Below are 84,066 nucleotides of genomic sequence, written 5' to 3' on the forward strand. Positions count from 1 at the left end.
GGTCATGCTTCGACATGTTTCGGTCGGAACCAGCTGTTGCCGGACTCGATGGGCCTTTCACCCCTATACGTAGATTACGAGAGGGTATTGTAGGACACCAGCTCTAACAGGCCTCCACATGACTTTCGCCATGCTTCACCTTACCCACGCATAGATCGTCCGGTTTCGGGTCGTGTCCACGAGACTCCCCGCGCTTGAACACGGCGGTCCTGGGGCAAAGCCCTGCGACCATGTTGGTTTCCCTTCGTCTCCCCCGATAATCGGGTTAGACTCGCCTCGTAAACACACTCCCTGGTCCGTTTTTCAAAACGTACGACGGAACATCGGCTTCCTGTGAGTCCTACTGGAGGGTCGCCCCTCGGTCGTTTATCACAGGACCTTGTATGCCCCGTCGCTCCATCGCCACTTGATTTCAGGCCCTATTTCACCTCCCGTTGGAGGGTACTTTGCAGCGTTCGTTCGCACTACTTGTTCGCTATCGGTCTCGAGTCGTATTTAGCCTTAGCAGATCGATGCCTGCCAAATTCACAAGGGATTTCCAACCCTTGCTACTCCGGAGCTGACGCACGTCTTACTGGTCTTCAGTACGGGGCTTTCACCCTGTTTCGCGCCCCGTTCCAGGGGACTTCTCGAAGACGGTCAGACGCTGAAAGCCAGTCCAACACCACATTGCCCGTGAGGGCTTCAGTTTGGGCTGTATCGCGTTCACCCGCAGTTACTGACGACATCACGTTGTTTTCTCTTCCTGCCGGTACTGAGATGTTTCAGTTCCCGGCGTTCCCCATTGCGCAAAGCAATTGCTGTGGGGATTCCCATTCGGAAATCCTGAGTTCTATGCCTCCGTGCGGCTCCCTCAGGCTTTTCGCAGCTTGGCACGTCCTTCGTCGGCGCTCGAGCCGAGCCATTCACCAAGTGGCACAGTAGCCAGTTGGTCTCTGATAGAATCAGAGAAGTCGGATACACGTTCCACGATGAAACGGATCCAGTTGACGTCTGGATTGCACGTACACACGGTCGTCATCGAAACACGCAGGGGTAACTGCGCGCAACATCGTACCCTTCCCAACCGCGCTTTCGCGGGATGGTGCATCGGTTTGCCGTACCCGAATCAACAGTCTTGCCCCACTTAAGGGGCACGACTTCGATCCGAAGTATGAAGTGACCAGTTCGGAATCGAACCGAAGACCACCGTCGAAACGGTGCGCTCCCGTTGAGCTACTGGTCTTCCCTCGAACGAGGGAAGTGAACCTTGACAGTTGGCCGTCACCGAGGTGACGGATCACCGTGCCTGCCGAAGCAGGACTTGTGGGCTGGGCGCGACGGCCCAGTCCCGGTCTGTGGAGGTGATCCAGCCGCAGATTCCTCTACGGCTACCTTGTTACGACTTAAGCCCCCTTGCGAATCCCAGATTCGACCATCGCATGATGGCCTCATCCGGAACTCACTCGGGTGCTTTGACGGGCGGTGTGTGCAAGGAGCAGGGACGTATTCACCGCGCGCTAGTGACACGCGATTACTACCGAATCCAGCTTCATGTGGACGAGTTTCAGTCCACAATCCGAACTACGACTGCGTTTAGGGGATTAGCGCTCCCTCTCGGGATAGCTTCTCATTGTCACAGCCATTGTAGCCCGCGTGTTGCCCAGCACATTCGGGGCATGCTGACCTACCGTTGCCCGCTCCCTCCTCCACGTTAGCCGTGGCAGTCCTTCTAGTGTACCCAACCACCAATGGTGTTGCTGGCAACTAGAAGTGCGGATCTCGCTCGTTGCCTGACTTAACAGGATGCCTCACGGTACGAGCTGACGGCGGCCATGCACCTCCTCTCAATGGCTCCAGTAAGCTCATCAAACTGACCTTCACTGCACATTGTCGGTGCTGGTGAGATTTCCGGCGTTGAGTCCAATTAAACCGCAGGCTCCTCCGGTTGTAGTGCTCCCCCGCCAATTCCTTTAAGTTTCATTCTTGCGAACGTACTTCCCAGGCGGCCCGCTTAGCGCCTTCGCTACGGCATAGCACAGGCTCGTAGCCTGCGCCATACCTAGCGGGCATCGTTGACAGCTGGGACTACCCGGGTATCTAATCCGGTTCGAGACCCCAGCTTTCGTTCCTCACTGTCGGATCCGTGCTCTCGAGGTGCTTTCGCCATCGGTAGTCCGTCCAGGATTACGGGATTTCACTCCTACCCCGGACGTACTCCTCGAGTCTTCCGGTCCCAAGCCGACCAGTTTCCGCCGGACGCCTGTTCGTTAAGCGAACAGATTTCCCGACAGACTTGATCGGCCAGCTACGAACGCTTTAGGCCCAATAATATCGGCCATCACTCGAACTGCCGGTATTACCGCGGCGGCTGGCACCGGTCTTGCCCAGTTCTTATTCGTACACCACCTTACGGTGTACAAAAGCGAGGGCTCTATGCCCTCGCACTCGGAGTCCCCCTATCGCACTGTCGTGCAGTGTAAAGGTTTCGCGCCTGCTGCGCCCCGTAGGGCCCGATATCTTGTCTCAGATATCGTCTCCGGGCTCTCGCTCTCACGACCCGTACCGATTACTGGCACGGTGGGCCATTACCCCACCGTCTACCTAATCGGCCGCAGCCACATCCTACAGCACCGTAGTATTTCCAGCTTCCTGCAATTCCAGCGTGGAAGCCGTATTCGGTATTAGCCTCAGTTTCCCGAGGTTATCCCGATCTGTAGGGTAGTTTGGCCACGTGTTACTGAGCTATACGCCACGAGTCTAAACTCGTGCAACTAGCATGGCTAAGTCGGACTCCAATAGCAATGGCCTCCGGCAGGATCAACCGGAATGGTTGACTGATCTAAATCAGTGGGCTGGCGGAGACACACAAATGTCCGTCGTTTGGTGACAATCTAACGCGACTGTCTAACCAAACTGTCAAGGCTCACATCAGATCCCATCTTAGCGGCGGACCGCAGGGGTGGAATCCTCATATTTGTGATTTCCACTGCGACTCGTGGAAATCAGAGAAACCGTAGCGGCTTCTCTGTACCATATCATCATCGACGAGGAGACCTCGTCTAGAGTAGTGACGGCCGGCGGGTGCGTCCCGACCTCCGTCATCTGTCGCGTACATTGTAACCGATGGGAGGTGTATGTAAATATCCGTCGAAAGAGTGGCCCGTGTGAGACGCAAAACCACAGCACGGGACCGAGGCGTACAATAGGGGACCGTGCAACGAGCCACTACTTCGGCGAGAGTTCGGCAACAGTTTCAGGCCGCTGTCCCCGCAGTCCGTCGATATCCCTCGTATACGGCAGGCAATCCGAGCGGAAGAGCGAGGAGTCCAAACCCGAAGAGAGCATACGCATCGCCGTTCTGGCGTCGCGCTGCGAGCATCGTCGCGACGATACCGAGCAGGGCGACCACGTAGGCGGTGTTACTCCAGATCACGTCGTACGAGGAGCAGTACAGCCAGCAGACGAAGGTGTAGGACGGAGCATTCCAGGTGGCCGGGTGGAGTTTCGGCCAGAAGAGCCGACAGTACGTCGTCCAGCCGAGCATCGCCAGCATGGGAAGCCCTGCGAGCCATCCCGTCGAGCCAAACGGCGTCCGCGTTCCGAATCGTCTGTACCCAGCGAGGAACAGCGCCGGAAAGCCGGTGATCCACAGCCAGATGCCGACAGTGTAGGTCACTGGCCAGTGTTCGATTCGCGGCTGCTCGACAGGGAGTCGGAGTGACTCCGGCAACGTCGCCCACGGGAACGAGGGATCAGGCACCGGATTCGTGACGAATGCGACTAAACAGAGAGCCGTCCCGATGGAGAGTCCGTACAGTCCAAGCGTCGTATATCGGTCTAGCCAGACCGGGAGCGGCGATGTTGCCGTCGGGTGAGTCGGGTTCGCTGTCCGCGACATCGCTGTGACCGCTATTCTGTGTTGCGCTCCAGCGTCTCCCGTCGCTGTTCGTACTCTTCGTCAGTGAGTTCGCCACGGGCGTAGGCAATCCGGAGTTCTTCGAAGGCTGGATCCGAACTACGCTCACGCCCGGCAACGGCCCGGTAGATGAGATAGCCACCGCCGACGAGGGCGGCGAGCAACAGGAGTTGCATCGCGAGTCCGACGATGAACACCCATCCCGACATCGTTCCATCGCCCCACATATGACCATCCCACATTCCACTCATCATCGGTCCCGATCCCATCATCCCGAAGCTCATGAAGAACATCGGGAAGACGACGAAGGCACCGAGGATTATGAGTACAATCGTGGCCAGCCGTGTGTCGTCCGTATGTTCAGGCATATTGTAATCCCTCCGTGAATCTGCCGCTACGATAACGTACGTACTCACAGTTCAATGCTATTGCGGCTTCGAAACTATACTCAAATTGGGTGCTCGGTTTTGGAATCCACAGTTCAGTAGCGATTATAGCGCGGAATCGTAATGGCAATTGCAATAGACGATGCCGACGATGGTACAGCTATGCAGCCAACGATACTCGACGGGGTACTCGAAGCCCTCCGCATCGGTGTCGGATTCCTCTGGACGGCGGCGTGGGCGATCATTATGGGCCTCACAGTCACGAGTCTCGTCCAGGTCTACGTCTCCAAAGAGCGAATGGCGAAGGTGCTCGGCGACGGCGACATCGCCGGCGTCACCAAGGCGACGGTGTTCGGTGCGGCCAGCAGCGGTTGTAGCTTCGGTGCCGTCGCTATCGGGAAAGGATTGTTCAAGAAGGGGGCACACACGGTGAACTTCCTCGCGTTCATGTTCGCGTCGACGAACCTCATCGTCGAACTTGGGCTGATGATCCTGATTCTGCTGGGCTGGGAGTTCCTGCTCGCAGAACTGCTCGGCGGCCTCGTCCTCATCGCCGTCATGGCGGTCATCGTCCACCTCACACTTCCCGAGAATCTCTTCGACGAGGTTCGGGACACGCTCAACGAACGCGATCGCGAGTCGGGCGTTACTGAAGATCCCACCTGCGGAATGGAGGGCAAACAGGAGTACTCCCTCACGACCGATGGCGGGGAACGGTTGCAGTTCTGTTCGGAAGGGTGTATGGAGACGTACCTGCAAGAGACATCGAGCAGCGGTGGATGGCGCGATGAGTTGCTCTCGTGGGGTGGCTGGTACAGAGTCGGGAATCAGTACCGCAAGGAGTGGTCGATGATCTGGAAAGATGTCATCGCAGGCTTTCTCATCTCCGGGTTCGTCATCGTCTTCGTCCCACAGTGGGTCTGGAACGCGCTGTTCATCCAGGGTGACGGGCTGCTCGTGACCGCCGAGAACGCGGTCATGGGAGTTGCCATCGCCGTCCTCAGTTTCGTCGGCAGCATGGGCAACGTTCCCTTCGCCGTTGCCCTGTGGGGTGGCGGGATCAGCTTCGCCGGCGTCATCGCCTTCGTCTACGCCGACCTCATCACGATTCCCGTCTTGAACGTCTACCGGAAGTACTACGGCTGGCAGATCATGCTGTACATCCTCGGCGTCTTCTTCGTGACGATGGCTTTCACTGGCTTCCTGATGGAACTGTTGTTCAACGCCCTCGGTATCGTTCCAAATCTGGCCGGCGGGGAGACAGCGACTGACCAGACCTACTTCGAGCTCAACTACACGTTCTATCTCAACCTGATCGCGTTCGCTCTCTCCGGGTTCCTGCTGTACGTCTACCGCCGCGGCCTCGGTGCGCCCGGCCAGTACCGCGATCCAGTCTGTGGCATGCGGACCGACGACAGCGGGCCAGCAGCGACACACGACGACGAGACGTACTACTTCTGCTCACAGACCTGCGAGAAGACCTTCGAGGAAAAGCCAGGTGAATACGCCACCGGCCATCCGATGGAGATGGACGGTCACAACCACTAACGCTGTTTTCAGCAAACAACTCGCTTTTGGGCAAGCAGACACTCGCCGACCAGGACCATGGACCTCTCCTGTCGTCGGCCCCGTGGCTCACTCGACAGAGAGTTCCCGGCCACACTCGGGGCACTCCTCGGTGACGATGGTCACTTCGGCGTCACAGGTCGGGCAGTACTCCCGATAGCACGCACGGTCACCCATACCTCAACTAACCACCGGCAGTGAATTAAATCTACGGCCGGAGAATGTGACCGAATACGTTCGGATTCAGGGACTTGGTGTGCCGATCCGTACGAACCGATAATGAGTGATCGACGGGAGAGTCTGCAGCAGGTCGTGGCTGACCTGCGAGAGTACGACTGTATCGACGACGCGTTTCTGGCGAAGAGTTTCACTGACCAGTTGCTAATTCTCGATGTCGAGCAGGAGGCAGCGATCCCCGAGTCAGTACTGGAGACGCTTCGAGCGAACGACCTCCGCGGAATCGAGAGCGTCTACGGCGAGGACAGCGAGGCGCACTCCGTCGTCGGCGATGTCGGCGACGTGACCCGGCATCACTTCGTCGACGTGCAGACCCGCGGATCACACCAGTCCTACGTCGTCGATCAGTAGTCGTCGAGTCAGTCGTTGCCGACAGAGCGAGTGGTGGGAGGCTCGGCTGGCCGGTACTGCCGGAGTTGCCAGGAGATGACGACGCCAGCGAGTCCAGCCAGCAGATAGAGGAGAAAGCCACGGCTGTATCCGGGGACGCCGTAGATGTCGACGAACGCTCCCAGAATCGGCGGGAAAACGAAGCCACCGAGACCACCGACGCCACCGACGAGACCGGAGGCTCCCCCGACAGCCTGCGGGACGTACTCGGGGACGAGTTTGAAGACGGCAGCGTTGGCGACACCGATACCGAGAGCCATCACTGCGGCCGCGAGAACCGCGATCGGGAGGCGACGGGTGACCACCAGCAACGCCGAACCGGCGGCGACGAGGGCAAAGCTGACAGCCGCGACCGGTTCGCCGTCGAAACGATCCGTGAGCCACCCACCGGGAAGACGGCAGACCGTCGCAAATAGCGTAAAGGCGACGGCGGTAAGGAGCCCGGCAGTCCGCCCCCCGACGCCGTGGAGTCCGCCCCAGTAGGAGGGCAACCAGACCGTGAGCGCGAGAAAGCCGCCGAAGGAGACGAAATATAGACAGACAAGTGCCCACGTTCGGGCGGATCCGGCGGCGATCCGAAACGCCTCGACCGCATCGCCGGCAGGGAACAACTCTTGCCCGTCCGCTCGCGCTCGCGTGCTCGCGCGCTCGTGGGAGAGCCCGCCGGACCGGTACTGAAAGTACGGAGCGTCGACCGCGAGCGCTGCGTAGCCCGCCGTCCCGACCACGAGAAACCCGAACCAGAGCAGATAGGAGCCGACGACACCGAGTGCGCCGACAGCCAGCGGGAGGACGATGGTGAACAGCCCGGGCGAACTGTTCCCGAGTCCGCCGTAGATGGCGAGTGCCGTCCCCTGTTTATCCTCAGGATACCAGTAGGAAGTGCCCGCAGCACCGACCGAAAACGTCGCCACCCCACAGCCGGTGAGCGTCGCAAAAAAGAAAACCAGCGGGTAGTGTGCAATCGAGAGCCCATCGGGATACAGCCAGACGAGCACCGCCGCGAGTCCGCCCATACCGAGAATCGAAAGCGAGAGTAACACGAGCAGGGGCCGTTTCGCGCCGGATCGCTCGACCCACGCGGCGAACGGAATGCGAAACACCGAGCCGACGAAACTCGGCGCGCCGACCAGAAGCCCCAGGAGAAGGCCCGACAACCCCATCGCGCTCTGGAAAGCCTCACCGACGGGACCGATGACGGCCACCCCGGCAAATCCGACGAAGAAGCCGAGCGTCGCAGATGCGAGCCCACGCCGCGGGGAGCCATCGACGGAGAGGTCAGCAGCGGACATCAGTGTGCAGTCATATCACGCGGCCGTTCTAAGCAATCACCGAAATTCCCGGGCTCTGGGAACGGCGCTGGCCCCGGCGGAACCCATCCGCTACCGACGACCCTGGCATCGAATCCGACCTACGGGGGGAACTCCCAGCCTGCTGGGAATTGCCAGATCTGTTGTAAGCAACGAAACCGTAGTTCACACAGACGGAAGACTGCTGGTCGTGGCCAACCGAACGCAGGGCAGAGAGGAACCACCGCGACAGAATGGACATGCACACAGCACCCAGACTAGATCCCATTTCTCGACGTGCGGCCCAGACAACCCCAACATCTCATAGCCCGTTAAACCGCTGGCTGAACATATTCGCCACTGTTCACTTAAACTAGAATTCGAACCTGTTCGGCAATCGTGTCAACCGTTTTCACTGAGCTTGAAATCAGCTACACGCTTTCAATAGATCCTCTCTGAACTTTCACGTGTAGCATGACACCCAACTGTAGCGTCCTGATAACCGCATCGGAACCGGAATATCGGTGGTCACGATGAGTGACGAGCAGTCGGGATCCGACGGTGATGGGTTGCCGTTCAGCCGGCGTGAGATCCTCGGTGGCGCAGCGGGTGCTGCCACGGCAACAGGACTGGGGTATCTCGGCTATCGTCGGTTCTCTGATGAGGATGAGGGCCAGCCAAGCGACGACGACGATACCGACCAGCAACCAGACCAGCGCGAACCGCTTGCCAACCCCTTCGAGGAGTATCCCAACGAGGGGTGGGACCAGCACTACCGCGACGTGTGGGACGTAGATGACTCGTACTATCTGGCCTGTCGGCCGAACGATACACACAACTGCTATCTCGAAGCGAACGTCAAAAACGGGACCGTCACTCGACTCGGTCCGTCGATGAACTACGGCGACGCGGAGGATCTGTACGGCAACGGGGTATCGGATCGCTGGGACCCCCGCGTCTGTAACAAGGGCCTGGCGATGATCGAACGGTTCTACGGCGAGCGCCGGGTTACCTCACCGAAGATTCGCGAGGGATTCAAGCAGTGGGTCGACGACGGCTTCCCCCGCGACGACGACGGTTCGATGCCGAAAGAGTACGCTCAGCGCGGGGAAGACGGCTGGTACGAGGCCAGTTGGGACGAAGCCTACGAGTACGCCGCGGAGACGTTCATCGAAATCGCCGACCACTACTCCGGCGAGCAGGCCCAGCAGCAACTGCTCGATCAGGGCTACGACGAACGCGTCGTCGAGGAGATGCAGGGTGTCGGAACCCGGACGATGAAGTTCCGCGGCGGGATGCCGCTTCTGAGTGTTCTCGGACTATTCGGCGAGTACCGAGTGGCCAACTCGATGGCCCTGCTGGATCATCACGTCCGGGACGTGCCCGAAAGCGACGCCCTCGGCGCGGTCGGCGGGGACAACTACTCCTTCCACACGGACCTGCCGCCGGGCCATCCGATGGTCACCGGCCAGCAGACCGTCGACTTCGACCTGGCCAACGTCGAGTACGCCGACCACATCGTGATGTCGGGGATGAACTGGACGTGTACGAAGATGGCCGACTCACACTGGCTGACCGAAGCCCGACTCAAGGGTACGAAGGTCACCGGTGTCTACACCGACTACAACGCGACGGCCTCGAAGTGTGACGAACTGGTGATCATCCGCCCGGCGACAGACTCGGCACTTTTCCTCGGCATCGCCCAAGAGATCATCGCCAACGACGAGTACGACGCGGAGTTCGTCAAGTCGAACACCGACCTGCCGCTGCTCGTGCGGATGGATACGGGCGAGCACCTGCGAGCGAGCGACGTCTTCGAGGAGTACGACCCCGACGACCTCGAACGCACGCAGGTCGCGCCCGCATCCGAACACCCCGCACCGACGACGGTCAACGAAGCCGACCAGTGGATCACGCCGGACCAGCGCGAAGACTGGGACGACTTCGTGGTCTACGACCCCGAACAGGGCGGTGTCCGTGCGGTCAACCGCGAAGAAGTCGGCGACAACTTCGAGGGCGATGCAACCCTCGAAGGCAGTTGGGAACTCGAACTGGCTGACGGCGAGACCGTCGAAGTCCGTCCGGTGTTCGACCTCGTTGCAGAGTACCTGCGGGAGACGTGGGACGCCGAATCCACCGCCGAGGTGACCGGCACCGAACCCGAGGCCGTCCAGAACATGGCCGCCGAGTTCGCCGACAACAAAGAGCAGACCCTGCTGCTCACCGGGATGGGGCCGAACCAGTACTTCAACGGCGATCTGAAGGATCGGGCCGCGTTCCTCGTGGCCAGCCTGACTCGGAACATCGGCACCCACAGCGGCAACATCGGCAGCTACGCCGGCAACTACCGCGCGCCGATGTTCAACGGCATCCCGCACTACCACGTCGAGGATCCGTTCGACCCCGAACTCGACCCCGAGGCCGACTCCTCGGTCAACCCGCGGCTGACGATGGAGTCGATGCACTTCTACTCGAACATCGACAAGCCGCTGAAAATCGAAGGCGAGTACTTCCAGGGCGATTCCCACATGAACACGCCCTCGAAGTCGTTCTGGGTCGCGGGCTCAAACTCGATTCTCGGCAACGCAAAAGGCTCGTACAAGATCATCGAGGACATGTTGCGGGAAGGCAAGATCGAGGCCTTCTTCTGCAACGAGTGGTGGTGGACGATGACCTGCGAGTACTCGGACATCGTCTTCCCGGTCGACTCGTGGGCCGAGCAGAACGTCCACGACGTGACCGCCTCCGTGACGAACCCGTTCATGATGGTCTACCCCGAGACGGGCATCGACCGGATCTACGACACCAAACACGACACGCAGGTGTTCAAGGGCGTCTCCGAGAAACTCGCGGAGAAACTCGACGAGCCACGCTTCGCCCAGATGTGGGAGTTCATCGACGAAGACGAGTACCAGGGCAAGCCGTACCTCCAGCGCATCCTCGACAACTCCAACATGACAAAAGGGTACAATGTCGAGGACCTGATCGAGAAGGCCGAACGCGGCGAACCGGTGACGATGATGGGGACGACCTACCCCTCGAAAGTCGGCACGCGACAGATCGAGGACGACCAGCCGTGGTTCACCCAGACCGGCCGTCTGGAGTTCTTCCGCGAGGAGGAAATCTGGTCGACGATGGGCGAAAACCTCCCGGTCCACCGGGAGGCCGTCGACGGCACAATCTACCGACCGAACGTCATCGTCGACGACAGCGACAGTCCGATGATCGATCCCGAGACGCCGGAGGATCTTGGCTGGCCCGACGACAAGGTCGACGACCCGAGTGCTCGGCAGGTCCGCAACGAGGTGCTGGGAACGGACGAACTCCTGGACTCGAACCACCCGTTGCAGGACGTCGACCCCGGATACAAGTACTCCTACATGACGCCGAAGTACCGCCACGGAGCACACACCTACTGTAACGCCCTGCCGAACATCGCCGTCTGGTGGGGTCCGTTCGGCGACCGCGACCGCACCGACAACCGCAAGCCGTACTTCGGCGAGGGCTACGTCGAGATGAACCCCGAAGACGCCAAGGAAGAAGGGTTCGAGGACGGCGACTACGTCTGGGTCGACGCCGACCCGAGCGACCGACCGTACCCCAGCGCCAACGGCGACCCCGAGGAGTACACGCGGGCGCTCATGCGCGTGCGCTACCAGCCAGCGATGCCCAGCGGCGTCACCCGTAGCTGGTTCAACCTCAACCAGTCCAGCCACGGCACTGTCGAGGCGACACCCGACCGCGAAGGGCTGGCGAAAAACGAGGAGACCGACTACGTCTCGCTGTACCGCCGCGGCGGCCACCAGTCGATGACCCGGTCGTGGCTCCGGCCGACGATCCTCGGCGACAACATGAACCGCAAGGATCTGATGGGTCAGTCCATCGGCCAAGGGTTCGCGCCCGACGTCTACTGTGCGAACGGCGCGCCGCGTGAATCGTTCGTCAAATTCGAGAAGGAAGGCGACGCCGGTGAGGACGGCGAAGGGCTGTGGCGGCCCGCCGAACTCGGCCTGCGTCCCGGCTACGAGACCGACGAGATGGAGCAGTATCTCAACGGCGAATACATCGAAGGAGGTGACTGATCATGGCACAAGTCGAAAACTGGCAACTCGGCCGCGAGATGGAGTTTCCCTACGAGGGTCAACGCCCCGACGACCAGTGGGCGGCCGTGTTCGACCTGAACAAGTGTATCGCGTGCCAGACGTGTACCCTGGCCTGTAAGACGACCTGGACCCACGGCGAAGGCCAGGAGCACATGTTCTGGAACAACGTCGAGACCAAACCCTACGGCTCACACCCGGTGGGCTGGGACCAGCGCCTGCTCTCGGAGATGGGGCCGAACGAGTGGAGCGACGACGGCACCTACGAGGGCGAAACCATCTTCGAAGCGATGGGCACCGACTGGGAGGCCGAGGACAAGCACCCCCAGGAGTCGAACAGTGCAGCAGACGACATCGCGGGCTTCTTCCCGGGCAGCGAGGACTTCCGATACCCGAACCTCGGCGAAGACGAGATCGCCGGTGACTCCATGGAGTCGATCAACTACTTCGACGAGGAGACCCACCCCGTGTGGTTCTTCTACCTGCCGCGGATCTGTAACCACTGCACGTACGCGGCGTGTGCGGGGTCCTGTCCGGTGCCGGCCATCTACAAACGCGAGGAGGACGGCATCGTGCTGATCGACGAAGAATCCTGTAGCGCCTACCAGCAGTGTAACGAGGCCTGTCCGTACAAGAAATCGATCTTCAACCCCGCCGAGGGCATCTCCCAGAAGTGTGTCGGCTGCTACCCCAAAACCGAGGAGGGGAAGGCCCCGCAGTGTTTCGAGAACTGTCTCGGGAAGATCCGGATGCACGGCTACATCAACACGCCCGACGAGGCCAACGTCGGCGACCCCAGCGAGGAGCGGGTCAACCCCATCGACTACCTCGTCCACGAGAAGGGAATCGCCAAGCCGCTGTACCCGCAGTTCGGGCTGGAGCCGAACGTCTACTACATCCCGCCGATCACCGCGCCGACCGACTACCTCTCACAGATGTTCGGTCCCGGCGTCGAGGAGGCCGTCGAGATGTACCAGGACGTTCGCAACGGCAACGAGCCAGCAGTCCAGGGACTGCTGCACCTGATCGGCAGCACCGAGTGGTCGCTGACCGGCTTCGAGATCGACGGCGAAGAAGCAGTCGGCTACTACGAGGGCGACGAAGTCGGCCGTGTCCCAATCGAGGAACCGACCGCCGAACGTGATCGCTACGACGAAGACGAAGACGTCTACCGACTCGACATCACCTGATCATGAGCGAAAACACCATCTTCGGCAAGTCACGGACCGACTCGGAGGCCGACGAGCCGGATCCAGCGCCGACCGAGGCCGGCCGACAGGACGCCGAAGGCGTGACCGCGACGGTCGACCAGGGCGAGTCCGACCTGCCGGAGCATCCCGGCGACGTCGAGACCGCCTTCCAGCGTGCGCGACTGTACGCGCTGCTCGCCTTGGGCTTCGAGCGCCCCGGCGAGGAACTGGCGGACGCCTTCGCGGACAGCGCCTACTGCACCGATCTGGTCGCGGCCGCCGAGGTCCTCGGCGACGATGTCGCCGAAGCCGCTGTCGGGGTCGGCGCGCACGTCGACGACCCGGACGCGCTGTACGAGGACTGGGGGCCGATGTTCGGCGTCGAGGAGGGACACAGCGTCTCGCCGTACGAACTCAACTACTTGCCCGGGCCGCTGGTGACCAACGTCCGGCGACTCGCCGACATCAACGGCTTCTACGAGGCCTTCGACCTGTCGGTCGACTCCGACAAGAACGACCGCGGTGATCACATCTGCTTCCAGCTCGAATTCCTCAGTCACCTCTGCCTGCGGGAGGCTCGACTCCGCGAGAGCGGCGACGACCACGGCGTCCGCATCGTCGGCGACGCCCAGCAGCAGTTCGTCGAGGATCACATCGGCCGGTGGTTCTGGCGATTCACCGACGAGGTCGGCGTCAGTGGTGAGGGCTTTTACGCCGCGCTCGCGGATACGCTCGCGGCGCTGATCGAATCCGAGATCGATCGGTTCGACCTCGACCCTGAGTGGGTCCCCGACGACCCCGAAGTCGAGGAGTGGAGCGAAGGGATCTTCGGCGACTCGGGCCGCGGGTGCGGTGGCTGTGGCATCACCACCGAGAACGACGACACACCGACCGACCAGTACGATCCCAGCCAGGAACTGGCCGACAGCGAACGTCCCGACGGTGACGGTCCCAGGACTGACGAACCAGATCGCAGTCCCTGAGGACACCAAGTGAGCCCTGGTACTGACGGGACCGCCCCGATTCGGGCAACCGAGTTCTGCCGAAAGTCAATCAGGATTTCAGTTGGGCACGAGTCTCGCCTCGGGATTCAACGTCCGAGAAGACTCCCATCGGCGTACTTCTGTTCGTACTCCCGTTCGTCGGCGACCAGCATAAGAATCCCCTCGATCAGTCCCAGTATCGCCGGAACCCCGGTCCAGAAAAAGCAGAGATAGATCACGCCGAGTTTGACGTTCCCTTGATAGAACTTGTGTGCGCCGAGTCCGCCGAGCAAAATTGCAAGGATTCCGGCCGCAACCTGCTCGGAATCGTCACCACCGGGTGTCGGCTGGCGGACACCACACTCGGGACAGAGTTCGGCCTGCTTGGCGATCAGCGTCCCGCAGTCGACACAGTACTTCTCGTCAGCGGGGCGGTCCTTGTACGAGCCTTCGAGCGAGACGGTCTGGTTGACGCCACAGTGCGTACACACCTCGGCAGTGTCGTTGATCTCGGCACCACAGTTCACACAGTGTTTCATTTCGATTCGACTAGAAGCTCGCAGCTATGACCTAAATAGCTGGGTGGTGGCGACTCACAGCGACCGGGCGAGCAACGCCGCAGCAACGATAGCGTACCCGAATCCAATCGCCAGAACGGTGAACTCACCGTCGAACAGCAGCCCGAGTCCGAGTCCGTAGCCACTCCCCAGCAATAGCCCCGTTATGGTTCGGACAGGGTTGGATCCGACTCGGTCGGTAAAGGTCGTCAACGACCAATCAAGCAGGGCTGGCAGCGGCATCACGGCGACCAGCAGGAGCGGTGGCCGAGCGAGCAGGGTGACGAGAATACCGAAGACGATGCCGGGGTAGATGCCGAGACAGCGAGCGCAGACGTGGAGTTGCCGCCCGGCGACGACGGGCGAGTAACAGCGGTGGTACTCCGAAGGAACGTGGTGTGAGAGGAGATACTTGCGGGTCTCGACTAACCCCTCGCGCAGTTCGCCCGTGTCGAGTCCCATAGGTCAACCTCGACCTGCACCGGAATGAATCTGCGGGACGGCCACAGTTGGGTCCCGTCGTGGTACGATCTCAGTCCAATCCACTCGCTCGAAGGGTCCGAGTCCCTGGGAACCGGAGCTATTCTTTTGAGTGAGTGTCCCCTCAGTAGGCGGTATGACAGAACGCGATCCGGTTGGGGTGGCAGAGTCGTCCGTGTCGGCAGGGACCGTCCGGGCGGCCACGCGGGCGCGGGCAGACGAGGCCGTAATCGGATTGGCAGCCGACGGGACCATCAGTTCGTGGTCGGCAAGTGCGCGGGAGCTAACGGGCTACGCCGCGAGTACAGTCGACGGGAAACCAATTTCGACGACGTTTCCGAACCTGTGTCCGTCCGAGACAGAGATCGGGGATCTACTCGACCGGGCCGAGACTGCGGGCCGGGCCGGTTTCGAGGGGTGGTGTGAGACACAGTCCGGGGCGACGTTCTGGGCGTCGGTCGTGATCACTCCGGTGGAGGAGACCGAGGGGTTCGCGCTCGGACTTCGTGACGAAACCGAACAGAGACAGACCGGCAGCGAGCGGGAGTTACTCGCGAGCGTGACCGAGCGGGTCGCACAGGCCGACTCCTACGTCGAGGGGATTCGAACTGCGATCGCGGAAGTCTGTGACCACACCGAATGGGCCTACGGGGAGGCGTGGGCGCCGTCCGACGCTGGCAGCCAACTCGAATACGTCACCGGCCACACCGCAGATCACACACTCGGTCAGTTTCTGGACGAGAGCGAACCGGTCGTGTTCTCCGTCGGCGAGGGGTTGCCCGGACGGGTCTACGAGTCCGGCGAATCGGAGTGGATCCCCGACACGTCTGCCGAGCCACGAGACGTATTCCACCGAACCGAACTGGCGGAGGAAGTCGGTCTCCGGGCCGCTCTGGGTGTACCGATCACGACAGACGAAGGGGTCGTCGCTGTCCTGACCTTTTTCTTGCGGGATCACAGGGACAGAGACGACAGTCTGGCGTCGGTCGTCAGCGCCGTGGCCGCCGACCTCGGCGGACTGGTCGTCCGGAAGCGAACCGAAGAGGAACTCGAACGGGAGCAAGCACTGCTCGGACGGATCTTCACCACGAGTCCGGTCGGACTGATCGTGGCCGATACCGACGGGACGATTGTCCGCTCGAATCTGCAGGCGTCGGAGGTCCTCTGCGAGGGTGAGCACTCGCTCGTAGACAGAACACTGGAGTCGGTTCCCGGGGAGTTTCGACACCCGGACGGAACGGTCGTCGATCCGGACGAACTGCCAGTCACCCGCGCACTCGAAACCGGATCGACAGTCGATGGCACGGAGTTCGAGCTCCGAATGGAGAGCGGACAGACCCGGTGGCTCTGGATGAGCGCGACACCGATCCACGACAGCAACGGCGCAGTCGAGCGGATCACGGTCGTCGTCGAAGACATCACGGCCCGGCAGGAGCGCGAACAGTCGCTGCGGGCGTTCCGTGAGGCGATCGAACAGGCAGGGCACTCGATCTATTTCACCAACACCGACGGAGTCATCGAGTACGTCAATCCGACTTTCGAGGAAGTGACCGGCTACAGTACCGAGGAAGCCGTCGGAAAGACACCGCACATCGTCAACTCCGGCGTGCACGACTCGGACTTTTTCGCGGATCTCTGGGAGACGATCCAGGCCGGAGAGATCTGGACAGGGGAGGTGACCAACGAAGACAAATCCGGCGACAGATACACGGTCAACCAGACGATTTCGCCCATCACCGACGAGACCGGGACGATCGAGCGGTTCGTCGCCATCAACGACGATATCACCGAACAGAAGCGCCGCGAACAGACGGTGCGCCGCCAGCGCAACTCGCTGCAGCGAATCCGCCAGATCATCGAAAGTCTCCGGCCGATCAACCGCGAACTCACTCGGGCGGGGACACGACAGGAGATCGACCGCGTAATCTGTGAACAGCTCGCATCTTCCGACGCCTACCTGTTCGCGTGGGTCGGTGATTACAATCAGGCGACCGACGAGATCACCCCCCGCGAGTGGGCCGGGATCGAGGACGGCTTCGTCGAGGATCTCGATCTCAGTCTCGACGGTGACGAACTCGACCGGACGCCGTTCGAGCAGGCGGTCACCACGAACGAGATCCAGTCGATGCAGGAGGTTCCGACCGATCCGACTGGCCGGGAGCTTCGTGACCGCGCGATCGAGTACGGGTTTCAGTCTGTGGCTGCGATTCCGATCACCTACGGCGAGACTGTCCTCGGCATGATCGGCCTGTACTCGGCCCGCCCGGATGCCTTCGATAGATACGAACAGGGACTGCTTCGCGAACTCGGCGAGCGGATCGGCCACGCGATCAACGCCGCCGAGAACAAACAACTGCTGCACACCGACACCGTGGTCGAACTGGAGTTCGAGGTAGGCGGAGCCGACTCCGTATTCGCCGCGATCACGGATCGCCTCGATTGTCAACTCTCGCTGAACAACATCACCCCGACGACGGAGGCCGGCTATCTCTGTTATATCGACGTCGACAGCGTCGAACCCGAGCGAGTCGTCGAGGATGTCCGCTCTGCGCGGGGGGTCGAAAACGCACGTGTCGTGCGCGGCCGCGGACGGACTGGAATCGTCGAACTCCGCGTGACGACCGGCCCGCTGACCGCATTGTTCGAGCACGGCGCGACGATCCGATCGTTTGAGGCGACCGACGGTACCGGACGACTGATCGGCGAGACGGCCCCACAATCCGGAGCTCAGTCGATGATCAAGACGCTCGAAGGGACATACAGCGAGACGACGTTCATCGCCAAGCGAACCCGGACCGAAGAGAGCACCACGCTCACGATGACGAAACACGCCGTCGAAACGGAGTTGACTGATCGCCAGCGGGAGGTCCTCGGACTCGCCTACCACGCCGGCTACTTCGAATCGCCCCGAGATTCCACCGGCGACGAACTTGCCGACGCCCTCGGCATCACCTCGCCAACCTTCTACCAGCACGTCCGCAAAGCGATCAGAAAGATTCTCGCCCTCCTGCTCGAAACTGACCAGATCGACCACGAGCGAACTGCCGTCGGTCTCTGATCGAGGGATTCTGTATAGTTATAATATTTTATTCACTTCTCTACTAGGCACGTAGGAGAATTATAATTTCTAAAACACTAGTAGAAAAGTTCCACTTCATATTGCAGCTACTAACATATCCTCTGATAGCGTGATGCCCCCAACCAAAACCGAAACCTTCGTTCGAACGATCACCGACGACGAGTGTTGCCGAATTCTCTCGGCGATCGAATCGGAGCCAAAGGCGGTCAAGGAACTGTCCGACGAGTGTGAGATTCCGTTGTCGACGACCTATCGAAAGATCAATCGGTTACAGGAAGCCGGACTGGTCAAAGAGAAAATCAGGCTGAGCAGTTCCGGCAACCACACGAGTGTCTACGAACAGGAGTTCGACGGTGCGATGATCACCCTCTCGAACGACGGAGAGTTCGAGGTCGAACTCGTCGACGAGACGCGTCAGTCGAATCGGCACAAAATCACGGCTGATTGAAACCAGTTCAATGGGAAAATTCCGCCTGCGCTGTGAAACGTGCGCGTTCGAGCGTGAGATCGACTCCCTGGAGGATGCATTCGAGATCGAAGTCGATCACAAATCCCAGCACGGCAGCGCACACAAAGTAACGATCAAGCGCCTCGAGTGAACTAACAGCCACAGTTTGTGTGGCTCAGTACGGACGGGAATCTGCGAGAGTTGCTATATAAAGGCTTCATAATACAGGACAATCAGTACCAGATACCCTGTTCTATCTCCACATGTGAGGTGATACGATGGCAACCACAGAGACGAACGACCGCGTACAGACCCGCCTGCTCGGACGGGAGACGACGTTCGCCGTCGAGGGGACGTGGCTGGCGTACTGGCTGGTGATGCTCCGGCTGGTCGGTGGCTGGTGGATGTTGCACGCCGGGCTGGACAAACTGATGAACTGGCCGTTCGATGCTGGCTGGTTCGTCGGTGGCGCAGCCCAGGGAACGAGCCTCGGCCCGATCGTGACACTGTTCAGCGACGGTGCTGCGCTGACCTTCGTCAACTTCGCCATTCCGATCGGACAGACGATGATCGGGCTGGGGCTCATCCTCGGCGCTCTCACCAAGACGGCCGCCTTCTTCGGGGCCGTGTTGATGATATTCTTCTACTTCATCAACGGAGAGACCGGGGCCTGGTCCCACGGCGTCGTCACCGGCGAGTTGCTCGGATTGCTGATCTTCGGCATGATCGCAACCCTCGGTGCCGGGCGGGTACTCGGACTCGACGGCTACCTGGCGGACACGGAGTTCGTCGAAAACCATCCGCGACTGCAGTACCTCCTCGGCTGAGGTGATCCCATGACAGAACACACACTACCAACGAAAATCGCACAGTACGTCGGTGGCGGACTCGTCGTCTTCGGCGTCGTGGTTGTCGGCCTCATCGAGATGATTGCCGGGACGACCCATCCGGTCACCGGCGAGGGCCAGATCGTCCACGAGGCGCTGGTCCCGATTGAAATCCGGTCGTACATCATCATCGCCGGCCTGCTGATCTGGGGGGCATACGCCGTCTATCGGGTCGCTGCCGTCCCCCCGATGGAATCGTCGGAACAACCACACAGCGTCGACAGAGGCCAGCCTGAGTAAAACAGGCTGGTTTTTGAAGATGACACAGGCGAAACCCAAGAACTCGTTGACAGTCGTCCTCGATATTCCGGATCGCAATACGCTGATCGACCTGCTATCGACGATCGAGGACCCGGAGTGTCCGGTCCTCACCCGGGATATCAGGCAGACGACGGAATCGGCAGACGGACAGGTTCGGATCGATCTGAACGAACTGACCGCGAAACAACAGCAAGCGCTCGAACTGGCCGTCGAAGCCGGCTACTACGAGCGCCCCCGAGATGTCGATCTCGGTGAACTGGGCGAGCAACTCGGTATCTCGAAATCGGCCGTTTCACAGCGACTCCGGGCTGCAGAGCGGAAACTAATCGAAAATGCGGTCCACCAGGATGACTGAGGACGGCCGAGCTGTCAGGTCTTGTCGGGTCGGCCGAGAAAGGACCTGACGAGTTTTGTTTCGGCCGTGTTGAGTCGCTGGGAGACAGCCGACTTGGTGATTCCGAGCGCGTCGGCACAGTCGCCGAGATCCGCATCCCGCGGGCTATCGTAATACCCCAACTCCAGCGCCGTTTCGAGCGCTTCGCGCTGTTTCGACGTGATCGAACTCACGTCCATTTCGGTCGTTCTGTTGCGCTGTTCGTCCTCGACCAGCCACTCGACGGCGACGGTCGCTCCCACCTCGCGCAGGCCACCGACGAGTTCTCGAATCGTCTCCCGAGACGGCACTGACGCCACAACCGTCACGGTGCCCTCAGAAACGTCTCGAAATTCCGTGAGACAATCGTGATCCTCGAAGACCGGACAGATACAGTTCTCCTCGACATCGGCCGTCCGGTACGACTGCGGCTGGTCGTCGTAGTTCAACACGGTATGGCACTTCTGATCGTCCTCATCTGCAGGATCGAAGCTCAACGACTGCGTAATATCCTCGGCCTCGCCCCCGTACTCGACTGCGGCGCAGTTCGCCGACGGATGCGGACGGACCGCAAGCTGGGCGCGCACGAGCGGTTGCTGACAATCGATCCGCCCCCCATTCCCCGGGAGTCTTTCTGAATGAGCCATTACACAGTTACGAGTACTAGAGCCGGAGCTTTAGGTCCACAGCGAGTTCTCAATCGGTTGAAAATCATCAGCCCATCTCGGTGAGGAAGGCTTTCACGAGCCTCGTTTCGGCAGCGTTGAGTCGCTGGGACACGGCAGATTCGGAGAGGTTCAGATCCGCCGCGAGTTCGGAGAGTGTTATCCCGTCTCCGTCGGTGTAATAGCCCGCCTCGATGGCGGCTTCGAGGGTCTCTCGCTGGGTCGGCGTGATCGCTTCCGCATCGATTTCGACAGTTTCGCCGTCGCCGTCGACGCTGGTCAGCCAACTGATCGAGACGGAACTGCCAATCTCGCGGAGATCACCGATCAACTGGAAGAGGACCTCCCGTCGAGGAGCCGTCACGGTGACGACCAGCGACTCGGATTGGACTGCCTCCAACTCTGTCAGACAGTCGTGGCGTTTGAGCACCGGACAGATACACGCGGCGTCTGGCCGGGTGCGGATGTAGCCGCCCGAGGAACCGGCCAGTTCGACGTGGCACTCGCCGCAGGTGGCTGGATCACAGTCACCCGCTGTGTCCCCCTGACACGACGGAGGGACCTTCAGTTCGTGTGCGACGACATCGGCCTCGCTATCGAGAGCAGCACACTCGACGGTAGAATCGGGCTGGACGACGAGTTTCGCACGAAAGAGTCGTGTCTCTGGCCCGCCCCCCGCCACCCGTTCGTCATACTGTTTACACTGCCCCATAATCGTTGATTATCCGCCAAAAGGGTTAAGTAGCCGTCTCGTTCTTCCCCCGTAGGAACGGTTCTTACTGGACTGAGAATGAGCGGCCGTGTGGCTTCAGTCGTCGGCCGGTTCGGCGCGCGTCGTCACGTCGACATCCGGCGCGTCGACATCGAGTTCGTCGAGTGCGGCCTGTGCGGCACGTTTTCCGGAGACGAGCATGGCACCGAAGGTCGGACCCATCCGCGGAAGCCCGTAGGTCGTCGCCGTCGCCATTCCGGTGACGATTAGCCCATCGTGAGCGAGGCCAGTGTGCTCGACGACGGCGTCTTCGCTCTCACCGACCCACATCGAGTCGTGGCCGGGCGAGTCGTGGCCGGGCGCTCCGTACTGGTCGGAATCGGTGTTGTCCATGCCGGTGTTGTGTTCGTCAGCGTGGCCGATACCGGGCGCGTCGAGCACGCCGCGTTCGTGGAGTTTCGTGACCGCGACGGCGTCGTGGCCCGTCGCGTCGATGACCAGATCACCCTCGACGGCGATCGGGTCGACGCAGGTTATTTCGCGTGGGAGCGCGTGGACCGGCGTCCAGTTCATCACGATGCCGCCGACGCGGTGGTCCTCGCGGATCACGATGTCGGTGAACTCCGTCATGTTCTGAATCTTCGCGCCGGCGTCACACGCAGCCTTGATGAGACCGGAACAGGCCTCCGGCCCGTTGGCGACGTACAGTCCCTCGCTGTCCTGGGATTGTTTGTACGAAACGTCGAGTTCTTCGAGGACCTGTTCGGCCGGCTCTCGGACGGTGACCTTGTTCATCAGGAATCCACCGAGCCAGAAGCCACCACCGAGGTAGTTGTTCTTCTCGACGACCATCACCTTCACACCGCGCTCTGCGAGTTCCTTCGCGGCCATCAGGCCCGACGGCCCCCCGCCGACGATGATGACGTCCGAATCCGAGAAATCCATGAACTCCTCTGTCCACTCCTGTCCAATCGCACGTGTCACGTCTGCCTCGCCGACATCGCTAAACTGTTCGTAGCTGTCTTGACTCATACCACCGGGTGTTAGTACCCCGTGGTGTTATCACTTTCGCTATCATTGGGCTGTATAATCGGCTGGTACAGTCCGGGAATTTATGCCACTATCTGCCGAACCAGGGGGTATGTCGTTGCATCTCCCGAGCGAGATCATCGTGGAGCGCTTTTTGCCGACGGTCCGGGCCATGCTTGCGGCGGAACTGGACGAGCAGGGGTTGACACAGCAGGAAATCGCCGACGAACTGGGCGTCAGTCAGGCAGCAGTTAGCCAGTACGTTCGGGGAGATGTCACCGTCGAGCAACGCTTCGCCGACGACCAGCGCCTCCAGTCGACGGTCAAGACGATTGCCACGGGGCTTGCAACGGGGTCGATGGACAGTTACGAAGCGCTCGGGGAGTTGCTGGCAGTCATCAGGGAGTTCGAGGACCGCGGTCCGATCTGTGCCGTCCACGAGGAGGAGATGCCCGCGCTGGCCGGACTGGGCTGTGATCTCTGCGTGCGCGGGACCGACGATACAGTCGAACAAGAGCGGTCAGCGCTGGCGGCGGTCCGGCGGAGTGCTCGACGGCTCGCGAATACGCCGGGAATTGCGGCGGTCATCCCCAACGTCGGCACGAACGTTGGGACGGCAATCCCCGAGGCCAGCGACGAGACGGACGTGGCGGCGGTCCCGGGGCGACTACAGACGGTCGGCTCGCGTGTGCTCGTCCCGGCAGATCCCGAGTTCGGAGCCTCGAAGCAGGTCGCGTCGACGATTCTCGCGGCGATGTCCGTCGAGTCCGATCTCCGCGGAGCGATCAACGTCGCGACCAATGATCCGTTGCTCGATGCCGCACGAGAGGCGGGCTACGAGCCGATGGACTTCGACGCGTCCTACGAGAATCGACAGCAGCGACTCCGGGAGTCCTTCGCAGACCGCGGTTCGGTCCCGCGGGTCATCTATCACGAGGGTGCGTTCGGGATCGAACCGATCACGTACGTTTTCGGCGAGACGGCGACAGAAGCGACGGCGCGGCTGCTGGATCTCCGCGAGCGAATCGAGGGTTAGTCCATGAAGCTCTCGTCGGCCACGACATCTTCTTGCACGTTGGTATCGACATCGATCGCCTGCACGAGTTCGACGAGATCGCGGACCTGCGGAAAGGTGTAGACGGTAAGGTCGACGTCGGCTTCGGCAGTGGTGATCTGTGAGTCGAGCACGAAGACGATCTCCTCGTCGGGCCAGCCGCCCATTTGTTCGATGATCTTGTGGCTCGGCCCGTAGCTGAAGGTCGGCGTACCCATGTTGATCGTTGTATCGAGGACGTTCGCCCAGCCGTCGATGTAGCCGGAGGTCATGATGTTGCCGATCTCCTGGATCGCCGACCGCTCCATGTCGCTGAACCCGCTTTCCGCAGTCGAATCGCCGGGGATCATCGACTGGGCCAGTTGTTTGCTATCTGCGGGATCGAGCAAGAAGAGCACGTATCCGTACGGCGGTTCGGTCAGTTCCACGTAGATACCGACCGCTTTCTCCTCCCCCAGGTGGGTTTTGACATCGTCCATGTGGAGAACGTTGATTTTCGCGACCTCAATCTCGGCGTCCATCCCCGACATCTGGCTCAGACTGTCGGCGACCTGCCGGGACCCCTCCTTGGAGACCTTGTTGAAGATCTCCAGTTTCCGCACGTCGACCTTTAGACTCATACCACCTATATGTGGATCACCCAGTGTAAATTCTCCGCTTACCAGCCGGACAAAAAAATCTCGCCGGGCCGCTCACTCACTTGTCGAGATCGCCGTCTCTGATCGCCTGCTCGGCAGCAGCGAGTGCCTCCTCAGCATCGAATCCGTCAATAATCGCCTCCAGCTCTGCAGCGCTGTGATCTCGAAGATCACGAGCGTGCTCGGTCATGTTCGGCACCGCGCGGATGATGTTGTCGATGATCGGCACGGCCGCCGACTGCGCCGACCGCGAGAGCGGATTGAGGTCGATAACGATCTCGGTTTTCCCCATCTCGGCCAGCGCTTCGGCGCGGTCGCCGTCTTCCAGTGGGACGAGCACGACATCAGCGTCGCCGATCCCGTCGGCGTCGACTTTCGCCCGCTCGTGGTCCAACCCCGGAATCCGACCGTCGGCTTCGAGCCCCTTGACAGCAGTTGCGCCGTGATCGCGGAGGTGGTCGGCGATCCGGTCCATTCGCTCCGCCGTTCGGTTGAAGAGATTGACCTCGATGTCCGCGCCGGTCGCTTCGGCGAGGTCGACGATTTCGCCCGGCACCAGTGCCGCGACGTTGCCGTTGACCGAGAGCACGGCGTGCTCTGCCGCGAGCAACTGCGCCGCCGCGACGCGTTCCGCGTCGTCTGCGCTGGGAATCGTCTCCTCGCCGAGCAGATAATCGAACGCCTCGCCACGGCCCTGTGCGATCAGTCCCTGCTGGCTCGTGATCCCCTTCTCGACGCCCTCCTCGATCCGGTGTCGGGTCAAAAGCGACTCGTATCGCGGGTGGCTCTCCGGGATTTCGATCTCGCTCATACGCTCAGTTCCGGGCTCTGCCTCGAAAACGCATCGATTTCACAGTTCCGGCGCGGGTTCGAGCGTCGCGCCGCCGGGGTGAATCGCCGTCACGCCGGGGTCGTAGCCCGCATCGGAGAGACCGTGATCGAGCGCGAACACCGTCTGGCCGAGCATCGCCATCGCCGCGGTGCCGTCTGCGTCGATCACGTCATCGATCACGTCACGAACAGACTCGGTCAGAAGCTCCGACTCACGCGAGAACCGTCGCGAGGCCTCCATAAAGGTCTCCATCGTTGGCTCGCCGACGACCGTCGACAGCGCCTGTTTGCCAGCCTCGGTCAGCGCCTCCGTCTCACCACTCAACACATCCGCAGTTTCGAGTTCGCCAATCACGTGGTACTCGATCCGGCCGCGCGCGGAGATTTCGTCGAGTTTGTTGTCCTGGGGCCCGCCGGGTTCGAGTCTGATCGGAACGCCGCCGCGCGCCTGTGCGACCACGTCTCCGAGTCCCGTCCCGGCCTGTACCTCCGCGCCGTGGGCGACAGTGACGAGTTCGTTCACGGAAAGTCGGCGGTCGAAAGCCTCGTTGACCGCAAGTGTCGCGCCCAGCGCCATCCCGCCGGAAACGCCAAAGCCCGAGCCGAGCGGGAGGTCAGTGACCCCTCTGATCTCGGCGGGCGCTTCGAGCGCACGGAGCACGCGCTCGACTGCCTCCATCTCGATGGGGTCGCCGTTGAGAACCACCTGCGGATCCTCGGCCGGCCGGGCCGTGACCGTCACCCCCTCTGTAAGCGCGATTCCGCCGCCGCGAGAACCCGCTTTCGTCGGGTCCGGATCTGGATTGCTCGTGAAAAAGCCGGTAATATGCCCCGGCACGAAGGCCTGTGCCACGTTCGTCATGGGGAGTCTTCGGCAGGCCAGTGGCTTAACGGTGATTGTCTCAGGCGTCGGATTGAGAGAGCTGTCGAGTAGTTGTCTCCTACCCCGACAGTTTATGTGTGTTTGCGTTGCAGTGCAGTGTATACATGCCAACGGTAAGCGTTCGGATTCCAGAAGAGGAGAAGGCAGAACTCGACGAAGTCGCCGAACTGCTCGAACAGGACCGGAGTACGACGATGCGTCAGGCGATGCGTGAGGGCGTCGAAACCCTCCGGACTCGCCACGCCGTCGAACGGTACCAGAGCGGCGACGTGTCGATCAACGAGGCCGCTGGGCTGGCGGGTGTCTCGATCGCCGAGTGGCTCGAACTGGCGCAGAATCGAGGGTTGACAACCCAACTCGACGAGACCGATCTGAGTTTCGACGCCGAGCGAGCGGGTGAGCTGTGAGATGGCGATTTACGTCGACGCGACGCCGCTGTACGACCTCGGACAGATCGGCGAGCTAGAACTGCTGGCCGTGTTCGACGGCGAACTCGTGATTCCGCAGGCAGTGATCGACGAAATTACCGTCGAGCCGGCAGCGACGAATCTCGCGAGATTTCTGGACGAAACCGAGATCGAAACGGAGCCAGACGTTGGGGCGTATCTCGACGACGCCGAGCAGTTGCTAACGGAGTCGACGGAGACGAGCGACGTGCTGCTGGTTGCGTGTCTGCTCGCCGCGCGAGACCGCGACGAGTCCGCTGCGCTCGTCTCCGACGATAGACGACTGCGCGCCGTCGCCGACGGACTCGGCGCAACCGTTACGGGAACCTTCGGTGTAACCACCCGCGCCGCTGTCGACAGCAAGTACTTCCCCGCGACGCAGGCCAAGCGGGTCATTCGCCGGACGGACCACCACGGCGTCCAGATGACCGGCCAACTCCGCGAACGGGCCATCGGCGAAGTCGACAGCTAGACGGAACCGGTCAAAATCTCTCGGACTCGCTCCCGCTCGACCGTTCCCGACTGGGTCCGCGGCAGCGAGTCGACGACGGCCATCTGTCTGGGAATCTTGTAGCCTGCAAGCTGCTCGCGGCAGTGCGTCTCGACGCTGTCTTTCAGCGCCGCCGCATCCATATCTCCCGTTTCGGGGACAAGCACGGCCGCGATCCGTTCGCCCCACTCCTCGTCTTCGATTCCCACGACGGCAACATCCGCGATTTCGGGAAGTTCCCGGATCACGTCTGCGACAGTTGCGGGTGCGACCAGTTCACCGCCGGTGATGATCGTATCGTCCATCCGGCCGAGAATCCAGAGGCGGCCGTCCTCGTCGCGCCTGCCGAGATCGCCTGTGTGCAAGCCCAACTCGGAAAACGCTTTGTCGGTGCGGTCGGCGTCGAGATAGCCCGGCGTGACCGTCAGGCCGTCGACGACGACTTCGCCGCGTTCGTCCGGACCAACTTGGTTCCCGTCTTGATCGACGAGCGAGACGCGAGTGCCGTACAGTGGCTGGCCGACAGTACCCGGATGTTCGCGGTGCTCGGACGGACGGGCTGTCGCCACCTGTGAAGCCGTCTCCGTCAGTCCGTAGGTCGGACAGACCGGAATTTCCGCGTCGGCGGCACGCTCCAAGAGCGACTCGGGGGCGGGTGCACCGCCGAGCAGGACAGTCCGCAGCGCAGGAACAGAGAGACCGACATCGAGCAGCCGCGACAGTTGCGTCGGGACCAGCGAGACGCCAGTAATTCCCGCGGAGTCGATAATCTCGGCGGTCTCCTCGGGGTCGAACTCCGATTGAACGACCAGTTCCGTCCCGTACAGCGCCGAGCGGAAGACAGGGGCGAGCCCACCCATGTGGTACATCGGCAGACAGCAGAGCCACCGATCCGACGGCGTGACGCCGAGCCGAACCGCTGAGGCGATTGCGCTCGCAGTCAGGTTCCCGACCGTCAACTGGACGCCCTTGGGTTCGCCGGTCGTCCCCGATGTGAACAGAATCAGTGCCGTCTCGTCGGGACTGAGAGCATCCGGTTCGACTGCCGTCTCCGATGCAGGGAGCCGTCGGGTGAGTGCAGTCGACGGGTCGTCGACGGTGAAATACTCGGTAGTTCGACTGTCTTCCCGCAGATCGTCCGTTTCGGCGAGTAGCTGCTCAGTTTGGCTGGCGCAGAGAACGACCTCCGGATCCAGCCGGTCGAGTCGGGCAGCGAGTTCGGTCGGTGACAGCCGGGTGTTGAGCGGGACGAGTTGGGATCCCGAACGCAGCGCAGCATGGGCTGCACACACGAAGGAAAAACCCGTCGGGAGGGCAACTGCGATCCGCGGATTGCCCTCGTCACTCTGGACTGCGCCAAGTGAACCGGCCATCTCCTCGACAGCGCGGTCGAGTTCGCGGTAGCTCCACTCCTCGCCAGTTTCGGTGAGGGAGAGGGCAGGTCTGTCGGGAGTCGACGCCGCACGCGTCCGGAGGAGATCCCCGCCGAACATCTCAGATTGGGGGGTTTTCGATCCCGAGTCCCGGCTCCTGCGGGACGGTAATCCGGCCGTTTCTCACCGGAGCGGGATCACGGGCGAGGTCAGTCGCGAGTCGTTCACCTGTCGCCAATCCGCAGGCGCGAACGTCCGGAATCGATGCGGCGACGTGGACCGCTCCGGCCCGGGCGACGACGGCATCGATTGTCGTCGAGATGATCGGGTCGATATCCGCCTCACGGCAGTCCCGGGCGGCTTCGACGGCCCGATCAGGACCGCCCAGCACCATCGGTTTGAGCACGATCACGTCCGCCGCGTTGGCCGAGATGATGTCCGAGACGCTGTGTGTGGCGAGCGACTCGTCGAGTGCGATATCGACGCCGCTGCCGCGGAGGCTCGCGTGCGAACTCAACTCCGCAGTGGGTAAGGGCTGTTCGACGTACGCCACGCCGAGAGCTGCCAGCGCCTCGATTGCCTCGGAGGCCTGATCGAAGGTCCACGCACCGTTGGCATCGACGCGCAGTTCGACATCGTCACCGACGGCGTTTCGAACAGCGCGAATCCGTTCGATATCGTCCTCGATGCCGTTGGTTCCGACCTTGATCTTGACCGCAGGATAGCCGTCGTCGACCGCCGCGCGCGCTCTGTTTGCCAGCGCCGTCGGTTCGTCCGCACCGAGGGTGGCGTTGACCGGCACCGACTCGACCGTTCGGTCCGCAGACTTGCCGAGTGAACGGTAGAGTGGCTGGTCCTGGATTTTCGCCCGTCCCTCTGCGAGTGCGAGCGAGAGGCTGTGTCTGGCCGCAGGCGCTTCGAGTTTGCCCAGTGCGATCCCCCAATCGAGTTCGTCGGCGACACGCCGGGCCCGCGCCAGTCCGTCCCGGCATTCCTCGTACGATTCCGTCCAGCCGACCAGCGGCGTCGCCTCGCCGAGGCCATTCAGCCCGTCGGTCTCGATTCGCACGAGAAAGCCGTCTCTCGCGTCGATCGTCCCCCGGGCCGTCTCCAGCGGCGAATCCAGCCGAACGCTGAACTGCTGAATCTCTAGCATCTCAGATCACCACCGGTGCGACCAGTCCCACCCCGAACAGCAGGGCGAACACGGCGAGCAGTTGGCCGGTCTGTTCGAGCGCCGGATTCAACGCGTCGCCGTCTCGCTCGGTCAGGACGACGCTGGCGACCGACGCCGCCAGCGGGAGCGAAAGCAGTGGGAGCAAGACTGCCGGGTGGTACGAAAGCCACACCCAGAGGACGACCGGGACCGTGTAGGCCGTCGCGAGTAGGCCGCAGAACTCGACGCGTGAGAGCCGGTAACCGAGTAATACAGCGAGCGTTCGCTTGCCGGCCTCGGCGTCCGTCTCCCGGTCGCGGATGTTGTTGACGACTAGGATGCACGTCGAGAGCGCGCCGGCCGCGATACCGGCGAGGACGGATGCGGCGGTGACGGTCCCCGCGGGAATCGTCGTCACGAACGGGTCGACGCCCAACGTCGTGATTGCCTGCACGTAGTACGTCCCCGTGACGGCGACGAGTCCGAAGTAGACGAAAACGAACAGGTCGCCGAGGCCGTAGTAGCCGTAGGGGTACGGGCCGCCGGTGTACAGCAGGCCGGCGACGATGCTCGACAGACCGACGACGAGAATCGGAACGCCGCCGATGTAGACGAGATAGAAGCCGACGACGACGGCGAGGAGGTAGGTTCCGATCATCGCCCGTTTGACCTCCGGCGGGTCGATCAGTCCGCCGGCAGTCACGCGAGTGAAGCCCTCGCGGTCGTCAGTATCGGCGCCGTTGACGGCATCGTAGTAGTCGTTGGCGAAGTTGGTCCCGATCTGGATGAGAAGCGCGCCGACCAGTGCCGCGACTGCCGGCAGCGGCGCGAACACGCCATCGGCGCCAGCCAGCGCCACACCGATGACGACCGGGGCCCCACCCGCCGGCAGCGTCTGTGGCCGGGCCGCCATCAGCCAGGCCTGCCGCCGGGTTACGTCCGCAGTCGCTGTCATTGGCTAGTGATACGCACGGGAGACTCAAAGCAACTATGGTTGGGAACTGATCGGATCTGCGCCGATCAGTCCGCGGCCACTTCGCCCGACCCGGTCACCGCGTTCGGGTCCTGCACCCAGAGATCGCCGAAGAGGTCGTCCTGTTGGAGGCGCACCTGGCCGCGGTGGGACAGAAAGAGCAGCCCCAGGTAGGTGGTGACCCGCGACCCGCCAGCGGATTCGACCTCACGGAAGAGTACCTCGGTCCGGCCCTGATCGTACTGCTCGCGGACCGCACCGTGGACGTTGTCGATGATCTCGTCGATATCCTCGCCGTGGGTCTTGCCCGTGACTTCCTCCTCGGTGGGTTCGTCGTCCATCCGGAACTGATCGCCCGAGCGATAGTCCAGTTCCTGCGTGCCCTGCTGGTGCTGTTGTGGCGAGTCACTGGTGTCGTACTCGCGGGAGTCTTTCCACCAGCGATCCCGTTCGGCCTCGCGGAGGTCCCTGACGAGTTCGTCCAGTGTCTGTGGCGTCCCGCGGGCGCGCTTGCGTTCGAGTCGGCGGTCGATTTCGTCTTCCAAGGTGGCGAAGGGATCGGGGTCCTCGAAGCCGTCTTCTGGAGCCATCGCCTGCTCCCACGGCTCCTGTTCGGGTTCGTCGTCGTCATCTTCGAGCATGGCGTCGCTTTTCATCCGCAGGAGCACGCTCGCGTAAAAGAGCGCCCGCCCCGAGGTGCGGAGATCAGCCTCGTCGAGTCGGTCGAGGAACTTGTCGGTCACCTCGACGATATCGATGTCCCACGGATCGATTTCATCGTCTTTCGCTAACTGGACGAGGACTTCGACCGGTTCTATTTCCTCGTCTTCCCCGTCCGCTTCGGAGTCGGAATTTTGCTCGACTGACTCGTCGGGTCCGGTGCCATTCTCCATCGCTCCCGGATGGTCGTCTGTACTCTTGTCGGGACGTTCACGGTCGTCGTGTCCGGTAATATCGAGCGGAATCTCCTCGTCTGTCATCGACGTTCACCTCGCATGGGGGACTGCTCCGGGGTCGTTGCCGGGCATTCTGACTCCCCCGCAATGTGTCTTCTGGCGGCGTCAGTCATCGGCGGTCACCTCCGGATCGCCGGAGAGGTCGATTCCCGTCACTGCGGAGATGTTGTCGTCCTGCATCGTCACGCCGATAGCCCGCTCGGAGCGATCCAGCATCGCCGAGCGATGGGAGACGACGACGAATTGCGCCTCGCCGGCGAGTTCGTCGACCATCTCGCCGACCAGTTCGGCGTTGGCGGCGTCGAGGAACGCATCGACCTCGTCCAGCGCGTAGAACGGCGCTGGGTTGTGTCGCTGGATGGCGAAAATAAAGGCCAGCGCGGTCAGTGACTTCTCGCCGCCGCTCATCGCGTTGAGCCGCTGGATCGGCTTGTCGCCGGGCTGGGCTTTCATCGTCAGACCACCGTCGAATGGGTCCTCCTCGTTTTCGAGGTGGAGGCGACCCGTGCCGTCGGAGAGGCGCTCGAAGATGTCCTGGAACTGCTCGTCGATTGCCTCGAAGGAATCCATGAACGTCTCCTTCTTTCGATTCTCGTAGGTCTGGATCCGGTCGCGAATCCCCTCGGCCTCCTCGACCAGCGTCTCGCGTTTGTCCTGCAACTCGTCCAGTTCCTCGCTGACGCGGTCGTACTCCTCGATGGCGAGCATGTTCACGGGTTCGAGCGCCTCCATCTCGCCCTCTAGCCTCTTGATCTCGGCCTCGACCGTCTCGTGGTCGGGAATCTCCTCGGGATCGTACTCGCCGACTTTCGCTTCGAGTTCGTCGATTTCCCACGTGAGTCGTTCCTCCTCGTCGCGTAGTTCGGCGAGGTCGTCCTCTACGGAATCGACCGCTTTCTGTGCCTCGTCGCGCTCCTGTTTCGCCTCGCTCAACTGCTCGCGCAACTCTTCGCGCTCGCCTTTCAGTTCGGCGAGTTCCTCTTCGAGTTCCGCAACTTCTTCCTCTTTCTCGTCGAGTTCTGCTTCCTTCTCCTCGATAGCTTCCTCGAACTCCTCGATCTGATCTTCGGCCGTCTCCTTGCGCTGCTGGGCGGCCTCGATGTCGTCGTGCAGATCCTCGATAGCGTCCTCGGCGTACTCCTTTTCGAGGGTGAGTTCGTTCAGTTCGGCGTCGAGTTCGTCCTGTCGTCGCTGGAGATCGTCAATATCCTCACGGATCGACTCGGCCTCCGCGGTGAGTTCGGGGAGTTTCGAGTCCTCGACTTCCGCTTCGAGGTCGTCGATCATCTCCTCGATCTCCGCAATAGACTCGTTTTGCTCTCCGATTTCGGTTTCGAGTTCATCCATCCGGTCGGAAACGTCCTCTCGTTCGATCTCGATGTCGGCCAGTTCCGTCTCCATCCGGTCGATCCTGGCCTCGGTCTCCTCGATCTCGCTCTCGCGTTTTTCGATCTCTGAGGCGATCTCTCGAACCTGCTCGTTGGCCTCGCCCTCGCGGTCGCGAGCATCTTCGAGTCGACTTTCGACATCGCGGATCTCCTCGCGAGTCTCCTGACGCTGGTCTTCCAGATCGTTGATCTTCGCCGCGACGCGTTCCAGTTTTCCATCGCTTCCCTCGAAGGAATATCGAGATCCGCTCTTCGAGCCACCGGTCATCGCGCCGGATTTCTCCACCAGATCGCCGTCGAGGGTGACGATTCGGTAGTTGCCCATCAGTTCGCGGGCCGTCTCGATGTCCTCGACGACGAGCGTGTCGCCAAGCACGTACGAAAAGACTCCGGCGTACTCCGGATCGAAGTCGACGAGGTTGTACGCGAAGTCGATCACGCCCTCGTGATCCGGTGGCGAGGACAGCGAGCGGTTCTGCATGTCGGTGATCGGCAGGAAGGTCGCTCGGCCGGCGTTTCGGGATTTGAGGTACTCGATACAGCGCTGGCCGACCTGATCATCGTCGACGACGACGTTCGCGAGGCGGCCACCGGCGGCCGTCTCACACGCCGTTGCATATCGCCCCGACACACTGCCGAGTTGTGCGACTGGCCCGTGGACGCCCTCGATGCCGCCGTTGATGATCGTCGTCACCGCGCGACCGTAGGAGCTATCGCCGGACTGGTCGGCCTTGGCTTCGAGTTCGGCGTACTCCTGCTGGGCCGCGTTGAGGTCGTCCTCGATGTCGTCGAGTTGCTCCTGCAGTTCCCGCTTTTCGGCGCGGAGGTCATCGACGACTTCGGCGATAGTCTCCTGGTTCTGTTCGGCCTTGTCGAGTTCGACTTCGAGGTCTTCGATCTCGGCCTCGATCTCGGGAATCGTCGCCTCGGCCTCCTCGATTTCGGCTTCGAGTTCCTCTTGTTCTTTCGAGCGTCGACGCGCCTCGTCGAGCAGGCGGTCCTGCTCGCGCTGGAGGTCGTTCTTCTCCGATTTTGCCTCTTCCAGTTGCTCCTTTTTCGTCTGGAGGCGATCTTTGACCTCCTCGAACTCCTCGCCGATCTCGTCGATTTCGGCCTCGACGGATTCGAGTGTTGTCTCTTTGTCCTGAATATCGGCTGCAATCGAGGATTTCGACACCTTGAGTTCCCGAATGTCGCTTTCGAGGTCGTCGATGGTCTCCTGTTTGCGGTCGATCTTGACGAAAGCCTGTCGGCGCTCGTTTTCGGCGTCCTCGACGCGCTCCTCGGCGCTGTCGATCTTGTCCTGCAGGCGGGAGATGTCGCCTTTGATCTCTTCGATTTCGCGTTTGATCTCCAGTTGTTCGTCTTCTCCCTTGCGCTCGATTTCCGCGTTGAGATCATCGAGTTCCTCGTCGAGACGCATCACCTCGCCTTGCCGTTCGTCGAGGGTCGACTGGCGGTCGGCCAGTGTCTCTTCGCGGTCGTCGATCTTACCCTCGACGCTGGCTCGCTGCTCGCGTTTGTCTTCGAGTTCGGCGGCGCGGCGATAGCCTTCGTATGTTTCTTTCTCCTCGCGGAGATTTTGGTACTGCAGCGCCGTGTCGCGCTCGTCTTCGAGTTGGTCGAGGCGGTCGGTTTTCTCGTCGATTCGCAACTGCGCTTCCTCGATGCGTTCCTCGACGACCTCCAGTTCCTCGAAAGCATCTTCTTTCTTTGCGTCGAACTCGGCGACGCCCGCGATTTCGTCGATGATCTTCCGGCGCGCGCCGGGCGTCATGTTGATGATCTCGGTCACGTCGCCCTGCATGACGACGTTGTACCCCTCGGGCGTGATGCCCGCCTGCGCGAGCAGGTCCTGAATGTCCGAGAGGTTGACCGAGCGGCCGTTGATGTAGTAGTAGGAGTAGTAGTTCTCCTCAGTTTCTTTGACCCGGCGTTTGACGCTCACTTCGTCGATATCGCCGACATCGTCCGTGCCGGCGGCGTTCACGATCTGTGAGCGTTCGAGGGTGCGGTCTGTGTTGTCGAGGATGACCTCGACGCTCGCCTCCCGTTCGCCCTCGAAGGAGCCGCCCTCCTGGTGACCGGGGTTGTAGATCAGGTCTGTGAGTTTCTCCGCGCGGATGCCCGACGTGCGGGCGAGTCCGAGCGCGAAGAGAATGGAGTCGATGACGTTGGATTTCCCCGAGCCGTTGGGGCCGGTGACCGTCGTGAAGTCCTGGTAAAACGGGATTCGGGTCTTCCGGCCGAAACTCTTGAAATTGTCAAGGACGAGCTCTTTGATGTGCATAGGCTGGGGCGGAGCGAATCCTCAGGCGACGATGATATCGCTGTCGGATTCGTCCGTGTTGTTCTCGCTGTTGTCCCCCTCGGTTTTAGTTGCTTCGGCCTCCGTTTCCGCTGGAGATTCCTCGCCCGCGAGTAGGTCGCCGGTGTCGCCGTTGATCGTTTCCGTCCCGACCGACGGTTCTGATGTCTCGACATCGGCCGTCTCGTCGGCGTCGGTACCGCCGAACCCGAGATCCTCGTCGACGGCATTTTCCAGTTCCCGAATGCGAACTTTGCACTCGACGAGTTCGTCGGTCAGTCCTTCAACCGAGGCTTCCAGTTCCTGCACGCGCGATTCGAGCTCTTCGACTCTGTTGCCGCACATATCTCCAGAGTTCCACTCCGTTCACATAAGCGTACGTCAGACATTGGTATGTCAAACGATAGGATTGTGAGTGGTTGGCGAAGCTTTGTGTACGGCTCCGCTGTACTCGGCACCGACTGGATCGGGAAGGTCGTATTATTTGCCAAAAATAAATATGAATTTATATATGTAGCTACTTGTTTTATTGCACTAAGAGTAACAGATGTTCGATCCCTCGATTGGTCTATCACGCCGATCGTTCGTAACCACAGCGGGCAGCGTAACTGCGCTGTCGTTGGCAGGCTGTGTAGAAGACGACAATGCAGATAGTGAAAACAGTACCCCGGAAAACGATGGTAACGAGACCGACACCGATGGTGGAAACGATGACGAGGATGACAGCGAGAGTGATGAGCAAAAGGACTCTGGGGAGATCCAGATTGCGGGATCGAGCACTGTGTTCCCGCTGATGAGCGCTATCTCCGAGAAATACCGGCAGGAAAACTCCGGCGTGCAGCCAAGCGTCAATCGGACCGGCACCGGTGGTGGCTTCTCCAATTTCTTCTGTGTCGGTAACGTCGACTTCAACAACGCGAGCCGCGCGATCCAGCCCGAAGAGGAGGATCTCTGTTCGGAAAACGACATCGAGTATATCGAACTCACGCTCGCGACCGATGCGTTGACGATCGTCGTCGGCGAGGATAGCTTCGTCGACTGTCTGACGGTGGACGAACTCGCACAGATCTGGAAAGCTGACGGGGCCAGCACCTGGGACGAGGTCCGTGACGAGTTCCCCAACGAGGAAATCCAGCGGTACGGTGCGGCCGAGACCTCCGGAACCTACGACTACCTGATCGAGAACATCCAAGACGAAGAAGAGGGCCACACCGACGAGTACACGGCCACCGAACGGGACAACAAGATCGCACAGGCCGTTAAGAGCAACGAGTACGCCATCGGCTACTTCGGGTTCGCATACTACTACCAGAATCCAGATGGACTGAAGGCAGTCGGCATCGACAACGGCGACGGCTGTGTGAAACCGTCGCTGGAGAGCGCACAGAGAGGCGAGTACCAGCCCCTTTCGCGGTCGCTATACACCTATCTATCGCTCGACTCGCTGGCTGAAGACTACATCGCGGAGTTCGCCCGGTACGTCATCGAACAGACAACCAACGAAGAACTCGTCGCCGGAACCATCGGCTACGTCCCGCTGAGTGACTCCCAGCAGGAAGAACAGATGCAGAAACTCGAAGCAGCGATCGAGGAGTCCGACTGAGGAGCTCCTGTTCACGCGACCGTAGATAAGTCGGTCGGACGGTGCCGGCTGAAAGATATCGACAAAAAAGTTGCACGGCGACGACTCCGCACCGAGCTACCAGTCCCAGAAGCCTTTAGCCACCGGACGCCGAATCGCGGATAATGGCGCAAGTACAGGAACAGAGCGATCTTGCGGTGGTGATCGGGCTGGAGGTCCACGTCCAGCTCGAAACCGACACGAAGATTTTCTGCGGCTGTTCGACCGAGCCGACCGACGAGCCGAACACCCGGACCTGTCCGGTCTGTCTCGGCTTGCCCGGCGCGCTCCCCGTTCTCAACGAGGGTGCTGTCGAAGCGGCCGTCAAAGTCGGCAAGGCCATCGACGCGGAGATTCCCGAGACGACCGAGTTTCACCGGAAGAACTACTACTACCCGGATCTGCCGAAGAACTTCCAGATCACCCAGTACGACTCCCCCATCTGCCAGGAGGGCGAACTCGACTGCACTGTCGAAGGCGAGCGCCGAACCATCGGCATCGAGCGCGCTCACCTCGAAGAGGACCCGGGCAGTCTCGCCCATCAAGGCGGTTCGATCGACACGGCGGAGTACACCCTCGTCGACTACAACCGCGCTGGCACGCCGCTGATGGAAATCGTCACCAAGCCTGACTTCCGCGGGGCCGAGGAAGTCCGGGCCTTCCTCGCCAAGTTGGAGGAAGTACTCGAATATCTCGGCGTCTTCGACGCGGAGCGTGACGGCAGCCTCCGGATCGACGCGAACCTCTCGGTCGTCGACAGCGAGGAGGTCGACGACGGCGGCAACATAGACGACGACGTGCTCGAAGCGGCCAACCGCACCGAGGTCAAGAACATCTCCAGTCACAAGGGTGCGGAGAAGGCCCTGGCCTACGAGGCACAGCGACAGAAAAACGCCGTCAAGCGCGGTCGCGAGGTCGAGCAGGAGACCCGCCACTGGGACGAGTCCCGCGGGATTACCGTCTCCATGCGCTCGAAAGAGGAAGAGAAGGATTACCGCTACTTCAGCGAAGCGGACATCCCGCCACTGCAGGTCTCAGATTGGAAGGAGAAAATCGAGATTCCCGAACTCCCCGACGCCCGACGCGAGCGGTTCCAGTCGGAGTACGATCTGAGCGAGGAGGCCGCGGACAAACTCACCAGCACCAAGCAGGTCGCGGACTTCTACGAGAACATCGCAGAGGCGTTCGACCCCGACCTGGCCGCGACGTGGGTCGCCGACGAACTACTCGGTGAACTGAACTACCGCGACATGGCGATCACCGACATCGAGGACCGCTTCGACGAAGTCGAACGACTGATCGAACTCGTCGACGAGGAGGAGATCACTACCAAGAACGCCCGCGAGACGGTCCTGCGATCGATGCTCGACGACGGGGAGGATCCCGATACCGTCGTCGAAGCGGAGGGTCTCGGCAAGACCAGCGGCGACGAGGTGCAGGCGGCCGTCGAGGAGGCCATCGAGGAAAACCCCGACGCAGTCGAGGATTACCACAGCGGCGAGGGTGGCGCGATCAACTTCCTCGTCGGGCAGGTCATGCAGAAGACCGGCGGAAGTGCGGATCCGGGCGATGTGAACGGACGACTGCGGGAAGCACTGGAGGAATAGCACCGTGAGCGACCGACGGGAGCGAACGGCATTTTTCGCCCACGTTTTTCAAGGAGCCTTCCCGCAGCGGCCTCTGGCCGCGAGGAAAGGCGATGCTGAAAAAGGTGGCAGCGAGACCGGCGGAAGTGCGGATCCGGGCGATGTGAACGGACGACTGCGGGAAGCACTGGAGGAATAGCACCGTGAGCGACCGACGGGAGGAACTCAATAACTGAGATGGCAGATCAGGATTGGGCGGCCGACGACTACGACGACGGCCACGATTTCGTCTACGAGTACGGCGGCGATGTCGTCGAGTTACTCGATCCACAGCCCGGCGAACGCGTGCTGGATCTCGGCTGTGGCACGGGTCACCTGACCGCCGAAATCGCAGACTACGGGGCGGAAGTCGTCGGAATCGATGCCGCGGCGGAGATGACCGAACAGGCTCGATCGAACTACCCGGATCTGGAGTATCGTAACGCCGACGCCCGTGAGTTCACCACAGACGAGGAGTTCGACGCTGTCTTCTCGAACGCGGCACTGCACTGGATTCCCGACGAGGACCACGATACTGTCCTCGAACGGGTGCACAACGCACTCACCCCGGCTGGTCGGTTCGTCGCCGAGATGGGCGGCAACGGAAACGTCGAACAGATCGCGACGGCCGCAATCGAAGAGGTGCAAGCCCGCGGCTACGAGTCGACGCATCCGTGGTACTTCCCCGCGCTCGGCGAGTATACCAGTCGAATAGAGTCCCACGGCTTCGAGGTGACTCGAGCCGTGCTGTTCGACCGCCCGACGGAACTCGACGACGGCCGCGACGGCCTCGCGAACTGGCTCGATATGTTCGGCGACAGCATCTTCGCCGCGCTGGATACTGACGAGCAGGCGGACGTGATCGAAGCCGTCGAGGATCGACTCCGAGCATCGCTGTTCGATCCCGAGACAGAGACGTGGGCCGCCGATTACCGGCGGCTTCGGTTCGTCGCACAGTGTGACTGACCCAGTGGATCAGTTCGAGGGATCGTGGCGGCGCGGATACGACTGGCGCTGCCCCGACGAGCTTCTGGCGAGAATCCGGGCGCTGGCCCGGCGTTTGTCCTCCGGTCGCTCTTCGGTCGTCGCGTCGTAGTGGAGCACGGTCAGATCCAGACAGCCGTTCAGCAGTTCGTTCGCGCCGAAGCGGTAGCGGTCGCTACTCGGACCGGACGGTGTCGACTCAGTCGAGCGCAGGTGGTGTTCGACGAAGAGATAGCCACCCTCCGTGAGTGCTTCCTTGATGTCGGGAAAGCGGTCGACTGCTCGGTAGAAACTGATCGTGATGAGGTCGTACCGGTCGGTCGGAAACTCGTAGGTCGGAATATCGGCCTGGATCGGCTGGATCCGATCTTCGACACCGCGATCCGCGGCGTTCTCTCGGGTGATACGAAGTCCAGCACGCGACTGGTCGATGGCGTCGACGGTGTACCCCTCGTCCGCGAGAAAGACGGCATTTCGGCCCGTTCCCGTCGCGAGGTCGAGCGCACGACCGTCAGGGATGTCCGGGAGATACGCACGGAGCACCGGAGATGGGTCGGGGTTAGTCGGGTACTCGCCGTTCTCGAAGCGTTCGTCCCACGTGGTCATACTGGGAGTACGTCACAGCGCGGAATAAAAGGGGTCCCGGGTTAGGACGGTTGTGCGGGTGAGGTGGCCGTCGTCGATCCCTGCGTCTCGAACTCCGCGAGCAGTGACCGGAGCAAGTCGGCGCGTTCCGAAAGCGTGTGAACGTTCGCACTGATCTCCGAGACGGAGGCCGTCTGTTGCTGTGCGGCAGCGGAGACAGTCTCCGATTCCTCGGCAGTCGACCGGCTCAACTCCGCGACGGTGTCGACCATCGACACGACCTCGGTGGCGGTAGTGGCCTGCTGGTCGACCGCATCACTGATCTCCTGAATCCCGTCGTTGGTCTTTTCGACCTTCGTGCGAACCGTCCCGAACGCCTCGACCGCCGCCTCGACCGAATCAGTTGCATCGTCGATCCGCCCATCTGCTCGCCGAATTTCTCCGACAGTCTGGTTCGTCGTGGTCTGCACATCGTCGATGAGTGTCGCCACGTCGTCGGCGGACTGGCGAGTCTCTTCGGCCAACTGTTTGACTTCGTCGGCGACGACCGCGAACCCGTCACCGGAGCCGTCACCGCCGCCCGCGCGTGCGGCCTCGATGTTCGCGTTGAGCGCGAGCATGTTCGTCTGCTCGGCAATCTCGCCGATGAGTTCGACGATGTCATCGATTTCGTCCATCAGGTCTTCGAGCGTCCCGACGTTGTCGAGGGTCTCGGTGATCGTCTCTTCGACCGCCTCGATCTCCTCGATAGCTTCCTGTGCGGTCTGTTCGCCGTCGCCGGTTATTTCGGCGGTCTCCTGTGCTGTCTCCGCGACGGTCTCGGCCGAAGAGGCCGCCTCCTCGATCGTCGCGGAGAGTTGGGTCATCTCGCTGGAGACGGTGTCGAGTTCGTCCTGCTGTTCGCTCGCATCGGCCGCGATCTGTTGGACCGAGTCGCTGACTTCGTTGCTCGCTCGTTCGACTTCGCCAGCGCTCGTACTCGCCTGTTCGCTGGCCTCGCCGACCTCCTCGGCAAAGGATTGCAACTCACGAATCGTTTCCTCGAACTCGTTGAGCATCGTGTTGAACGAGCGGGCGATCTCAGCCATCACTTCGTTCTGGCTGTCGGGGTCCATCCGCTGGGTGAGATCCCCGTCGGCCGCTCGTTCGATCGTTTCGCTGAACGCCGCAGCCTTCTGTTCGAGATGGGTACTCAGTTGCTCGGCCTCCTCGCGCTGTTCTTGTGCGGTCTGTTCGGCCTTTTCAGCCTCTTTCCGGGCCTCTTCGGCGGCCTGTCGCTGTTGTTCGGCGCGCTGGACCGTCTCGCCGAGTGAACGCGCCGTTTCCTCGAGTGCCGTGTAGATCTCACCGATTTCGTCGGAGCGGTCGACACCGAAGGAGATGTCGTACTGCCCGTCGTCGACTTTGCGAATATTCGTGTTGATATCCCGGAGTGAGCGATACATCTCACAGTAGCCGAGAAAGCCACTGAGTGCAACGACTGTCGCGATGAACAGCGAAGCGACGAGCACGTCCGTAAACAGCAGTGTTGCGACGACTGGACCGACGACAATCGAAAGGAAAGCCAGCAGGAAGATGCGCGCACCGAAGTTCTTCCTGAGCATCCCCGGCAGATACGGCTCGATTGCCATCGGTACCACGCCGACCGTGTACAGAATCACCTCGAAGATCCCCCGCTTGGCAGCCGATTCCGTACCGTCAGTGACACTCTGTTCAGTCATAGTGATCGACCCCCTCCAGTCATCGTGAAATCACTCTACAAAAGTTGAGGCATGCAAATAATAGTTTTTACAGATTATCAAAAACGAAGCTACGCGTGTCCAGCACCCCGCGCATATGAGGCAGGACCAGGTGTCAGCGGGTGAGAGCCAGTTATCGACGAGGGGTCGACTGTCGCGAGGAGAGAAACCACAGTCGGCGGAATATCCCGGCCAGCCCCCGATCAAAACTGTGGGGTACGAAAGGTTTTAGACTGCATCCCGCCCTACTGAGCCACAGCGGGTGATTCTCGGAGTGAAGCTAATCATAACAGAGAAGGACAACGCGGCGCGGCGAATCGCGGAGATACTGAGCGACGGCTCCGCGGACGCGGAGCGACACAACGGCGTCAACGTCTACCGCTGGGGCGACAAACGCGTCGTCGGCCTCTCGGGCCACGTGGTCGGACTGGATTTCCCCGAAGAGTACGCCAACTGGCGGGACGTTCAACCGGTCGAACTGATCGACGCCGATATCGTCACGGAACCGACCCAGGAGAACATCGTCACGACGCTCGAAGCGCTCGCCAATCAGGCTGACGAGGCCGTGATCGCCACCGACTACGATCGGGAAGGAGAACTCATCGGCAAGGAAGCGTACGAACTGGTCGAGGACAGAATCGACGGCCCTATCGAACGCGTCCGCTTTTCCTCGATTACCGACAACGAGGTCAAGGAGGCCTTCGCCAACCCCGACGATCTGGATTTCGATCTGGCGGCCGCGGGCGAGGCCAGACAGATTATCGATCTCATCTGGGGGGCCGCACTCACGCGGTTTCTCTCGCTATCCGCGCGACAGCTCGGCGACGATTTCATCTCGGTAGGTCGGGTTCAGTCGCCGACGCTGAAACTGATCGTCGACCGCGAGCGCGAGATTCAGGCCTTCGATCCCGAGACCTACTGGGAGCTATTCGCCGATCTCGCGAAAAATGGGTCAGAGTTCGAGGCCCAGTACTTCTACGAGGACGACGACGGCACCGAAGCCGAGCGCGTCTGGTCGGAATCTGACGCCGACACGGTCCACGAGACGCTCCAAGATTCCGACTCCGTCGCCGTCGAATCGGTCAACCGCCGCACCCGGACCGATAATCCGCCGGAGCCGTTCAACACGACCGCCTTCATCAGCGCCGCCGGGTCGCTGGGCTACTCTGCCCAGCGAGCGATGTCTATCGCCGAAGAGCTCTATACCGACGGCTACACGACCTACCCACGGACGGACAACACCGTCTACCCCGAGGATCTGGAGCCCGACGAACTGCTCGACGACTTTACTGGGAGTCCGCACTTCGGTGAGGATGCCGAGCAGTTGCTGGCCGCCGACGAAATCGAGCCGACCCGCGGCGACGAGGAAACGACCGATCACCCACCGATTCACCCGACTGGCGAGCTACCAGCCCGTAGCGACCTCAGCGAAGACGAGTGGGAGATTTACGAACTGATCGTCCGACGCTTTTTTGCGACTGTCGCCGAGGCCGCGACGTGGGAACACCTCCGCGTCGTCGCTGGCGTTGCGGATCTGCGGCTGAAAGCCAACGGCAAACGCCTCATCGAGGAGGGGTATCACGCCGTCTATCCCTACAGCAGCACTAGCGAGAATCACGTCCCCGACGTGGAGGAAGGCGAGACGCTGGCAATCACCGACGTGCGCCTCGACGAGAAGGAGACACAGCCACCGCGGCGGTACGGCCAGTCCCGACTCATCCAGAAGATGGAGGAGATGGGCATCGGGACGAAGTCGACTCGCCACCACGCCGTCGAGAAACTGTACGACCGCGGCTATCTAGAAGACGATCCACCGCGGCCGACTGCGCTGGCGGAAGCGGTGGTCAACGCCGCCGAGGAGTTCGCCGAGATGGTCGTCAGCGAGGAGATGACCGCCGAACTGGAGTCCGACATGAGCGCCATCGCCGAGGGCGAAGCCACGCTCGACGACGTGACTGACTCCTCCCGAGAGATGCTCGAAGCCGTCTTCGAGGAACTGCACGAATCCCGCGAAGAGATCGGTGAACACCTGCAGGAATCGCTGAAGGCAGACCGCCGACTCGGTCCGTGTCCGGAGTGCGGCAGCGACCTGCTCGTCCGGCAGAGCCGACAGGGGTCGTACTTCGTCGGCTGTGACGGCTTCCCCGAGTGTCGGTTCACGCTACCGCTTCCGAGCACCGGCGAACCCCTCGTGCTGGAGGAAACCTGCGACGACCACCAGATGCACCACGTGAAGATGCTCGCCGGCCGGGATACCTTCGTCCACGGCTGCCCGCGGTGTGCGGCCGCCGAGGCCGACGAGAGCGAGGATCGAGTTATTGGGGCCTGTCCGGAGTGCGGGGAGGGCGTTGCTCCGCAGGAGCAACGAGACGGAGACGGCGAAGCCGTCGAAGCGGGTGGCGAACTGGCGATCAAACAGCTCCGATCCGGTTCGCGATTGGTCGGCTGCACGCGCTATCCCGACTGCGAGTACTCCCTGCCACTGCCGCGCCGGGGCGATATCGAGGTCACAGATGCATACTGCGAGGAGCACGACCTGCCGGAACTGCACGTTCACGACGGCGACGACCCGTGGGAACTCGGCTGTCCGGTCTGCAACTACCAAGAGTACCAGGCCCAGCAGGCTATCGACGACCTCGAAGACATCAGCGGCATCGGCGAGAAGACCGCCGAGAAACTGGCGGAGGTCGGCGTCGAAAGCCCCGACGATCTTGGAACGGTAGATCCCGACGAGGTCGCAGAGCAGGTCCAGGGCGTGACGACCGACCAACTGGAAGACTGGCGACAGCAACTCGCTGGCTGAGCCAGTTTGTGACGGCGATGAGAGGCGTATTTTTCTCGGGACAAAGAGACCGACTTAAGTTGCGGGACTCGAAAGTAGGCGTATGGAATCACGCACGCATGCAGCAGACGCGACCCCGGGCGACACCGCTACCGTCGCCGGGTGGGTTCACGAGATCAGAGATCTTGGCGGGATTGCGTTCGTAATCGTCCGAGATAACTCCGGAAAGATCCAGGTCAAATTCGAGAAAGACGAGATGGACGAAGACCTCGTCGAAACCGGTCTGAACGTCCAGCGCGAGAGCGTCGTCACCGTGACGGGCGCTGTCGAAGAGGAAGAGCGCGCCCCGACGGGCGTCGAAATCGTCCCCGAGGAGATGGAAGTCCTCTCGGCGGCCGATCCCGAACTCCCGCTCGATCCCTCCGGAAAGGTCGATGCCGAACTCCCGACCCGACTCGACAACCGGACGCTCGACCTCCGCAAAGAGGAGGTCAAAGCGATCTTCGAGATCCGCGCAGAGATGCTTCGCTCCGTCCGCGAGGCATTTCGAACACTCGGCTGTACGGAGATCAACACGCCGAAAATCGTCGCCACAGGAACGGAAGGCGGGACCGAGCTGTTCCCGATCACGTACTTCGGACAAGAGGCCTTCATGAACCAGAGCCCACAGCTGTTCAAACAGCTGATGGTCGGCTCTGGTCTCGAACGAGTCTTCGAGATTGGTCCGATCTTCCGGGCCGAAGAGCACAACACGCCGCGACACCTCAACGAGGCGACCTCCATCGACTTTGAGTCTGCCTTCATCGACGAGTCCGGTGCGATGGACGCCTGCGAGGAGATTGTGGTTTCTGCCTACGAGGGCGTCGCCGAGAACTGCCAGGAGGAGCTCGAAGCGCTCGGCATGGAAGAGGAGTTCACCGTGCCCGAGCGAGACTTCCCACGGCTCAGCTACCAAGAAGCTATCGAGCGGATCAACGCCACGGGCGAACTGGACGAACAGCTCGTCTGGGGCGACGACCTGCCGACCGAGGGCGAGCGCGCGCTCGGCGACGACGTGGGTCAGCACTATTTCATCACCGAGTGGCCCAGCGAGATCAAGCCGTTCTACATCAAGGATAAGGAGGACGACGAAGAGCTTTCGACCGGCTTCGACATGATGCACCCGTCGATGGAGCTGGTCTCGGGCGGGCAGCGTGAACACCGCTACGATCACCTCGTCGACGGCTTCGAGCAGCAGGGTCTCGACCCCGAGCAGTTCGACTACTACACCAAGATGTTCCGGTACGGCATGCCGCCCCACGCCGGCTGGGGTCTGGGTGGCGAGCGACTCGTGATGACGATGCTCGGACTGGATAACATTCGGGAGGCCGTGCTCTTCCCGCGAGACCGGCAGCGCTTGAGTCCGTAGGACGAAAGCGCCGCCCGTCGAGTGAGAGCTCGTCACGAGCGGAGCAAAGTGACGGTGTTCCCGCGGGATCGTCAGCGATTGTCGCCGTAGCGAGGGACGCGAACGAAGTGACACGCGACGAGGGTTTTTGAGGCCGCACGTGCTTCGCTCCCCGAAATAATCCGGTATGCCGCTCTTACCCGAAGGACTTTAACAGTTTAATCGATTACACTCAAGCATATTATGCAGCATGTGAAGGTACCTGACGACCGGATTGGCGTGTTGATCGGTCAGGGTGGCGAGACGATGCGGGAGATCGAAGAGCAGGCGGAGGTGCGGCTGGATATCGACTCGGAGTCGGGCAACGTCCGCATCGAGAAGGTGGGCGATCCAGTGCTGGGGCTGAAGGGCCCGGATATCGTGAAAGCGATCGGTCGCGGGTTCTCGCCGGAGGACGCGCTCAGCCTGCTGGAAGACGACATGATGATGTTCGAGCTAATCGACATCGAGGCAGCCGCGCGAAACAAGAACGATCTGCGCCGCCAGAAAGGGCGACTGATCGGCGAGGGCGGCCGCACCCGTGAACTCATGGAGGAACTCACCGGCGCGTCGGTCGCGATTTACGGCTCGACGCTGGGTGTCATCGGCGGTCCACAACAGGTCGAAGCCGTCCGCGAAGCGGCGGAGATGTTGCTCGAAGGCGCACCACACGGGACTGTCTACTCCTTTTTGGAAGACAAGCGCAACGAACTCAAGCACAAAGGAATGGAGTATCACCCATACCAGGGCTGAGTCGGTGGGTTCGACACGCTTCGCTGTCGGCTGATCGCAGTACGCTTATACCGGATGGCTATCTATTTCCTGGTATGACAGATCGCACAGATCCGTTTTCGGAGATCGAGGAGTTGTTCGATCAGTTCTCTCAGCTGGGCGGCCCGTTGGCCGAACAGCTCCCGGTCGACGTGATCGACGCCGACGACGAGATACTGGTGAAGGCGGATCTACCGGGCAGGGATCCCTCCGCGATCAACGTTCAACTGGAGGACAGTCGGCGACTGCACATCGAAGTCGGAGAGGAGACCACTGCCGGCGAGGGACGGTTCATCGTGCGCGAACGGACCAAGGAGAGCAGGAATCGCGCCGTGACGCTGCCGGCGGCCGTCGACGACTCCGAGACGATCGCCGAGTACGACCGTGGCGTACTGACAGTTCGGTTGACGAAGCTAGCCGGTGACAGCGATGGGACCGAAATCCCGGTGAATTAACCGGTCAAACCACCAGACAGAATTACAGTTGGGAAAAAGGTTGAAGTTCGCCCGTCCAGTGTATCGTACTAAGAAAAACCCGTGATGAGTACCGCTGGTCTGCAGGTCGAGCCGGTTGCAGTCGGGTACATCGGTGCATTTGCGGTCTCAGGGCTCGCATGTCTGATCGGTCTCTCGCGGGCGAGGGAAGTAGAGGCCGACGCGGTTCGTCGTGGCCTCGTCGGATTGCTCACGACCACCAGCGTCTGGGCACTGTTGAAAGTCGTCTACTTCGTGGCCCCAGACCCAATTCGTCAGACGGCCTACATAGTCGGACTGGTATTTGGCTTTGCGACCGTCTGGGCGTGGCTGTACTTTTGTTCGGCGTACACCGGCCGGAGCTATCACGAAGACCCCACACTCAGAGCGCTCGGTGGTGGCTTCTTCGCCGCCGTCGTCGGGGTCAAACTGACCAATCCCATTCACGGACTGTACTTCGAGACGAGCGTGCAGGTGGAGCCGTTCAATTATCTGGCGATCGAACACGGCATTTTCCACTGGACGGTGACCGGCCTCTCGTACGTCATGGCCGGCATCGGGATTTTCATGCTGTTCGAGTTGTACCACAACTCGGGGTACGACACGCGACCACTCGGCATCCTGACGGTGTTTCTGGCACTACCGGTCACATTCGATATTATCTCGTTCTTCACTGACGCCGTCATCGAAGTGATCTACGCACCGCTGGGCGTTGCGATGTTCGTACTGGGTGTGCTGTTCATCTACGAGCGGCGGTTTCTGGCGGTCCAATCGGCCGGCGAAGACGACGATGCGGTGATCTTCCTCGACGAGGACTCGCAGATACGAGATTACTCGCCGGCTGCACAGGAGTTTTTCCCGGCACTTGCCGATGCCAGAGGTGAACCACTCGAATCGATCCTGCCCCGCGTCGCTGAGATGACAGGTCAGGAGACACAGACCCTGGAGTGCGAAATCGACGGCGAAACCCGGTATCTTCTGACGTCGACGAGTTCGGTCACGCTCGGTGATTCACAGGGGCAAGTGCTTTTCTTTTCGGACATCACAACCGCCGAACAGCGCCGTCGGGAACTCGAACGCCACAACGAGCAACTTGAAGGATTCGCCAGCGCGCTGGCACACGAACTCCGGAACATGCTGCAGATCATCGAGTGGCGGCTTGGGATCGCACAAGACCGGACCGAGGAGGGGACCGTCGAAAACGAGTCAATCGAGAAAGCGATGGGAGCGAACGAACGACTCACTGCGCGTGTCGACGATTTCACCACACTGGCGAAGTACGGCCAGACCGTCGAGCGTCTCGAAGCCGTCGGTTTCGAGACCGCAGTCGACGACGCGTGGTGGAACGCCGAAACCGGCGAGATGGAACTCACCCTCCAGAACAACGGAACAATCGACGCTGACCCCGGTCGACTCCGGGAACTGCTTGGAAATATCTTCGTGTTCAATCGACTGAACGGGGCCGACACCGTCACCGTCGAGTTATCCGACGCTGGCTTTGCGGTCGCTGGCAACGGCGAGCCACCGGGGGAGGATGTCGCGGGCTATCTCGCCTTCGGCGAGTCAGTGCCGACGGCAGAGGCGGGAATGAAGCTTCCCAACGCCAAGACCTTTGCCCGCGTCCACGGCTGGGAGATCGATATCGATACCGACCATCAAGAGGGTGTTCGAGTTGTCGTTTCGGAGGCCCGGACCGAGGTAACCGAACAGCCTCCCGAGGCGCAGACAGACTAAGATACTCAGGCGAACCCGATGGCTTCGAGGAACGCAAAGAGGAGATCACCGTAGGTGAACGAGACGACCACACCGAGGAACAGTGGCACGAGGAAAGGGATTCCCGGCGAAATCCAGACGACTTCGTCCTCACTCAGCGTGTCGAGTCCCTCCTGCAATCCCTCGGGCGTGGTTCCGTAGGCCGACCCCTCGATGTCGTCGAGAAAAGCTTCGGCACCCCACGGATCGTCGTACTCGCCGTCAGTGTCAGATTCGACTGTTTTCTCGGAGTCAACTGGTTGACCGCCATCGGTTTCGATCATGCCGTCACCGGGTGGGTTCGGCTCGTCGGGCAGCGTTGTTGGATCGCGATACTGCTCCGGATCCGCACGGAGTTCTTCGAGCGAGAGTCCGCGCCACTGGAGATACATCCGGAGCGCGTCGAGGTCCAGCCGCCGCCACGAGAAGTACGAACTCATCCCACCGAGCGAGAGGTCGTCGATGAACCGCCGATCCGGGAAGTCGAGTAGCGTTCCGTACTCTACGATGGCCTCCTCGGCCTGAATCGGTTTAGCGACGAACATCCCCGGAGAGACGTAGCCAGTGACGGCGTTTTTCCCCGCGAGCAGGAGCGGATAGGCGGCACCGGCAAGCACAGTATTCGAGAGGATAGTCAACGAGAAGACACCCACCGCCGTCTGGACGACGGGCAACGAACCGAGCGCGCCACCGACCCCGAGTTCGGCCAGTGCGTAGTCTGGATAGGTCGGAAAGAGGACGGCGATGACGAAAAACGCCTTCGCGTCAGCGCCGCCAAACCCGCCGATCAGCCAGAACAGGTAGGTGAGCGGAATAATGAAGCCAATCGAGATGGCGACCCGAATGTAGAATCGTTGCTGCTGGAAAGCGGCGAGGTCACCAGTCATGACGACGTAAAACTCCCAGACGAGCAGCACAACGGCGAGGACAGCGAGCGGAATCCACGTCCGATTGGGGACTCGTCGGGTCGCGATGTCCCGCCAGGCGACGTAGCCGAAGAAGGGAATCACGAGCAGACGAAGCAGGTCTGGAACGCTTGCGATAGCAGGCACACTCGCCGATGTGACGCGGACTGAGTTATCCTTTTTGACTTCTCAGTGTCAGATCAGCCCGGCTGATCCCGGCTGTCAGTTGGTCTTCGCGTCGTTCGTGTCGTCTTGTTCGGGCGCATCGACGCCCTCAGCGGCCTCGATTGCCTCGGTTGCCTTTTCGGTGTTGACGTGCCAGCGGTCGACTTCACTGTCGAAATCGGCCAGTTTGTTCGAGACGCGAATCTTCAGGTCGTCGTCGTTGACGTTGACCTCGAAGACGTACTCGCCGCCCTCGCCGCGGCCGACCCGCTGGAGATTCGCGCTGATGAGGTCGTTGTCGAAGTAGTACGGCGACATCTGTGTCATCACGTTCTTGTAGACGGTACCCTCGACTTTCCGCATCGCTTTGCGGCCGGCGGAGTCGGCCGCGCGGGCGACGTAGTCGATGCTCTCACCCCACTTGCCGACAGCCTCGTCGGGTTCGTCCAGTTTCTCGTAGGATTCCGCGAGTTTCTCGCCCGCTGTCTGGAGGTCTTCGTCGGGGTCTTTGCCTTCCTGTTCGCCTTTGCCCTCGTTGACGCTTGCCTGCTCGGCGGTCTTCTCGTTGACATCCTCGTCGAGGCGTTCGTGAGCTTTCGGCCGCCACTCCTCGAACTCCTCAAGCGCAGATTCGTCAACGTCGTGTTCCTCGGCGAGTTCTTGCAGTGCCCGAGTGATCCGTTCGCCGTGTTCGACAGTCTCGACCCAACTGCCACGGCACTTGAACCCGGAGACACTCTCTTCGATCTCTGCCATAGTGGCTGTGGTACTTCCCTTGGTTGGTCGCAGGAACGAATAAGCTTTCTTCCTGTCTGATCCAAGGGGTTTTGTTCGGGCGGCGGGAGATGGCTGTATGCGCGTGGTCCTGACTGGTGGTGCCGGAGAACTCAGTCGCCGTGCCGTCACGCGACTGCCCGACGCCGACCACGAGGTTATCGCCCTCGACCGCGACGAAAGCGGTCTCGCCGCACTGCCCGAAACCGTCGACTGCCGAACGGTCGACCTCACCGATCGAGCGGCCGTCGAGCGAACGCTGGCGGATATCGAACCCGACGTATTTCTCTCTGCGGTTGGCTGGTACGAACTCGGCGCGCTCGAAGACTGCCCGCCCGACTCCCTGCGGGAGCATCTGGAAGCGAATCTCCTCGCCGTCCACACGCCGCTGCACGCGCTCCTTCCCGAGTTGCGACGCCGAAAGGGGCGTGTCGTCATCGTCGGCTCGATGGTCGGAAGCGTCCCGCTGCCGTATCACGGCGCATACTCCGCCTCAAAGGCAGGCCTCGGCGGCTACACGGAATCACTCCGGCAGGAACTTCGCCCGCACAGCGTCGATGTCTCGTTGATCGAACCCGGTCCTGTCCGGACGGGATTCAACGAGCGAGCGACGGAGGCGCTAGATCGGATCGAAAACGACGCCTACGCCGAACAGTATCGGGCCTTCGAGTCGTATTCACCCGATTCGACCGATCCCGAGGCCGTCGTCGACGCGATGATCGACGCGGCAACCGCCGAGCAACCCCAGGCTCGCTACCGCGTGAGTTCGCGGGCGCGCTGGCTCCCACGTCTCCGGTCGATTCTCCCGCCGGTCATCTACGATCGGATTATCCGCTCCGGACTGCCCGGCGGTCTGCTACACCGATTGATCGAACGTTAGAAGGCGTTTTCGACGGCATTCGCGACCGTGCGGGCTTTTTCAGCCAGTGCCTCACTGATCGTCCCCGCCTCGACCGCCGCGGCGAGTTCGTCCTCGTCGACGATTTCGGTCGTTCCACCGGGTCGTTTGATCACGTCGATATGGAGGTCGACGTACCGGATTTCGTTGGGGAAGACCTCGACCGGTGTGCAGATGTTGACGTAGGTTCCCTTCGACTCCCCGTCTTCGCCTCGGTAGACGGTGGGGTACCACCACCGCCCTTCCTTGACTTTCGTGACCGCCGCGTCGCCGGGTTCGCGGTCGGTCCCGAGGGCGTCGTAACTCCCCTGCGACGAAATTTCTCGGCGGACCGTCACCTGTCCGTCCTCGGTTCGTTTCGTCACCTCGGCAGGACCGAGGTCGATGAGTCGTCCGTCGGGTTTGCCGTGGCCGATTCCGACGCGGTCGCCCTCGCGCGGCCCGAACTGTTCGGTGACGACGGCGAACGGGAATTCCTCGGGATCGGATCCGAGGTCACCACAGACACCTTCGACGAAGTCGACGGCCGTACTCGCCGTGTTGGTGCCGGCCTTGATCCGGTGGTGGCCGGGCATCGTCGTCGTGACCGAGCGGCGGCGGTCGTCAAGCGCGAACCGGGACTCCCGACCGAACCAGAGCCAGCAGGTCGCCTCGTCACGGGCGTATGCCTGCGGAGCGACCCCGTCCGGGTCGGCGGTGTCGGACAGTTCGTCGTCGAGGGCTCCGGCGCGTTCGCCGAGCGCGTCGATCACTGCGCCGAGGTCGTCGAGGTCGGCGTGGTCGGCGATGGGGCTCCAGTCGATCCCCCAGCCCTCGGGAGGATCTTCGGGGAGCAGATCCGCAAGTTCCGGGCCGTTGCTGGATCGGCGGCCGCCGCGGTGCAGCGTTGCGAGTCCGCCGGCCACGTGAATGTCGGTGTCGAGTACGGGCCGGCCGTCGCTCCACGGCGGGCGCGTCTCGACGACCTGCACGCGGAGTCGGTCACCCTCGTCGACCCGGTCGTCAGTGTTCGAATACGGCAGAAACCCGGTCGTGCCACCGGCGAATGGGAGCGGGTCGTCGTCGAGAATCGGATCGGGATTGCTCTCGTCGGGGAGACACGACACGAGAGCGCCACTGCCGAGCGTGTCGACAACTTCACCAGCGAAGACGCCGCCGCGGGGCAGTGACGCTCGCCACGCGAACGAATCGAGGGCGAGGCCACAGAGGTCGGTGACGACATCGGCCACGTCGTCGGAGCGCCCGTGGACAGTGACGCCCTGACGGTCGTCGGTCGTCTCGATACGCACCGCGGCAGGGCCCATCGAAAACTCCTCGTCGAAACGGTCTTCAATCGCGCTGGAGGGCTGGACGATTTCCTCGACGGCAGCCGTCAGCGCGGTCGTGTAGATCCCGCGAACCCGGACAGTCATTGCCCGCAGATGCGGGCGGGACGGGCAAAGTTGTGCCGAAAAGAGCCGATCAGGCGAAGGCGTTCAGCATCAGCACGAAGATACCGAGGAGCGTGCTGAAGGCGACGACAGTTTTGGGATCGACGCGAACGCCGCGGTCCTCCTCGGAGTCGAAATACCGGACGAGGCCCGCGCTGGACATCAGTCCACCGTCTGAACTTGACATAGAAGTACATCGACGATGGCCGGTAGTAAACGTTTCGACCCCATATGACCCGGTCAAAGGAATCACGATCGGTTGTATCGCGGTCGCAGATTCGAGAGACGCACCAGATAGCATAACTGGAGATACCCGAAGGCGACAGTATGGACCGACGAGCGTATTTGCAGGCGTCTCTCGTCACGAGTGGCGTTGCCCTCACTGGCTGTCTGAGCAGTGTCACGGGATCTGATGAGGAGGAGAACGAAAACACCGTTCTCGACCCACCCGAGCGCGAGTACGATGTCGACCCCGAAGCGCTGGCCTATCCAGCCTACGGACAGGCGCTTCCGGAAGCGACGCTCCCCTCTCCGCTTCACGACACCGAGATCAGCACCCGCGAGTTCGTCGACTCCCGCGAGACGCTCGTCACCTTCGTCTTCACGCGCTGCGGTGGCCCCTGTCCAGCACTCACGTCGACGCTGGCCCGGGTCCAGGCCGATGCCGGGACCGACGGATACAGCGATTCGGTTGCACTGATGCCGATTACCTTCGATCCCGAGTACGATACCCCGGATCGGCTCCGGGAGTTCAGTACGATCAACGGCGCAGATCCGACGGCCGAGAACTGGCAGTTCCTCAGACCGGAGAGCGAACAGCGTGCGAAAGAGGTCGTCGGGAGTCGCGGACAGTTCGGCGTCGGCTTCGAGGAAGTCTCTCCAGAAGGCGGCGGCCACGGCGGTGGGGACCGAACGGGGCCGAACGGTGAAGTGCTTCCGCCGGACGAAGAGGGAGAGAACACCATGTTCGCACACACGATACTCATGCTGCTGGTCAACCGGGACGGCTACGTCGAGCGTGCGTACACGCCGCAACCGCCGCGGCCCGATATCGTTCTCGGCGATCTCGCCAGTGTGCGGGAGGGATACGAGTGAATCGCCGAGAGTTACTGGCCGGTCTCGCCGGGACGGCCGTCGTCGGCGGCGGCGCAGTCTACGCGTACTCCTCGCAGACCGCCGAGACGATCGAACCGGTCACGGTCGAACAGATCGACGAATCGGGGACTGTCACCGGGGAACTGAGCGTCCCGCAACGGGGGTCGCCGACGGTGCTGACGGTCTTCGCGACGTGGTGTTCGACCTGCCGGCGGACGATGCCCGAAGTCGTTCGCGCCTACGAACAGACTGACGGCGCACAGTTCGTCTCGGTGTCGAACGAGGCTGTCGGCCAGACAGTGACCCGGGAAGATGTCGGCGAGTGGTGGGCCAAACACGGCGGTGACTGGCCGGTCAGTCTCGATACGGACCTCGAACTGACGGAGACCTTTGACGTTCGCGGCGTCCCGCATACGGTCGTTCTCAACGCAGCGAACCGGATCGTCTACGACGAACAAGGCAGGAAAACAGCCGCGGATATCATCGACGCACTCGAAGAGACATGACAGAGACTGCCGTCGCGGTCGCTGTCGCCGCCGGTGTCGCGACGTTTTTTTCGCCGTGTGCCTACGCCTTACTTCCGGGCTATGTCGGCTTCTACGTCGCCGCAACCGAGACCGAGTCCCCACCGCTCGGCGGAGCAATTGTCCGCGGACTCGCCGCTGTCGGCGGTGTCCTGGTCACCTTTCTCGCGCTGGGTGGTGTCGCCTCCGTACTCGGCGGCGCGCTCCGGTCGGTGCTGCCGGGGATCGAACTCGGTGTCGGCGGACTCATGCTCGTCCTCGGTGCCGCCCTCGCAGCAGGGAAATCGACCGAACTGACCGTTGCGCTCCCTGCTCGGCGGACGAGCATCGCTGGGTTTGTCGGATTCGGCGCGCTGTACGCGCTTGCGGCGGCAGGGTGTGTCGCGCCGCTGTTTTTCGCAGTTGTCGCCCAGTCGCTGACGCTGTCACCGGTCGGCACGGCGACGGTGTTCGCCACCTATGCCGGCGTCTTCGGCGCGTTGCTTTTGGGCGCGACCGTAGCGACGGCCGTCGGAAACGATCTCGCTGCCTCGACGGTCGCTCCGTACGCAAAGCGGGCAACTCGGCTCGCGGGCGTCCTCGTGTTCGTCGCCGGTCTCGGACAGATCGCGATCGCTCTCGGAGTACTCTCGGGGTGAGGAGTCAGATGACCGCGAGCGGGAGCATGACGAGCACGCCCGCTGTAATTCCACCGACGAGTTCCGGTTTCCCACCCGAAGGGACGTTCTCGCCGAGTTCGAGCGCCTCGGGGATGAACTCGGTCAGTACGAGATAGATCATCGCACCGGCGGCGAAGCCGAAGCCGTACGGCAGAAAGACTCGGGCGTACCGGACGAATCCGAAGGCGATAACCGCGCCAATCGGCTGTGGCAGACTGGAGAACACCGCCCACCAGATCATCCGCCACTCCGAGACACCCATCGACCGCAGGGGGATCGAAATCGCGGTCCCCTCCGGGACGTTGTGAATCGAAATTGCGACTGTCATGAACACGGCGAGTATTGGAACAGTGAACCCGAGCAGTTCCAGACCGCCCTCTAGACCGAGGTCGGCAAACGAGACGCCGACAGCGACTCCCTCCGGGAAGCTATGGACCGTGAGGATGCCGAGAATCAAGAGGAGTTTCTTGAAGTCGGCTTCCTCGTACTGACGGGGGTCGACATCGGCATCGACGAGAATCTCGTGGGCGACGATGACCAGCACGACACCGATTCCCATGCCGATGGCGATTTCCAGCGGCGTCCCCTCGGCGAGACCCTCTCCGACCAATCCGAACAGCGACGCGGACACCATGATCCCCGAGGACAGCCCCCAGAGGACGATATTCCATCGGTCGCTGATATCCTCGAAAAAGAAAAACGGGATCGCGCCCACACCTGTCGCGAGTGCGGTAATCAATCCAGCGATGAAGACGAAGGTGAGGTTCTGAACGACACTCATCGGCAGCTAGGCGTCGCTTCGTGGCCCACCCCCCTAAGAGCTTGCACACAGTGTACAGGGAACTATAAGTGCCCGACGGCGTTGGCTCCCGAGCGTTCAGTCCCGGAGTGATTTCCGGCGGATCTTCCCCGTCGAGGTGGTCGGGAGTTCGTCGACGAACTCGATCTGATCCGGGTATTCGTAGGCGGCCAGATTCTCCCTGACGAGATCTCTGATCTCCGCGCGCAGTTCGTCCGGGTCGTCGGGCGTCTCGACCGGCTGGACGGCGGCTTTGATCGCCTCGCCGGTCGTCTCGTCCGGGACGCCCACCACGCCCACCTGTTCGACCATCGGGTGGTCGAGAATCGCCGATTCGACCTCCATCGGCCCGACGCGGTAGCCCTTGGTCAAGATTACGTCGTCAGCCCGGGAGACGAACCAGAGGTAGCCGTCCTCGTCGCGCTCGACCAGGTCGTCGGTCAGAAACCAGCCCTCCGCCGTTTGCTTGGCGGCAGTCTTCCCCGGTAGGCCGAGGTACTCGTCGAAGAAGACTCGTCGGTCGTCCGGTTTGACGGCGAGTTCGCCGACCTCGCCGGTGTCGACCGGCTTGTGCGTCTCCGGATCGAGCACTCGGGCCTCGTAGCCGGGCAGCGGTTTGCCCATACTCTCTGGGCGAGTCTCGAACCAGTCCCCGGAGTTGGCGACACAGAGATTCAGTTCGGTCTGGCCGTAAAACTCGTTGATCGACACGTCGGGGAGGGTAGATTCGCCCCACTCCAGAATATCCGCAGTCATCGGCTCGCCAGCAGAGGCGATAGCTTCGAGCGAGAGGTCGTACCGCCCGGCCGGATTCTCGACTGACTGAAGCAGACGGAGCGCTGTCGGCGGCATGAAGGTGTGGGTCACGTCGTGGCGGTCCAGACAGGCGAACACCTCCGCTGGCTCGAAGGAGTCGCGCGGCCAGCCGACGATTGTACAACCGTGGTGCCAGGCCGCAAAGAGGGTGCCACCCAGCGCCGCGCCCCACGCCCAGTCTGCCGGCGTGAACAGCGTCGCGTCTTCGAGGCCGCGGTCGAAGTAGTTGTACGCGGCTGCTGCCCGGCCAAGCCACAGGGCGTGGCTGTGGACGACCCCTTTCGGCGGGCCTGTGCTGCCGCTGGTGTACATGACCGCGCTTTCGGTTTCGGGTATCGAATCGTGAATATTGATTCCTGTCTCGCCGCGGTCGAGCACTGACTCGAAGGATTCTGCATTCCCCTCATCGCGCGGCGTCGCCGCTCGACTGTCCGCGGAGCGTTGCTCCGCACTATCGTCAAGTTCGATCACGTGTTCGAGGTGTGGGCAGTCGTCGCGGATCGCCTCGATGTCATCGCGAACGCTCGGATCGATCACGACCGCGACGGCCTCGCTGTCTTCGAGGCGGTACTGCAGGGCGTCGGGTCCAAAGAGGACCGTCAGCGGCACCGAGACGGCTCCGAGTTTCCAGTTCGCGAGGTGCGTGATCGGATTCTCCGGCCGTTGCGGGACGACGACGCCGACGCGATCCCCGGCTTCGACACCGAGGTCGGCGAGGCCAGACGCCAGCCGATCCGAGCGGCGGTCGATATCGCCGAAGGTGAACTGCTCGGTCGTCTCGCTGTCGCCGTCGGGGTCGTACCGCAGCGCGACCGAATCGGAGTCGTGTTTCCGACAGAGGTCCCGCGCCGGGTTGTACGATTCCGGAAGGTCCCACTCGAACTCCCGCCGTGCCTCCTCGTAGCTGTCGTAGGCCGGCATCACCTGCCACATATCCATGGCTGTGGCAAGCGACGACAAACCCCTGTCGGTTCCCTCCAGACGGGGTCAGACTGCTCGTCCTACGTGAGGGTATGGAGCCACCCCAAGACGCGAAACGGGAACTGATCGGGGAGACGCTGCGGAAGTTTGTCGACGGTCTGGAGAAACCGGAACGGCAGGCGACGAGCGTCGAGAGATGCAAAAGGAAGATCATCAGACACCCTCTCTGATTGTAGCTCTGGGTGCGGCGAGAGGATCGATGATCTCGTCCAACCGCCTGCAATGAAGATGTTTTTATGAATCCTGACCGAACAGTTTGTACGTTCCGGGAACTCCATGGCTAACCCGTTCGCCCGTACGCTGATGATTCTCGTCGGCGTCGCCACGTTGATCGTCTATGCAGGGTTAGCGCTGCTGGGATTCACCCTCATCGAGTGGATCGCTGCGAATCCACCGAGTCCAGTCGTCACGGTTGTGACCTTCGCACTCATTGCCCTGTTCGGTGCGTATCTGGGGTACCGACGCGGCGTCGTGCGTCTCGCCGCCAATCTTGACGCCAGAGAGTTACCACGACACCGTGCACCGACGCTCTATCGTCGCCTCGACGGGCTGTGTGAACAGATGTCAGTCACACAGCCGCCGCTGCTGCTGACAAATCTGGATTCGCCCAATGCGCTGTCGGTCGGCGGACCGCGTCGCGGCGTGATCATCGTCGATCACCGGCTTCTGGACCTGCTCACCATCGACGAACTCGAAGGCATTCTCGCCCACGAACTGGCGCACATGGAGCAGTACGACACCTTCATCAACACGTTTTCGATCACCCTGACCCGACTGCTCGTCGGCATCGTCTACGTGTTCCTCTTGCCGATTTTGCTCGTGTTGGTCGGCATCGACCGCGCGACAGACTGGTTCGCTGGGAATCCCACTCGCCGGCGGCTTGGTCTCGCAGGCCTGTTTCAGTACGGGATCGGGCTCGTGCTGGCTGGGCTGTTGAGCGTCTTCACACTGTTGTTCCTGGCACACTCCCGCCGGCAGGAATACCGTGCAGATCAGCGTGCAGCGAACGTGACGGGCAACCCCGAGGCACTCGCTCGGGCACTCTCGAAGATCCACCGGGTGACCGAATCCCGCCGGAGCCTCCAGTCACTTCTGTACACGCACGACAACCAACGACAACAACGGCCTCGGCTGTTCTCGACGCATCCGCCGCTTTCGGATCGGGTCGACCAACTGCTCGAAGCGGCCGACAGGCCCCACCTCACTGACCGAGTCCAGTGAGATTATATCAGGCGAGACCGATCACGGAGGTATGGATCTGCTGGGACGGCTCTCGGAGGAGGCGACGCGTGTCGGCCTCTTCGTCGATGGCCCGAACGTACTCCGCGACGAGTTCGATGTCGACCTCGACGACCTCCGGGAACTCGCCGTCGAGGAGGGGACGGTCGCGGCGGCGCGGCTGTATCTCGACGAGCACGCGACGCCCTCACTAATTCAAGCCGGCGAGGCACGGGGATTCGACGTGATCACGACCAGCGGCGACGTCGACGTTCGGCTCGCCGTGGACGCGACTGCGGCGGCCGTCGACGAGTCGATCGATATTCTCGTCGTCGTCTCGCGGGATACGGACTTCAAGCCAGTGCTCGAACGCGCCGCCAACGAGGGGGTCCGGACGGTCGCCGTCGCACCGGGAGAGTACGGCCGCTCCGATGCCCTGCAGAATACTGCCCACCGCTCGATCACGCTCTAACGGACAGCGAGCCGAACGCCTTTTTGAGTGTCGACACCGACGGCTGGGTATGAACACGGATCTGGAGACGCCGGTTCTCGACAATCACCTGCATCTCGATCCCGTCAACGGAGCGGGTGCCGACCACGCCGACGATTTCGCCAACGCCGGTGGCACACATCTACTCGTTCTCAACAAACCCTCGTGGTATCTGGTCGACGAAGTGGAGGATACCAGCGCGTTCCGCGAGACGTTCGAGATTACCTGTGAGGTGACGACAGAAGCCTCGGAGCGACTTCCCGGGCGAGCGTGGCCGGTGCTGGGCGTCCATCCAGCATTGATCTCACAACTCGTCGAAGACGGGTACACCCCCGAGGAGGCGAGAGATTTCATGCAGTCGGGACTGGACGTTGCGGCGGAATTCGTCGCGGGAGGGCCTGCGCTGGCGATCAAGTCCGGCCGACCCCACTACGACGTGAGCGAGGCGGTCTGGGAAGCATCCAACGAGGTGATGAAACACGCCTTCGAGTTGGGGGCGGAAGTCGGCTGTGCCGTCCAGTTACACATGGAAGGCGGTGAGGACTTCCGAGACGTTGCCGGGTGGGCCGAAGACCGCGGACTGCCCCGCCAGCAGGTCGTCAAACACTATTCCGGTGGGTACGTCGACGGCCCGATTCCGAGCATCATCTCGAACAAAGACGCCTTAGAAGACGGTGCCGAACACGGCGATTCGTTCCTGATGGAGACAGACTTCCTCGATGATCCCGACCGGCCCGGCGCGGTGCTGGGGCCGAAGACCGTTCCCAAGCGCGTTCGCTGGCTGCTCGAACAGGGCTACGAGGACGCGGTCCACCGCGCACACGTCGAGACGCCCGCTCGCGTGTACGGAATCGATACCGAAGCGACGCTGTCGGAGTGAGAACGCAGAAGGCTGGGGAAAGTGTGAGAATCAGTCGTCTTCTTCTTCGGTGGTCGTCATGTCGAGATCTTTCTCGCCGAAGTAGATCTCCATGCCGTCCTGAGCGACCTTCTCGGCGAGGACGGCACATTTGATCCGCATCGGTGAGATATCGACACCGAGCATGTCGACGATGTCGTCGCGGTCCATCGCTTCGAGGGTGTCGGTGTCCATGCCCTGGAGTTCTTGGGAGAGCATGGAGGCGGCGGCCTGCGAGATGGCACAGCCGTCGCCGCGGAACGCGACGTGTTCGATGGTCGATTCGTCGTCGTCGAGAACGACATCCATCTCGATGGTGTCGCCGCACATTGGGTTCTCGCCGACGTGAGTGAAGGTTGCTTCCTCGATCTCGCCGTAGTTGCGAGGATTCTTGTAGTGATCGAGGATCTGCTGTCGGTACATGTCCGAGCCGCCGATTCCCATTGTTAGCCACTTGTAGGGTCGTTTCAGAAAAAAGGCTTCCGAGTGAGTCGGTGACATGGGGAAGACGATAGAATTAACTGAGGCCGTAGGGTACGGACGGATGCGGGCCCGTAGCTCAGTCTGGTAAGAGCCCCCGGCTCATACGATAGCGAGATCGTCTCGGTGTCTGGGTTACCGGGTATGCGGTGGTTCAAATCCGCCCGGGCCCACTACTTCTGTGACGAACGGTAGTAAGGAACGAAGCAGTGACAACCGAAGGATTTGAACTCAGTCACGAGCGAGCGACGCGAGCGAAGTGGCCACAGTTCAAATCCACCGGGAGAACTTCGCTATCCCGATTCCTCGTTCACGAAGAGCCGAGATGGCGCGCCGAGTAGAACTACGAATACATCGGTCAAAACCGCACCTAGCCGAGTAGCGGGGATATGAAACCCAGATTCGTGATCGTCGCTTGGGCGAATATGTTCGTCAGATCCGGAGGCAATTGCAACTTCGTGAGAACGGACTATGGAGTTAAACAGAAGTACGGTGAACATCCGCATATGACACAGCGTTGTCGGATGGACCGCCGGACCTATCTCGCAACCGGTATAGCGGCGAGCGCTCCCGTGGTCGCCGGCTGTTCCAGCGGTTCGTCCGATCCGGGATCCAGCGATTCGACACAGGAGACGTATCTCCCTGAACCCGACAGACAGGTCGACGCAGCGAAACTTCCGTATCCCGCCTACGGCCAGCGCCTCCCCGAAGTCACTCTGCCGGCACCGCTTCGCGACGAGGAAGTGGCCGTACGCCAGTTCGAGACGGACGTTCTCGTCACCTTCATTTACAGCTACTGTCAGACAGTGTGTCCGCGACTCGTCAGTACCCTCCGGAACATACAGACACAGGCAATCGAAGACGGGTACGGCGACGAGGTGACGTTCATCACGGTCACGTTCGACCCCGAGCGCGACACAGAAGAGCGTCTGCGGACGTACGGCGACTACATGAATGTCGACATGGACGCTGGCAACTGGTATTTCCTGCGTCCGGAGTCGGCCTCGCGGGCCAAGACGGTCGTACAGGATGAGTTCGGCGTCGGCTTCCAGCGCACCGAGCCCGAGGACATGGACAGATACATGTTCAACCACTTCTCGCTCATCCTCCTCGGAAACATGGGAGGGTACGTCGAGCGGGCGTACACGAACAAGAAACCCACCTGGCAGGAGATATACGACGATTTCACGACGCTGCGCGAGCAGGAGGGATCAGATGCGACGACGTGACCTCGTTGCTGGACTCGGCGGACTAGCCGTGTTCGGAACCGCGGGGTTGTATGCACTCCGCGATGATCTCGGTGATTGGGTACCAGCCGGGACTGACGGATCAGGGATCGGAACTCACTCAGACGGGGATCAGCCGACAGAAATCGAACCGGTCACCGTCGAGACGCTGGATGCTCCCCACAGCAACGCTGGCACGTTGACCGTCCCCGTTCCGGGGAGTGTAACAGTCGTCGACATGTTCGCGACGTGGTGTTCCGGATGTGACGATCAGTTGGATAACCTCGCCGAGGTACACGAGCAGGTAGACGAGAGCGTCCAGTTTGTGTCGGTGACAAATGAGGCCATTGGAGGTGGGCTCACGCGCGAGGACATCCGTGAGTTCTGGCGTAAACACGAGGGACGATGGCCCGTCGCGCTCGACGACGAGGGAAAACTCACGACTCGCTTGGACGTACGAGGGCTCCCGCATACGGCGGTGACCGACCCGTCTGGCCGCGTCGTCTACGCAGATCAGGGTGTGACGGATCCTGATGCTGTTGTCTCCGCTGTCGAACGGGCAAACTCACGATGAATGTCCCTGTCTCGCTGACAGTCCTGGCGTTCACCGGAGGTGTTGCCTCCTTTTTTGCCCCCTGTGCGCTCCCACTGCTGCCGGGGTACGTCGGATACTACGTCAGACAAGCCGACAGCGAGACACCGCTCGGCGGCGCCGTGATCCGTGGGGGTGCCGCCAGCATCGGTATCTTCGCAGTGTTTGCAGTCCTCGGCCTCGTCGTGGTCTCGGGCGGCCGGGCGCTGATCAACTACCTCGTGTTCGTCGAACCCATCATCGGTCTGATACTACTCGGCATCGGTGTCGCGATGCTGTTCGGGGCCACGCCGACGCTACACGTTGTGCTCCCGGAACGCCGGACATCCGTGGTCGGGTTCCTGATTTTCGGCGCGGGTTACGCCATCGCGGCTACTGGGTGTATGGTCGGCGTCTTCGCAGCAGTCGTCCTCAAGGCGATGACAGCCTCGACACTCGGAAGCGCGTTCGCGGTCGGTGGCTACGCTGCCGGACTGAGCCTCCCACTCGCGGCCGCGACAGTCGTCACTGCAGTCGGCCACGATTTCGGGGCGAACTCGCTGCCACAGTACACCGACCGGATTGAACAGATCGCTGGCGTCCTCATCCTCGCGGCTGGCCTGTTACAGCTCTACGGCTCAGCCGAACTGCTGTTGTAGCCGAGGCGAATTTCTGCCGTGATGGGGTTGTCTCCAAGGCGGCGTGGTCTCCCGATTGGCGTCTGTACGGTTCCATTGGGGATATCGCCGGGGACCGCGGTGAGTTGCGTTATTCCTCGGCCGTGTCCTCGTCGAGGGCGGAGTCCTGCTTCTCGGAGACGATGGCATGGAGGTGTTCGAGGATTGTCGTTACACCGCTTGCCTGAAACAGGGTCGTGACGGCTTCGTCCTCCTCGGCTTCCTCGACGACCCGATCCACATCCCCGACTGGAATCGATAGCTCGACCGGTTGGTCGAGCAGATCCTCGTTTGCCTCGATGAGGTAGATGACCTCTTCCAGTTCTCGTTTGACGTACTCGTGTGTGTCGAGAGACTCAGTGTCGTCTTCGACGACGAGCCTGCGGGTCCGACCATCGTCGAGTTCGAGTCGCATTACTCCGCTCTCGAGGCGGTCTTCTTCCAGATACGCCGCCAGTACGTTCTCGAAGAAATCAGTCGACATCCGGTCGCCGCGTGGCTTCTCTTGGGTTGGTTCGTCTGTCATCGTATGTGTGAGTTGGACTGATAGGTTAAAATATACTTTCGGCAGTTCCCAGAAAGGTGCACCCGCGCAACTCAGTCAGAGGTTTTGAACGTACCAGATGCGAGCGGTCGACAACGAGGACTCAGCCAGGTTCTCGTGCAACGCTCCGGAACCGCTCCGATGAGCGTCCGCAGTTTCGGGTCGCGATAAGGGCGAGTCGGGAGGACACATTCGGCAGACGCGTCTGCTTCTGGATCGGCGTCGCTCTCGGTTCGGACCGTCACGGCCACCGACCGCCCCTGTTCCGGATCGCTTTGTTCGGCGACCGGAGAGGCGGTGGTGGACAGACACCGGCTGACAGTCGTCGTTTCGAAGGTGGAACTTGAAGAACCCGAACATGTACCACAGATTTCAATTCGGTGAGAATCTGCCCCTTTTTTATTCAGACACAGCGGCGAACTACATCTGTAGAGGGATAGTTATGTCACAACAAGAAACACACAAGCTCGAAAACGACCAGGAAGACCGGATAAAGCGCCATCTGAGCGCGACACGGTCGATTGCACAGAACCTGGAGTTCGACGACGAGTTGGACTTCAAGATGGGATTGCCGGATCCAGATCGCCGGACGATGTTGAAGGCAGGAGGGTCGGTCGCGTTAGCGGGTATGCTAGCCGGCTGTCAGTCTCAGGAGTCCGAAGAGCCGGCCGACGAGGGCAACGAAACCGAGGACGATACGGACGATACAGACGAAACGGACGACACGGACGACGAGGAACAGGTCGATGCAGAGCGCAGCAAAACGGTGCAGATGGAGGCCCACCAGTTCGAGTTCAACCCGCAGCGGATCGAGGTGCCGCCGAACACGGAACTGACAATCGAGTTCACGAAGTCGACGTTCGAGAAACAGCAGGACTTCAAGCTCCACAGTTTCGCTCTGACCGACGGAGAATACGACGTCGGGCCGGTCGAACTGCCCGAGAACACCGACGACGAGGTCTTCGAGTCAGTGACGTTCGTTACCCAGTACGAGGGGACATTCCAGTTCGAGTGTGCCATCTACTGTGGTGACGCCCACGCGCAGATGAACGGACAGCTCTTCGTCGTCGAGGAGGGCGAGGAGATCGAGGAGATCGACTACACGGAGATGGATACGCTGAAGGATCGCCACGAAGTCATCACGTCGGAAAGCGAGTTGCCCGCAGAGCCCAAACACGACCTAGATCTGCGGGATCTCATGGTCGTAACTGAGCGTAACAACGCCTCCGTCGCGATGATAGATACGGTCAACGACGAGTTCATGGAGCGCGTCCCGAAGGTCGGAAAAGCGATCCACGTCCACGACTTCCACCCCGAGTTGCCGGAGCAGAGCCGCGAGGGAGCGTACGTCTACACCCAGTCCCGACAGGGCGAGATGTTCAAGATCGATCTGTTCGGGTTCAATCGGGTCGCTGTAGCCGACGCCGGATCCGACGCTCGTGACATCGCAGTCTCCCAAGACGGCGAGTGGGTCATCGGCGGGTTCTACAATCCCGCCCACCTCGTCATCTGCGACGCAGAGACGATGGAACCGGTCAAACGTATTTCGACCGAGACGACCAATCCCGACGGTGAGGAGGTCAAGAGCCGCGTCTGCTCGCTGTACGACGTGCCCGGCCAGGATCTGTTCCTGGCCGGTCTCAAAGAGGGTGGCGAGGTCTGGCTCATCGACTACAGCGAAGGAAACACCGGAGAAGATGGCTTCCCGGTCGTGGCAAAGATGGAGTGTGGCCGCATCCTCCACGACGGCTTCTTCACGGATGACGGCCGCTACTTCATGATCGCCTCCCAGGCGGACGATCAGATAGACGTCGTCGATTGTGAAGAGATGGAGCACGCCGCCACCATTCCGATGGACAACGTGCCTCACCCCGGTCCCGGGGCACTGTATCCCGAGCAGTCGCGTGCGTTCACGACTCACGCTGGGGCTGGCAGTGTCGGCGTCTGGAATACGAACACCTTCGAGCGCGAGAAGCTGATCGACACCCGCGGCTCCGGGCTGTTCATCCAGAAACACGAGAACAGCGACTACGTGTGGGCCGATGTCATCCTCACCAACTCACCAGACGACGCCTACGTCTACCTGATTGATCCAGATACGCTGGAAGTCTCCCAGGAGATCGACTGTAGCCAGTGGGGTTCGGCAGCCACTATCCATCCGGAATTCAGCCGCGATGGCGAGAAGGTCTATATCAGCTCCTGGCACGGTGACTTCCAGGGGATCTTCGTGTTCGATCCGGACACGGGCGAGAAGATTGGCGAGATCGGAGACCTCTTGGCACCGACCGGCAAGTTCCTCGGCACCCGAGCCGAAGGGCACTGACACCAGACCGACAAGACGTATCGGACAGCAACAAACACACACCAAAATTCCAAGGATGACGGACATGGCGACCGATCGTGACGACAGCTCTGGGCCGATAGCTGGGCCGCTCGCGTTCGTCAAGCATCTACGCGGTGAAGGCTTTACTGTCATCGACACAGACCGCCACGAACCCCTGACACAGGTCGGGAACGGTCGCCAGCCCCACACGCTCGCAGTTCACCCCAGCGGGCGGTGGGGGTACGTGCCTTACATGGGATCGAACACGCTGGAGGTGATCGATTTCAGAGAGCTCCGCGTGACGGCTCGCCTCGATCAGGACCGGATCGGCACGGCTCCCGTGGGCGCGGCACTCACGCGGACGGGAGACTACCTCTTGGTCAGTTGCTACGGCGGGCTCCCTGACCACGACACGCCGGGGCTGGTCGTGTTCGAGACGAGCGAGCGCGGCGATGTCACACCCCTCAAGCAGTTGCCGGTCGGGAAAGCCGGAGGGATCATCGTCGACGTCCGTAACGACGTCTGGGTCGCCCTGAAAGACGAGAACGCTGTCGTCCGGCTCGCGGGGAGCCCGCCCTTCGACGAACGGGACCGCTTTTCGGTGCCCGGTGACCCGCAGGACGTTGCCTACGCGGCCAGCTACGGCTTGCTGGGCGTGAACAACGTCGACGACGGGAGCGTAACGTTCCTCGATACGCTCGCGGGTGAGCTCCGTGGGACGGTTCCAGCGCCGAACCCCCGCGGCGGGACCGCCGTGCCGGCGGCCGACCGGTGGTTTGTCGGCGATACTGAGGGCGACGGCGTGACGGCAATCGACGTGACCGCAGTCCGTGAGGGCACCGGTGACCACCTCGACAGTGCGGCCGACCGCGTGGAACTCGGGACGCCGACCGCATTCACCGACGCAACGCCGGATGGGGCCGTCCTCGCGATAGACGCGTACGAGGGCGACCGGGTCACCTTCCTCGACCCGGCCACCCTCAACGTGGTCGCGAGAGTCCGGACCGGCGAGACGCCACACCACCCGCGGTTCAGCCCGGACGGCCGGATCTGTTACGTCCCGAATATGGACGAGGATACCGTGACCGTCCTCGACACAGCATCGTTGCGGGGTGACGACCCGGCGGCCCCGGTCGTCACCACGATCGACTTTCCCGACGGGTCGGCCCCGTCGGGCTGTTTCCGTACCGACAGGAGTGAGTCCCTATGACTACAAACACAGCTTCCACTGAATCAGAGACGGACAGAGAACAGACAGTGACGCGGCCGACGATCGTCAAAAACGCCGCGAGCAGCTACTTCAGCGCCGTCGATCTGGCGGGCGGGGAAGTGCTCGGACGGGTCGGGGACGGCCGGTATCCCCACACCGCCGTCTTCCACCCCGAACTCCCCATCGCGTACCTGCTCTATATCTCCAGTGCACACCTCGAGGTACTCGACCTAGAGACCCTGGAGACGGTACAGCGCATCGAGGAGATGGGTACCGCACCCGTGGGGAGTGCGCTCGGGCCGGAGGCAGAGTACTTCTTCGCCGGCACGGCTGTCGACATGCCGGGGACCGACGAGCCGGGCGTGATCGCGCTGTCGATCGATGACGACGGGAGAGTCGAACACGCCGGGACGCGGGAGCTGGCACGCTGTGCCGGAATGCGGATCGGCCCCGACGGAAACCTGTACGTCGCACAGAAGCGCGAGTCAGAAGTTCTCGAACTGAGCGCCGATGCGGACCTCGCAGTCCAGGACCGCGTCCCCACCGGTCAGAAACCCCACGACATGTACGTCCTGGCCGAGGACGGGTTGCTCGTCGTGAACAACAGCCACGAATCCCTCGCGACGGTCGTCGACCTCGAGTCGATGACGGTCCGCACCGAGATCGAAACCGGACAGAACCCCCACGGGTTCGCGGTCGCGGACGGCCCTGACTACCGCTACGGGCTCTTCCCGGCACGGGACGACGATCACTTCGCCGTCGCGGATCTGGACGCCGCCGCGGCCAGCGAGCCGGACCCGACCGAAGCGCTGATCGACGTCGGAACGACCACGGGCTTTGCCGGGACGACGCCGGACGGCCGCTACGCGATCATCGATTCCTACGACGAGCCGTTCGTGACCATCCTCGACTTGGTCGACCTCTCGGTCGTGGGCCGCGTCGAAGTCGGCGGCGAACCGCTCCACGTCGTCTTCGCCGACAGCGGCGAGGAGTGTTACGTCGGGAACATGGAGCGAAACGACCTCGCGGTCCTCGACACGTCGCCGCTCGCCGAGGGCCGTCCCGAGGACGTGACCGTCGCCGGACGGATCGCGGGCCTGGGCGAGAAGCCGAGTGGCATCTTCCGGCCGGAGGTGGAACCATGATCGATCTCACTCGCCTCATCAGAGGGCTGGACAACCGGCCCGAACAGATCCGATACGAGAAACGCCACACCGAGAACGCCCTGGTTCCGCTGGTTGTCTGGAACACGACGCCGGCGTGCAACCTCAAGTGCAAGCACTGCTATTTCGGTGCCTGCGACGAGCGCGACAGCGAGGAGTTCTCGACCGAGGAGGCGAAACGCTTCATCGACTCGCTTGCCGAGATGGATGTCCCAGTGCTCGTGTTCAGCGGTGGGGAGCCGTTCTTCCGGGAGGATATCGCGGAACTGACCCGGTACGCGACCGAGCAGGGGATACGCCCCATCGCCTCCAGCAACGGCACCTTCCTCACCGAGGAGCGGGCCCAAGCAGTGGCCGACGCCGGTATGCAGTACGTCGGCGTCTCGCTCGATGGCATCGGCGCGACCAACGACGAATTCCGGGGCGTCGACGGGGCCTTCGAGAAGGCACTCCAGGGGCTGCGAAACGCCCGCGACGCCGGCATGGGGACGGGCATCCGGTGTACGATGACGGAGGGCACAGTTCAGGACATCCCCGAGGTCGTCGATCTCCTGATCGAGGAGGACATCGACCGGGTGAACATCTTCCACCTCATCTACTCCGGACGGGGCGGCGACATCACCGACGCCGACCTGCCCTTCGAGCAGACCCGGGAGATGATCGACTACCTCTACGAGCGCACGAAGGAAATTGCCGATGAGCACCCCGACAAACAGCTGCTGACGGCTGGAAACTACACCGACGCGGTGTACCTCTACCACAAGATCCGCGAGGACATGCCCGAACACGAGGAACGTGCCCGGGAGTTGCTGTTCGCCGACGGTCCGCGGCGCGTGGTCAAAAACGGCGACGCCGGCCCGAAGGTCGTCAACGTCGACCACCGCGGCGACGTCCACCCGAGTATGTTTCTCTCGCAGTACACGATGGGGAACGTTCGCGAACAGCGCCTCGACACCATCGTGGAGGAGAGCGAACTCTGGCAGAAGCTCGCCGAACCCTCGGAGCACCTGAAGGGCAGATGTGGTGAGTGCCCGTGGAAGGAAGTCTGTGGCGGCAACTCGCGAGCCCGCGCGGCGGCGGTCGAGGACGATCTCTGGGCGTCCGATCCGAGGTGTTACCTGACCGATGAGGAGCTTGGCCTCGCCAGCGGTACCGAGACAATCCCCGCAGTGGCAGAATCGATTCCAGATCCGTAGAACATACAATCATGACCAGAGAACCACTCACTCGGCCCAACGGAAGTGAGGAACGGAACGATCTGTCGGCACTGATGACAGACGAGCCCCCGGTACAGCAGGCCACCGGGGAAGAGGCCGAGCGGGAGGTTCCGCGAAGCCTCCGGCGGCTGACCTGCCTGAGCGTCACCCACGACACCCACTCGATGGATCTCGTGGGCGAACTCACGTTCGAAGACGACCTCGATGTCGCACGCGAAATCCACAGCAACGACCGTGTGACTGAAGCGATGGTTCTCTCGACGTGCAAACGGCTCGAAGTGTACGTCAGCACCCGAACGCCGGAGCCAGACGACCGAGAGACGGCCATCGGAGCGATAACCGAGGCTCTCGCGTTCCCACCGGACGCCAAGTCCTACTCGGGACGTGACGTTGCCACTCATTTGGCACGGGTGACAGCGGGTATCGAAAGCACAGTCCTTGGCGAAGACGAGATCGCAGGCCAAGTGAGTGACGCGCTGGCGGCCGCAAAGGAAGCGGAACTGGCCACTGGCGTGCTGGGCCGGGTCGGGAACGCGGCGCTGCGCGCCGGTCGGAAGTGCCGCGCCGAGACGGCCATCAACGAGGGACCAGCAGGGTACGGGAGCGCGGTCTGTCGGGCCCTCGCCGACGAACTGGCTGACCCGCCGGAGCGGGTGCTGATCGTCGGCGCAGGCGAGATGGCGAGCGCTGTCTCACAGGCTGTCCAGTGTCGATGGGATGCCCGCGTCGACGTGGCAAACCGGAGCCCGGCTCAGGATCTGACGACGACCGACGGGGTATGGTGGACCCTAGACGAACTGGGGGCGGCAGTCGATGGGGCCGACGCGATTGTGACTGCGACCGACGCTGACTGCCCGCTCTTCGAGCGCTCTCACGCCAGCCGGTGTGAGGGGACGGCCCCCGTTGTGGACATGGCGACGCCGCCGGATGTCTCGGCCAGCGCCCGAGATCACCCCGCGGTCGCCGTCACCGAACTCTCGGATCTCGCGACGGTGGTGCGCTCGGCGGCGGATCGGCGTCGCGCGGCCGTCAAGGAGGCCGAATCGGTCATCACCGAGGCTGTCGACCGCCTGGTCGTGCGTGAGCGCGAGAGCCAAGCGGAGAGCGTGATTCGCGAACTCCATCAAGAGGCCGCAGAGATCCGCGCGGCAGAACTCGAGCGTGCGAAAGAGCGTCTGGCCGACGGCGAGGCTGACCCGGAGGAGGTGCTCGAGGACTTTGCGAGCGCACTGGCCGGACGGTTGCTGGGGCCGCCCACCGACGAGTTGCGGACCGCGGCCCGCGAGCGCGACGAGACCGCGCTTCGGGCGGCCCGCCGGCTGTTCGACCTAGAGGGGGGTGAACAGCCGTGACGGCGACCTCGCTACTGCTGGTCGGACACGGCTTCCCGCACAGACCCCGGGCTCGCCATCCAGTTCAAGACCACGCTGAGCGCCTCCAGAGACCCTCCCTCTTCGACGAGGTGGTTCCGGCACTCATGAAAGGCGAACCGGAGTTGGACGAGGGACTCCGGTCGATCCCAGCGGGTCGTACCGTCGTGGTTCCGCTTTTTGTCAGTGACGGATACTTCGTCGGGGAGGCGCTTCCCGACCGTGTCGAGGCCGGTCGCCCCGGGGACGTTACTGTCGAGTACGCTCAGCCGGTCGGAACCCACGAAGACGTGACCGAAATCATTCTACGGCGGGCGCTGTCAGCCGTCGACGACTCCCCCACGGACGTCGAACTCGCGTTGCTCGGACACGGATCCGAACACGGCTCCGCGAACCGGGGGGCCGTCGAGAGCCACGCCCGCCGAATCAACGAGCGGAATCTCTTCGCGACAGTGCGTTCGTACTTCATCGAAGAGGAGCCACACGTCGAGCGTCTGCCGGGGGAGTGTACAAGCGGGAAGGTCATCGCTGTCCCGGTGTTCATGGCCAGAGGACACCACGTCAGGGAGGACATTCCGGAACAACTTGGCCTCGCGGGTGGGGACGACGCGGTCGAGGGGACACAAATAACGTGTACTGACCCGATCGGAACGGACCCGATGGTTGCAGATATCGCCTTCAGTCGTGCGATAGACGCAACCGGTGACGCGTGGAGAGAGGCACCCGACGGTACCCCGGACAGACGACAGATACGGAGGAATACACTATGACCCAACGCAATCCGGAAACAGTCTATCTGATCGGTGCGGGACCAGGTGACCCGGAACTGCTCACAGTAAAGGCACGGCGGCATCTCGACAGCGCGGACATCGTCATGCACGATTCGCTGGTCGGGGACGGAATCGTCGACACACTGCCCGAATCTGCCGATGTCGTCGATGTCGGCAAGCGTCCTGACGACGGCGGGCGGCGGTGGACACAGGAGGAAATCAACAGCCGCATGGTACGGGAGGCACGCGCCGGTAACGCTGTCGCTCGGTTGAAAGGCGGGGATGCCACCGTCTTCGGCCGCGGGGGTGAGGAGGCGGAGTATCTCGCAGAAGAGGGAATCCCCTTCGAGTTCGTTCCCGGCGTGACGAGCGCCATTGCCGGGCCGGCGCTGGCGGGAATCCCCGTGACCCACCGCGAGCACGCCTCGAGCCTGACGGTCGTCACCGGTCACGAGGATCCGACCAAAGAGGAGAGTGCGCTGGACTGGGACGCACTCGCGAAGACGGTCGTCGCGGGCGGCACGCTCGTCATCCTGATGGGCGTCGGTCGTCTCCCGGACAACGTCGCGGCACTCCGTGCCGGTGGCGTTCCCGGCGACACGCCGGTCGCCTTCATCGAGCGGGCGACCTGGCCGGAGGGTGACGTGAACCTCGCCACGCTGGATGCCGCTGTCGATGTCCGGGACGAGGCTGGCATCGAGCCCCCTGCAATCGTCGTCGTCGGCGACGTGGTCGGAATCAGAGAGCGGATCGAAGACCTGCTTCTGTCGTCGGTCAGCCACCCTGAGCCGGCGACGACCGGTGTCCCGATGAGAGTCAAGCAGGAGGATGGCGAGACCGGTCTCGGTACCTTCACCCGCCTGGAACAATGAGCTGGAATCACGACCTCTCGCGGGCGGACGCCCACCTCATCGACAGGTTCCAGAGCGGGTTTCCCGTGACCGAGCGGCCGTTTCGAGCCGTCGGCGAGGCACTTGGCGAATCCGAAGAGCGCCTCCTCTCGCGGGTGCGTCGGCTCGACGAGGACGGCCTCTTCCGGCGCGTGGGACCAGTTCTGAACCCGCCGGTGATCGGGAGTTCCACGCTCGCGGCACTGTCAGTTCCCGAAACAGACTTCGAGGAGGCTGCGGAGATAGTGAACTCGTACGAGAGTGTCAACCACAACTACGGACGCGAGCATCGCTTCAACATGTGGTTCGTGGTAACGACGGAGACGCGGGCCCGGCGCGAGGAGATCCTTGACGACATCGAATCACGAATTGGCGATCCGCTCCTCCGGCTCCCGATGCGGACCGAGTACTACATCGACCTCGAATTCCCGGTCGTCAACGACGACCATCTGGCCCGCGAGGGGTGGTCGACGGAGACCCCCGTCGAACCGACGGCCATCCAGGACAGAGCGTGTTCTGATCTCACGGCGTTAGACCGGCGGCTGATCCCTGAACTCCAGGGTGGACTCCCTCTCTCGCCGACGCCGTACCGCGACATCGCCGAGCGAGTCGAGGCATCGGTCAGGGGCGTGCTGGACGCCATCGAGCGCCTCAGCGAGCGCAACTGCATCAAGCGGATCGGCTGTGTCGTGAACCACCACGCGGTCGGATTCGACGAGAATTGCATGGTTGTCTGGGACATCCCGGACGCGGAACTCGACGAGCGGGCGGTCGCCGCAGGCCGCCACCCGTCCGTCACCTATTGCTGTCACCGGCCGCGCCGTGAGGCGGCCGGGTGGTCGCACAACCTCTTTACGATGATCCACGGACGCAACAGGGAGGCCGTCGAGGCGACCATCGACGACCTCGCGGCCGAGCACGTCCAGTGCGACCACGCTCGGCTGCACACCACCGAGGTACTCAAACAGACCGGCGTGCGGTATTCCGATCTGCTCGCAGTCGACACGGAGACGACACCTGAACCATGACCGACGCTGACTTCGATCGGACCGACCGGGCTATCGTGAACGCATTCCAGGGCGGGTTCCCAGTCGTCGAGCAGCCGTATGAGCCCGCCGCGGCGGCGCTCCGCGATCACGGCGTAGCCATCACGGCCGAGGAGTTGTGCGCTCGAATACGAACGCTCGTCGAGGACGATGTGTTCTCCCGGTTCGGGACTCTCGTCGACGCCAGTGCCATCGGCGGCGAGGCCTCACTGGTCGCGATGGCGGTTCCCGAAGACCGGTTCGAGGAAGTCACAGAGACCGTCAACGGCTACCGCGAGGTGGCGCACAACTACGAGCGCGACCATTCCCTGAATATGTGGTTCGTTCTCTCGGTCGCCGATCCTGAGCGCGTCGACGGTGTCCTCGCATCGATAGAGCGGGAGACGGGCCTCGACAGCTACAACCTCCCGAAGATGCAGGAGTTCGAGTTGAAGGCGCTGTTCCCGGTCGAGGGGCCGGTCTCGGAGGGGGACGTGGATCTTTCTGATCTCGGCCCCGATGTCACGACAGCGGATCGAGATGTCCTCCGTCCCCGTGAGCGCGACCTCGTGGTCGAACTCCAGGACGGGTTCCCGCTTACCCTGACGCCGTACGCCGATATCGCAGACGCCATCGGTACCCCGACTGACTGGGTTCTCCGAACAGTCCAACGGTTCCTCGCGGAGGGACGGTTCCGGCGCGTCGGCGTCGTTCCCAACCACTACGCGCTGGGCTACACAGAGAACCCGATGACCGTCTGGGACGTTCCCGATCAAGATGTCGAGACGGTCGGACGTGCTGTCGCATCGCTTCCATTCGTAACCCACTGCTACGAGCGGCCACGACACGAGGGAGTCTGGCCGTACAACCTCTTTGCGATGGTCCACGGCCGTTCACCCGAGGGTGCATCCGAGCGGGTCGAGCAGGTCCGAGAGACTGTCTTTGCACGGTGTGGCCCCGTCGACAACGACAGGGTCGACTCGACCCGTATTCTGAAGAAGACGGGGATTCGCCTCGCCGAGCGTGCGGCGGCCAACACCGAAGTCAGTAAGGATTCGTCTGTTGTGGGCGAGTAGTAACGCTTCGTTGGCGGGCTGAAACTCTGTGACGAGCGGGACTGCTTGGATCATCCAGAGTCAAAATTGGAAGAGAGGATGCGACAAGGGGGAGTTGAACCCTCGGCTTGGCCGTCGAAGAGCCACCTGCTCCGCTACGCAACCGGAACGTCCGTCTGGACGTAAATAATGGATCACATGTTGTCTCGTTCGTTGCGGACAGTGGGAGTGATCCGAATATATTCGGCAACAACGATCAGGATTCTGCCAGTGAACGAACTCACACATGAGTTGCAGGCAGACAACACTCGACAGCCAACCAGTCGGTGGCGAGAGTGGTGGATTCAACGCTGGTAGAGAGCCAACCACGATCAGCGAAAAGCGGACAGCAGTTGCTGAGCCACGGCAAAGCGGCGTCACCAATTGTGGAGGAGAGAGTGACTCATAGATGGTCTATTACTCATTGGGAGACGAGCAGCCTCCGGAGCTGGAAACGGTGCTCGATGCACTCTACGACGACAGCTGCCGAACGATCATCCAGACACTCACGGAACCGATGACGGTAGAAGAGATCACTGAGGCGACGGAGATCCCGCAATCGACCACCTACCAGAAAATCGAGAAGTTATCTGAAGCTGGATTGGTCGCCGAGGGCGTCGAACGCAGATTAGATGGCGAGTGCGTGAGCCAGTACGCTGTCACGTTCGGAGAGATCAACGTCGAACTCACCGAGCAGATGTCCTTCGAGATCGACGTCTCACACAAACCACAGAGTGCAGACGAACAACTCATCGAACTCTGGTCGGCAGTCAGAAACGAAACATGATCGTGATGCAAACCGTGACATCGGTGATCATCGGTTTGAAAACCCTCTCGCTCGTCTTGGGCGGTTTTATAACGTATCTCTCGGTTAAGGCGTATCGGCGGACTCATGCCCGTGCGCTCGGTGCGCTCGCCCTCGGCTTTGGAATTATCACCACCGGAACCTTCGTCGCGGGCATCTCCGACCAGGTGTTCGGTGCCGGATTCCGAACAGGGCAACTGATCGAAAGTTCGCTCGTTGCCCTCGGATTTCTCGTCATCGTCTACTCGCTGTATACGACCTACTCCTGATCGGTGAAACTCGTCCGAGACACTGCATACGGGGGGTTGTGCGCAAGCCGAACATATGCGCGACAACCCTCATGCTGGATCCACAGAAATGCACGAGTTGATAGCAACTATGGACGATACAGTCGACACAATTCCGACGATGCAATGGGTATACAATCGCATATTCTTGTTAGCAGCCGCAGCACTCCTGTTTTTCTTCCTCGTGTACGTCGGATGGGGACTACTCGACATCATTTCAGTTCCTCCGAGGTGATCATAGATGGGAAATCCACTCGATCCGCCGGAAGGTAACTGGTGGGATGAAGCGGTAAATCGGCGTGAAGCCCTCTGGCTCGGAATCGCAGGTGCGTGGTCGCTGGGAATCTTCGGTTGGATGAGCGGGTTCACGCGCTTCGGTGATCAAAATCCGATCGGAGAGACCTACGAAGTCGAACCCGAGGAGTACGCTGAGACAGTCTCCCAGTATCGCGAGGAGGCAGGACGGACATCGGCGGCAGCAATCGAGGAGGTTCGCCCGCCGACCGAGGAAGACTCCCAGAGAGTGATCGTCCCACCGGACGACTCCGTTTACGTGATGGGAATGCAGTTCAACTGGGGCGGGTTGCCAGTGCTGCTGGAGGCGGGCAAGGAGTACGACATCCATCTTGGCTCTCGGGACGTACAGCACGGGTTCTCACTCCGTCCGGAGGAGAGCCTGAGCCAGCAGATCAATCTGCAGGTGTTCCCCGACACTGAATGGGTGATTCCGATGACGTTCGAGGACCCGGACAAGTATCACGCCATCTGTAACGAGTTCTGTGGAAACGGTCACGCCACGATGCACGGTGAACTGTACGTCGTCGATCCAGACGACTACGAGACGGTGGTAGGTGAATAACGATGTTTGGACGAATTACTGGCTTATTCGAGAACGAGTACGACGAGGATGGCTTTCGAACCTGTTCGGTCACGGGGCTGAACATTCATCGGTCGGCCGAAGTACACGCCAAACTCTTCGGTTTGACGGCAGTTATCGCGCTGATTATCGGCGGCAGTTTCGCCTTTACCGTCGCGATGACTCGCTGGGAGGTGATCGGCTACCTCGGCGAATTCAACGGCTATTACAAGCATCTCAGCATGCACGCCTGGAACATCCTCATCTTCTGGATGGTGTTCATGGAGATTGCAGTGCTGTACGTAGGCGGTCCGATCGTCCTCGGACGACGGCTTCCGCTCACGAAGGTCGTCAAAGCTGGCTATCTGTTGATGCTCGGCGGTGCCATCGGGGTCAACTACTTCATCTGGACGCTCAGCGGCGGCACGTACGCGCCACTGCTGACGGCCTACGTTCCGCTCGATGTTCCGCCAGGCTTCTACGCGAGCGCAATCGTGTTCCTGCTCGGTGCAACCGTGGCGGCGCTTCCGTTCCTCGTTTCCCTCTTTCAGGAGAAGCGAGGCGACTGGAACGCCACGCTGCCACTCGTTGCCTTCGGCGCGTTCACCACGTTCGTCATCGCCGTCCAGGCGATTCTTGGCGGAATTGCCGCCTTCTCCTACGCGCTGACGTGGCACATGGGCTTCATCGACTCGATCAATACCGGCATCTACCGACAACTGTACTGGATCGTCGGCCACGGCACCCAGCAGATCAATCTGCTCGCGATGATCACGGTCTGGTATTTCCTCACCCACGTGGTCGGCGGTGCGGTCGTGGTCTCTGAGAAAGTCTCACGGACGGCCTTCATCATGTATCTGTTCTTCATCAACCTCGGCGCCGCTCACCACCTGATGGTCGATCCGGGCCTCTCTGTCGGCTGGCGAATCTTCAACACGTCCTACGCCTTCTACGGCGCGGCGCTGGCGAGTATGATCCACGCATTCGCCATCCCGGCGGGCCTCGAAGCAGGCCGTCGACAGCGCGGTCTGGGCGGTGGGCTGTTCGGTTGGCTCACCTCTGCCCCGTGGAAGAATCCGATTTTCGTCTCGACGATTTTCAGCATCATTCTCTTCGGGTTCCTCGGCGGCATCACCGGCGTGTTGATGGGCCAACTCCAGCTCAACATGACCTGGCATAACACCTACGCCACGGTCGGACACTTCCACGCGACAGTCGCACTCGGGACGACGCTGGCGTTCATGGGGCTGGTCTTCTTCCTCATCAAGACGATGTTCATGCGTAATTTCATCTCCGACAAACTCGCACTGCTGGTTCCGTACGGCTACGCCGCCGCGATGGGACTGGCGTCGCTGCTGATGGTCTACATCGGGATTCTCTACGGCGTCCCGCGCAGAACGTCAGAGGTCGTCAGTAACATCATCGGATCGAATTTCAGCCTCTCCGGCGCCGAACCGCTGTTCATGATACTGGGGCCAATGACGGCACTGGCGGTTCTGGTCGGCGCAATCTTCGTCCTCGTGTCTGTCGGGTCGTTGCTGTTTGGCTCTCGATTCGACGAGGAGAACGTTCAGAGTCTCCTTCCCGAAGGCGGACTCCGCGCGGACGGCGGAGGGGAGCCAGTTCACAAAGTGGACATGCGGGGGACGTTCACCCTCTGTCTCATCTTCATGGCCACGTTCGTCTTCCTGTACATCCTGAACTGGTTCCTCCTGACCCAGCTGTGGGAGATCGGAGCCTGAGATTCGACTGCTGAATACCTCTTTAATTCACGACTAACCTCGACGGTTCCAGTCACACAATGAGTTCCCTAACAATTACGACCACGGTAGGTAACGTACTCAAACAGTCCTGGCGAGACCTGCTGAGCATCTACTACGCCAATACACCGATCTGGCGCTGGCTCAAAAGCGGGGCCCTGCTGTTTCTCGGGTTCGGGCTCTGGGCAGGCGGATCCGCCGTCCACTCGGTGACTGGCTGGCAACCAGTGCTGTACGTGATGGCCTACGGGTTTCTGCTCATCGTCTGGGGACCGTTTACCCATATGCTCCTCATTCCATTCACCATCCGACTCCGCCGTACTGCGGAGTCGAAACCGGCGCGCGTGTTCTCCCGGAACTCCGGAAAGATCAATCTCAGCATCTTTTTCGTCTGTGTGATCGCACTGGCGACGTTCGCGCCAGGAGTGATGTTACTCGACTTCTCGGGGTCGCCGGGCAGTGGTGGTGGCGAAGTCACAGGGAACCTGATCTGTGAGTCCGGTGAAACGGCTGTCTCGTGTGAAGTCGAGAATCCACAGGGGTTCGACCGGGTCGTCGTGGTTTCTGGAGGTGAAACAGTTCGGACGGTAACGGAGGAACCGTTCACTTTCGAGATACCGTTCGAGGAACTCGAAGAGATCAGTTCTGGACACCGGTTTGTGGTCGAATATCAGGACAGCAACGGGAATACACTCAGACGGTTCGTCGAACGCGTCGAATAGTCCGACAGCAGCCTCCTTTCCTGCCGAGTGTGAGGACAGCCCACTGTGCCCGAAGACGAAGCAGTGATTGTCAGAGGACCGACCGCCGGGAGTTCGTGACGACAATACTGCTACTTGCAGCCATCGCCAGTGCCGCAAACAGCGGGTTGATCATTCCGAGGACGGCAAGTGGGACGGCGACGGCGTTGTAGAGAAACGCCCAGCCGATATTCTGGCGGATCCGTCGCCGAGTCCCTGCTGCCAGATCGAAGACTGCTTCGACCGCACTGAGGTCGTTGTCCGTCACGACGACATCTGCTGCGTCGATTGCATCGGCAGTCCCGTCACCCATTGCGATACCGAGATCTGCCGCCGCGAGCGCCGGAGCATCGTTGGTTCCGTCACCGACCATCACCGTAGTCCCCTGTGCCGAGAGTCGCCGGATCGTCGCGACTTTCCCGTCCGGTGGAACACCCTCGAACACCGTGTCGATGGCGGGATGCTCGCGGTACTGCTCCGGACCCACGCCCTCGTCTCCGGTCAGAACCGCAATGTCGCGGTCTTCGAACGTCTCGATGGCTGTCTCCCACTCCTCGCGCTTGCGGTCGCCGACCGCGATTACGCCTTGGGGCTGGTCATCCCACCCGACGACGACGGCAAGCTGTCCGTTCGACTCGATAGTATCGATCTCCTGCTGGAGAGTCGGTGGCACCGCCCCAAGTTCGTCTGCTACCAGTTCAGGAGTCCCAACGACGATCTGTCCAAGGTCCGTTACGCCCGAGACCCCCGCTCCGGGATGGCGGGTGAACTCACGAACCGCCGGCAGCCGATCGGTACCATCGTCGGTTATCTCTGTTGACCGTTCCTCAGAGAGCGTTTCCGACGCAGTCACACCGCCGTCGGTTGCGGCTGCGTTCGTCGGGGAGTCGCTGTCTTCGCTGGTCGCCGCATCGAGGATCGCGTCTGCTGCCGGGTGACTGGAGAACCGTTCGACTGCAGCCGCGAGTTCGAGCGTTCGGTCGTCACCGACGACGTTCAGGACTTCCATCTCTCCGGTCGTGAGTGTTCCCGTCTTGTCGAAGACGATAGTCTCTGCTTCGGGGGCAACCTCGAATACTGACTCGTTGGTGACGACCATCCCTCGGTCGAGACCGTCGCGTAACCCGCCAGAGATCGCAAGCGGTGTCGCAAGCCCCATCGCACAGGGACAGGAGACGACGAGGACGACCAGCCCTGCCAGCAGCGCCGCCCCGACCGATCCGCCGGTGACCAGTTGCCAGCCCGCGACTGCCGTCCCGAGCACCAACACGGCCGGCACGAATACGGTCGCGAGTGCGTCAGCGAACCGCTGAATGCTGGGCGTCGTACTCTGGATTTCCCACAGGGCCGTCGCAATCCGGTCGACAGTACTTTCGACATCCTCGCCGACAGTGACGACCAGTGCCTCGTCGGTCACGATCGATCCACCGACGACTTCGTCACCTGGCTCTTTGGTCACTGGCAGCGATTCACCGGTCAACACAGACTCGTCGACATCTGCAACGCCCTCATTTACCGTGCCGTCGACGGGGATTCGCTCGCCGGGCGTGACGACGAGTTTCGCTCCCGGTTCGAGATCAGCCACGTCGACAGTTTCGCGTCCATCCTCGGTGAGTCGGGTCGCCTCGGTCTCCCGAGCGGCGGTAATCTCGGAGAGTTTCGCCGTCGCCTGTGACCGAATTTTACCCTCGTAATACCGGCCGAACGTGACGATCAGAATTACCGCAACGGTCACGTCGTAGTACAGGTGTGTACTCCCAGCAGCCAGCGCAACGGTGCTGTAGCCGTAGGCAGCGAGGGCTGCTATCGAGACGAGTAAGTCCATATTCGGGTGCCGCGTCTGGACGCTTATCCACGCCCCTCGAAGGATCGGAGCGCCGGTATAGAACAGAAGCAGCGTCGTAAACAGACCGAGCATGACGAGCGGGAAATAAGTGGTCGCAGGCGTCGTCGAATCGACTGCAAGAATCCCGGTTTCGATGCCGACGTAGCTCGGATAGAGATAGAAAAAGTACCACGGCATGATCAGCATCGCGAGAAAGCCACCGACCAAGAGTCGCTGGACCGTGTCGCGCTGGCGTGCGTGTGCGTCAGCGCTCGGATCTTCGTCAGGCATCCGAAACTGGTAGCCTCGACCGGACAACAGCTCGGGTAAGTCTTCTTTGTCGACCGTTTCGGGGTCGTAGAAGACCCGCGCCGTCTCGATGCCGTAGTTTGCCTCGACAGCGTACACGCCCGAAATCTCCTCGGCCCGGATTCGAAGAAACGCCTCACAGGTGGTACAGTGCATGCCGTCGACCGACAGATACGTCGTCTGCGCGTCCGCAGGAATAGCGCGTTCGTCGGTCTGTTCCGCTGTGAGTTCCGGCTGTCCTGCTTGTGTCTTCTCTCCCCTCAGTTCTGGATTCTCTTCGAGTGTGCGTGCAACTTCCAGACAGCCACGGCAACAGAACTCGCCTTCGACTTCCGGGTCTGTCAGCGGTGGATCCGGGGTTGGAAGATCACAGAGGTGGCAGCTGCTCATCAACCAATCTTCGACCCCTGCCCTCGAATGTGTACGGCCGAACCTGTTCGGGAACACGGTTGAGTAGGAACGTGGTCACAGTTCAGGTATCAACACGCAGATTATGGTTCTACGCAACTCAGCGAAACGAGGATTCTCGAGTGTACTCGCAGTAACTACATTTGCAGTCTACGTGCTCGTCGCCATGGGGGCCACGCTGGCTTCCGTGGGAACGAGAACCTGTTCGCAGTGGCCGATCTGTCTGCCCTCGTCCGGGACGCTATTTTCGCTTTCGTCGCTCGTGGTAGTCGGACACAGGGCGATGGTCGGCGTGGTTGGCCTCCTACTTGCGTTCACACTCCTCAGGGCGCGCTCCGTTTCACTCGATTGGCGTGTCACGATCCCCCTGTACGGTGCAGCAGTCGCGTTCCCGGTACAGGTCGGACTCGGCGCACTCGTCGTGCTCGCAGAAGTGCCGTACGTGACCGAGATCCATCTTGTTCTCGGAACTGCCGTGTTCATGCTGTTGTTGACGGCGCTCGCCTGGTCGCTCGAAACGGACACAGCAGAGCAGGCGAGCGAGCGCGATACAGCCCAGCGAAGCCCGGAAATGGACGATACCGCGGTTGAGAAGGCAGTTCAGTCAGATCCTGCAGAGACAGATGCGAACCCGACAGCGACTGCGGATCAGTCTACCCACACGATTGTCGCACGCGCAGGTGCCTATCTGGAGTTGACCAAACCGCGCCTGATGTGGTTGCTCTGTTTACTCGCCTTCGCCGGGATGGCGTTAGCAACGACGACCGGGGAGAGTCTCTCCGGTGTGGTCGTTGCCGCGACACTCGGAGGCGGAATCCTCGCAATCGGCGCGAGCGGAACCTTCAATCACCTCTACGAACGAGACCGCGATCAGAGGATGGAGCGAACCGCGGACAGACCCGTTGCGACGGACGAAATTCCCGTGCGGAATGCCGCGCTCTTCGGGGTTGGGCAAGTACTCCTCTCGATGGGTGTGCTGCTCGTCTTCGTCAACGTGCTTGCTGCAGCGCTGACGTTTGCAGCGATTATCTATTACAGTGTGGTGTACACCGTCATTCTCAAGCCGAATACCTCCTGGAATATCGCGATCGGCGGCGGGTCTGGCGCGCTACCTGCGCTGATCGGCTGGGCAGCAGTTACCGGCTCGATCGGACTCGGAGGACTGCTATTGGCCGGGTTGGTGGTCATCTGGACACCACCGCACTTCTACAACCTCGGAATCGCATACAAGGACGATTACGCTCGTGGTGGGTATCCGATGCTGCCGGTCGTCGCCGGTGTCTCGGTCGCTCGTCGGCGAATTCTGCTCACCCTCGGAGCCACCCTCGTGACGAGTGTGGCGCTGATCGTCTGGACTCCCCTCGCCTGGCTGTTTGCCGCCATCTCGATACTCGCAGGTGGCCTCTTTTTCTGGAGTGCAGTCAAGCAGTGTCGACTCCGGACTCGGAAAGCCACGATGCAGACGTTCTTCGTTTCGATTGCGTACCTCGGCATCGTGCTGGGGGCAATCGTCGTCGAAACGATACTCGTACCGCTGTAGTCTGTAGCTGAAAGAAAAGACAACGACTCGCCCGCAGTTCGCTCTCTCAGACTCGAACGACTTACCCGATAAGAGAGGAGGGAAAGTCAGGGTATGTTTCGATCCGGTACGTTACGGGTCGGGGTCGAAGATGTCGGGCTCTGCCTCGCCCTCGACGTTGATGATCCCGAGTAGACCCTTCCGAGCAACCCGACTGAGCGCGTGGTCGACCAGTTTGATCGGGCCGGGCACCGGCGTGTCGATTTCCGCGATGGCGACACTGCCGGGCACGACCGGAGCCGTTTCGACGTAGTGGTCCGGATCGGAAGCGATTGCGCCGTCGCGGTAGAACGTCTCCCAGACGTTGCCAATCCCGTGCCAAGAACTGATGAGGTTCGGCCCGCCGTTGGCGTGGAAGATGCGGATTCGTTCACCTTTGTCGACGTTGACCGGTCCGTAACCGTCGCCGGTGATGGCGTATGCCTCGCCGTTGAGACAGACGTAGGTCGGGTCCTCGGACTTCATCGCGCCGAAGTCGAAGTTGTGGTGGCCTTTCTCGCC

Annotated in this window: 78 protein-coding genes, 1 tRNA gene and 2 rRNA genes; 50 read left to right on the forward strand and 31 right to left on the reverse strand. The window is 61.7% G+C overall.

Annotated features, from left to right (window positions below; all coding sequences use genetic code 11):
- The 4 genes from V8P86_RS16625 to V8P86_RS16640 all read right to left on the reverse strand — a co-directional run.
- A 23S ribosomal RNA gene (locus V8P86_RS16625) occupies positions 1-933 on the reverse strand; the annotation flags it as partial.
- A gap of 405 nt (positions 934-1,338) precedes the next feature.
- Positions 1,339-2,810 (reverse strand): 16S ribosomal RNA (locus tag V8P86_RS16630).
- Positions 2,811-3,235: 425 nt separating this feature from the next.
- The gene (locus tag V8P86_RS16635; protein ID WP_336328414.1) at positions 3,236-3,880 is read right to left on the reverse strand and encodes a hypothetical protein; all 645 of its coding nucleotides are present in this window, start codon (positions 3,878-3,880) and stop codon (positions 3,236-3,238) included.
- Positions 3,881-3,891: 11 nt separating this feature from the next.
- Positions 3,892-4,266 carry an SHOCT domain-containing protein gene (locus V8P86_RS16640; RefSeq protein ID WP_336328415.1) on the reverse strand — a complete coding sequence of 125 codons (375 nt, stop codon included), beginning with the start codon at positions 4,264-4,266 and terminating at the stop codon, positions 3,892-3,894.
- A 180-nt stretch (positions 4,267-4,446) separates the two neighbouring features.
- Between V8P86_RS16640 and V8P86_RS16645 the strand changes: the two genes are divergently transcribed.
- Positions 4,447-5,832, forward strand: coding sequence for a permease (locus V8P86_RS16645; RefSeq protein ID WP_336328488.1), 1,386 nt, complete (start codon positions 4,447-4,449; stop codon positions 5,830-5,832).
- 297 nt (positions 5,833-6,129) lie between these two features.
- Complete coding sequence (locus V8P86_RS16650) at positions 6,130-6,438, forward strand: hypothetical protein (protein ID WP_336328416.1); 309 nt, start codon at positions 6,130-6,132, stop codon at positions 6,436-6,438.
- A gap of 8 nt (positions 6,439-6,446) precedes the next feature.
- Here V8P86_RS16650 and V8P86_RS16655 read toward each other — a convergent pair whose 3' ends face one another.
- On the reverse strand, positions 6,447-7,769 hold the full coding sequence (locus V8P86_RS16655; protein ID WP_336328417.1) for an MFS transporter: 1,323 nt from the start codon (positions 7,767-7,769) through the stop codon (positions 6,447-6,449).
- A gap of 530 nt (positions 7,770-8,299) precedes the next feature.
- Between V8P86_RS16655 and V8P86_RS16660 the strand changes: the two genes are divergently transcribed.
- The 3 genes from V8P86_RS16660 to V8P86_RS16670 are packed head-to-tail and all read left to right on the forward strand — an operon-like array spanning position 8,300 to position 14,039.
- A complete protein-coding gene (locus tag V8P86_RS16660; protein WP_336328418.1) occupies positions 8,300-11,848 on the forward strand; it encodes a molybdopterin-dependent oxidoreductase in 3,549 nt (1,182 codons plus the stop codon).
- Between the two features lie 2 nt (positions 11,849-11,850).
- Positions 11,851-13,056, forward strand: coding sequence for a 4Fe-4S dicluster domain-containing protein (locus V8P86_RS16665; protein WP_336328419.1), 1,206 nt, complete (start codon positions 11,851-11,853; stop codon positions 13,054-13,056).
- 2 nt (positions 13,057-13,058) lie between these two features.
- A complete protein-coding gene (locus V8P86_RS16670) occupies positions 13,059-14,039 on the forward strand; it encodes a TorD/DmsD family molecular chaperone (protein ID WP_336328420.1) in 981 nt (326 codons plus the stop codon).
- A 107-nt stretch (positions 14,040-14,146) separates the two neighbouring features.
- Here V8P86_RS16670 and V8P86_RS16675 read toward each other — a convergent pair whose 3' ends face one another.
- Both V8P86_RS16675 and V8P86_RS16680 read right to left on the reverse strand, forming a co-directional pair.
- Positions 14,147-14,578: a TM2 domain-containing protein gene (locus V8P86_RS16675; RefSeq protein ID WP_336328421.1), complete on the reverse strand. Its 432-nt coding sequence runs from the start codon at positions 14,576-14,578 to the stop codon at positions 14,147-14,149.
- A gap of 54 nt (positions 14,579-14,632) precedes the next feature.
- Positions 14,633-15,058 (reverse strand): DUF2085 domain-containing protein, encoded by a 426-nt coding sequence (locus V8P86_RS16680; protein WP_336328422.1) that lies wholly within the window; start codon positions 15,056-15,058, stop codon positions 14,633-14,635.
- A gap of 154 nt (positions 15,059-15,212) precedes the next feature.
- Between V8P86_RS16680 and V8P86_RS16685 the strand changes: the two genes are divergently transcribed.
- The 6 genes from V8P86_RS16685 to V8P86_RS16710 all read left to right on the forward strand — a co-directional run bounded on the left by V8P86_RS16685 (position 15,213) and on the right by V8P86_RS16710 (position 20,106).
- Positions 15,213-18,134: a PAS domain S-box protein gene (locus V8P86_RS16685; protein ID WP_336328423.1), complete on the forward strand. Its 2,922-nt coding sequence runs from the start codon at positions 15,213-15,215 to the stop codon at positions 18,132-18,134.
- A 133-nt stretch (positions 18,135-18,267) separates the two neighbouring features.
- A complete protein-coding gene (locus tag V8P86_RS16690) occupies positions 18,268-18,603 on the forward strand; it encodes a helix-turn-helix domain-containing protein (RefSeq protein ID WP_336328424.1) in 336 nt (111 codons plus the stop codon).
- A gap of 10 nt (positions 18,604-18,613) precedes the next feature.
- On the forward strand, positions 18,614-18,754 hold the full coding sequence (locus V8P86_RS16695) for a hypothetical protein (RefSeq protein ID WP_336328425.1): 141 nt from the start codon (positions 18,614-18,616) through the stop codon (positions 18,752-18,754).
- Positions 18,755-18,881: 127 nt separating this feature from the next.
- Entirely contained in the window at positions 18,882-19,430 is a 549-nt protein-coding gene (locus V8P86_RS16700) for a DoxX family protein (RefSeq protein ID WP_336328426.1), read from the forward strand.
- Between the two features lie 9 nt (positions 19,431-19,439).
- Positions 19,440-19,730, forward strand: a complete 291-nt coding sequence (locus tag V8P86_RS16705; protein ID WP_336328427.1) for a hypothetical protein — start codon at positions 19,440-19,442, stop codon at positions 19,728-19,730.
- A 19-nt stretch (positions 19,731-19,749) separates the two neighbouring features.
- The gene (locus V8P86_RS16710) at positions 19,750-20,106 is read left to right on the forward strand and encodes a helix-turn-helix domain-containing protein (RefSeq protein WP_336328428.1); all 357 of its coding nucleotides are present in this window, start codon (positions 19,750-19,752) and stop codon (positions 20,104-20,106) included.
- A 14-nt stretch (positions 20,107-20,120) separates the two neighbouring features.
- Here the strand turns inward: V8P86_RS16710 and V8P86_RS16715 are convergent, their stop codons facing one another.
- The 3 genes from V8P86_RS16715 to V8P86_RS16725 form a co-directional block, all read right to left on the reverse strand.
- Complete coding sequence (locus V8P86_RS16715; protein ID WP_336328429.1) at positions 20,121-20,771, reverse strand: helix-turn-helix domain-containing protein; 651 nt, start codon at positions 20,769-20,771, stop codon at positions 20,121-20,123.
- A gap of 67 nt (positions 20,772-20,838) precedes the next feature.
- On the reverse strand, positions 20,839-21,501 hold the full coding sequence (locus tag V8P86_RS16720; RefSeq protein WP_336328430.1) for a helix-turn-helix domain-containing protein: 663 nt from the start codon (positions 21,499-21,501) through the stop codon (positions 20,839-20,841).
- 96 nt (positions 21,502-21,597) lie between these two features.
- The gene (locus tag V8P86_RS16725) at positions 21,598-22,533 is read right to left on the reverse strand and encodes a sulfide-dependent adenosine diphosphate thiazole synthase (RefSeq protein ID WP_336328431.1); all 936 of its coding nucleotides are present in this window, start codon (positions 22,531-22,533) and stop codon (positions 21,598-21,600) included.
- Positions 22,534-22,642: 109 nt separating this feature from the next.
- Between V8P86_RS16725 and V8P86_RS16730 the strand changes: the two genes are divergently transcribed.
- On the forward strand, positions 22,643-23,566 hold the full coding sequence (locus V8P86_RS16730) for a thiamine-phosphate synthase family protein (RefSeq protein ID WP_336328432.1): 924 nt from the start codon (positions 22,643-22,645) through the stop codon (positions 23,564-23,566).
- Here the strand turns inward: V8P86_RS16730 and V8P86_RS16735 are convergent.
- From V8P86_RS16735 to V8P86_RS16745, 3 genes are all read right to left on the reverse strand, one after another.
- Positions 23,563-24,204: a chemotaxis protein CheC gene (locus V8P86_RS16735; RefSeq protein WP_336328433.1), complete on the reverse strand. Its 642-nt coding sequence runs from the start codon at positions 24,202-24,204 to the stop codon at positions 23,563-23,565. The genes V8P86_RS16730 and V8P86_RS16735 overlap by 4 nt on opposite strands.
- A 76-nt stretch (positions 24,205-24,280) precedes the next feature.
- Positions 24,281-25,033: a 4-phosphopantoate--beta-alanine ligase gene (locus V8P86_RS16740; protein WP_336328434.1), complete on the reverse strand. Its 753-nt coding sequence runs from the start codon at positions 25,031-25,033 to the stop codon at positions 24,281-24,283.
- A gap of 39 nt (positions 25,034-25,072) precedes the next feature.
- The gene (locus V8P86_RS16745) at positions 25,073-25,915 is read right to left on the reverse strand and encodes a pantoate kinase (protein ID WP_336328435.1); all 843 of its coding nucleotides are present in this window, start codon (positions 25,913-25,915) and stop codon (positions 25,073-25,075) included.
- A 125-nt stretch (positions 25,916-26,040) separates the two neighbouring features.
- Between V8P86_RS16745 and V8P86_RS16750 the strand changes: the two genes are divergently transcribed.
- Both V8P86_RS16750 and V8P86_RS16755 read left to right on the forward strand, forming a co-directional pair.
- Positions 26,041-26,343, forward strand: a complete 303-nt coding sequence (locus tag V8P86_RS16750; protein WP_336328436.1) for a UPF0175 family protein — start codon at positions 26,041-26,043, stop codon at positions 26,341-26,343.
- A gap of 1 nt (position 26,344) precedes the next feature.
- Positions 26,345-26,854: a PIN domain-containing protein gene (locus tag V8P86_RS16755; RefSeq protein ID WP_336328437.1), complete on the forward strand. Its 510-nt coding sequence runs from the start codon at positions 26,345-26,347 to the stop codon at positions 26,852-26,854.
- On the opposite strand, the gene menE is transcribed toward V8P86_RS16755, so the two are convergent.
- The 6 genes from menE to V8P86_RS16785 form a co-directional block, all read right to left on the reverse strand.
- Positions 26,851-28,365: an o-succinylbenzoate--CoA ligase gene (gene menE / locus V8P86_RS16760; protein WP_336328438.1), complete on the reverse strand. Its 1,515-nt coding sequence runs from the start codon at positions 28,363-28,365 to the stop codon at positions 26,851-26,853. The genes V8P86_RS16755 and menE overlap by 4 nt on opposite strands.
- A gap of 1 nt (position 28,366) precedes the next feature.
- Positions 28,367-29,401, reverse strand: a complete 1,035-nt coding sequence (menC, locus tag V8P86_RS16765) for an o-succinylbenzoate synthase (protein WP_336328439.1) — start codon at positions 29,399-29,401, stop codon at positions 28,367-28,369.
- A 1-nt stretch (position 29,402) separates the two neighbouring features.
- The gene (locus tag V8P86_RS16770) at positions 29,403-30,356 is read right to left on the reverse strand and encodes a 1,4-dihydroxy-2-naphthoate polyprenyltransferase (RefSeq protein WP_336328440.1); all 954 of its coding nucleotides are present in this window, start codon (positions 30,354-30,356) and stop codon (positions 29,403-29,405) included.
- Positions 30,357-30,421: 65 nt separating this feature from the next.
- Complete coding sequence (locus V8P86_RS16775; RefSeq protein WP_336328441.1) at positions 30,422-31,354, reverse strand: segregation/condensation protein A; 933 nt, start codon at positions 31,352-31,354, stop codon at positions 30,422-30,424.
- 81 nt (positions 31,355-31,435) lie between these two features.
- Complete coding sequence (gene smc, locus V8P86_RS16780) at positions 31,436-35,008, reverse strand: chromosome segregation protein SMC (protein ID WP_336328442.1); 3,573 nt, start codon at positions 35,006-35,008, stop codon at positions 31,436-31,438.
- A 21-nt stretch (positions 35,009-35,029) separates the two neighbouring features.
- Complete coding sequence (locus V8P86_RS16785; protein ID WP_336328443.1) at positions 35,030-35,371, reverse strand: DUF7518 family protein; 342 nt, start codon at positions 35,369-35,371, stop codon at positions 35,030-35,032.
- A 202-nt stretch (positions 35,372-35,573) separates the two neighbouring features.
- Between V8P86_RS16785 and V8P86_RS16790 the strand changes: the two genes are divergently transcribed.
- The 4 genes from V8P86_RS16790 to V8P86_RS16805 all read left to right on the forward strand — a co-directional run bounded on the left by V8P86_RS16790 (position 35,574) and on the right by V8P86_RS16805 (position 39,238).
- The gene (locus V8P86_RS16790; protein WP_336328444.1) at positions 35,574-36,629 is read left to right on the forward strand and encodes a PstS family phosphate ABC transporter substrate-binding protein; all 1,056 of its coding nucleotides are present in this window, start codon (positions 35,574-35,576) and stop codon (positions 36,627-36,629) included.
- A 143-nt stretch (positions 36,630-36,772) separates the two neighbouring features.
- Positions 36,773-38,254: an Asp-tRNA(Asn)/Glu-tRNA(Gln) amidotransferase subunit GatB gene (gene gatB / locus V8P86_RS16795; protein WP_336328445.1), complete on the forward strand. Its 1,482-nt coding sequence runs from the start codon at positions 36,773-36,775 to the stop codon at positions 38,252-38,254.
- 4 nt (positions 38,255-38,258) lie between these two features.
- A complete protein-coding gene (locus V8P86_RS16800; protein WP_336328446.1) occupies positions 38,259-38,432 on the forward strand; it encodes a hypothetical protein in 174 nt (57 codons plus the stop codon).
- Between the two features lie 38 nt (positions 38,433-38,470).
- On the forward strand, positions 38,471-39,238 hold the full coding sequence (locus V8P86_RS16805; RefSeq protein WP_336328447.1) for a class I SAM-dependent methyltransferase: 768 nt from the start codon (positions 38,471-38,473) through the stop codon (positions 39,236-39,238).
- 9 nt (positions 39,239-39,247) lie between these two features.
- Here the strand turns inward: V8P86_RS16805 and V8P86_RS16810 are convergent, their stop codons facing one another.
- Both V8P86_RS16810 and V8P86_RS16815 read right to left on the reverse strand, forming a co-directional pair.
- Complete coding sequence (locus V8P86_RS16810; RefSeq protein ID WP_336328448.1) at positions 39,248-39,862, reverse strand: class I SAM-dependent methyltransferase; 615 nt, start codon at positions 39,860-39,862, stop codon at positions 39,248-39,250.
- A 41-nt stretch (positions 39,863-39,903) separates the two neighbouring features.
- The gene (locus V8P86_RS16815) at positions 39,904-41,562 is read right to left on the reverse strand and encodes a methyl-accepting chemotaxis protein (RefSeq protein WP_336328449.1); all 1,659 of its coding nucleotides are present in this window, start codon (positions 41,560-41,562) and stop codon (positions 39,904-39,906) included.
- A gap of 292 nt (positions 41,563-41,854) precedes the next feature.
- On the opposite strand from V8P86_RS16815, the gene V8P86_RS16820 reads away from it, so the two are divergent.
- The 5 genes from V8P86_RS16820 (at position 41,855) to V8P86_RS16840 (ending at position 48,766) form a co-directional block, all read left to right on the forward strand.
- On the forward strand, positions 41,855-44,383 hold the full coding sequence (locus V8P86_RS16820) for a DNA topoisomerase I (protein ID WP_336328450.1): 2,529 nt from the start codon (positions 41,855-41,857) through the stop codon (positions 44,381-44,383).
- Positions 44,384-44,465: 82 nt separating this feature from the next.
- Positions 44,466-45,770 carry an aspartate--tRNA(Asn) ligase gene (gene aspS, locus V8P86_RS16825; protein WP_336328451.1) on the forward strand — a complete coding sequence of 435 codons (1,305 nt, stop codon included), beginning with the start codon at positions 44,466-44,468 and terminating at the stop codon, positions 45,768-45,770.
- 222 nt (positions 45,771-45,992) lie between these two features.
- Positions 45,993-46,541, forward strand: a complete 549-nt coding sequence (locus V8P86_RS16830) for a KH domain-containing protein (protein ID WP_336328452.1) — start codon at positions 45,993-45,995, stop codon at positions 46,539-46,541.
- A 74-nt stretch (positions 46,542-46,615) separates the two neighbouring features.
- Positions 46,616-47,014: an Hsp20/alpha crystallin family protein gene (locus V8P86_RS16835; RefSeq protein ID WP_336328453.1), complete on the forward strand. Its 399-nt coding sequence runs from the start codon at positions 46,616-46,618 to the stop codon at positions 47,012-47,014.
- Between the two features lie 84 nt (positions 47,015-47,098).
- Positions 47,099-48,766 (forward strand): histidine kinase N-terminal 7TM domain-containing protein, encoded by a 1,668-nt coding sequence (locus tag V8P86_RS16840; RefSeq protein WP_336328454.1) that lies wholly within the window; start codon positions 47,099-47,101, stop codon positions 48,764-48,766.
- A gap of 5 nt (positions 48,767-48,771) precedes the next feature.
- Here the strand turns inward: V8P86_RS16840 and V8P86_RS16845 are convergent, their stop codons facing one another.
- Positions 48,772-49,836 carry an A24 family peptidase gene (locus V8P86_RS16845; protein ID WP_336328455.1) on the reverse strand — a complete coding sequence of 355 codons (1,065 nt, stop codon included), beginning with the start codon at positions 49,834-49,836 and terminating at the stop codon, positions 48,772-48,774.
- A gap of 75 nt (positions 49,837-49,911) precedes the next feature.
- Positions 49,912-50,610 carry a DUF5828 family protein gene (locus tag V8P86_RS16850; RefSeq protein WP_336328456.1) on the reverse strand — a complete coding sequence of 233 codons (699 nt, stop codon included), beginning with the start codon at positions 50,608-50,610 and terminating at the stop codon, positions 49,912-49,914.
- Positions 50,611-50,707: 97 nt separating this feature from the next.
- On the opposite strand from V8P86_RS16850, the gene V8P86_RS16855 reads away from it, so the two are divergent.
- The gene (locus V8P86_RS16855; RefSeq protein ID WP_336328457.1) at positions 50,708-51,508 is read left to right on the forward strand and encodes an SDR family NAD(P)-dependent oxidoreductase; all 801 of its coding nucleotides are present in this window, start codon (positions 50,708-50,710) and stop codon (positions 51,506-51,508) included.
- Here the strand turns inward: V8P86_RS16855 and V8P86_RS16860 are convergent.
- Together V8P86_RS16860 and V8P86_RS16865 are read right to left on the reverse strand one after the other, a co-directional pair.
- Entirely contained in the window at positions 51,505-52,938 is a 1,434-nt protein-coding gene (locus V8P86_RS16860; RefSeq protein ID WP_336328458.1) for a ribonuclease FAU-1 family protein, read from the reverse strand. The genes V8P86_RS16855 and V8P86_RS16860 overlap by 4 nt on opposite strands.
- 49 nt (positions 52,939-52,987) lie before the next feature.
- Entirely contained in the window at positions 52,988-53,143 is a 156-nt protein-coding gene (locus V8P86_RS16865) for a preprotein translocase subunit Sec61beta (protein WP_299276848.1), read from the reverse strand.
- A gap of 140 nt (positions 53,144-53,283) precedes the next feature.
- Here V8P86_RS16865 and V8P86_RS16870 point away from each other — a divergent pair, with 140 nt between their 5' ends.
- The 3 genes from V8P86_RS16870 to V8P86_RS16880 are packed head-to-tail and all read left to right on the forward strand — an operon-like array spanning position 53,284 to position 55,213.
- A complete protein-coding gene (locus V8P86_RS16870) occupies positions 53,284-54,051 on the forward strand; it encodes an SCO family protein (RefSeq protein ID WP_336328459.1) in 768 nt (255 codons plus the stop codon).
- Positions 54,048-54,557, forward strand: a complete 510-nt coding sequence (locus V8P86_RS16875; RefSeq protein ID WP_336328460.1) for a TlpA family protein disulfide reductase — start codon at positions 54,048-54,050, stop codon at positions 54,555-54,557. The genes V8P86_RS16870 and V8P86_RS16875 overlap by 4 nt, the downstream gene beginning before the upstream one ends.
- Positions 54,554-55,213, forward strand: a complete 660-nt coding sequence (locus V8P86_RS16880; RefSeq protein WP_336328461.1) for a cytochrome c biogenesis protein CcdA — start codon at positions 54,554-54,556, stop codon at positions 55,211-55,213. The genes V8P86_RS16875 and V8P86_RS16880 overlap by 4 nt, the downstream gene beginning before the upstream one ends.
- Before the next feature lie 4 nt (positions 55,214-55,217).
- On the opposite strand, the gene V8P86_RS16885 is transcribed toward V8P86_RS16880, so the two are convergent.
- Together V8P86_RS16885 and V8P86_RS16890 are read right to left on the reverse strand one after the other, a co-directional pair.
- On the reverse strand, positions 55,218-56,015 hold the full coding sequence (locus V8P86_RS16885) for a ZIP family metal transporter (RefSeq protein ID WP_336328462.1): 798 nt from the start codon (positions 56,013-56,015) through the stop codon (positions 55,218-55,220).
- 96 nt (positions 56,016-56,111) lie between these two features.
- Entirely contained in the window at positions 56,112-57,788 is a 1,677-nt protein-coding gene (locus V8P86_RS16890) for an acetate--CoA ligase (protein ID WP_336328463.1), read from the reverse strand.
- A gap of 74 nt (positions 57,789-57,862) precedes the next feature.
- On the opposite strand from V8P86_RS16890, the gene V8P86_RS16895 reads away from it, so the two are divergent.
- From V8P86_RS16895 to V8P86_RS16910, 4 genes are all read left to right on the forward strand, one after another.
- Positions 57,863-58,000, forward strand: coding sequence for a hypothetical protein (locus V8P86_RS16895; RefSeq protein WP_336328464.1), 138 nt, complete (start codon positions 57,863-57,865; stop codon positions 57,998-58,000).
- A gap of 106 nt (positions 58,001-58,106) precedes the next feature.
- Complete coding sequence (locus V8P86_RS16900; RefSeq protein ID WP_336328465.1) at positions 58,107-59,051, forward strand: M48 family metalloprotease; 945 nt, start codon at positions 58,107-58,109, stop codon at positions 59,049-59,051.
- Positions 59,052-59,082: 31 nt separating this feature from the next.
- On the forward strand, positions 59,083-59,520 hold the full coding sequence (locus V8P86_RS16905) for an NYN domain-containing protein (protein WP_336328466.1): 438 nt from the start codon (positions 59,083-59,085) through the stop codon (positions 59,518-59,520).
- A 49-nt stretch (positions 59,521-59,569) separates the two neighbouring features.
- Entirely contained in the window at positions 59,570-60,418 is an 849-nt protein-coding gene (locus tag V8P86_RS16910) for a TatD family hydrolase (RefSeq protein WP_336328467.1), read from the forward strand.
- Positions 60,419-60,448: 30 nt separating this feature from the next.
- On the opposite strand, the gene V8P86_RS16915 is transcribed toward V8P86_RS16910, so the two are convergent.
- Entirely contained in the window at positions 60,449-60,880 is a 432-nt protein-coding gene (locus V8P86_RS16915; RefSeq protein ID WP_336328468.1) for an iron-sulfur cluster assembly scaffold protein, read from the reverse strand.
- A 104-nt stretch (positions 60,881-60,984) separates the two neighbouring features.
- On the opposite strand from V8P86_RS16915, the gene V8P86_RS16920 reads away from it, so the two are divergent.
- The 4 genes from V8P86_RS16920 (at position 60,985) to V8P86_RS16935 (ending at position 63,372) form a co-directional block, all read left to right on the forward strand.
- A tRNA-Ile gene (locus V8P86_RS16920) sits at positions 60,985-61,089 on the forward strand.
- Between the two features lie 351 nt (positions 61,090-61,440).
- The gene (locus tag V8P86_RS16925; RefSeq protein WP_336328489.1) at positions 61,441-62,145 is read left to right on the forward strand and encodes an SCO family protein; all 705 of its coding nucleotides are present in this window, start codon (positions 61,441-61,443) and stop codon (positions 62,143-62,145) included.
- Positions 62,132-62,716, forward strand: coding sequence for a TlpA family protein disulfide reductase (locus V8P86_RS16930; RefSeq protein ID WP_336328469.1), 585 nt, complete (start codon positions 62,132-62,134; stop codon positions 62,714-62,716). The genes V8P86_RS16925 and V8P86_RS16930 overlap by 14 nt, the downstream gene beginning before the upstream one ends.
- Positions 62,713-63,372 (forward strand): cytochrome c biogenesis CcdA family protein, encoded by a 660-nt coding sequence (locus V8P86_RS16935; RefSeq protein ID WP_336328470.1) that lies wholly within the window; start codon positions 62,713-62,715, stop codon positions 63,370-63,372. Before V8P86_RS16930 ends, V8P86_RS16935 begins: the two co-directional genes overlap by 4 nt.
- A gap of 109 nt (positions 63,373-63,481) precedes the next feature.
- Here V8P86_RS16935 and V8P86_RS16940 read toward each other — a convergent pair whose 3' ends face one another.
- Positions 63,482-63,916, reverse strand: coding sequence for a hypothetical protein (locus V8P86_RS16940; RefSeq protein WP_336328471.1), 435 nt, complete (start codon positions 63,914-63,916; stop codon positions 63,482-63,484).
- A gap of 460 nt (positions 63,917-64,376) precedes the next feature.
- On the opposite strand from V8P86_RS16940, the gene V8P86_RS16945 reads away from it, so the two are divergent.
- From V8P86_RS16945 to V8P86_RS17010, 14 genes are all read left to right on the forward strand, one after another.
- Entirely contained in the window at positions 64,377-66,257 is a 1,881-nt protein-coding gene (locus tag V8P86_RS16945) for a cytochrome D1 domain-containing protein (protein WP_336328472.1), read from the forward strand.
- 64 nt (positions 66,258-66,321) lie between these two features.
- Positions 66,322-67,467: a hypothetical protein gene (locus V8P86_RS16950; RefSeq protein WP_336328473.1), complete on the forward strand. Its 1,146-nt coding sequence runs from the start codon at positions 66,322-66,324 to the stop codon at positions 67,465-67,467.
- A complete protein-coding gene (locus V8P86_RS16955) occupies positions 67,464-68,612 on the forward strand; it encodes a YncE family protein (RefSeq protein WP_336328474.1) in 1,149 nt (382 codons plus the stop codon). The genes V8P86_RS16950 and V8P86_RS16955 overlap by 4 nt, the downstream gene beginning before the upstream one ends.
- Positions 68,609-69,826 carry a radical SAM/SPASM domain-containing protein gene (locus V8P86_RS16960; protein WP_336328475.1) on the forward strand — a complete coding sequence of 406 codons (1,218 nt, stop codon included), beginning with the start codon at positions 68,609-68,611 and terminating at the stop codon, positions 69,824-69,826. The genes V8P86_RS16955 and V8P86_RS16960 overlap by 4 nt, the downstream gene beginning before the upstream one ends.
- A gap of 11 nt (positions 69,827-69,837) precedes the next feature.
- Positions 69,838-71,199, forward strand: coding sequence for a glutamyl-tRNA reductase (locus V8P86_RS16965; RefSeq protein ID WP_336328476.1), 1,362 nt, complete (start codon positions 69,838-69,840; stop codon positions 71,197-71,199).
- Positions 71,196-71,987 carry a CbiX/SirB N-terminal domain-containing protein gene (locus V8P86_RS16970; protein WP_336328477.1) on the forward strand — a complete coding sequence of 264 codons (792 nt, stop codon included), beginning with the start codon at positions 71,196-71,198 and terminating at the stop codon, positions 71,985-71,987. The genes V8P86_RS16965 and V8P86_RS16970 overlap by 4 nt, the downstream gene beginning before the upstream one ends.
- Positions 71,984-72,859, forward strand: coding sequence for a uroporphyrinogen-III C-methyltransferase (gene cobA, locus V8P86_RS16975; protein ID WP_336328478.1), 876 nt, complete (start codon positions 71,984-71,986; stop codon positions 72,857-72,859). The genes V8P86_RS16970 and cobA overlap by 4 nt, the downstream gene beginning before the upstream one ends.
- Positions 72,856-73,905, forward strand: coding sequence for a siroheme decarboxylase subunit beta (ahbB, locus tag V8P86_RS16980; protein WP_336328479.1), 1,050 nt, complete (start codon positions 72,856-72,858; stop codon positions 73,903-73,905). Before cobA ends, ahbB (V8P86_RS16980) begins: the two co-directional genes overlap by 4 nt.
- On the forward strand, positions 73,902-74,978 hold the full coding sequence (gene ahbB, locus V8P86_RS16985; RefSeq protein WP_336328480.1) for a siroheme decarboxylase subunit beta: 1,077 nt from the start codon (positions 73,902-73,904) through the stop codon (positions 74,976-74,978). The genes ahbB (V8P86_RS16980) and ahbB (V8P86_RS16985) overlap by 4 nt, the downstream gene beginning before the upstream one ends.
- A 427-nt stretch (positions 74,979-75,405) precedes the next feature.
- The gene (locus V8P86_RS16990; RefSeq protein ID WP_336328481.1) at positions 75,406-75,783 is read left to right on the forward strand and encodes a winged helix-turn-helix domain-containing protein; all 378 of its coding nucleotides are present in this window, start codon (positions 75,406-75,408) and stop codon (positions 75,781-75,783) included.
- Between the two features lie 5 nt (positions 75,784-75,788).
- Positions 75,789-76,070 carry a DUF7521 family protein gene (locus V8P86_RS16995; RefSeq protein WP_336328482.1) on the forward strand — a complete coding sequence of 94 codons (282 nt, stop codon included), beginning with the start codon at positions 75,789-75,791 and terminating at the stop codon, positions 76,068-76,070.
- 259 nt (positions 76,071-76,329) lie between these two features.
- Positions 76,330-76,947, forward strand: coding sequence for a cupredoxin domain-containing protein (locus V8P86_RS17000; protein ID WP_336328483.1), 618 nt, complete (start codon positions 76,330-76,332; stop codon positions 76,945-76,947).
- Between the two features lie 2 nt (positions 76,948-76,949).
- The gene (locus tag V8P86_RS17005; RefSeq protein WP_336328484.1) at positions 76,950-78,686 is read left to right on the forward strand and encodes a cbb3-type cytochrome c oxidase subunit I; all 1,737 of its coding nucleotides are present in this window, start codon (positions 76,950-76,952) and stop codon (positions 78,684-78,686) included.
- Positions 78,687-78,745: 59 nt separating this feature from the next.
- On the forward strand, positions 78,746-79,426 hold the full coding sequence (locus V8P86_RS17010) for a hypothetical protein (RefSeq protein ID WP_336328485.1): 681 nt from the start codon (positions 78,746-78,748) through the stop codon (positions 79,424-79,426).
- A gap of 70 nt (positions 79,427-79,496) precedes the next feature.
- Here the strand turns inward: V8P86_RS17010 and V8P86_RS17015 are convergent, their stop codons facing one another.
- Positions 79,497-81,968 carry a heavy metal translocating P-type ATPase gene (locus V8P86_RS17015; RefSeq protein WP_336328486.1) on the reverse strand — a complete coding sequence of 824 codons (2,472 nt, stop codon included), beginning with the start codon at positions 81,966-81,968 and terminating at the stop codon, positions 79,497-79,499.
- 301 nt (positions 81,969-82,269) lie between these two features.
- Between V8P86_RS17015 and cyoE the strand changes: the two genes are divergently transcribed.
- Positions 82,270-83,526, forward strand: a complete 1,257-nt coding sequence (cyoE, locus tag V8P86_RS17020) for a heme o synthase (RefSeq protein WP_336328487.1) — start codon at positions 82,270-82,272, stop codon at positions 83,524-83,526.
- Between the two features lie 111 nt (positions 83,527-83,637).
- Here the strand turns inward: cyoE and V8P86_RS17025 are convergent.
- On the reverse strand, positions 83,638-84,066 hold a 429-nt coding region (locus V8P86_RS17025; RefSeq protein WP_503629734.1), incomplete at its 5' end, for a cupredoxin domain-containing protein.

Origin of the sequence: Halovenus anhuiensis (assembly GCF_037080055.1) — an archaeon.
Classification (GTDB): domain Archaea; phylum Halobacteriota; class Halobacteria; order Halobacteriales; family Haloarculaceae; genus Halovenus.

Excerpts from the sequence above, each read along its gene's own strand:
- V8P86_RS16635 (WP_336328414.1), bottom strand. The coding sequence starts at position 3,880 with ATGTCGCGGACAGCGAACCCGACTCACCCGACGGCAACATCGCCGCTC.
- V8P86_RS16640 (WP_336328415.1), bottom strand. The coding sequence starts at position 4,266 with ATGCCTGAACATACGGACGACACACGGCTGGCCACGATTGTACTCATA.
- V8P86_RS16645 (WP_336328488.1), top strand. The coding sequence starts at position 4,447 with ATGCAGCCAACGATACTCGACGGGGTACTCGAAGCCCTCCGCATCGGT.
- V8P86_RS16650 (WP_336328416.1), top strand. The coding sequence starts at position 6,130 with ATGAGTGATCGACGGGAGAGTCTGCAGCAGGTCGTGGCTGACCTGCGA.
- V8P86_RS16655 (WP_336328417.1), bottom strand. The coding sequence starts at position 7,769 with ATGTCCGCTGCTGACCTCTCCGTCGATGGCTCCCCGCGGCGTGGGCTC.
- V8P86_RS16660 (WP_336328418.1), top strand. The coding sequence starts at position 8,300 with ATGAGTGACGAGCAGTCGGGATCCGACGGTGATGGGTTGCCGTTCAGC.
- V8P86_RS16665 (WP_336328419.1), top strand. The coding sequence starts at position 11,851 with ATGGCACAAGTCGAAAACTGGCAACTCGGCCGCGAGATGGAGTTTCCC.
- V8P86_RS16670 (WP_336328420.1), top strand. The coding sequence starts at position 13,059 with ATGAGCGAAAACACCATCTTCGGCAAGTCACGGACCGACTCGGAGGCC.
- V8P86_RS16675 (WP_336328421.1), bottom strand. The coding sequence starts at position 14,578 with ATGAAACACTGTGTGAACTGTGGTGCCGAGATCAACGACACTGCCGAG.
- V8P86_RS16680 (WP_336328422.1), bottom strand. The coding sequence starts at position 15,058 with ATGGGACTCGACACGGGCGAACTGCGCGAGGGGTTAGTCGAGACCCGC.
- V8P86_RS16685 (WP_336328423.1), top strand. The coding sequence starts at position 15,213 with ATGACAGAACGCGATCCGGTTGGGGTGGCAGAGTCGTCCGTGTCGGCA.
- V8P86_RS16690 (WP_336328424.1), top strand. The coding sequence starts at position 18,268 with ATGCCCCCAACCAAAACCGAAACCTTCGTTCGAACGATCACCGACGAC.
- V8P86_RS16695 (WP_336328425.1), top strand. The coding sequence starts at position 18,614 with ATGGGAAAATTCCGCCTGCGCTGTGAAACGTGCGCGTTCGAGCGTGAG.
- V8P86_RS16700 (WP_336328426.1), top strand. The coding sequence starts at position 18,882 with ATGGCAACCACAGAGACGAACGACCGCGTACAGACCCGCCTGCTCGGA.
- V8P86_RS16705 (WP_336328427.1), top strand. The coding sequence starts at position 19,440 with ATGACAGAACACACACTACCAACGAAAATCGCACAGTACGTCGGTGGC.
- V8P86_RS16710 (WP_336328428.1), top strand. The coding sequence starts at position 19,750 with ATGACACAGGCGAAACCCAAGAACTCGTTGACAGTCGTCCTCGATATT.
- V8P86_RS16715 (WP_336328429.1), bottom strand. The coding sequence starts at position 20,771 with ATGGCTCATTCAGAAAGACTCCCGGGGAATGGGGGGCGGATCGATTGT.
- V8P86_RS16720 (WP_336328430.1), bottom strand. The coding sequence starts at position 21,501 with ATGGGGCAGTGTAAACAGTATGACGAACGGGTGGCGGGGGGCGGGCCA.
- V8P86_RS16725 (WP_336328431.1), bottom strand. The coding sequence starts at position 22,533 with ATGAGTCAAGACAGCTACGAACAGTTTAGCGATGTCGGCGAGGCAGAC.
- V8P86_RS16730 (WP_336328432.1), top strand. The coding sequence starts at position 22,643 with ATGTCGTTGCATCTCCCGAGCGAGATCATCGTGGAGCGCTTTTTGCCG.
- V8P86_RS16735 (WP_336328433.1), bottom strand. The coding sequence starts at position 24,204 with ATGAGTCTAAAGGTCGACGTGCGGAAACTGGAGATCTTCAACAAGGTC.
- V8P86_RS16740 (WP_336328434.1), bottom strand. The coding sequence starts at position 25,033 with ATGAGCGAGATCGAAATCCCGGAGAGCCACCCGCGATACGAGTCGCTT.
- V8P86_RS16745 (WP_336328435.1), bottom strand. The coding sequence starts at position 25,915 with ATGACGAACGTGGCACAGGCCTTCGTGCCGGGGCATATTACCGGCTTT.
- V8P86_RS16750 (WP_336328436.1), top strand. The coding sequence starts at position 26,041 with ATGCCAACGGTAAGCGTTCGGATTCCAGAAGAGGAGAAGGCAGAACTC.
- V8P86_RS16755 (WP_336328437.1), top strand. The coding sequence starts at position 26,345 with ATGGCGATTTACGTCGACGCGACGCCGCTGTACGACCTCGGACAGATC.
- menE (WP_336328438.1), bottom strand. The coding sequence starts at position 28,365 with ATGTTCGGCGGGGATCTCCTCCGGACGCGTGCGGCGTCGACTCCCGAC.
- menC (WP_336328439.1), bottom strand. The coding sequence starts at position 29,401 with ATGCTAGAGATTCAGCAGTTCAGCGTTCGGCTGGATTCGCCGCTGGAG.
- V8P86_RS16770 (WP_336328440.1), bottom strand. The coding sequence starts at position 30,356 with ATGACAGCGACTGCGGACGTAACCCGGCGGCAGGCCTGGCTGATGGCG.
- V8P86_RS16775 (WP_336328441.1), bottom strand. The coding sequence starts at position 31,354 with ATGACAGACGAGGAGATTCCGCTCGATATTACCGGACACGACGACCGT.
- smc (WP_336328442.1), bottom strand. The coding sequence starts at position 35,008 with ATGCACATCAAAGAGCTCGTCCTTGACAATTTCAAGAGTTTCGGCCGG.
- V8P86_RS16785 (WP_336328443.1), bottom strand. The coding sequence starts at position 35,371 with ATGTGCGGCAACAGAGTCGAAGAGCTCGAATCGCGCGTGCAGGAACTG.
- V8P86_RS16790 (WP_336328444.1), top strand. The coding sequence starts at position 35,574 with ATGTTCGATCCCTCGATTGGTCTATCACGCCGATCGTTCGTAACCACA.
- gatB (WP_336328445.1), top strand. The coding sequence starts at position 36,773 with ATGGCGCAAGTACAGGAACAGAGCGATCTTGCGGTGGTGATCGGGCTG.
- V8P86_RS16805 (WP_336328447.1), top strand. The coding sequence starts at position 38,471 with ATGGCAGATCAGGATTGGGCGGCCGACGACTACGACGACGGCCACGAT.
- V8P86_RS16810 (WP_336328448.1), bottom strand. The coding sequence starts at position 39,862 with ATGACCACGTGGGACGAACGCTTCGAGAACGGCGAGTACCCGACTAAC.
- V8P86_RS16815 (WP_336328449.1), bottom strand. The coding sequence starts at position 41,562 with ATGACTGAACAGAGTGTCACTGACGGTACGGAATCGGCTGCCAAGCGG.
- aspS (WP_336328451.1), top strand. The coding sequence starts at position 44,466 with ATGGAATCACGCACGCATGCAGCAGACGCGACCCCGGGCGACACCGCT.
- V8P86_RS16830 (WP_336328452.1), top strand. The coding sequence starts at position 45,993 with ATGCAGCATGTGAAGGTACCTGACGACCGGATTGGCGTGTTGATCGGT.
- V8P86_RS16835 (WP_336328453.1), top strand. The coding sequence starts at position 46,616 with ATGACAGATCGCACAGATCCGTTTTCGGAGATCGAGGAGTTGTTCGAT.
- V8P86_RS16840 (WP_336328454.1), top strand. The coding sequence starts at position 47,099 with ATGAGTACCGCTGGTCTGCAGGTCGAGCCGGTTGCAGTCGGGTACATC.
- V8P86_RS16850 (WP_336328456.1), bottom strand. The coding sequence starts at position 50,610 with ATGGCAGAGATCGAAGAGAGTGTCTCCGGGTTCAAGTGCCGTGGCAGT.
- V8P86_RS16855 (WP_336328457.1), top strand. The coding sequence starts at position 50,708 with ATGCGCGTGGTCCTGACTGGTGGTGCCGGAGAACTCAGTCGCCGTGCC.
- V8P86_RS16860 (WP_336328458.1), bottom strand. The coding sequence starts at position 52,938 with ATGACTGTCCGGGTTCGCGGGATCTACACGACCGCGCTGACGGCTGCC.
- V8P86_RS16865 (WP_299276848.1), bottom strand. The coding sequence starts at position 53,143 with ATGTCAAGTTCAGACGGTGGACTGATGTCCAGCGCGGGCCTCGTCCGG.
- V8P86_RS16870 (WP_336328459.1), top strand. The coding sequence starts at position 53,284 with ATGGACCGACGAGCGTATTTGCAGGCGTCTCTCGTCACGAGTGGCGTT.
- V8P86_RS16880 (WP_336328461.1), top strand. The coding sequence starts at position 54,554 with ATGACAGAGACTGCCGTCGCGGTCGCTGTCGCCGCCGGTGTCGCGACG.
- V8P86_RS16885 (WP_336328462.1), bottom strand. The coding sequence starts at position 56,015 with ATGAGTGTCGTTCAGAACCTCACCTTCGTCTTCATCGCTGGATTGATT.
- V8P86_RS16890 (WP_336328463.1), bottom strand. The coding sequence starts at position 57,788 with ATGGATATGTGGCAGGTGATGCCGGCCTACGACAGCTACGAGGAGGCA.
- V8P86_RS16895 (WP_336328464.1), top strand. The coding sequence starts at position 57,863 with ATGGAGCCACCCCAAGACGCGAAACGGGAACTGATCGGGGAGACGCTG.
- V8P86_RS16900 (WP_336328465.1), top strand. The coding sequence starts at position 58,107 with ATGGCTAACCCGTTCGCCCGTACGCTGATGATTCTCGTCGGCGTCGCC.
- V8P86_RS16905 (WP_336328466.1), top strand. The coding sequence starts at position 59,083 with ATGGATCTGCTGGGACGGCTCTCGGAGGAGGCGACGCGTGTCGGCCTC.
- V8P86_RS16910 (WP_336328467.1), top strand. The coding sequence starts at position 59,570 with ATGAACACGGATCTGGAGACGCCGGTTCTCGACAATCACCTGCATCTC.
- V8P86_RS16915 (WP_336328468.1), bottom strand. The coding sequence starts at position 60,880 with ATGGGAATCGGCGGCTCGGACATGTACCGACAGCAGATCCTCGATCAC.
- V8P86_RS16925 (WP_336328489.1), top strand. The coding sequence starts at position 61,441 with ATGGACCGCCGGACCTATCTCGCAACCGGTATAGCGGCGAGCGCTCCC.
- V8P86_RS16930 (WP_336328469.1), top strand. The coding sequence starts at position 62,132 with ATGCGACGACGTGACCTCGTTGCTGGACTCGGCGGACTAGCCGTGTTC.
- V8P86_RS16935 (WP_336328470.1), top strand. The coding sequence starts at position 62,713 with ATGAATGTCCCTGTCTCGCTGACAGTCCTGGCGTTCACCGGAGGTGTT.
- V8P86_RS16940 (WP_336328471.1), bottom strand. The coding sequence starts at position 63,916 with ATGACAGACGAACCAACCCAAGAGAAGCCACGCGGCGACCGGATGTCG.
- V8P86_RS16945 (WP_336328472.1), top strand. The coding sequence starts at position 64,377 with ATGTCACAACAAGAAACACACAAGCTCGAAAACGACCAGGAAGACCGG.
- V8P86_RS16950 (WP_336328473.1), top strand. The coding sequence starts at position 66,322 with ATGGCGACCGATCGTGACGACAGCTCTGGGCCGATAGCTGGGCCGCTC.
- V8P86_RS16955 (WP_336328474.1), top strand. The coding sequence starts at position 67,464 with ATGACTACAAACACAGCTTCCACTGAATCAGAGACGGACAGAGAACAG.
- V8P86_RS16960 (WP_336328475.1), top strand. The coding sequence starts at position 68,609 with ATGATCGATCTCACTCGCCTCATCAGAGGGCTGGACAACCGGCCCGAA.
- V8P86_RS16965 (WP_336328476.1), top strand. The coding sequence starts at position 69,838 with ATGACCAGAGAACCACTCACTCGGCCCAACGGAAGTGAGGAACGGAAC.
- cobA (WP_336328478.1), top strand. The coding sequence starts at position 71,984 with ATGACCCAACGCAATCCGGAAACAGTCTATCTGATCGGTGCGGGACCA.
- ahbB (WP_336328479.1), top strand. The coding sequence starts at position 72,856 with ATGAGCTGGAATCACGACCTCTCGCGGGCGGACGCCCACCTCATCGAC.
- ahbB (WP_336328480.1), top strand. The coding sequence starts at position 73,902 with ATGACCGACGCTGACTTCGATCGGACCGACCGGGCTATCGTGAACGCA.
- V8P86_RS16990 (WP_336328481.1), top strand. The coding sequence starts at position 75,406 with ATGGTCTATTACTCATTGGGAGACGAGCAGCCTCCGGAGCTGGAAACG.
- V8P86_RS16995 (WP_336328482.1), top strand. The coding sequence starts at position 75,789 with ATGCAAACCGTGACATCGGTGATCATCGGTTTGAAAACCCTCTCGCTC.
- V8P86_RS17000 (WP_336328483.1), top strand. The coding sequence starts at position 76,330 with ATGGGAAATCCACTCGATCCGCCGGAAGGTAACTGGTGGGATGAAGCG.
- V8P86_RS17005 (WP_336328484.1), top strand. The coding sequence starts at position 76,950 with ATGTTTGGACGAATTACTGGCTTATTCGAGAACGAGTACGACGAGGAT.
- V8P86_RS17010 (WP_336328485.1), top strand. The coding sequence starts at position 78,746 with ATGAGTTCCCTAACAATTACGACCACGGTAGGTAACGTACTCAAACAG.
- V8P86_RS17015 (WP_336328486.1), bottom strand. The coding sequence starts at position 81,968 with ATGAGCAGCTGCCACCTCTGTGATCTTCCAACCCCGGATCCACCGCTG.
- cyoE (WP_336328487.1), top strand. The coding sequence starts at position 82,270 with ATGGTCGGCGTGGTTGGCCTCCTACTTGCGTTCACACTCCTCAGGGCG.